Genomic DNA, 109849 nt, shown 5'->3' with positions numbered 1-109849 from the left:
GATGTTCATGCCGACAACTCCTTCTGCCGCAGATCGAACTGCTCCTGTAGACGCGCACCCATCTCCATGCCCGCGCGCAGACGATCGTTCGGGCCCTGCGTCGACGTCATCGTGCGCCCGCTGTTCTGCTGCGCGAACTCGGCCTGCTTCCGCAACCAGTTCGTGAACCCGGCGTTCCAGTTCTTGAGCCGCCGATGCTTCGTCTCGGCGTGGTGACGGAACCGCTGATACTCCCGCTTCACATCGAGGTGCAGCGATGCCGCTTTGTCGATGTGCGACTGATTCGGACGCCAACCCTCAGGGATGAGAATCCCGTCGGCGGATTCATCCGACGACAAAGATGTCTCTTCTTGAGTTACGTCTGTATAGAGAGGAGCATTTGGCGAATCCGCCAGATGCATCTGGTCGTCACGCCAGATGGAACTGGCATCCTGCCCATCTGGCAGATTCGCCAGATGGGAGATCACGACGGTCGTATAACTCCTCGTCCGAGAGAACCCGTGGTGCTGCTCAGCGAGGATGAAACCACCCTCGATCAGACGCTCGACCGCCCGCCGAACCTGCTCCGCGGACAGCCCGGTCTCCTCCGCGAGCTCCGGATACGTCGCCGCCCACCAGTGGCGACCGTCACCAACCTGGTGCGCATCCTTCGACCCCGTGCGCCAGTCGATCCGCGTCCAGACCAGCGCCTCGTTCGCACCGCCCAACCGCTTGACCAGTGCCGCGCGGACCATCATGAAGTCCTTCGCCGTCGCCTCCGCGACCGGCACTCCCTGAACGCTCATCGCGTCTCCTCCTCTACCTCGACGGCGAGCCCGCTGCGCGTGAGCAGCCACCACGTCCCGTCGTCCCTCTTGATCCGAATCCCCGCCGGCGGATTGATGCCCCGGCGGACGATGTACCCGTAGTCCTCGGCGATCGCACGGCGGGACTCGACCCACCCGTGACACCCGGTCGTCCCCGACCCGCAGAGGATCAGGCAGTTCGTGACGTCGGAGATCATGCGAGCCAGCTCGCCGTCCTTCCGACCCACCCCGCCCGCACCGCGCGGCATCCGGTGATGCGCCGACCAGCCGCGCCCGCGGTCCTCGAACCGGAGCGGGCGCCGGCAGCGGAAGCACCGCTCCCGCTCTCGTTTGAAGAACGCGTGGCGCACCGTCGCCGCGGTGAAGTCCCCGGCGCCCATCAGATCCGCCCCGTCCGGTACCAGTCGAAAGACAGATAGCCCTCCGCCGTGCACCTGATGCTCTTCACCGGCCGCCCGATCTGCATGGCGACCTGCGTCTCCCAGCGGGCGTAGCAGCCGAGGCATTTCGTCGTGCTCACCCCGCAGCACGACAGCGCCACCCACCACTCGGCCGCCTCGTCCCCGCACTCCTCGCACGACGGCGAGAAGTCGAGGGCCTCGAGGACCACCCGGTCCTCGTCGATGTTCGTGCTCATGACATCCCCCCGTTCCGGTAGGTGATCTCGATCTGCTTCCCGATGGACTGCAGCCGGCTCGTGTAGTCCGACAGGAGGTTCCCCACCCGGCGGGCCTTCTCGAACGCGACGACCGCCCGGTCGTACGCCTCCCGCTCCTTGACCGTCCGCAGCCGCACCCGCGACGCCTGCTCCCGAGTCGGGAAGCTGGCCGTGTCGATGACCGCCTGAGCCCGCGCGTCGGCGAGCTCGGCGGACTTCTGTCGCTTGATCTCCTCGGCGGTGGCGATGATCGCGACCATCCGGGCCGCCCACCGCGACGCGTCGTTCAGCGCGTCGATCACCCAGTCGGGCGTGCGGATCGACGCCGAGTCGAGGGGGTGCGCGATCAGCCGCGCTTCCTCGGTGTACGCGTCGAGCGAGTCGACGTCGATGATCGTGCCGTCTTCCCAGACGAGGACGTCGCCCCGCCGGAGGATGGCCTGCGGCTCACTCATGCCCGTCCCTCGATCCAGTCCGCGAGCGGCGCGACGCGCAGCCCGAGAGTCGCGGCGACGTTCACCTCGAGGCGTGCACCACCCGACGCCTCCCACCCGGGGAGCAGCGCCACGGCGTCGCACCGGATGAGCTGCGCCAGCCCGGCGCGGAGCCACCCGTGATAGTCGTCGGGCGTCGGGTTCGTGTTCGTCGACGGGTCCTCGACGGTGTGGCCGATCGCGCGGAGGGCCGATGCCGCCTCACGGAACGCCGGGTAGTTGAACTCCTCGATGCCAGTCATCGGGCCGGCGACGTAGATCGTGCTCACCGGGTCACCTCCGGATCGAACGCCCCCACCGCGACGACGTCGACCTGCTCACCGATCACGGCCTCGTGCACGATCTGCGCGCCGCCCGCTGTCCGGGCGATCAGGTGCATCGCCGACGCCGACCGCGGACCCTCGACCTTGTGCACGACGACGTCCTGCCCGTCGAGGTGGACGGTGTCGCCGGGCATCACGTTCCGCACGTCGATCCGACCGGGCACCGACTCGAGACCCATGCCGGGCACCTGCCGCCAGTCGATCCCGAGGATCGCGCCGTGCTCGTTCCGCACCATCGGCCGGCCCATCACGACCACCCCAGCGCCGCGACGATGTCGGCCCGCACCGCGGCCGGGTCCACCCCGAACTCGCGGAGGTCGGCGTCCACCGTCTCCCAGTCCTCGTCGCCGACGAGCCTGAGGATGTTCGCGATGCGCTGCTGCTCGACGAGCGCGAGCGTCGCGTGCACCTGAGCCGCGGCCAGCACGTCCGCCTTGTGCTCGCCGGTCTGGACCGCGAACGTCTCCGACGGCCAGCGCTGCGCGATATCGAGTTCGGCTCGCGCTTCGGACGCGTGGTCGATCCGTTCGGTCATGATCCCTGCTCCTCACCGGCGGACATGTCCGCCTCGATCTGTTCCTCACACAGGCCGCAGATGCCGCCCTCGTCGTCCGCCTGCGGACGCCCACAGTTCGAGCACGGCCACTCACCGACCACGTCGGCATCAACCACGCCCGGTTCCATGCGCCCGTCTCCCGCGCTCTCCACGCCGTCGGCGCCCTCCGGCACCTGCGCCTCGAACTCGGCCGCCACAGCGTCATCCGTGCGCGCCTCGGCCTCCGCCGCAGCACGCGCCCGATCCGCGAGCGTCGTCATCCCCCGACGGGGACGCCGCACCTGCTCGCCCTCGGCCTCGCTCTCACCGACGTCGACGGTCTGCGACTGCATCTCGTCGTCGGTGTAGAGCCCGGAGAGGTCCTGCGGGAACGCCTTCCGCAACGCCAGCGCCTCGGCACACTTCGCGAGCTGCCCGGGGCCGCGCTGCTTCCACATCGCGGTCAAGTCGCCCTTGCGAGTCGTCTGCGCGTACTCGTCCCACGTCGCGATCCCGACCATCGGCCGGTCCCAGTCGTGCCGGTACACCTTCACGCGGGCCGCGAGCGGGTGATCCCCGTGCAGCTCCTTGACGAACGCGGGCACCCACCCGTGATCCTTCGTCAGCCACTCCGGCTCGTCCTGCCCGGCATACTGCTTCGACCGCTCAGCGATCACCCGGAACCCGTCGATGCCCGTCTGCACCGACCACTCGAGACCGTCCTGCCCGAACCGGCCGATGCAGTAAATCTGCCGAGCCATCGGGTCGAGCCCGGTCTTCTCCGAGATGTGCATGAACTTCGCGATCACGGGACGCGGCGCGAGGACCTTCTCGCCCTTCCGCTCGCCGTACTGGTGAACGAAGACCAGGCCCGCCGCCTCGACGGCCGCCGCTTCCTCGTCTGTCCACTCGTTCCGGTCCGTGGACGTCGGCATCAGTGCAGTGCTCACAGCACGTCCTCCTCAAGCGCGTTCATCTGCCGCTCGTACCAAGCCGGCACGGGCAGGTCGCGGATCGCTCCGCCGTCCTCGTCATCACCGGGCCACTCGCCCTGCTGCGTGCACCACGCGAACAGGTCCAGCGCCGCCCGGATCTTCGCCTCCCCACCGACCCGCCACGCAGGATCAGCGAGCCGCACCACACGCACCTCGTGCGGCAGCTCCTTCTCGACGAAGATCAGATTCATCGGCCCCGGGTCGTACCCGAGGACCCGGGCCACCATCTGCCGGTACATCTCCGCCGACAGGTCGTAACCCATGTCGATCACCGCGTTCGTGATCTTCCGGGCACTCACGTCCGGCGTCGTCTTCACATCCGCGAGGACACCCTCGCCGAGCGCGTCGAGCCGACTCCGCACCTGCACCCCGGTCGCCTCGTCCTCACCGAACAGCGACACCTCACGCCACGGCGCCGCCTCGAGCACACGCCGCGCCTTCACGTTCATCAGCACGGCGTCCGCCATCCGACGCACCGCCTGGAAGTCCTTCGGCTTCAGCGGCACCTTGCCCTCGGTGCGGGCCTCCTCGACCCACGCCTTCGCCTTCGCGCTCTGCACCGCAGCGTTCGCGCCGGACAGCAGCCCCGCCGGGATCTCGACGATCGGCATCCCGACACCGAGGATCAGCTTGTGCGCCGCATGCCCGACATCGAACTTGACCTCTGGTGCCCGGTTCGCAGTCCGCGCGAGCCGGAAGTGCTTCGGCGACCGGAGGAGGACCTTCATGCCCGACGCCGACAGCGCCGGGTGCGCGTGGTACTCCTCCTCATCCATGCTCGGCTCGAACCGCCCGGAGACGACCTCCGGGCGCTCGAGTACCGTCTCCGGGCCGCCCATCAGATGTGCCGCCCGTTCTCGTCGATGACGTTCCGGAACGTCGGCGGGCCGAGGATCTCGCGTTCCGTGGGCTTGCCCTCGTCGATCAGGCCGAGCAACGGCCGCGACATGTGCAGGCGATCACGCAACACCGGGAACAGGTCACGGGCGGACGGCCGCAGCCGATCCTCCCGAGCCAGCCGCTCACGGACGACGGGCTGCGGTGCTGCGAAGTGACGAGCGCGCATCAGCTCTGCTCCTCACCGCGCGGACCGCGCACCCGCTCGATCCAGCGACGCAGCAGCCCCAGACGGGCCTCGTCCGTCACCTCCGACAACTTCGGGTTCAGCCGCGGGATGCCACCGCTCGCGATGAACCGCTCGATCCGACGCGGCGACCGCGCCGTCCCCAGGTGCAGGCCCTCGTCACCGTGCCGGCGGAACACCGGCCCCGTCACGAACGACCGCTCCTCGACGGGCGTGCCGACCTTCTGCGCCTTCGCGAACGGGATACCCGCCCGCTTCCGGTCCTTCCGGGCACGCGTGCTCACGCCTCCACCTCCGGGATGTCGAGCGCACCCTCAGCGGTCCGCGCCTTGTACGCCGCGTCGCGCAGCTTGGCCGCCGACGCCTCCGCCTTCTCCTCGAACAGCGGCTCGATGTGATCGATCTGCACCACCGGGTACCGCTCGTCCGCGATCTCGTCGTGCATCACCTTCGGCACCGAGTACGTCACGATCGCCGTGACCGTGCCGCCCGCCTTCGCGAGCTCGATCAGACGGTCCTCCGCACCGAACATGCCGTTGCGTTCCGCCTTCGGGACGCCGTTCTTGAACGACACCGGTTTGATCTGACTGGTCATTTCCATCCCCTATCTCGTTGGTCTTTCACCACCAGAGCGCGGCGATACCGCGTCTGACGTTCTCGGCCTGTGTGACCGGCTCCAGATGGTCCGGGTTCACGCAGGAGCGGTTCCTGCACAGGTGGTCGAGCTGCAGCCCGACCGGGATCGGGCCGACGAGCAGCTCCCACGCCCAGCGGTGCGCACGCACGGGGTGACCGTCGAAGCTGAACACCCCGTATCCCTCAGACGTCGCTCCGGCCCACTGCCAGCACAGGCCGACCTCGACCTGGGTCCAGAAGCGTTCCGCGGGCGTCATGTCTGCCGTCGCGCGACGACGTGCCGCGAACAGAGGGTCACCGTGGCGGCGCCACCGGTCCCAGTGCAGCGAGCACATGCCGCGTGCGCGTGAGTTCCGCCCGCATCCGTCGATGGAGCACGGCTTCTTCGGGTAGCGGTGGTGCGGGTCCCCGTGCACTTTCGCCCGCGTGTAGTGCATCTGGCAGTAGCCCTTCGCGCGGTAAGGCTTCTCGCACCCGTCGATCGCGCAGGTCCGCACGGTGGTCACGACGCTCATCGCTCGATCACCGGCCATGCCACGTTGGCGTGCGCCGAAATCTGCTTCGCCCCGTAGGGCAGGTCGAGGCCGAGCGCGTACCCGCCGGCGGCGGCCATAGCGACCGCGTCTGCGACGTTGTGGTCCGGCACCCGCACGTCCGGGAGCATCGCCCGCACCGCCTCGGTGACCATCCGCTTCCGCTTCGAGTCCTTCGTGCCGCGCGGGATGACCCCAACTCCGGTGAGCGCCTGCCGCGTGTTCGGCGACACGAGCACCACCGGACCCCGCGCGATGAGCTGCGAGATCAGCAGCCACCGCAGGCCCGCACGCTCGTCGGCGAGCCCCGCATGCCGCGACGCCATCGACGGGCCCTCGACGACCGACAGGTCCAGACGAGGCGGGACGAACGCGAGGATCTCCGTGAGCATCAGCCGCATCCGACGGAACGACGTCGCCGTCGTCTCGACGTCGGGCTTCACTCCGAGGCCCCGCCACGTCTCCCACGACGGACCCCACGCGTCCGCCGCGCCACCGAACTTCACCAGCGCGCACCCCGACGTCGTCAGCGACGGGTCGACACCGAGCACGACGGTCATGACGCCAGCCCCATCGCGAAGTAGAACCCGATGCCGCCGAGGCAGACAGTGATGAGCACGGCACCGGCCGTCACGTTCGCGACGAACGACGCCCGCTGCTGCCGCACCTCAGACAGACGGACGGGGGTGTTCGCGTTCGGGATCCGCTCGGCGCGCACGGGCGCCGGGTCCATCTGCGGGGCGCTCATCGCCGACCCCGTCGAAGGTCCTCGATCACTTCGACCGCCTGAGCCGCCAGTACCGAGCCGTTCAGAACCGGGCTGGACGCATCGCCCGCCACGCGCCGCAGCATCGTGACGACCTCGTCGACGGTCGGCTTCGGCTCGACCGGGTGCGCCTCCCAGAACGCGCTCGCCGCAAAGTACGGGTCTCCGACGTGCACGGCGTCCTCGCGCCGGTAGAACCAGTTGTCGCCGGTCGTCTCGTCGACCACACGCGCCCCGCCGTCGTCGCGGCCGTACACCACGAACTTGCGGTCCTCCGGCCAGCGCCACCGGCCGAGCTCGTCGTCCTTCCGCGCCTCGAAGAACTCCTCAGCGTCCGGCACCACCTCGGACGTGATGTACCCGTTGACGTGGTCGAAGACGATCGCGCCGTTCTCCTGGACCGTCACGACCCGCCCATCGCGGGTCTCGTACCGGCTCTGCTCCTGCATGGTCATCGTCCGTTCTCGTCGTTGAGGTGGGAGAGGTCGCCCAGCACGGACGCCTCGAAGTCGAGGGACTCGTCGACCTCGGCGAGTCGGGTGTTCGTCGCGGCGTCCCCGAACCAGAAGCGCCGGGTGAAGACACCGAACGTCCAGAACCACGCGGCGACCGCCAGGGTGCCGAGGATCGTGACCGCGTCGACGGTGAGGGTGACGAACGTGACCGCCCAGCACAGGACCGCGACCATGCCGGCGGCATAGCGGATGGTGACCATCACGCCACCGCCTCGGCGTCAGCGGCCTCACGCATCTCGGCCTCAGTCGGGAAGAACCGCTCGACCGGCACGCGCATCTCGAACGCGAGCGTCAGGATCTCGTCCGCCTTGAACGGGATCCTTCCGCCGAGGCGTTCGACGAGCTGCGTTCGCGAGATGCGAATCGTCTGGGCGAGGCGGTCCTGGGTGTATCCCTTTTCGGCGGCGACACCGCGCACCTTGTCCGGGATGCCGATTCGTGAGTTCGTCATGTCGGTAAGTGTGTGCGAGATTCCGCACACCGTCAATACGGATTTGCGGCGTGTTGCCGAATTTCCGGGGTGAGCGTACGGACTGGCTTGTCAGAGTGACCGGAAACCCGTACACTGGTCGGCATGAACATCCAGGGGAATGTGACGCCGATCATCACCGACGAGCGGAAGCTCCGACGTGCACGCGGCGAGTTCGTGAAGTCCGTGATCGTCGACGAGCACGAGCGGTCGGCCCGCTTCGTCGCGGTCCGCATGGGGGTCTCACCGTCGACGATGGGAGAGCGACTCAACGGGAAGTCGCCGTTCCTCGCCGATGAGCTGGAAGGGATCGCGCGCGTGCTGAAGATCGACCCGGTCGAGTTCTACCGGCAGTACATCTCGGTGGGCCTTGACGGGTTCGAACCGCCGACATCCACGGTGTAAACGTGGCGCTCTACCAGCTGAGCTAAAGGCCCTGGTGCGCTCAGTCTATCCGGGCGCGGATGCGCACCCGTGTCGTGGAAGAGGGCTAGGCTGAGGTCGGCGCGCGTTGTGCACGGCCGACAAGGCTGCCCGTGTCGCTTCCCGTTTCCTTGGCATGACCTGCCAGCTTGACGAAAGGTTCCCCCGTGACCGTCCACGACCAGGATCCGTACTCTCAGGGCCCCCTCGACAGCGATCCGGAAGAGACCGGTGAGTGGCAGCAGTCGCTCGACGAGCTGGTGGACGCCAAGGGCCACGGCCGCGGGCGCGAGATCATGCTCAGCCTGCTCAAGCGCTCCAAGGAACTGCACCTGAACGTGCCGATGGTTCCGACCACCGACTACATCAACACCATCGCCCCGGAGAACGAGCCCGAGTTCCCCGGCGACGAGGAGATCGAGCGCCGCTACCGCGCCTGGATCCGCTGGAACGCCGCCATCACGGTGCACCGCGCCCAGCGCCCCGGCATCGGCGTCGGCGGTCACATCTCGACCTACGCGTCCTCCGCGGCGCTGTACGAAGTGGGCTTCAACCACTTCTTCAAGGGCGCGGACCACCCCGGTGGTGCCGACCAGATCTTCATCCAGGGCCACGCCTCCCCCGGCACCTATGCCCGCTCGTTCCTCGAGGGTCGCCTGACCGAGGACCAGCTCGACGGCTTCCGCCAGGAGAAGTCGCACGCGCCGAACGGCATCCCTTCGTACCCGCACCCGCGCCTCATGCCGGAGTACTGGCAGTTCCCGACGGTGTCGATGGGTCTCGGCCCAATCAACGCCATCTACCAGGCGATGTCGAACAAGTACCTCGAGAACCGCGGCATCAAGGACACCTCGCAGTCGCACGTCTGGGCCTTCCTCGGCGACGGCGAGATGGACGAGGTCGAGAGCCGGGGTCAGCTCCAGGTCGCCGCGAACGAGGGTCTCGACAACCTCACCTTCGTCGTCAACTGCAACCTGCAGCGCCTTGACGGCCCGGTGCGCGGCAACGGCAAGATCGTCCAGGAGCTCGAGTCGTTCTTCCGCGGCGCGGGCTGGAACGTCATCAAGGTCGTCTGGGGCCGGGAGTGGGACGACCTGCTCGCCCGCGACACCGAGGGCGCGCTGCTCAACCTCATGAACGTCACCCCCGACGGGGACTACCAGACGTACAAGGCCGAGTCCGGCGCCTACATCCGTGAGCACTTCTTCGGCCGCGACGAGCGCACCGCCGCCCTGGTCAAGGACTACTCCGACGACGACATCTGGAACCTGAAGCGCGGTGGCCACGACTACCGCAAGGTCTACGCCGCCTTCAAGGCCGCGACCGAGCACAAGGGCAAGCCGACCGTCATCCTGGCGAAGACCGTCAAGGGCTACGGGCTCGGCCCGCAGTTCGAGGGCCGCAACGCGACCCACCAGATGAAGAAGATGACGCTGGACAACCTCAAGACGTTCCGCGACGCGATGCACATCCCGATCACGGACGCGCAGCTCGAGGAGAACCCCTACCTGCCCCCGTACTACAACCCGGGACCGCAGGACGAGACGATCCAGTACATGCTCGAGCGCCGTAAGGCCCTCGGCGGCTTCCTCCCGGAGCGCCGTTCGACCCACGTGGGCCTCTCCCTGCCCGAGGACAACGCCTACGCGCTGCCGAAGAAGGGCTCCGGCACGCAGGAGATCGCCACGACCATGGCGTTCGTCCGCCTGCTGAAGGACCTGCTGCGCTCGAAGGAGTTCGGCCACCGGATCGTGCCGATCATCCCCGACGAGGCGCGCACGTTCGGCATGGACGCGTACTTCCCGACCGCGAAGATCTACAACCCCAACGGCCAGCACTACACCTCGGTCGACCGGGAGCTGCTGCTCGCCTACAAGGAGAGCCCGCAGGGCCAGATCGTCCACGTCGGCATCAACGAGGCCGGCGCCGTCGCGGCGTTCACCGCAGCGGGCACCTCGTACGCCACGCACGGCGAGCCGCTGATCCCGATCTACATCTTCTACTCGATGTTCGGTTTCCAGCGCACCGGCGACGCCCAGTGGGCGGCCGGCGACCAGATGGCCCGCGGTTTCATCATCGGCGCCACCGCCGGACGCACGACCCTGACGGGTGAGGGCCTCCAGCACGCCGACGGCCACTCGCACCTGCTCTCCTCCACCAACCCGGCGACGGTGTCCTACGACCCCGCGTACGGCTACGAGATCGCGCACATCATGCGCTCCGGTCTCGAGCGGATGTACGGCGGGCAGCACGAGGACCCGAACGTCATGTACTACCTCACGGTGTACAACGAGCCGATGGTGCAGCCCGCCGAGCCGGCCGACGTGGACGTGGACGGCATCGTCCGTGGGATCCACCGCGTCTCCGTCGGCGAGGGCGACGGCCCCCGTGCGCAGCTCTTCGCCTCCGGCGTCGGTCTGCCGTGGGCGCTCGAGGCGCAGGAGCTGCTGAAGAAGGACTGGGGCGTCGTCGCCGACGTGTGGTCGGTCACCTCGTGGACCGAGCTGCGCCGTGACGGCCTCGCCGCCGACGAGCACAACTTCCTCCACCCGGAGCAGGAGCCGCGCACCGCGTACCTCACGCAGAAGCTCCAGGGCGCCGAGGGTCCCGTCGTCGCGGTCAGCGACTTCATGCACGCCGTGCAGGACCAGATCCGCCCGTGGGTTCCGAACCGCTTCGCCACGCTCGGCGCCGACGGCTTCGGGTTCTCGGACACCCGTGCCGCGGCACGCCGCTTCTTCAAGATCGACGGACCGTCGATCGTCGTGCGCACGCTGCAGGCACTGGCCGAGGAGGGCAAGGTCGACCGCGGTCTCTCCGCTCAGGCCATCGACAAGTACCGCCTGCACGACGTGAACGCCGGCACGAGCGGCAACGCAGGCGGCGAAAGCTGAGCCCTCGGTGACAGCTGCCTCCGCCGCCGGCATGGACAAGGCCGCCACGCTCACCTGGCTCCGCCGGATCTCCGGTGACATCGCCACGGTGACGATCAAGCGGCTGGAGGACACCCTCCCCTGGTACGCCGACATGCCACCGGCCCGCCGCTCCGCGGTCGGGCTGGTGGCGCAGGCGGGCATCACGTCATTCATCCAGTGGTACGACGACCCCACGTCCACCCCATGGATCGCCGCGGACATCTTCGCCGCCGCTCCCCGTGAACTGCTGCGGAGTGTGAGTCTGCAGCAGACGCTCCAGCTCATCCGCGTCACCGTCGAGGTGACCGAGGAGCGGGTCGCAGGCAAGGGCGCGGATCTCCGAGAGGCCATCCTGCTCTACTCGCGGGACGTGGCGTTCGCGGCGGCCGACGTCTACGCCCGCGCCGCCGAGGCCCGCGGCCTCTGGGACGCACGGCTCGAAGCGCTCGTCGTCGACTCGATCCTCACCGGCGAGGCCGACGAGGAGCTGCCCAGCCGGATCGCCGCGCTCGGGTGGCACGGTCACGGGGAGGTCGCTGTCCTCGTCGGGACCACGCCCCCGCAGTTCGACGTCGATCTGGTTCGCCGCACCGCGCGCAAGCTCGCGGTCGACGTGCTCATCGGGGTCCAGGGCTCGCGACTCGTCCTCGTGCTCGGACGCGCGCGCGTCGAGGGTCAGGAGGGCGAGGACGAGGAGCTCGGGTTCCAGGAGATCGCCACGCGTCTGGAGCCCTCGTTCGGCCCGGGCTTCGTCGTGCTGGGCCCGGCGGTCGCCGCCCTCGTCGACGCCAGCCAGAGTGCTCGTGCGGCCCTGGCCGGATTCGCCGTCGCCCGGGCCTGGCGCGGCGCACCGCGGCCGGTCGAGGCCGACGACCTGCTGCCCGAGCGCGCCCTCGCCGGCGATCCGCTCGCGAAGCAGACCCTCATCGAGCGCATCTACCGCCCGTTGCAGGCGCACTCGACCGACCTCGTCACGACGCTCTGGAGCTACCTGGACAACGGCCGGTCCCTCGAGGCGACGGCCCGCGAGCTCTTCGTGCATCCCAATACCGTGCGCTACCGCCTCAAGCGGGTGAGCGAGGTGATCGGGTGGGACGCGACCGGGCCCCGCGAGGCGCTCATCCTGCAGACCGCGCTCATCCTCGGCTCCATCGGAGCCGCGGAGCAGGTCCGGCGCCGTTCGCCTCTGCGTCGCCCTCCGCGCTGACCGACGACGCCGAACCTGTGCGCCACACACAAGGGTTCCGCGCAATCTTGTGATGGATCATCCACCGTTCTGCCGCGATCGTTGGCAGACTGGGTGGGTGATTGTCGTCGTCTGCCCTGGACAGGGCTCGCAGACCCCCGGATTCCTCGCCCCCTGGCTCGAGCTCGACGGAGTGGAGGAGCGGCTCGCCGCCTACTCCGAGGCCGCGCAGGTCGATCTCCGCGCGCACGGCACCGAGTCGGACGCGGACACCATCCGCGACACCCGCGTCGCCCAGCCGCTGATCGTGGCCGCCTCCCTCGTCGCCGGTGACGCTCTCGTGGCCGCCGCCGATCGCCGCGCGGACGGCATCGCCGGGCACTCCGTCGGGGAGATCGCCGCTCTCGTCGGCAGCGGTGTCCTGGACGCCACGACCGGCATGCGCCTCGTCGGCATCCGTGGGCGGGCGATGGCGGATGCCGCGGCCCAGACCCCGACCGGGATGAGCGCGGTCCTCGGCGGTGACGAGGAGACGCTCCTCGCCCGACTCGCCGAGCTCGGCCTCGCGCCGGCGAACTTCAACGGCGGCGGGCAGATCGTCGTCGCCGGCCCTCTTCCGGCCCTGGCGGCCCTCGCCGAGGATCCGGTCAAGGGCACGCGCGTGGTGCCGCTCCAGGTCGCCGGCGCGTTCCACACCGACTACATGTCCTCCGCCGTCTCGGTTCTCCGCGACGCTGTGGCCGATGTCCAGCCGGCCGACCCCGAGATCACGCTCTGGACCAACCGCGACGGCTCCGTCGTGACCGACGGAGCGACGGCGCTGGACTACCTCGTCGATCAGGTCTCCTCCCCCGTGCGGTGGGACCTCTGCATGACCTCCTTCGCCGACGCCGGCGTGACCGGCGTCATCGAGCTCGCCCCCGCGGGCGCCCTGGTCGGTCTCGCCAAGCGCGGCCTGCGCGGCGTGCCGACGGTCGCCGTGAAGACCCCCGAAGACCTCGAAGCCGCCGTCGCGCTGCTGAACGGAGAAGCCGCATGACCGCCTCCCTCGCCCAGATCGCCGGGCCCGCCTACACCCGCATCTACGCCTTCGGCGCGGCTCGCGGCGAGAACGCGGTGCCCAACGAAGACCTCATCGGGCCCATCGACTCGAGTGACGAGTGGATCCGGCAGCGCACCGGCATCATCACGCGCGTCCGGGCCGACAAGGGGACGGACGCCATCGACCTCGCGACCGAGGCGGCGGCCGAGGCCATCGAGAAGTCGGGTGTGCCGGCCGACCAGGTAGACCTCGTCATCGTCGCGACCATCAGCAACCCGAAGCAGACGCCGTCGGTCTCCGCGATCGTGGCGGACCGCGTCGGCGCCAACCCCGCTGCGGCGTACGACATCAACGCGGCCTGCGCCGGCTACGCGTACGCGGTGGCGCAGGCCGACGCGCTCATCAAGGCCGGTGCCGCCCGCCACGCCCTCGTGATCGGCACGGAGAAGCTGTCCGACGTCGTCGACCCCACGGACCGCAGCATCTCGTTCCTCCTCGGCGACGGCGCTGGCGCGGCTCTCATCGGCCCCAGCGACACGCCGGGCATCGCCCCTGCCGTCTGGGGCAGCGACGGCTCCAAGGCCGACGCCGTCGGCATGAACGGCACCCTCACCGACTTCCGCGACGGCGTGGTGCCGTGGCCGACGCTCCGCCAGGAAGGTCCGACGGTCTTCCGCTGGGCGGTCTGGGAGATGGCGAAGGTCGCCCGCGAGGCGCTGGAGAAGGCCGGGATCGAGGCCTCCGACCTCGCCGCCTTCATCCCGCACCAGGCGAACATGCGCATCATCGACGAGTTCGCCAAGCAGCTCGGCCTTCCGGAGACCACCGTCATCGCCCGTGACATCGAGACCACCGGCAACACGTCGGCCGCCTCGATCCCCCTCGCCAGCCACCGCCTCATGGCCGAGCACCCGGAGCTCTCCGGCGGCCTCGCCCTGCAGATCGGCTTCGGCGCCGGCCTCGTCTTCGCGGCCCAGGTCGTCGTCCTCCCCTGAAGACGCGCCGACCTTCCCTAGACTGTTCCACGGTTCCGAATACAACCCGTAAGAAAGAGGAAGACCACCATGGCTTTCACCAACGATGAGGTCCTCGCCGGCCTCGCAGAGCTGATCACCGACGAGACCGGCATCAACGCCAGCGAGGTCGCCCTGGAGAAGTCGTTCACGGACGACCTCGACATCGACTCGATCTCGATGATGACGATCGTCGTCAACGCCGAGGAGAAGTTCGGCGTCACCATCCCCGACGACGAGGTCAAGAACCTGAAGACCGTCGGCGACGCCGTCAACTTCATCGTCGCGGGCCAGGAGTAATCCCGCCAGGATGCCACCCTCGCCCCGCGCGAGGCGTGGCATCCTCCGGCCCTGCCCATCCCCCGCACGAACTCGTTTCGACAAGGAACCACACCTCATGACCAAGCGCATCGTCGTCACCGGCATCGGCGCCACCTCCGCCATCGGCGGGACGGCCCCGGAGAACTGGGACAACCTCCTCGCCGGTGCCTCCGGCGCCCGCACGATCGAGCACGACTGGGTGCAGGAGTACGACCTCCCCGTCACGTTCGCCGCCTCTGCGAGCGTCCGTCCGGAAGAGGTGCTGCCCCGCCACGAGGCGAAGCGTCTCGACCCGTCTTCGCAGTTCGCCCTCATCGCGGCGCGCGAGGCCTGGGCGGACGCGGGCTCGCCAGAGGTCGCTCCCGAGCGCCTCGGCGTCGACTTCGCGACGGGCATCGGCGGCCTGTGGACGTTGCTGGACGCCTGGGACACGTTGCGTGAGAAGGGCCCGCGCCGGGTCATGCCGCTGACCGTGCCGATGCTGATGCCGAACGCGGCCGCCGGCAACCTGTCGCTGCAGTTCGAAGCCCGGGCCTACGCGCAGACCGTGGTCAGTGCCTGCGCCTCCAGCACCGAGTCGATCATCCACGCGTTCCACCACCTTCAGGAGGGCCTGGCCGACGTCGTCATCGCCGGTGGCACCGAGTCGGCGATCCACCCGATCACGATGGCCGCCTTCGCCTCCGCGCAGGCGCTGTCGCGTCGTAACGACGACCCGGCCCACGCCTCGCGACCCGGCGCGATCGACCGCGACGGCTTCGTGATGGGCGAGGGTGCCGCCGCCCTCATCCTCGAGACCGAGGAGCATGCCAAGGCCCGCGGCGCGAAGATCTACGGCTACATCCTCGGAGGCGGTGTGACCGCCGACGCCTACCACATCACCGGCAACGACCCCGAGGGCAAGGGTGCGGCGCGTGCCGTCGTCCAGGCACTCGAGGAGGCCGGCATCGCCCCCGACCAGGTGACGCACATCAACGCCCACGCGACCTCGACCCCGGTCGGGGACCCCAACGAGTACGTCGCGCTGAAGAATGTCTTCGGCGACCGGATCGACGAGATCCCGGTGTCGGCCACCAAGGCGTCGACCGGACACCTGCTGGGCGGCACAGGAGCGCTGGAGGCGATCTTCTCCCTCCTCGCGCTGCGGGACCGCGTGGCCCCGCCGACGATCAACATGACCGAGCCGGACCCGGAGGTCCCCTTCCGTCTGTCCGGAGAGGCGGCTCCGCTCGGTGACGGCCCGCAGATCGCCATCAGCAACTCGTTCGGCTTCGGCGGACACAACGCCGTGCTCGTGCTGGGCGGCGTCGACTGACCGCTTCCGCATGCACGACGAAGGCCCCCGGGATGCGATCCCGGGGGCCTTCGTCGTGCGCGGTCCGCTCTGGCCCTTCGACAGGCTCAGGGGCCCAGGGGCGCGCTCGCCCGGACGGCAAGGCGCTGCGAACGCTCCCGACGTCGGCGCTCGATGCGTGGGAGGAACCAGCCGATCAGCGGACCGACGCCGAAGGCGAACAGCACGGTGCCGACGCCGACGGGGCCGCCGAGCAGGAAGCCGACCAGCAGGACGGAACCCTCGATGACCGTCCGCGCCAGCCAGACCGGCCACCTGGTCACTCGGACGAGCCCCGTCATGAGTCCGTCGCGCGGTCCGGGACCGAAGTCCGCCGCGATGTAGAGACCGGTGGCGAACGCCAGCAGCACGAGTCCGAAGACGAACATGGGCGCCCCCACCCATACGGACGGCGGCGCGGGCAGCACGAGGAGCGTGAGGTCGGCGAACGGTCCGATGAGCAGGGCGTTCAGCAGAGTGCCGAGGCCCACCCGTTGACGGAGCGGGATCCACAGCAGCAGGACGACGATCGAGATGAGCACCGTGACGACCCCGTACCCGAGTCCCGTCCAGCCTGCGACGCCCAGCGACAGGACGTCCCAGGGCGCGACGCCGATGCCGCCCCGCACCATGAAGCCGAGGGCGACGCCGTAGAGGAAGAGCCCGCCCACGAGCTGCGCGAGCCGCTCGACCAGGTCCCGACGGCTGGTCGCGGTGAAAGGCAGGAAGACGGCACGGAAGAGCATCTCTCCATCGTGGCCCGTGCGAAGACCTCCGAGGACGACCACTGAGCGAAAAGTGGCCTGCACATGGAAGGCCACTTTGCGGCAGTCTGGAGGCATGGCATCCCGTCTCGTCACGCAGCTCGGCATCCAGGACCTCGACGACACCTCGGCGTCCGGTCTCGCCGACCGCATCAGAGCGCTCATCCTCGACGGTCGCCTCACCGTCGGCGAGCGACTGCCGAGCGAGCGCGCCCTCGCCCTCGAGCTGCGACGGTCCCGGTCGACCATCACCCGCGCGTACGGCGTGCTGGAGGCCGCCGGCTACGTGTCCCGGCATCACGGCGGCAGCACCCGCGTCGCGCTCCCGCACGGCCCGTCGATAGCCACCCCCGGCCGGGACGACGAGGCGATCGACCTCTCGATCGCCTCCATGGACTCGACCCCCGGTCTGTACGACGCCACCGTGCGCTCCCTCCCCCGACTCGCGGCTCTGCGCGGTACGAGCGGCTACTCGCTGCAGGGTCTTCCCGAGCTGCGTGAGGCCGTGGCCCGCCGGTTCACCGAACGCGGCGCGGTCACCACGCCGGACGAGATCATGATCACCTCCGGCGCCCTGAACGCCGTCAACCTCATCCTCACGGCGATCGGCCGCCGGGGTGAACGCGCCCTCGTGGAGCAGCCGACCTTTCCGCACGCGCTCGAGGCGCTGCACCGCCACGGCTACCGTCTGGTCCCCACACCGGTCGACACCGACGGCTGGGACACCCGGCACCTCACCGACACGCTGCTGACGGCTCGGCCGCACGTCGCCTACCTCATCCCGGACTTCCACAACCCCACCGGCGCGACGCTGCCGCAGGAGGAGCGGTCCCGGATCGCCACGACGGCCCGGAATACGGGCACCCATCTGATCGTGGACGAGACGACGGCGGAACTCGACATCGACCGCGGATGGGCTCCGGTGCCCATGGCGGCCGAGGGCCCGAACGTCATCACGGTCGGGTCGATGTCGAAGATCGCCTGGGGAGGCATGCGCATCGGCTGGGTGCGCGCCGAGCGCTCGGTCATCGCTCGACTGCTGGCCGTCCGTCCCTCGTTCGAACTCGGCACAGCGCTCCTGGAGCAGTGCATCGCCGTGGAGCTTCTCGACGACGTCCCGGCGCTCACCCATCATGTCCGACGCCGCCTCACGGCGGGGCGGGACGCGGTGGCTGCGGGGATCGCGGATATCCCGGGGATGCGCATGCCGGAGACGCCCGGCGGCCTCTCCGCCTGGATCGACCTCGGTGCCCCCTTGTCGACCACGCTCTCCCTCGCCGCACGGGAACGGGATCTCATCCTCCCACCCGGGCCCCGCTTCACGACCGGCGGCGTGCTGGAGCGCCGCCTCCGGGTCCCGATCACGCTTCCCCCCGAGCGGACGGCGGAGGCGATGACGCGCCTGGCGCAGGCCTGGGCGGACGTGCGCGGCGGTGGAGTGGACGCCACCGCCGACCTTGCTCACGCCGCAGTGATCTGACCGGCACAGACGAAGACCCCGCCCGGTCACCCGGGGCGGGGTCCTCGTCGAGCGGAGCGGGGATTCGTCTTCTCAGCGTCCGGGATCACTCACCGGCATCCGATACTCACGCCTCCGCGCTCCTGGTCTCAGCGGCCGGTCAGCCGACCTTGTGGAGCCAGACGACGCGCGCGTCGTCGCTGGCGTGACGGAAGGGTTCCAGCTCCTCGTCCCAGGCGGAGCCCAGGGCGACGTCGAGCTCGCGCTGCAGCTCGACGGCGTTTCCCGCGGCGATCTCCATCGCGTAGCGGATGCGGTCCTCGCCGATGACGATGTTGCCGGCGACGTCGGTCTGGGCGTAGTGGATCCCGAGGTCGGGGGTGTGCAGCCACCGACCGCCGTCACTGCGCGGAGTGGGATCCTCGGTCACTTCGAACCGGAGGTGCTCCCAGCCGCGGATCGCGGTCGCGAGGGCAGCGCCGGTTCCGACAGGGCCGTCCCAGTAGAACTCGGCGCGGCGGGCGCCGGTCAGCACGGGCTGCTCGGTCCAATCGAAGTTCACCGCACGCCCGATAGCGCGACCCACCGCCCATTCCAGGTGCGGGCAGAGCGCGCGAGGCGCCGAGTGGATGAACACCACTCCGCGTGCGTAAGCCGTCGCCATGATCTCTCCGTTTCATCAGGTGCGTCTTCCCCTACGACCTGAACCACGAAGTGGCGAGAGTATGCGGTTGTGCGCCCATTCTCGCCGAGTTCCCGCGAAATCACAAGCGTGTGATTCGACGACGAAGGCCCCGGTCCGCGGACCGGGGCCTTCGGGCGCTTCGACGAGCTCAGCGACCCACCGTGGGGACGCTCAGCGACCCACCGTGGGGACGCTCAGCGACCCAGCGTGGGGACGCTCACGCCTCGCTCATGGCCTGCTTGACCTGCTGGCCCTTGGCGGCGTAATAGGCCGCGCGGGCGGCGTCCTTGCGGGCCTGCTCGGCATAGCCGAACTCGAGCACGTCCTGCGGGACCTCGACGTTCGGGACGTCGTCGGTGCCGTGGTACTTCTCGATGTACGCGTCGAGCTCGGGACCGGACGTCCACGAGGTGATGAGGCAGTAGCGCGGGTCGGTGCCGTTGTGCGTGGCGGCGTGCCACAGGCGCTGGGTGTCGACGATGAGCTGCGCACCGGCCGGCAGGGCGATGCGGTACTCGATGCTGGGGTCCGTGCGGTTCTCGCGCAGGACGAAGTAGCTGTCCTTGTCGTCGGTGAGGTTGAAGAACCCGCGCACGACCCAGCCGGTGCCGTCCGGGTTCAGACGGTTGTTGTCGTCCTGGTGCAGGTTGTAGAGGCAGTCGCCGTACGGGGTCGGCTGCAGCTCGATGACGCGGCAGCGACCGACGTTCGCGCCCGGCTCCTGCGCGCGACGCGTGAGGTTCGGGGCCTTGGCGGTCTGCTCGTCGATCCAGACGCCGTCCTTGTCGGTGCGCGGCGGCTTGTGGTTCCAGAAGCCGTTGCACTCGATGTCACCGAAGGCGCTGGCGAGGGGCGCGAACCGGGTGTCGCCCGAGGACTTCCAGTCGACGTACTCGATGTCGAGCCACTCCTTGGGGTCGGCCTCCTGGTCGTAGCTGTCGAGGACGACGAAGCCCTTCTCCTCCAGCGCTGCGGACTTGATGTATCCCATGATCGAGTCATGTTCCTTTCATCGGGGGCCAGCACGTTTTAACAGGCCCTGATAAGGCAAGGCTAACAGCGGGACCTGGCCCTCCCCCGGAGGGTCACCGTGGATAAGCGAATAGACTGGGCGGGGCACCCGGCGCGTCCGTGGCGCCTGTCGCTACGGGAGGACGAGACACCAGCATGAGCACCGCGACCAACGTCGAGGCGACGGCAGTCAACACGATCGAATGGCTCGCGGCGGGACGCACGACCATCGTCGTCCCCGTCTACCAGCGGCAGTACCGCTGGGACATCGGCGGCTGCGAGCGGCTCCTCTCCGACGTCAGGGCGGTGGCCGCGGAAGACGACGCGCATCGCCACTTCATCGGCTCGATCCTCTCCGCCGAGGACGGCTCCGGCCCGGACGCCGACCTCATCCTCATCGACGGGCAGCAGCGCCTCACCACGCTCATGCTCCTCGTCGCCGCGCTGCATCACTCGGTGCGCGACCGGGACCCGGAGCTCGCCGCCGACCTCGCCCGCGTGCTGGTGCGCACCGACGACCCGGAGCGCACGAAGCTTCGGCCGCACGATGCCTGGGCCGATCTCTACGAGTCGGTCGTGCTCGACCGCCGTGACGACCTCGATCGCGAGTCGCGCTTCGACGACAACTACGCCTTCTTCCGCAGCCAGATCCATGCCGACGAGGTGCCGCTCATCTGGCAGGGGCTGCAGCGACTGGAGCACGTCTCGATCACGCTCGGTGCGCAGGCCAACGCGCAGCAGATCTTCGAGAGCCTGAACTCCACCGGCGAACCGCTGCGGGACCATGAGCTGATCCACAACTACATCCTCATGGGCCTGAACCACGCCGAGCAGATGGACGTGGAGGCGCGGTTCTGGCTACCGATCGAGCAGCACACGGGCGAGGCGATCGGAGCGTTCTGGCGCCACTACCTCGTGCTCGTGACGGGGCGAGAGGTGGCGGCGAACGGGGAGCACGGGGTGTACAGCGCGTTCCGCCAGTCGTTCCCGCGCGTCGACGTCGCGCACCTCCAGGCCGACGCCGAGACCTGGCGGCACTACGCGGAGATCTACGGCCTCCTCCTCGATCCGACGAAGGAACCGGACCCCGAGATCGCGCGTCAGCTGCGGCACGTGAACACGTTCGGACGTTCCTCGTACCCGCTCGTCATGAGCGCGTACAGCGATCACGCACGCGGGCTCATCGACCGGGCCCAGCTCCTCGAGACGCTCGAGTGGCTGCAGGCGATGTTCCTTCGTCGCGCGCTCGTGAACCTTCCCGCCGAGCGGCTCATCGCCCGTCTCTGCCGTGCGCGTCGCGACGGACACGACGCCCTCGCCCGCGCCATCGCGCGCATCACCCCGTCGGACGAACGGGTCAGTGCGGTGCTCAAGTACAGCGAGCTGCCGTATCCGGCCTACGTGCTCGGCCGGCTCGAAGGCGTCGATGACGTGGACGGCTACGACGTCGAGCACATCGTGCCCGCCGTGCCCGGCGACGCCTGGTCCGGCGACGGCGTGCGCCCGTGGAGCGAGTATTCGGAAGACGAGCAGAACAGCCACCGCGCCCTCGCGCCGACGCTCGGCAACCTCACGCTCCTGGAGCAGGGCCTCACGGAGCGGGTGTTCGGCGCCTCGTTCCCGGTCAAGCGCGACGAGGCCTACGCACGCAGCACGGTTCCGGCCACCCGTGCCCTCGCCGCACAGGAGTCCTGGGGCACGGCGGCCATCACCGCACGCACGGTGGGCCTGACGGCCGATCTCGTCCGCGTCTGGGCGCGGCCGGCACTGCCGGAGATCGATGACGACGGACTCACCCCGATCCTCGACGCGGTCCGCCGCCGCGGCTGGCCGGCGGGGTGGGAGCGCGAGTTCGACTACGTCGAGTACCGCGGCGAGCGATGGGAGGTCTACGACGTCAAGCATCTGTTCAACCGCGTGTTCCGCCGCGCCTGGACGGACACCACCGAGGCCGCTCTCGCCTACTGCGCGACCCACGGCGGCCCGATCTACCGCGACAAGGCGTGGAAGGGGCACTGGGATGACCTCGACGACACGCACTACCTCTACATGGGCTGGGACTCGAACTACATGATGACGGCCGTCCAGGGGGTCCTCGATGAGTCCGGCATCGCCGCCGAGGTCTTCGTGAAGTACTCCTACATCGGGAATGTGATGTGACCATGACCACTGTCATCCGCCGCCGCCTGCTCGACCTCGCCGTCGAGGAGCACACGCTCACGGTTCCCCTCGTCTGGGGCGACCCGGCAGACACCCGTACGATCGACGTGTTCGCCCGCGTGGTGACACGCGACGGGGGCGAGACGCTCCCCTATCTGGTGTTCCTGCAGGGCGGGCCCGGCTACGAAGCCCCGCGTCCCTTCCACTCCTCCACAGCGCCCGCGTGGCTGGACCAGGCCCTCGCGCACTACCGACTCGTCCTCCTGGACCAGCGCGGCACCGGCCTCTCCTCCCCGGTCGGCGACGGCGACCTCGTGCGGGGCGCCGAAGCCGTCGCCGAGCATCTGACCCACCTGCGCGCCGATGCCATCGTGCGCGACTGCGAGGCGCTGCGGGAGCACCTGGGGGTGCCGACGTGGAGCGTCCTCGGGCAGTCCTTCGGCGGGTTCACGACGCTGGCCTACCTGTCGACCCACGCGGATTCGCTCGACGACGTCTTCATCACCGGAGGCCTCAGCACGGTCGAGCGCGACCCGGACGAGGTCTACGCCCTCTGCTACGACAAGATGCGCACGGCGTCCGAGCGGTACTACCGGCGCTTCCCGGAGCACCGCGACGTCATGCGACGCCTGATCGATCTCGCGGACGCCGGTGAACTCGTCCTCCCCGACGGCGAGGTCGTATCGCGTTCCCGCCTCCGCTCGGTGGGCTCCGCTCTCGGCACCGACGACGGTTGGCAGACGCTCTGGTCCCTCCTCGAGCGCGATCCCTCTTCCAACGCCTTCCGCTACGACCTCCAGCACGCCATGCCCTTCGGCGCACGCAATCCGCTGTACTACGCGTTCCACGAGTCGAGCTACGCGAGCGGACACACGACGCGGTGGTCGGCGGAGCGCGTCGAGCCTGACGACTTCCGCGACGACCCCACGCTGTTCACGGGCGAGCACATCCGTCGCGAATGGGCGGACACCGTCCCCGGGCTGCAGCCGTGGCGCGAGGTCACGTCGATCCTGGCGGAGCACCCCTGGCCGCGGATCTACGACACCGTCGCTCTCGCCGACTCCGGAGCCACGGGAGCGGCCGCGGTGTACGTGAACGACCTGTACGTGCCGCTGGAGTTCTCGCTGGAGACCGCCCGCCTGCTCCCAGGTGTGACGCCGTGGGTGACGAGTGAGCACGAGCACAACGGCCTGCGGAGCGGTCCTGTGCTGGCGCGCCTGATCGACCTGGCCCACGGACGCCGCGTCCGCTGACATCCGCCGCGCGACGGATACCGTCGACATGGTCGGCGATCTATTCTGGGCGCATGGAGCATCTGCTCGGATGGACCACGATCGCCCTCGTACTCGGTGCGGGGCCGGTGCTCTTCTTCGTCGGCATCCGGCACTCCCTCTCCCGTCGCCCGGTGGAGGAGAAGTACGAGCAGGCCGGATCCGGAGGGCTCGTCGGCGTCTTCGATGCCGTGTGGTCCCCCACGGCGCACGAGGCGGGACAGGAGCGCGACCGGCAGACCCGGCGCACCGCCCCGGCGCCGAGCCCCGGCGACCCGCCGGGCCGCATCCAGCACGGACGCATCGTCATCGACGTGTGAGCACCCCACCGGGCATGACGAAGGCCCCGTGCTCCGAGGAGCGCGGGGCCTTCGTGAAGCGGTCCTTACTTGGAGCCGCCGAAGCCCTTGAAGCGCTGGTTGAACTTCTCGACGCGACCGGCCGAGTCCATGATGCGCTGCTTGCCCGTGTAGAAGGGGTGCGAGGCCGAGGAGATCTCGACGTCGATCACCGGGTACTCCACGCCGTCCAGCTCGATCGTCTTGTCGCTCGTGACGGTGGAGCGGGTGAGGAAGGTCTCGCCCGAACCCAGGTCGCGGAACACGACAGCCTTGTACTCGGGGTGAATGTCAGTCTTCATGGGATTCCTTTGTTGCTGCCCTGGATTGTGCCAGGGACGAGGGAAGTCTGTGGTACGAACGCACCAAGGATCGATTCTACCAGTACTTCGACGAGCTCAGTAACCCATCGGAACCGAGCTCAGTAACCCATAGGAACCGAGCTCAGTAACCCATCGGGGCCGAGCTCAGTAACCCATCGGAACCGAGCTCAGGAGGCGGCGCGGGCGGAGTAGCGTCCGTCCTCGCTGCTGAGCGCGATCGGCATGCCGAAGGTCTCGCCGAGGGCATCAGCGGTGAGCGTCTCGGCGATCGGGCCCGCCGCCACCACGGCCCCGTCGCGGATCAGCAGCACGTGCGTGAACCCGACCGGGATCTCCTCGACGTGATGGGTCACCATGAGCATCGCGGGCGTCGTCGGAGCGGAGGCGTAGCCGCCCAGCAGCGCCAGCAACTCCTCACGCGACCCGAGATCGAGCGAGGCCGTCGGCTCGTCGAGCAGCAGCAGCTCGGGGTCGGTCATGACCGCGCGGGCGATCTGCACGCGCTTCTGCTCGCCGTCGCTCAGCGTGCCGAACGTGCGGTCGGCGAGGTGCGCGAGACGCCAGTCCCCCAGCACCCGCAGTGCGCGCCGCTCATCGATGTCCTCGTAGCTCTCGTTCCAGCGGCCGAGCACGGAGTACGCCGCCGTGAGGACCGTGTTGAGAACCGTCTCGTCGCGCGGGATGCGCTTGGCCATGGCCGTCGAGGCGAACCCGATCCGGGGTCGGATCTCGAAGACGTCCGCGCGTCCGAGCGTCTCGCCGAGGACGGTGACGGTGCCAGAGGTGGGATGCATCAAGGTGTCGGCGAGCTGCAGCAGGGTCGTCTTGCCCGCCCCGTTCGGCCCGAGGATCACCCATCGCTGATCGTCCGAGACCTGCCAGGTCACGTGATCGATGATGTTGCGCCCCTCTCGGCGCACGACGACGTCGGTGAACTCCAGAGCGATCGGCATACCGAAAGCCTATCGGCTCAGGCGGACAGCTCTGCGTAGAGCGCGCGGGTCTCGTCGGCGATCGCACCCCAGCTGAACTGCGCGCGGGCACGCTCCCGACCGGCCTCCCCGTACTCCTGAGCCCGCGCCGGATCCGAGGTGACCTCGGTCAGGACCGCCGCGAGATCGGCGACGAAGCGGTCGGGATCGGTGGGTGTGCCCGTGCCGTCCTGTACCTGCTCGATCGGGACCAGCCGGCCCGTCACGCCGTCGTCGACGACCTCCGGGATTCCGCCGGTCGCGGTCCCCACGACGGCCGCTCCGCAGGCCATCGCCTCGAGGTTCACGATCCCGAGGGGCTCGTAGACGGACGGGCAGACGAACGTGGTCGCCGCGGCCAGGATCGCCGACAGCTCATCGCGCGGCAGCATCCGCTCGATCCACACCACACCCTCGCGGGTCTGCTGCAGCAGCCGCACCCCCTCCTGCACCTCCGCCATGATCTCCGGGGTGTCCGGCGCTCCGGCGCACAGGATCAGCTGGACCTCCGGAGGCAGCAACCGCGCTGCCTGCAGGAGGTACGGCAGCCCCTTCTGCCGCGTGATGCGGCCGACGAAGACCACCGAGGGACGGTCAGGGTCCATGCCGATCGAGGAGAGGAAGGCGGGGTCGTGCACAGGACGCCACCGCTCCACGTCGATGCCGTTGTGGATCACGCGGACCCGTGCGGGGTCGACCTGCGGGTAGCTGCGCAGGATGTCGGCGCGCATGCCGGCGCTCACCGCGATCACCGCGGCGGCGTTCTCGTAGGCGAGCTTCTCGATCCCGCTCGAGACGGCGTAGCCGCCCCCGAGCTGTTCGGCCTTCCACGGCCGGAGCGGTTCGAGGCTGTGCGCCGTGAGCACGTGCGGGATGCCGTGGAGCTGGGAGGCGAGATGGCCGGCGAAGTTCGCGTACCAGGTGTGGCTGTGCACGACGTCGGCGCCCGCGATGGCCGACACGATCTCCAGGTCCGTGCCGAGGGTCTGCAGAGCCGGGTTGGCGGCGGCGAGGCTCTCCGGGGCACGGTAGGCGAAGGTGCCGTCCTCATCGCGCGGCGCACCGAACGCGCGCACCGTCACGTCGATGTCACGACGCAGCGCGGAGACGAGCTCGGCGACGTGTACACCCGCGCCTCCGTAGATCTCCGGCGGATACTCCTTGGTGATCATCTCGACTCGCATGCCTAGACGCTATCGAGCGGGTTGTCCAGATGCTAGTTCCCCGCGCCGAACCGCATCTATGGTGGAGCCATGTCCGCTCCAAAGAAGGTCTTCGGGATCATCCTCGCCGGCGGCGAGGGCAAGCGACTCATGCCGCTGACGGCCGACCGCGCGAAACCTGCCGTCCCGTTCGGCGGGCAGTACCGCCTGATCGACTTCGCCATCTCGAACCTCATCAACTCCGGGCTGAGACAGATCGTCGTGCTGACCCAGTACAAGTCGCACAGTCTCGACCGGCACATCTCGCAGACGTGGCGGATGTCGGCCCTCCTCGACTCCTACGTCGCGTCCGTCCCCGCCCAGCAGCGCCTCGGCAAGCGGTGGTTCTCCGGCTCCGCCGACGCGATCCTGCAGAGCATGAACCTCATCAACGACGAGAAGCCGGACATCGTCGTCGTCATCGGCGCCGACCACGTCTATCGGATGGACTTCCGTCAGATGCTCGAGGCGCACATCGAGTCCGGCGCGAAGGCGACGGTGGCGGGCATCCGCCAGCCCCTCGCCCTGGCGTCGCAGTTCGGGGTCATCGACGCCGACCCGGAGTCCGGGCGCATCCGGCAGTTCCTGGAGAAGCCGACCGACGCCACGGGTCTTGCGGACTCCCCGCACGAAGTCCTGGCCTCCATGGGCAACTACATCTTCGACACGGACGCCCTCATCGCGGCGGTCGAGGCGGATGGAGAGCTGCCGACGTCGAGCCACGACATGGGTGGCGACATCGTCCCGTACTTCGTCGACCGCGGCGAGGCCGGCTACTACGACATGAAGCAGAACGAGGTCCCTGGCTCGTCGCCACGCGACCGCTCCTACTGGCGCGACGTGGGAACGATCGACTCGTTCTTCGACGCGCACCGGGACCTGATCTCGACCCTCCCGATCTTCAACCTCTACAACATGGAGTGGCCGATCCACTCGCAGGCGGTCAACTCCCCGCCGGCGAAGTTCGTCCGCGACTCCGTGGGACGGATCGGGAACGCGATCGACTCGATCGTGTCGCTGGGGTCGGTGCTCTCCGGCACGCACCTCGAGCGCAGCGTCGTGGGCCCGTGGACGCTCGCCGGCGGCGGGTCGACCATCACGGACTCCGTGGTGTTCGATCACGTCCACGTCGGCCAGGGCGCACGCGTGCATCGGGCGATCCTCGACAAGAACGTCGTCCTCGCCGACGGGGCGACGGTCGGGGTCGACCGCGAACGGGACCTCGCCCGCGGGTTCACGGTCACGGAATCGGGGATCACGGTCGTCGGCAAGGGCGTGTTCATCGAGCGCTGAGGCGTCGAGCGGTGCCGAGCCCCGGACTCCGGTCGCTAGGCTCGATGGCGTGACCACCGCGCGATTCCTCGTCGTCCTCGATGCCGATTCCACGCTCATCCGGAACGAGGTGATCGAGCTCCTCGCGGAGGAAGCGGGTCGCCGCGCCGAGGTGCAGGCGGCCACCGAAGCCGCGATGCGCGGTGAGATCGACTTCGCGACCAGTCTCCGCTCCCGAGTGGCGGCTCTCGCGGGCGTACCCGTCGAGGCGTTCGCCCGGGTCCGCGCCCGCGTCGAGCCCACCCCCGGTGTCCGCGAGCTCACCGCCGCCGTCCACGCCCGAGGCGGGGTGGTCGGCGTGGTCTCGGGCGGGTTCCACGAGATCCTCGACGACGTCGCGCCGGGGCTCGGTGTCGACCGCTGGCGTGCCAACCGTCTGTCCGTGGCCGACGGTGCACTGACGGGCGAGGTGGACGGCGACATCGTCGACGGGGCGGCCAAGGCCTTCTGGCTGCGCACCTGGGCGGAGGAGCTCGGCGTGGCACGGCACGCGACCATCGCGATCGGCGATGGCGCCAACGACCTCCCGATGATGGCGGTCGCCGGCCTGGGGCTCGCGTTCAACGCCAAGCCCGCCGTCCGGGAATCGGCGAGCCTGGTCATCGGCCCTGTCGACCTCGGAACGGTCATCCCTCTGCTCCCCTGACCCTCGACGATGTCCGTGGCCGGGTCTACCGTCGGGTCATGGACATCATCCTCATCCCCGGTCTCTGGCTCGACGCATCGAGCTGGGACGACGTCGTGCCCGCTCTCGAGAAGGCGGGACACCGCGCGCACCCACTGACCTTGCCCGGACTCGACGCCACCGCGGAGGCGGCAGCAGGCATCGGGATCGATGACTGGGTGGCGTTCGCGGTCGCCGCCGTGGACGCCACGGAGGGCGACGTCGTGGTCGTCGGACACAGTGGCGGAGGCAATGTCGCCTGGGGCGTCGCCGACGCACGCCCGGACCGCGTGGCACGGGTCGTCTTCGTCGACACCGTCCCGCCGCCCCCGGGCTCCGGCATCAGCGAGTTCCCGGTGCAGGACGGCGTCGTCGCCTTCCCCGGCTGGGGCTTCTTCCCCGACGAGGACGTGCATGACCTGGACGACGAGACCAGGGCGCGGACGAGCCTCCTCACACACAGCATCCCCGCTCGGGTCCCGACCGGCGAACTCGCGCTGCGCAACCCCGCTCGGCATGGGATCCCGGTCTCCCTGCTGATGGGAGGACTGGACCAGACGTCGTTCGACGAGGTGATCAGCCAGTGGGGCCCGTACGCGACGGAGTACCGGGCGATCGACGATGCCGAGGTCGTCCGGATCGGGTCCGGACACTGGCCGCAGTTCTCCGCGCCGGAACGTCTCGGCGAGCTCCTCGTGCGTGCGATCGACCGCTGACCGCGAGGGCCCGGGGTCAGTGCCCCATGCCGAGACCGCCGTCGACCGGGATGACAGCGCCGGAGATGTAGCCGGCGTCGTCGCTCGCCAGCCAGGTCACGACGCCCGCGACCTCGTCCGGCGTCGCGAACCGGCCGGCAGGGATGTTCGCCTTGTACTGCTTCTGCGTCTCCTCGGGGAGCTCTGCGGTCATGTCGGTCTCGATGAACCCGGGCGCCACGACGTTGGCCGTGATTCCGCGTCCGCCGAGCTCGCGCGTGAGGGAGCGGGCGAAGCCGACGAGCGCGCTCTTCGAAGCGGCATAGTTCGTCTGCCCCGCGGAGCCGTAGAGGCCCACGACGCTGGAAATGAGGATCACCCGTCCGAACCGCGCGCGCAGCATGCCCTTCGAGGCACGCTTGACGACCCGGAACGTGCCGCCGAGGTTGGTCGCGATGACGCTGTCGAAGTCGTCCTCGCTCATGCGCATGAGCAGGGTGTCCTTGGTGATGCCGGCGTTGGCGACGACGATCTCCACCGGGCCGAGCTGCTGCTCCACCTCGGTGAAAGCCGCGTCGAGTGCGGCGGCGTCCGTGACATCCGCGCGCACCGTGAGGGTGCCCTCCGGACCTTCGCCGCTCCGGGCGGTGACCGCCACCCGGTATCCCTCACGCACGAAGCGCTCGGCGATGGCACGGCCGATGCCGCGATTGCCTCCGGTGACGAGGACGACGCGCTCCGCGCTCATGGGACACTCCTGGGTCTGGGATCGAGGGCCGGGGTTCCGGGCCGTGATCGATCCTAGCGACGTTGCCGGTCCGGGTTCACGACGGCCGTTTGACAGACGAAGACCCTCCTGGGACGCTGAGGGCGACGAAAGGCAGCAGCGTGAGCGATCCCCGTATCCCCGGTCCGTCTGTCGAGCCCCCGGCGATCCCGCCGGCGCCCGGCTCGTCCCCTGCGTATCCGGGAATGCCGCCCGCACCGCCGACCAACGTCGCACCGCAGCAGTACTCGCCACCTCAGCAGTACTCGGCCCCGCAGCAGTACTCGGCCCCGCAGCAGTACCCCGCCCCGCAGCAGTACTCGGCCCCGCAGCCGTACGGGGCGCCGCCCGCACGGCCGTCCAGCGGGCTCGCGATCACCTCGCTCGTCTGCGGCATCGCCGGTGTCGTGCTGTTCTGGGCGATCGTGCCGATGCTCGCCTCGATCGCGGCCGCGATCACCGGGCACATGGCACTCGGGCAGATCCGGCGCACTCCCGGTCTCGGCGGACGCGGCATGGCGATCGCCGGACTCATCCTCGGCTACCTGATGATCGGCGTGCTCGTCTTCACGATCGTCTCGACGCTCATCAGCCTCGTGGTGTTCGGCGCCTTCACCCTGCCCTTCGTCTTCGCGAACTGACGCTTCTCGCGGGCATGCCGATGTCGCTGCGGCGGCGTAGGCTGGAACCATCGTGAAGAACGCACGTCGAGTACCGGCCGTCACCTCACTGCCGCAGTCCCCGCGGGATGAGGGTGACCACCGTGTGCGTCGATACGCCCTGACGATGACGATCCGCATCGTGTGCTTCGGGCTGATGTTCTTCGTGCAGCCGTTCGGCTGGTGGACATGGGTGTTCGCGCTGGCCGCTGCGGTCCTCCCTTACATCGCCGTGGTCTTCGCCAACGCCGGCAGCGACAGCACGGAGACGGCAGCCGAGTCGCCGATGCGCGAGATCGACGCTCCGGCGCCCGCTCCGGAGATCGCCCCTGACGTCATCACCATCCGCGAAGGCCGCACGGAACGATGAGCGAACTCATCTGCTCGCGCGCCGGATGCCGGAGCGCGGCCACGAGGCAGGTCGTCTGGCGCAATCCGCGCATCCACACCGCCGACCGCGAGAAGATCTGGCTGGCGTGCGATGAGCACGTCGACTTCCTCCATGACTACCTGGCCGCGCGGGACTTCCCGGTGACGGTGCGAGACGGGGTGCCCTCATGAGCAACCGCCTGACCCGCTGGGGTGTGTACGTCCTCATCGCCATCGGCTTCGCGATCGCGTGCGTCTTCCTGTCGAACTGGCAGTTCGAGCGGAACGAGTCCCGGGCCGAGCAGATCGCGCTCGTGGAGCAGAACTACGATGCGCCCGCCGTCCCGCTCGCGGACGTCGTCGCCGAGGACGACCTCGACCCCGCAGACGAATGGCGGCCGGTCACGCTGCAGGGCGAGTACCTCGCCGACGAGCAGCTCCTGGTTCGCAACCGTCCGCACGGAGGCACGAGTGCGTTCGAGGTTCTTGTCCCCTTCCGGGACGCGGACGGCCGTGTGCTCATCGTCGACCGCGGCTGGGTGCCCCCGGGCGAGGGCGAGCTCCCGGACACGGTTCCCTCTCCGCCTTCTGGTGAGGTCACGGTGACCGTCCGGCTCCGCCCGGGCGAGCCGCTTCCCGCATCCGGGCGAGGGGCTCCGGAGGGCCAGGTGCCCACCATCCACCTCCCCTCCATCGGGGACCTCGTCGGAGACGACGTCATCACCGGCGCCTACGGGCGCCTGGTCGAGGAGCAGCCCGCCGCGGATGCGGCGCTGGGCGGTTTCGAGTCCCCGACCGACGACCCGGGGCCGCACCTGTCCTATGCGATCCAGTGGATCCTGTTCGCCATCATGGGCTTCATCTTCATCGGGTACATCATCCGGACCGAGATCGTGAAGCACCGCGAAGACGTCGAGGGGAAACCGGCACCGGTGAAGGTCACGAAGCGGCGCGACCGCGACGCGGACGTCGAGGACGAACTTCTCGACGCCCGCTGACCTCGCCTGCGTTGTCAGCCCCGATGCCTCCGGCGCCGGGCCGTCATCGCCACGATCCCCGTGGCGAACAGGAGGGCTCCGAGGAGCAACGTGCCCCATGGGTCCCCTCCGGTGCGGGGAAGATGACCGCCACCGGGCTCCGTTCCGGAGCCGCTCGAGGGCGGCGTCGGCGACGGCGGCGCGGGGGCATCCTCCCAGACGGCGTAAAGGACGAGGTCGCCGGTGAGCGCAGAGATGCTGAGCCGGTCGAACGCCGGATCGGCGACCGTCGCGTCCGCGGACGTCGACCATCCGAGGAACGTGGTCCCGGGTCCTCTGAAGAGCAGGTCGAATGCTCCGGGATAGGTGATCGATGCCTCCGGAGGCCCTTCCCAGGTGACGGTGCCGTCGGCCCCGCCGTTCTCACGGAAGGTCACGGCGAACGAGGGAGACGGATCGGCGTACACGGCGGTGAGCGTGATGTCCCGTCCGGCGAAGCGCACCGTGCGTCCAGCCTGGAAGAGCCCGTCGGCCGCTACGGGGCTCGTGATGATGCGCGCCACCGCGATCGTCGCGATACGCCAGCCGACGAAGACCTCGTCGTCCCGGGTCAGTCCCGCTCCGTCCACGACGATCGCGCTCGATCCGGCGTCGTAGCCGAGAGGATCCGTCGGTACGGTGCCGCCGGTGTTGCCGTCCCCGTCATAGCGGAGGGTGAAGGGAGCGGCCTCCGGCTGCTGCCACCGGGCGTAGAGATCGAGGTCGGCGCCGACCGGCGTGTCGAAGTCATACGGTACGAAGAAGCCTGCTGTCGTCCGCTGGTACCAGCCGAGGAACGTCTGGCCGTCCGGTAGCGGGGGCAACGGATCCGGAGTGGTCGCCATCCCCTGGTCCTCCACCGTCTGCGTCAGATCGTCGATGGGCTCCGGGCTGGACGGGTGGTCGTAGAACCGGACGGTATGCGGATCCGTCAGCCACCGCGCGTAGAGCACGAGGTTGCTGGCGGGCATCGTCGCTCCGTCGAACGTGAACGGCACGTTGAACTGGGAGTCGGTGTACCAGCCGAGGAAGACATCGCGACCACGGGTCGGGGCGGCGGGTGCCGAGGGCTCGAGCGCGGTCTCGAAGGGGATGCCTGTGACGGCGGGGATGGCTGTGCCCCCTCCGGTCACGAAGCTGAGCGTGTAGGTGTTGCGGCTGTAGAACTGGTAGCGGTACCGGTCGTTGACGTTCCCGCTGTTGTTGAGCTGATACAGATGACCCGACGCCTGGTCGAGCTGGAAGTAGTTGCCCTGCGTGTTCGTCCCCGCGCCATAGCCCACGTACGACGTGAAGCCGTCGATGACGCTGGCGACCTGCCGATCGCCGTTCGAGGCCCAGTACCACGCGCTGCGGTACTGACCGAAGACCTGATGGCCGGAGGGCACGGAGGCACGGACAGCGGTCTTGTTGTTGGCGTACAGCGTCTCCACCCGCAACGGATCGTTCGGTACGCCGTCCGGCCCGAGCACGGCGTCCGGAGCGGGCTGCCCCTGGTCCAGCTCTTCCGCGTACTCGAATCGTTGCGTGAGGTTCTGGGTGCGCGCGGCAGCCATCTTCCCGGTCATCGTCGTCGTGCGGTTCGCGAGATCGACGGAACCGGTGTCCGCCCCGGCACCGGTGTAGACCGCGGTGAAGATCAGAGGGGTGAACTGCTGCGGCCCCCAGCCGCGGAGGACGCAGCTCTGGTTCTCGGTCCCGGCGTCGTAGGCGGTGATCAGGCCGGAGCCGTCCGTCTGCGACAACGGCACCGGCGCCACGCCCGCGGCCTGCATGTCGAAACCGATCTTCTCGCGGACCGAGAGCGTGCCGAGGAGCTGCGCGCCACCGGACACCGTCGAGGCGAAGTACGTGGCGCCGCCGACGTCCATGGTGATGTCGTAGGTGCCTGCTGCGGCGCACGCCGCGGGCACGTTCGCCGAGCTTCCCGGGGCGATGAGTCGGAAGTCCGTCCGCCACAGCGACCGCGTCAGGTAGACGTTCACCACCGTCGATCCGTCTCCCTGCACCGTGACATCCTGTTGGCTCACCGCCAGGTCGGCGAATGTCAGCGGATCCGACTGCACGACGGCGGGGTCGAGCTGCGCGCGCACGAGCTCCTTGATGGGCGTCGGGAGGTCACCCTTCACGGTCGGGCCCCCGACGGTGGAACCCGCGGTCGCGGTCGACGCGATGTCGTCGAGGAAGAGGAAGTTCGCCGGGTCCGCCAACTGCGCGTCGCTGAGCCTCCCGTCCGCGTCGGTCCACGCGGGCGGCGTCGCTCCCGCGGCCGTGAACACCGGCGCCGGGTACGACTCCGGGACCACGTTCGGCTTCTCGAGCCAGTAGCTGACGTGGTACTCGACGTCCTGCCCCTGCCAGCCGGCATAGAGCGTCGCGGTATCCGTCAGCGGGAGATCGACGGGTTGCGCGCGCGCCGCATCCGCCCACCACTGGGTGAACGTGTACCCGGTCCTCGTCGGCGGCGGGATGGCCGCGAGGTCCGCCGCGGTGAAGGTCGTATCGGGCTCGACGACGAACTCGGGGGACACGGCAGTGCCGTCGGTCACGAACGACACCGCGAAGCCGGAGACGAGGATCGGCACCAGCCGGAAGTTCTCCGTGACAGGAGCAGCGAAATCGTAGGGCGTCCGGGTCGGGTCGTCCTCCCGGTACCACTCCCCCGTGAACACCTGCCCGTCCGGGACCTCGGCGACATCCGGTGCGATCTCCCCCAACGGCTCGCCGTCTCGCACCTCGTCGGCATCGATGATGCGGTCGGCGTCCTCTCCCGCGGGACCGGCGAGGAACTGCACGATCCGCGTGTCGGCGAACGTCGCCCGGACGACGAGGTCCGTCGTGATGACGGTGCTCTCGAACCGGAACGGCTCCTCGGCGCCGGGAGGTCCCGTGACCCAGCCGTCGAACGGTCCCTCCGCGGAGGTGGGCGCCGGCTGCCGAGGAGCCAGCCCTCCGGAGACGACGGCGACCTCAGCCACGGTGCTGCCGAGGGACTCGAACGTGACGGTGTGATACCCCCAGATGCCCGGGGTCGTCGGCCCGCCGACCGGGGCGGCCGCGAGAGCCGGAGCCGCGGTGACGACGGCGCCCCCGACTCCGAGGAGGACTGCCAGCGTGGCCGCGAGAGCCCGTCGTCGTGCCATGCGCATGTGTCGTCCCCCTCCGACGAGCAGATCGCTACAGTGTGCCACTCCGTTCCCCCCGGTTCCAGCCCCTCTCACCCCCGCCCTCACCCTGCCCCCTCCCCCCGGCGAAGCTCGAAAACGCTCCTCCCCGCACGCTTCCAGGCACCTTTCCGATCCCGCACGGGTGTCCCCGCTGCTACGGGATCGAAAACGGGCGTTCGTAAGCAACCGGGGGCGCGTTTTCGATCCCGCGCGAGACGACGGTGCGGGATCGAAAACGTGCCGTCCGAGTGATGGGGCGGAGCGTTATCGATCGCTGGAGCTGGGATCGGCGCCGGTGGCGGTGTGCTGCCATCGGCCCTCGACGCGGCGGTAGACGATCCGGGTGTGGTTTCGATCCGGGGAGCCCTGCCAGAACTCGACTCGCGTCGGCACGACACGCCACAGCACCCAGTCCCCCGGCTGGAGACCGGCGCGTGCGTCCTCGGAGCGGGCAGCGAGGTCGGCGTCGCTCTCCGCCGGGGACGCCTCCTCCACGGTTCCCCGCACCCGCACCGCGCGTCGCTGCGGCTGCCACCAGAGATTCAGGGCCGCGGCCGGACGCGCCTCGAGCTGCGTGGCCTTCCGTGAGGACCGTGCTCCGGCGAACGCCCAGCCACGCGCGTCCACATCCTTGAGGATCAGCGTGCGCGCGTCCGGCAGACCGTCCGCGTCGACGGTCGCGAGGGTCGCGGCGTGCGGTTCCGGAACGCCGTCTGCGGCCGCCGTGCGGAGCCAGTCGCGGAAGAGCGGCACCGGATCGTCGGGGAGGTCAGCGAGGCGCAGCGGTGGAGCCGTGCCGGTGAGGGCCGGCTGCGCGCGCAACCATACCGCGAGCTCCGAGGGAGGAAGGATCGACTGCTCGGCCATCCTCCGACTATGCCACGACCGGCTACGCGAGCTCGATGAGGTCCTGGTACTCCTGGCTCCAGATGTCCTCGACGCCGTCGGGCAGGATGAGGACCCGCTCCGGGTTCAGCGACTGCACCGCGCCGGGATCGTGCGACACGAGCACCACGGCACCCTCGTAGTGGGCCAGAGCCCCGAGGATCTCCTCGCGCGAGGCCGGGTCGAGGTTGTTCGTGGGCTCGTCGAGCAGCAACAGGTTCGCGGACGACACGACGAGGGTCGCCAACGACAGTCGCGTCTTCTCACCGCCGGAGAGCACGCCGGCCGGCTTGAGGACGTCGTCGCCGGTGAACAGGAACGAGCCGAGGACCTTGCGCGCCTCGGTCTCGGTGATGTGCGGGGCCGCCGACACCATGTTCTCCAGCACCGAGCGGCTGACGTCGAGGTTCTCGTGCTCCTGCGCGTAGTACCCGACCTTGAGGCCGTGGCCGGGCTCGAGCTGGCCGGTGTCCGGCTGGTCGACGCCCGCGAGCATGCGCAGCAACGTCGTCTTTCCCGCACCGTTGAGTCCGAGCACGACGACCTTGGAGCCACGGTCGATCGCGAGGTCGACGTCGGTGAAGATCTCCAGCGAGCCGTACGACTTCGACAGTCCGGACGCCATGAGCGGGGTCTTGCCACAGGGCGCCGGCTTCGGGAACCGCAGCTTCGCGACGCGGTCCTCCTGACGCACGTCTTCCAGGCCCGACAGGAGCTTCTCCGCGCGGGCGAGCATCTGGTGCGCGGCCGCCGCCTTGGACGCCTTGGCTCCGAAGCGCGCCGCCTGCTGCTGGAGAGTGGTCGCCTTCTTCTCCGCGTTGGCCCGCTCCTTCTTGCGGCGCTCCTCATCCGCGGCGCGCTGACGCAGGTAGTTCTTCCAGTTCATGTTGTAGATGTCGATGACCTGGCGGTTGGCGTCGAGGTAGAAGACGCGGTTGACGGTCTCGCCGACGAGCTCGACGTCGTGGCTGATGACGATCAACCCGCCCTTGTAGTTCTTGAGGAACTCCCGCAGCCACACGACGCTGTCCGCGTCGAGGTGGTTGGTCGGCTCGTCGAGGATCATCGTCTGGGCGTCGGAGAAGAGGATGCGCGCGAGCTCGATACGACGGCGCTGTCCACCGGAGAGGGTCGACAGCGGCTGGTCGAGGATGCGGTCCGGCAGCGAGAGGTTGTGCGCGATCGACGCCGCCTCGGCCTCGGCCGCGTAGCCGCCCTGCGCCTCGAACTTCTCGGTGAGCGCCCCGTAGCGCTTCATCGCCTTCGCCGCGACCGCGGGGTCGTCCGAGCCCATCGCGAGCGAGGCCTCGGTCATGCCGAGGTTGAGCTGGCCGAGGCCGCGGGCGTCGAGGATGCGGGTACGGGCGAGGTCCTCCGGGTTGCCCGAACGCGGGTCTTGCGGCAGGTAGCCGAGTTCACCGGAGCGGGTGACGGTACCACCGGAGGGCAGCACGTCGCCGGCGAGCACCTTGGTGAGTGTCGTCTTGCCCGCACCGTTGCGTCCGACGAGGCCGATCTTGTCGCCGTCGGACACACGGAACGAGACGTTCTCCATCAGCAGGCGCGCGCCAACGCGGATCTCGAGGTCGTGCACGGCAAGCACAGCGGACGTCCGTTCGTTCGGGAGGAGGGTGATGGCCGAGCGGCCAGCCTCCCAGTATATGCCGCTGCGACGGCGCTGATCGCCGACAAGATCCCTCTGCAGGGTGACCGAGGCGATACCGGGGAGTGATGACCCGCCCCGCACCCGCTGCCTACGGTGCTGGAGTGGACATCCTCAACGACCTCATCCTGCAGGCGATCGCCTCCCCGTGGCTGTACGCGGTGCTCTTCGCGGTGACCGTGATCGACGGGTTCTTCCCTCCGGTCCCGAGCGAGACGGTCCTCGTCGCCGCGGCGGCCGTCGCCGCGTCCACCGGCGACGGCAACATCCTGCTGCTCGGGGCGGTCGCCGCCCTGGGCGCCGCGATCGGCGACAACATCGCGTTCCTCATCGGTCGCCGGCTCGGCACCACGAGGTTCGCGTGGATGCGCCGCCCTCGCGTCGCTGCCGCGTTCGCCTACGCGCAGCATGCTCTCGACCGCCGCAGCGCGACGCTGATCCTCGGCGCGCGATACATCCCGATCGGTCGCGTGGCCGTGAACATGTCCGCCGGAGCGCTCGGGTTCCCCTGGCGGCGGTTCCTCCCGCTGAGCCTCATCGCCGGCGTCAGCTGGAGCGTGTTCAGCCTCGCGATCGGGTTGCTCGCCGGTGCCTGGCTGCACGACCAGCCCGTGCTCAGCGCCGCCATCGGCGTCGTCATCGCCCTGATCGTCGGCATCGTCATCGACCGGATCGCCGCGCTCCGCCGCCGCCGTACGGCGGTCCCGCACCTGGCAGGATGAGACGCATGGCACGCCGCCGAGAGCGCACCCCGCGCCCGTCACGGATCAGCCGTCGCACCGGCGCCCTCGTGGCGCTGACCACGGCGGTCGTCGTGCTGTACGCGCTCCTCGTCCCGCTCCAGACGGTGCTCTCGGGCACGCCGCTGCCGCTGTCTTTCCTGCTCGGTGCCGCCGTGTGCGGGCCTCCCCTGCTCGTCCCCTCCCGTCCGCGGACCGCGATCGTCGTGTTCGCCGCCGGCGCCTTCCTGCTCCCTCTCCTCGTCGAGCCGGCGGGGGCGATCCAGTCCCCGTGGCCGTGGTCGGTACCGGCACTGCTCGCGTTCGTCCTCTTCGTGGGCGTGATGTCCTTCGTGCAGGGAGCCCGACTCGGCGCCCTCACCCTCGTGATCGGCGCACTCACCTCCCTGACGGCGCCCCTGCTGCGGCCGGACATGGTCGCGACACCGGCGAGCTCCGGGAGCGTCACCGCCAACCTGATCGTGACGACCTCGGTCGCCGCCGCGATGTTCCTCATCGCCGTCCTCGTCGCCGGCCGCGTGCGGGTGGCGGCCGAGCTGACCAGGGAGAAGGAGCACAGCGCCCTGGAGGAGTCGCGGCGCGCCCTCGTGGAGGAGCGCACCCGTATCGCCAGGGAGCTGCACGACGTCGTGGCGCACAGCATGTCGGTGATCCAGGTGCAGGCGTCGACCGCACGCTACCGGATCGCGGACCTCGATGCCGACGCGGCGGCCGAGTTCGACGACATCGCCGCCACCGCTCGCTCCTCGCTCACCGAGATGCGGCGCATGCTGGGGGTGCTCCGCACGGAGGACCAGCATGCCGAGCTCGCACCGCAGCAGGGACTGGACGACGTGCCGGCCCTCGTCGACACCATCCGACGCGCCGGCGTGGAGGTCGGTCTCGTGCTGGAGGGGATCGAGGCGGCCTCGGCCGCCGGACCCGGTGTGCAGATCGCCGCCTTCCGCATCGTGCAGGAGGCACTGAGCAACGCCGTCCGCCATGCCCCCGGAGCACGGGTCACCGTCCGCCTTCACGCCGATGCCGGCAGACTGCACATCCGGGTGCGCAACGCGGCACCCCCGCAGCCGGTCGAGAACCCCACCGGGGGCTACGGCCTCCGGGGAATGCGCGAGCGCGCAGAGCTGCTGGGCGGGAGCCTCGCGGCCGGCCCGTCCGACGACGGGGGCTGGACGGTCGACGCCACCCTGCCCCTGTCCCCCGCGGCATCAGCGGCCGCCCCGACCGCCCCGGCGGAAGACAAGGAGAACTCGTGACGATCAGCGTGCTCATCGCCGACGATCAGGCGATGGTCCGCGCCGGCTTCGCCGCCCTGCTGGACGCCCATGAGGGCATCCGCGTGGTGGGTCAGGCCGCGGACGGCGCAGAAGCCGTCACGCTCGCCGCGCGGCTCGACCCCGACGTCATCCTCATGGACGTCCGCATGCCGGAGCTCGACGGCATCGAGGCCACCCGGCGCATCCTGGGCCCGTCGTACCCGGCCGCGCACGTGCCGCGGATCCTCATGCTCACCACGTTCGACATCGACGACTACGTCTACGACGCCCTCGCCGCCGGCGCCAGCGGCTTCCTCCTCAAGGACGCCCTCCCGGAGGAGCTCGTGCATGCCGTCCGCGTGGTGGCGGGGGGCGATGCGCTCCTCGCCCCGAGCGTGACGCGGCGGATGATCGAACAGTTCGCCGGACGGCGGCCGGCATCACGCAGGTCAGCGACCGCCCTCGCCGATCTCACCGACCGGGAGCGCGAGGTGCTCGTCCTCATCGGCAAGGGCCGCTCCAACACGGAGATCGCGGGCGACCTGTTCATCGCCGAGCAGACCGTGAAGACCCACGTCGGCAAAGTGCTCGCGAAACTCGGTCTCCGCGACCGCGTGCACGCCGTCATCCTCGCCTACGACACCGGTCTGGTCGAACCCTCCGCCTGAGTCACCCCTGCGTAGGGGTCAGGACGGCACCACGGGGTGATGTCGTGCCGACCACCGCGTCCATAGCCTCCGAGGACACCGTTCCCAGGAGGACTCATGGTCATCGCCGCGGCTCCACGCCTCAGCACCCCCGCCCCCGCCGTATCCGCCCCCACCGGCCACCGCGACACCGGCATCGACGTCGTCCGGGCACTGTGCGTGCTCGGCGTCGTCCTGCTGCACGCCGTCATGGTGGGGGTCACGGTGTCCGAGTCCGGGCCGGTGTTCGAGAAGGCGAGCGACGGCACGGGCTGGATCGCGCCGCTGAGCTGGCTGCTGCAGGTGATGCCGCTCTTCTTCGTGATCGGAGGGTTCTCCGGACTCCTCGCCTACCGCCGCCTCCGCGACCGCGGCGGGAGCGCCACCGCCTTCGTGGCCGGTCGGGTGCACCGGCTCCTGCGTCCGGCCCTGTTCACCATCGCCGCGGTCGGCATCGCTCTCGCCGTGCTCACCGTCGTCGGGGTCTCCCCGGATCTCATCGCGGTCGCGGGTTTCCGGTACGGGCAGCCCCTGTGGTTCCTCGGGGTCTTCCTGCTGTGCCAGGCCCTCCTCCCCGTCTTCGTCGCGCTGCACGACCGCGCGCCGCTGCGGACCATCGCTCTCCTCGCCGCTGCGGCCGTCGCGGTCGACGTGCTGCGCGCCACGACCGGGAACGACGCCCTGGGTTTCCTCAACCTCGCCTTCGTCTGGCTGACGATGCAGCAGCTCGGGTTCTTCCTCGCCGACGGACGCGTGGATGCACTGCGGCCCGGAGTCCGCGTGGCGATCGGCACCGGCTCCCTCGGGCTCCTCGTCGCACTCTTCCTCGGGGGCGTGTACTCCCCCGACCTCATCGCCAACATCAACCCGCCGACAGCCGCCCTCCTGCTGGTCGGGCTCATCCACACGACCCTGTTCTCCCTGTACCGCGACCGGATCGGACGCTTCAGTCGGCACACCCCGGTGGCCGCGTTCACCGCGTTCGTGACCCGGCGCACGATGACCATCTACCTCTGGCACATGCCGGTGCTGTTGGTGATGGCCGGAGCGACAGCGCTGGCAGCGATCGTCGGGGGGCTCAGCCTGCCCGCACTCGACAGCGTGGAGTGGTGGGCAGCCCGCCCGCTGTGGCTGGTGACGGCACTCGTCCTCACCGCCCTGGTCGCCGTGCGCGTCGATCGCTTCGAGAACCACCCCTCGCCGACGGCGACGGACTCGCGCCGCCGCCTGGTGCTGGGGACCGCCGTGGGGCTCACGGCGGTGGTGCTGCTCCTCGTCCTCGGTACGACCGTCTCCACTGCGGCGCTCGCCGTGCTGCTGCTCGTGGCTGCGCTGCGGCTCGCCGGCCGCTCCGGGAGCGCCGTCCCCGCCCCCGCCGTCGTGGCGTGACCGTCAGCCGACCCCGCGGGCGGCGAGGGCATCACCGACCTGGTCCGCGTGGCGGAGCGTCATGACGAGCAGGGGCACCACGCCACGCACACCCAGTCGCACACCGCGGGCGCGCTCCGCATCGCGCACCCGCTGTGCGAAGCCCGCGACGACGGGCACCATCGTCAGGGTGAGCGACACCGCCATCGACACCGCCTCGGGGTCCACCCCGACACGGCGCAGCGGCCGCAGGAGGCGCTGCAGCACCTCCAGGAGGTCGGACATGCGCGTGGTCAGGGTGAGGAGCGCGGCGAGCAGCAGCAATGCGGCGACCCGCCCGGTGCTCATCCAGGCGGCCACGGGAGACACGAAGACGGCGAGGGCGATCGCGAGCACGAGCAGGACCGCACGCAGCCGCCACAGCTCGATCAGGGCGGCGGAGAGCGGCACACCTCCGATCGGGTAGAGCGCGAACACGGCCGCGAGGCAGACGGCGATGCTGACCGGCCCGTGCGGGAACAGGGTCATCGCGAGCGCCGCGAGGGCGAGGCCCGCCAGCTTCGGTCCGGCCGGCACCCTCGACAGGCGCCCCGGCACGAGCGGCCGGGACGGGATCACGCGCACAACCGGCGATAGCGCGCGATGACCGACTCGGGATCTCCCTGCTCGACGACGCGCCCGCCGTCGAAGAGGACGGCCGTGTCGCAGCGCGCGGCGAGCTCGAGATCGTGGGTGACGATGAGCACCTGCGCGTCCTGTTCCAGGAGGAGGTCTCCGATCCGCCGCGCGTTGCGCAGGTCGAGGAGCGTAGTCGGTTCGTCCGCCACGATCAGTGCCGGCTCGGAGAGGAGCACCGCGGCGAGGGCCAGCATCTGCTTCTGGCCTCCCGAGAGCGACGACGCCGGGATGTCGGCGTGGGCGCCGAGACCGTGCCGATCCAGCGTCTCCTGCACGCGGGCGGCGATGTCCCCACGGGGCCGCCCTCGGAGGGACAGCGCGAGATCCTCGGCCGGGGTCGGCATCAGGATCTGGGCATCCGGATCGGTGAAGACGAAGCCCACCCGGCGGCGGACGGCGGTCCGCTCTCGGAGCGCGTCGAGGCCGTGGACGGTGACCGTTCCCGTGGTCGGCGTCATGAGGCCGTTCAGCAATCGGGCGAACGTCGACTTCCCGGAGCCGTTCGCACCGATCACGGCGATGCGCGGCGCGGTGAGTTCCAGCGTCACGTCGTCGAGCAGAACGCGGCCGTCGACCGTCACGCCCACGCCGTCGAGACGCACCGTTCCCGGCTCCGCGAGCGTCGCGGTCGTCCCCGGCTGCCGCCTGCGCATTCATCCTCCTGAACACCGTTCACCTGAACGCCGTTCACTATAGTGGGGGCATGAGTCCCGACACGAATCCCGCCCGTCACGACCGGGACAGCGTCTCGCGGACGGCCCTCTCCCTCCTCGACGAGGTGGGGCTGGCCGACCTCTCCATGCGCCGCATCGCGGCTCGGCTCGACGTGCAGCCCAGCGCTCTCTACTGGCACGTGGCGAACAAGCAGGAGCTCCTCGCCGACCTCGCCGACCGGATCACCGCCGGGGTTCCCGCCGGAGACGGCGGGGTCCTCACGACTGCCCGCGCGCTCCGCGACGCCCTCTTCGCCTACCGCGACGGCGCGGAGCTCGTGCTCAGCACGTACGCGCTCCAGCTGGGCTCGGCCCACGCCCGCGAGGCTCTGGTCGCGGCCCTCCGCGCGGAGGGAGCTCAGGACGCCGAGGACCGCGGCGCCGCGATCCTGCATTTCGTGCTCGGTCATGCGACCCTCGTCCAGCAGCGGATGCACGCCGACAGTCACGGCGCCCTCCCGTCCTCCAGCGAGGTCGACGTCACGGCGGGTCTGGACCGGGTGTTCGACCTCGGTGTGATCGCCCTCGCCGGTGAGCTCAGCGCACCGAAGACTCCGCGGCGTGCCCGAGCCTGAGCCCGGGGATCACCGCGAGCAGCACCAGCCCGACGCCGAGGACGAACACGACCGCGAACGCATCCGCCCGGCCACCCAGAGTGGCGACGGCGAGCCCCGCCAGCGCGATCGCGACCGCCGAACCCGTCGCGTCCGAGATCGAGAGCGCCGAGGAGTTGAATCCCTGGTTCGTCTCATCCGAGTAGGCGAGGGTCAGCACGGTGAGCCGCGGGTACAGCAGCCCCATGCCGCCCCCGGCGAACGCCCACCCGACGATCACGAAGATCGGGGAGGCGTCGAACGCCGCGGCGGCCAGCACGCAGAGCATCGCCACGAGCAACGCTCCCAGGCTGAGAGCCGTGATGCGGTGGTTGCCCAGCCGCTCACCGTAGCGACCCTGCGCGGCGGACGCACCGGCCCACGCGAAGGCGGCCAGCATGAGGGCGACCCCGGCCCAGGTGGCGGAGAAGTCGAACTTCCGCATGAGCAGGTACGGGATGTAGGCCTCCGCGGCGAAGAACGCGCCGGCCGCCACGCCGCGCATGAGCACGACGCTGGGAAGGCCGGCGCCGGCGCGCAGCGTGCGTCGCGGCAGAAGGGGCAGCACGGCGACACCGATCGCGAGCACGGCTCCCAGCGCGACCGGCCAGCCGATCGCCGGATCGAGCTCGGCGGACAGTCCGATCACCACCGCGAGCACCGCGACGACGACGGCGAGCGAGAGGCGCGTGAGCAGCGCCCGCCGGTCCTGCGGCTCCCCGCGGCCGAGGTCGACACCGCGCAAGCGGATCGCGATCATGGAGAACGCGATCGCGGTCAGCACCGCCACGCCCAGGAACGCCCATCGCCAATCGAGGTACTCCGCCACCGCTCCCGCGAGGAAGGGCCCGATCATCGACGGCACCACCCAGGCGGCCGCGAATGCCGCGAACACCCGCCCGTGCAGGTACGGCGGATACAGCCGCGCGACGACGACGTACAGAGCGACGGTCTGGCCACCGGCACCGAGCCCCTGCACCAGTCGTCCGATCAGGAACTGGGGCATCGTCGCCGCGAGCCCGGAGATCAGCAGGCCGAGGATGAAGAGGGTGACGGCGGCGTACAGCGCGCCGCGCGGACCGCGCGCGTCCGACCAGGAACCGGCCGCGACCATCCCGATCACGCTGGTCGCGAGCGTGCCCGCGAAGGCGACGGCGTACAGCGACTGGCCGTCCAGGGCATCGCTGACGATCGGCATGACCGTCGTCACCGCGAGGGCCTCGATCGCGGCGAGGAAGATCAGGGCGACAGCGCCCAGAGTCACCCAGACCCGGCTGCGGTCCCAGATCGTGGCGGTCGGCTCCGCAGCCGTCATCGCTCGACGAGCGCGGCGATGCGCTCGATCGCCTCGGTGAGGATCTCGGGGCTGGTGCCGAAGTTGAGCCGCACGTGTCCGGCCCCTTCCTCCCCGAAGGCCGGGCCGAAGTGCAACGCGACCTTCGCCTCGCGGAGGATCTGCCGGGCGGGATTGTCGCCCCAGCCGAGTGCCGAGAGGTCGATCCACGCGAGGTACCCCGCGTCCGGAATGCGGTAGCGGGCGGCGGGCAGGTGACGGGCGAGGAGATCTTCCAGCAGCACGCGGTTCTCGTCGAGGGTGCGCAGGAGGCCGTCGAGCCAGGCGTCGCTCTCCTCCGAGAATGCGGCGACGGCCGCGAGCAGACCGAACTGTCCCGTCCGCCACTCCACCTCGACCGGCAGGTCGCGAACGACCGCGGACGTCTCTTCCGCGGCGGTCACCATGAGCGCGCACTTCAGTCCCGCGAGATTGAACGCCTTGCTCGCGCTGACGACGGCATAGCCGACCCGGGCTGCCGCGTCGCTCGTGGCGAGGAAGGGCGTGAAGCCCGCGCCGGGCTGCGCGAGCGGTGCATGGATCTCGTCGGAGACGATCGTCGCGCCGTACTCCTCGGCCAGTTCGGCCAGCGCGGACAGCGTCTCCCGATCGTGCACGGTGCCGGTCGGGTTGTGCGGGTTGCAGAGGAGCATGGCCGTCGCGCCGTCCTCGAAGGCGGCGCGGATCCCGTCGAGGTCGAGCTCCCAGCCGGTCCCCGTGTCGCGCAGCGGGACACGCTGCACCTCGGCTCCCGCCTCGGCGACGAGGTCGTAGAAGGGCGGGTAGACCGGAGGCGTCACGACGACGCGCTCCCCCGGCTGCGCGACGCGGCGGAGGATCTCGACGATGCCCATGCTCACGTCCGCCGTGCTGCGCATCCGTGCGGGGTCGGGACGCCAGCCGAAGCGGCGCTCCGCGAAACCCGCGTAGGCCTCCGCGAGCGGTGTCCGCGAGGCGATGTACCCGGTGTCCCCGAGGTCCAGCGCCCGCTGCAGAGCGGCGGTGATGGGCGGAGCGAGCGGGAAGTCCATCTCCGCGACGAAGAGGGGCAGCACGTCCTCGGGATACTCCCGCCACTTCTCGCTGGTGCGCTCGCGCAGCTCCGACAGCGGCAGGGCCTTGACCGACAGCATTCGTCCTCCGATTTCTCTCCGCGCCGATGCGGAGACGTCGAAGCGGGCGTGCCCGGCACGCCCGCTTCGTCTGGTGGTCAGGTGACCGGAACGCTCAGATCGCGAAGCCGAGAGCACGCATCATGTCGCGTCCGTCGTCCGTGATCCGCTCGGGTCCCCACGGCGGCATCCACACCCAGTTGATGCGGAAGCGGTCCACGACGTTGTCCAGGGCCTGCGCCGTCTGGTCTTCGAGGACATCCGTGAGCGGGCAGCCCGCACTGGTCAGCGTCATGTGGATGACGAGAGCGTCGTTCTCGTCATCCCAGGCGAGGTCGTAGATGAGCCCGAGGTCGACGACGTTGATCCCGAGCTCAGGATCCATCACGTCCTTGAGGGCCTCGGTGACCGCGTCGTACTTCTCGTCCGTCAGGGTCGCTGTCATGCGATCAGCCTACGCCTCGATGGGAGCGGAGGGGTCGAGGAACCGGTCGTAGCCCTCGTTCTCCAGACGGTCGGCGAGCTCGGGTCCGCCCTCCTCGACGATCTTGCCCGCGACGACCACGTGGACGTAGTCCGGGCGGATGTAGCGGAGGATCCGGGTGTAGTGCGTGATGAGCAGCACACCGAGACCGGTGGACTCCTTCGCGCGGTTGACACCCTCGGAGACGATCTTCAGCGCGTCCACGTCGAGGCCGGAGTCGGTCTCGTCGAGCACGGCGAACTTCGGCTTGAGCACCTCGAGCTGGAGGATCTCGTGGCGCTTCTTCTCGCCACCCGAGAAGCCCTCGTTGACGTTGCGCTGCGCGAACTTCGGGTCCATGCGGAGGTTGGCCATGGACTCCTTGACGTCCTTGGTCCACTGCCGGATCGAGGGCGCCTCGCCGTCGAGCGCGGTCTTCGCGGTGCGCAGGAAGTTCGTCACGGTCACGCCGGGGATCTCGACCGGGTACTGCATGGCGAGGAACAGGCCGGCGCGGGCGCGCTCGTCGACGCTCATCGCCAGGACGTCCTCACCGTCGAAGGTGATGGAGCCAGAGGTGACCGTGTACTTCGGGTGGCCGGCGATCGTGTAGGCCAGGGTGGACTTGCCGGAGCCGTTGGGGCCCATGATGGCGTGGGTCTCACCGGTGTTCATGGTGAGGGTGATTCCGTTGAGGATCGGGGTGGTCCCCGCCTCGGTCTCGACCGTCACATGCAGGTCGCGGATCTCGAGAACAGACATTCTTCAGACTTCCTTCGTCACAGCGGGATCGATGAGCACGTCGTCGCCGTCGATCTCGACGACGTAGACCGGAACGGGCTCATATGCGGGGAGATTCTGGGGCTTGCCGGTGATCAGGGAGAACGCCGAGCCATGAGCCCAGCACTCCACCGTGTCGCCTTCCACGAAGCCCTCGGACAGCGAGATGTCGCCGTGGGTGCAGGTGTCGCCGATGGCGTGGATGACGCCCTCGCCGTCCTTGATGACCGTGATCGGCACACCGTCCGGCTCGACGCGTAGCGGCGTGTCCTGCTCCAGCTCGGAGACGCCGCAGACGCGCTGCGCGGTCACGCGTTCACCTCGGCGAGCTCGGCCTCGATGGCGGCCAGCAGCTCCGACTCCAGGTCGGGGATGCCAAGGCGCAGCACGATGTCGGTGAGGAAGCCGAGAACCACCAGGCGGCGGGCCTCGTCCTCCGGGATGCCGCGAGCCTGGAGATAGAAGAGCTGCTCGTCGTCGAAGCGGCCGGTGGCACTCGCGTGCCCGGCGCCGACGATGTCGCCCGTCTCGATCTCGAGGTTCGGGATGGAGTCGGCGCGCGCGCCCTCCGTGAGCACCAGGTTGCGGTTGGCCTCGTACGAGTCGGTGCCGGTGGCATCCGCACCGATGAGCACGTCGCCGATCCACACGCTGTGGGCGCTCTCGCCCTGCAGCGCGCCCTTGTAGAGCACGTCGCCGGTCGTGTGCGGGCCCTTGTGGTGCAGGTACACCTGGCTCTCCAGGTGCTGGCCGGAGTCGGCGTAGGACAGCCCGTACAGGTAGCCCTCGGAGCCGGCACCGGCGAGCTCGACGCTCGGGTTCACGCGCACCACGCCGCCGCCGAAGCTCACGACGAAGTGCTTGAGCGTGGCGTCGGCCGCGACTCGCGCCTGGTGGGCGGCCGCGTGCACGGCGTCATCGTCCCACTGCTGCACGGAGACGACCGTGAGCTTCGCCCCGTCACGGACGATGATCTCGACGTTCTGGGCGTACTGCGCCGAGCCCTTGTGCTGCAGCACCACCGTGGCGGAGCTGTGCTCGAGGGCCTCGATCACGATGTGGGCATCCGCCCGGCGGTCGGCTCCGGTGCCCGTGAGCGACACGAAGATCGGCACCGCGACCTCCTCCTCGCGCGGGATGCGGATGTGCAGCGCCTCGGAGGCGCCCTGCCACGCGACGGCGGCCGTGATGTCCTCGGCGAGGAAGACCTCGCCACGCGGAGCGGTTCCCGCCGTGAGCGGTGCGGCGACGTACTGCTCGCCGGACGTGAAGGAGTACTGCACGCCCTCCTCGCCCTCCGCGGTGCGGAACAGCGGCGTGAGCGCGGCCACCGGCGTGTGCTTCCAGTTCACCTCGCGACCGGTCGGCGTGCCGAAGTCGCCCGGGTCGAACGAGTGCGGGCGCTCGGAGCGGGTCTGCACCGGGACGAATCCCGCGTCCGCCACCTGGGCGGCCGGGTCGATGTGCGCGTTCGTGTGCTGCGCCTCGCTGGGCGCTGTCGTCGAGGCCGCCATTTAGCCGACCGATCCTTCCATGCCCATCTCGATGAGCTTGTTCAGTTCCATCGCGTACTCCATGGGCAGCTCGCGCGCGATCGGCTCGATGAAGCCGCGCACGATCATCGCCATCGCCTCGTCCTCGGGCATGCCGCGGGACTGCAGGTAGAAGAGTTGCTCCTCGCTGACCTTGGAGACCGTGGCCTCGTGCCCGAGCTGCACGTCGTCGACACGGATGTCGATCGCCGGGTAGGTGTCGGAGCGCGACTTCGTGTCCACGAGGAGCGCGTCGCACCGGACGGTGTTCGCGGAGTGGTGGGCGGCGGCGTCGACACGGACCTCGCCGCGGTAGCCGGCACGGCCACCGCCACGCGCGATCGACTTCGAGACGATCGACGACTGCGTGTACGGCGCCATGTGGATCATCTTCGCGCCGGCGTCCTGGTGCTGGCCGGGACCGGCGAACGCGACGGAGAGGGTCTCGCCCTTGGCGTGCTCGCCCATCAGGTAGATCGACGGGTACTTCATCGTCACCTTGGAGCCGATGTTTCCGTCGACCCACTCCATGGTCGCGCCCTCGTGCGCCACGGCGCGCTTGGTGACCAGGTTGTAGACGTTGTTCGACCAGTTCTGGATCGTCGTGTAGCGCACGCGGGCGTTCTTCTTCACGATGATCTCGACGACGGCCGAGTGCAGGGAGTCCGACTTGTAGATCGGGGCCGTGCAGCCCTCGATGTAGTGGACGTAGCTGTCCTCGTCGGCGATGATCAGGGTCCGCTCGAACTGGCCCATGTTCTCGGTGTTGATCCGGAAGTACGCCTGCAGCGGGATCTCGACGTGCACGCCCTTGGGGACGTAGACGAACGATCCGCCCGACCAGACGGCGGTGTTCAGCGCGGCGAACTTGTTGTCGCCCGCCGGGATGACGGTGCCGAAGTACTCCTCGAAGAACTCGGGGTGCTCGCGGAGCGCCGTGTCGGTGTCCATGAAGATGACGCCCTGCTGCTCCAGGTCCTCGCGGATCTGGTGGTACACGACCTCGGACTCGTACTGCGCGGCGACGCCGGCGACGAGACGCTGACGCTCGGCCTCGGGGATGCCCAGGCGCTCGTACGTCTCGCGGATCTCCTCGGGGAGGTCTTCCCAGCTCTGCGCCTGCTTCTCGGTGGAGCGGACGAAGTACTTGATGTTGTCGAAGTCGATGTCGCTGAGGTCGGCGCCCCACGTCGGCATCGGCTTGCGGCCGAAGAGCTGATAGCCCTTGAGGCGGGTCTTCAGCATCCACTCCGGCTCGTTCTTGAGGGCCGAGATCCCGCGGACGACCTCTTCGGAGATCCCGCGTTTGGCGACGGCACCCGCGGCATCCTCATCGTGCCAGCCGAATTCGTACACCCCCAGACCATCGAGCTCCGGGCGGTCGATCAGCACATCCGACATGCAACACTCTCCTCACAGGTCCCAAACGGTGTCATCCGCCCCGACACACCTGATCCCCGTCGAGTCTGCGGGAGCGGGTGCCGTTGGTGGGCCCTCATCACGGGCGCTTCCATCGCGCCTAAACTGTTGACGATGCTTCAGCGCTGTCAGCGCTCATCGCAACAATCCGATTCTACAGGTTCCGCCTGACGGACGGGCCGTGCGCCACGTCTTCGACGGGCCGGAGGACTTATGCCCGAGACGACCATCCCCACCGCTTCGACGACGCGGGCGACCCCCTCCCCCCGCTCCGCCGTATGGGGTCGCGCGCTCACCGTCTTCGCCTGGCTGTCGTTCCTCAGCGAGACGATCATCATCGGCACCGGCGGCGCGGTGCGTCTGACGGGCTCCGGCCTCGGCTGCACCGAGTGGCCGCTGTGCACACCCGAGTCGCTCGTCCCGATCGTCGAGGTGCAGGGCATCCACGGGATGATCGAGTTCGGCAACCGGCTGATGACCGGCGTCGTCGGGATCATCGCGATCACCGTCGTCCTGCTCGTCCTGCACACCATCAGCGGCCGCCGGGCGCTCATCAACGCCCTGTGGTTCGCTGTCGGCGGTCTCGCCGGGGCGGCGGTCGCCTTCGCCCTGGTCTCGCTCACCGACTTCCCGGCGTTCCCCGTCGCCTCCGCCGTGCTCCTGATCGCGGTGATCGCGGCCGCGGTCCACTCGGTCCGCACGACGCCCGCCCGGCGGGACCTCGTCCTCCTCGCCTGGCTCGTGCTGATCGGCGTCGTCGCGCAGGCCTTGGTCGGCGGCATCACCGTGCTCACGGGCCTGAACCCCTTCATCGTCGGGTTCCACTACACGTCGTCGCTCCTGCTCGTCTGCATCACCGCCGCGTTCCTCGTGCGGCTGGCGACTCCGGAAGGACCGCGCGAACGGGCCGTCCCCACCTGGTTCGCGATCGTGACGCACATCACCGGCCTCGCCCTGGCCGTGACCATCCTGTTCGGCGTGCTGACGACCGGCTCCGGCCCGCACTCCGGCGACGCCGACGTGTTGCGTCGCGGCTTCGACGCCACGGTCCTCGCCCATGTCCACTCCTGGCCGGGCTACATCCTCGCCGCGCTCGTGCTCTTCCTGACGGTGTCCGCCTGGGTCCTGCGTCTCGAGCCCCGCCGGTGGCTGCTCGTGCTCGTCATCGCGATCCTCGTGCAGGTCGCCGTCGGCGTCTGGCAGGCGCGAGAAGGGCTTCCGCCCGTGCTCGTGGGCATCCACATGGTCCTGGCATCGCTCTCCGCCGCGACTTACACCGTCGTCGTGCTGCACCTCAAGCGCACCGCGTCCGTCGTACCCGCCCCTGCCGACTGACCTGCCGCACAGACGATCCATAGCGCGCGCACCGGGCGCTCATCACCGCATCGACCATCGTGGTCGACATGAACAAGACACTCACCCGCAGCGCCGGGTTCTGGCTCCTCATCGTCGTTTCCCTCGCCGCGGTCGGAGTCGGCGGCTGGATGATCGCCGGACAGGTCGGCACGATGACCACGACCCTGATGGACGGCACCGCCACCGGTGTCGAGGTGTACGTCGGTCAGTCGCTCGTCGTCGTCGGCGCCGTCGTCCTCGGCGCGGGCCTGGTGGGCCTGCTCCTGTCGCTCGGCCTCGTCGCCGCGCGCACGCTGGTCGCCACCCCCGTCACCGCCGCGCCGATCGTCGAGCAGGAGGCGCCGATCATCCAGGACGAGACGGCCGAGACGGTCTCAGACCCGCGCGAGGAGCCCGCTCTCCCGACCGCCGCCGCAGAGTTCGCAGAGCCGCAGGTCGATGCGGAGCCGGCGTCCGCGGAGCCCCAGGCCGACGAGGATCAGAAGGGCAGCAGCGGGTCGATCGCCACGGCGACGAACAGCAGCGTCAGGTAAGTGATCGAGGCGTGGAAGACCCGCATCGGCCGCGCCTCGGTCCCCCGCACCGCCTGGTTGTACAGGCGGTGCGATTCGTAGATGAACCAGCCGCCGAAGACCAGGGCGGAGACGGTGTAGACGAGGCCCATGCCGGCGATCGGCACGAGCAGCAGCGAGCAGGCGACCGTGGCCCACGCGTACAGGATGACCTGCAGGCCGACCTGCGACGCGTTACGGGTGACGCCGAGCATGGGCACGTCGACGTCGTCGTAGTCGTCCTTGTACTTCATCGACAGCGGCCAGTAGTGCGGCGGCGTCCAGAGGAAGACGAGCAGGAACAGGATGAAGGCGGGCCAGTCGAGCGATCCGGTGACGGCAGACCAGCCGATAAGGACCGGGAAGCAGCCCGCGATGCCGCCCCAGATGATGTTCTGCTCGGTACGGCGCTTGAGGATCATCGTGTAGATCACGACGTAGAAGAAGATCGCGGAGGCCGACAGGACCGCCGTGAGCCAGTTCGTGGTGAACCAGAGCCACACGGTCGACACGATCGCGAGCGTCCACGAGAAGATCAGGGCACCGCGCGGGCTGACCTCGCCGGTCACGAGCGGGCGGTTCTCCGTACGGTGCATGTGCGCGTCGATGTCGCGATCGAGGTACATGTTGAACGCGCCGGCGGAACCGGCGCTCATGGACCCGCCGATGACGGTCGCGAGGACCAGCCAGAGATCGGGCAGCCCACCCTGCGCGAGGAACATGACCGGAACGGTCGAGACGAGGAGGAGTTCGAGGACTCGGGGCTTCGTCAGAGTGACGTAGGCGCTCACCGTGCGACCGATGGACGACTTCCGTACGGTCTGATCAGACATCGTCGAGATCTCGATCGCCTCCTCCGCGCGCGTTACCGGACAACCTCTCCAGTGTATGACACGCCGTGACGCCTTCCGCGCCTTCCGGCCCCCGGCCGCCGGGACCGTCACCGCTATGCTGAGAGCACTCGCGCGCCCGGTGCTGCGCACAAACCCGCCCGTCTTCGGACGATGCGGGATGCGCCAGGGAAGTTGCGGATGCGCCAGGGAATACCGGCGCCCTCGAAACTGTCGGAAAGGGCATGAACGTGTCGGAATTGCAGTGGGACGAGATCGATCGACGCGCGGTGGACACCGCCCGGATCCTGGCGGCCGATGCGGTCGAAAAGGTCGGCAACGGTCATCCCGGCACGGCGATGAGTCTGGCCCCCGCCGCCTATCTGCTGTACCAGCGTGTGCTGCGGCATGACCCGACCGACACCGACTGGCTCGGCCGTGACCGCTTCATCCTGTCGGTCGGCCACTCGTCGCTGACGCAGTACGTGCAGCTCTACCTCGGCGGGTTCGGGCTCGAGCTCGACGACCTCAAGGCGCTCCGCACCTGGGGCTCGAAGACCCCCGGACACCCCGAGTACGGCCACACCAAGGGTGTCGAGATCACGACGGGCCCGCTGGGCCAGGGCCTCGCGTCGGCGGTCGGCTTCGCGTACGCCGCCCGCTACGAGCGCGGCCTCTTCGACCCCGAGGCCGCAGCGGGCACGAGCCCGTTCGACCACTTCGTCTACGTGATCGCAGGCGACGGCGACCTGCAGGAGGGCGTCACCAGCGAGGCCTCCTCGCTCGCCGGCCACCAGCAGCTCGGCAACCTCATCGCGATCTACGACTCCAATCAGATCTCCATCGAGGACGACACGAACGTCGCCTTCACCGAGGACGTCGCCGCTCGCTACGAGGCCTACGGCTGGCACGTGCAGACCGTGGACTGGAAGAGGACCGGCGAGTACGTGGAGGACGTCGCCGAGCTCCACGCCGCGATCGAGGCGGCCAAGGGCGAGACCGACAAGCCGTCGCTCATCATCCTCAAGACCATCATCGGCTGGCCGGCCCCCGGTAAGCAGAACACCGGGAAGATCCACGGATCGGCACTCGGAGCCGACGAGCTCGCCGCCACCAAGAAGGTCCTCGGGTTCGACCCGGAGCAGACCTTCGTGGTCGCCGATGACGTGCTGGAGCGCACCCGCGGCCTCGCGGAGCGCGCCGCCGAGGCCCGCGCCGCCTGGCAGGAGTCGTTCGACGCCTGGGCGGCCGCCAACCCCGAGCGCAAGGCCCTGCTCGACCGCGTCGAGGCGCACGAGCTTCCCACCGACATCGCGGACGCGCTCCCGGTGTTCGAAGCCGGCAAGGACGTCTCCACCCGCGCCGCGTCCGGCCAGGTCATCAACGCGCTGGCGGCGCAGCTCCCCGAGCTCTGGGGCGGCTCCGCCGACCTCGCCGAGTCGAACCTCACGACGATCAAGGACGCACCGTCGTTCATCCCCGCCGAGTGGTCGACGCACGAGTGGTCGGGCGCCCCGTACGGCCGGGTGCTCCACTTCGGCATCCGCGAGCACGCGATGGGCGCGATCGTCAACGGCATCGTGCTGCACGGGCCCACGCGCGCCTTCGGGGGCACGTTCCTCATCTTCAGCGACTACATGCGTCCGGCCGTGCGCCTTGCCGCGCTGATGAACGTGCCGAGCGTCTTCGTCTGGACGCACGACTCGGTCGCCCTCGGCGAGGACGGCCCGACGCACCAGCCGATCGAGCAGCTCGCGACGCTGCGCGCGATCCCGAACCTGGCCGTCGTCCGTCCGGCGGACGCCAACGAGACGGCCGCCGTGTGGCTCGAGATCCTCCGGCGCCACGAGGGCCCGGCCGGCATCGCGCTGACCCGCCAGAACATCCCGGTGTTCCCGCGCGGCGAGGGCGAGGCTTCGGGCGATACCTTCGCCTCCGCCGCCCAGGCTGCCAAGGGCGCCTACGTCCTGGCCGAAGCGCCGAACGGCACGCCGGACGTCATCATCGTGGCCACCGGCTCCGAGGTGCAGCTCGCGGTGAACGCCCGCGAGGTGCTCGGCGGCGAGGGCGTGAACGTCCGCGTCGTCTCCGCCCCCTCGCTGGAGTGGTTCGCGGAGCAGGACGAGGCCTACCGCGAAAGCGTGCTGCCGGCGTCCGTCACCGCCCGCGTGTCGGTCGAGGCCGGTTCCGTGCTCACGTGGCGCGGCATCGTCGGCGACCGCGGTCGCTCGGTCGGCATCGACCACTTCGGCGCCTCCGCCGACTACAAGACCCTCTTCGAGAAGTTCGGCATCACCACCGAGGCCGTCGTCGCGGCCGCCCGCGAGACCATCAAGGAGAACGCATGAGCACCCCCACCGCCCAGCTCGCCGCCGCCGGCGTCAGCATCTGGCTCGACGACCTCTCGCGCACCCGCATCTCCTCCGGCAACCTCGCCGAGCTGATCGCGTCGCGCAACGTCGTGGGCGTCACCACGAACCCGACCATCTTCGCGAACGCGATCACGGACAAGAACGACACGTCCTACGACGCGCAGGTCACCGAGCTCGCCGCGTCCGGAGCTTCCGCCGAGGACGCCGTGTTCGCCGCGACGACCCAGGACGTCCGTGCCGCGCTCGACGTCTTCCGCCCGGTGTGGGAGGAGTCCGGCCACGTCGACGGTCGCGTCTCGATCGAGGTCTCCCCCGACCTCGCCCACGACACCGACGGCACCGTGGCGCAGGCCAAGGAGCTCTGGGACCGGATCGACCGGCCCAACCTCCTCGTGAAGATCCCGGCGACCAAGGCTGGCCTCCCGGCCATCACCGAGGCGATCGCGAACGGCATCAGCGTCAACGTGACCCTCATCTTCAGCCTGGAGCGCTACGCCGAGGTCATCGAGGCGTACCTCACCGGCCTCGAGCGTGCCAAGGAGGCGGGCATCGATCTGTCCACCATCCACTCGGTGGCCTCGTTCTTCGTCTCCCGGGTGGACACGGAGACGGACAAGCGCCTGACCGCGATCGGCACGGACGCCGCCGCCGCGCTGAAGAGCAAGGCGGGACTCGCGAACGCCCGACTCGCCTACGAGCTCTTCGAGAAGACGTTCGCCGAGAAGCGCGCGCAGGATCTCCTCGCCGCCGGCGCCAACGTCCAGCGCCCGCTGTGGGCGTCCACCGGCGTGAAGGACCCGGCGCTGCCGGACACCCTCTACGTCACGGAGCTCGTCGCGGACGGCGTCGTGAACACGATGCCGGAGAAGACCCTCGAGGCGACGTTCGACCACGCCGTCGTCACGGGAGACACCATCACCGGCGGCTACGAGGAGGCCCGCGAGGTCTTCGCCGGGCTCGCCGAGGTGGGCGTCGACTTCGACGCCGTCACCGAGGTGCTCGAGGAGGAGGGGGTCGCGAAGTTCATCGACTCCTGGCACGATCTGCTCGCGCAGGTCACCGAGGCTCTGGAGGCGCAGCGATGACCTTCGCCATCCACGCATCGGGCGCGGCGCGCGTCGCGATCGAGGAGACCGTGCCCGCCTTGGTCCACGACCTCGTCGCCTCCCGCATCACCGGTGGCGACGCCACGCTCTGGGGTCCGGCCGCCGAGGCCGAGGCTTCGGTCCGCCTCGGCTGGGTCGAGGCCGTCTCGGTCTCCCGCCCGCTGGTCGCGGAGATCGTCGCGCTGCGCGAGGAACTCGCGGCGAAGGGCGTCACCCGCGTGGTGCTGGCCGGAATGGGCGGCTCGTCGCTCGCTCCCGAGGTCATCGCGCAGACGTCCGGCGTCCCGCTCACGATCCTCGACTCCACCGCCCCGGGTCAGGTGCTCGCCGCCCTCGACGAGGGTCTCGCCGAGACGGTCCTCGTCGTGTCGTCGAAGTCGGGCTCCACGGTCGAGACCGACTCGCAGCGCCGGACCTTCGAGGCCGCCTTCCGCGACCTCGGTATCGATCCCACCGAGCGGATCGTCGTGGTCACGGACCCCGGCTCCCCGCTCGACACCTCGGCACGCGAGGCCGGCTACCGGGTCTTCAACGCCGACCCGAACGTGGGCGGCCGCTACTCGGCGCTGACCGCCTTCGGTCTCGTCCCCTCGGGACTCGCCGGCGTCGACATCGACGAGCTCCTGGACGAGGCCGAGGCCTCGCTGCTCGAGGTGGCCGTGGACTCCGCCGACAACCCCGCACTCCGTCTCGGAGCCGCGATCGCCGCCACGAGCCCCCGCCGCGACAAGCTGGGTCTGATCACCGACGGCACGCACATCAAGGGGCTGCCGGACTGGATCGAGCAGCTGATCGCCGAGTCCACGGGCAAGGAGGGCACGGGCATCCTCCCGGTCGTCCTGCTCCCGGTCTCGCCGGAGCTGGACCCGGTCCCCGCCGACCTCCAGATCGTGCGTCTCGTCGACGACGCCAACGAGTTCCACCTGCACGAACGGCACGAGGGCGAGATCCTCGTCAGCGGCACGCTCGGCGCGCAGTTCATCGTCTGGGAGTACGCCACGGCGATCGCCGGGCACCTCCTCGGGATCAACCCGTTCGACCAGCCCGACGTCGAGTCGGCCAAGGTCGCCGCCCGAGGTCTGCTCGACGCGCGCCCGGAGCCGACGGCTCCCGCGTTCGTCGAGAACGGTGTCGAGGTCCGGGTCTCCGACCCCGCCCTCGCCGCGTCGGGAACGGTCGAAGGCGTGCTGGACGCTCTCTGGGCGCAGCTCCCCGCCGACGGCTACGTGTCCATCCAGGCGTACGTCAACCGCCTCGAGGTGCCGCAGCTCCAGGGTCTGCGCGAACTCGTCGCCGCCGACTCGGGGCGCCCGACCACGTTCGGCTGGGGACCGCGCTTCCTGCACTCCACGGGCCAGTACCACAAGGGCGGCCCCGCCCAGGGCGTGTTCCTGCAGATCCTGGAGCGCACGGACGTGGACCTCGAGATCCCCAACCGCCCGTTCACGTTCGGGCAGCTCATCCAGGCGCAGGCGGCCGGCGACGCGGGCGTGCTCGCGGAGCACGGACGGCCCGTCGTCTCGCTGACGATCACCGAGTCCTCGGACGACGTGCTCGCCCTCTTCGAAGCCGCACAGAAGTAATCGCAGGAGAGCCCCCACCGATGTCTGTACCCATCTCGCGCGGGCACAACCCGCTGCGCGACCCCGACGATCGTCGTCTCAACAGGATCGCGGGGCCCAGCGCCCTCGTGATCTTCGGCGTGACCGGTGATCTGTCCCGCAAGAAGCTCATGCCGGCGGTCTACGATCTCGCGAACCGAGGGCTGCTGCCGCCCGGCTTCGCGCTCGTGGGCTTCGCCCGCCGCGACTGGGAGGACCAGGACTTCGCCCAGGTCGTCTACGACGCGGTGAAGCAGCATGCCCGCACGCCGTTCCGCGAGGAGACCTGGACGCAACTGCTCCAGGGCATCCGGTTCGTCTCCGGCGAGTTCGACAACCCCGACTCCTTCCGCAAGCTGCGGGAGACCGTCGAGAAGCTCGACGTGGAGCGCGGGACCATGGGCAACCACGCCTACTACCTCTCCATCCCGCCGAAGGACTTCCCGCTCGTCGCGAAGCAGCTCAAGGATTCGGGCCTCGTGGGCGAGGACGCGGACGACGACGAGCGCTGGCGGCGCGTCGTCATTGAGAAGCCGTTCGGGCACGACCTCGAGTCGGCCCGCGCTCTCAACGCCGCCCTCGAGGTCGCGTTCCCTGCGGACTCGATCTTCCGCATCGACCACTACCTCGGCAAGGAGACGGTGCAGAACATCCTCGCGCTGCGCTTCGCCAACGAGCTGTACGAGCCGATCTGGAACCGCAACTACGTCGACCACGTGCAGATCACGATGGCCGAGGACATCGGCGTCGGCGGTCGCGCGGGGTACTACGACGGGATCGGCGCCGCACGCGACGTCATCCAGAACCACCTGCTCCAGCTCCTCGCGCTCACTGCGATGGAGGAGCCCATCAGCCTCTCCGCCGAGCACCTGCGAGCAGAGAAGGAGAAGGTCCTCGCGGCGGTGCACGTGCCGGAGGATCTGTCCCTCGCCACCGCGCGCGGGCAGTACGCCGGCGGCTGGCAGGGCGGTGAGAAGGTCACCGGCTTCCTCGACGAGGACGGGATGGACCCCGAGTCGACGACCGAGACCTACGCGGCGATCAAGCTGGAGATCGACACCCGGCGCTGGGCCGGCGTGCCGTTCTATCTGCGGACGGGCAAGCGCCTGGGCCGACGCGTGACCGAGATCGCGGTGGTGTTCAACCGCGCACCGCAGCACCTGTTCGGCCGCGGCAACGCCTCGGAGCTCGGTCAGAATGCGCTCGTGATCCGCGTGCAGCCCGACGAAGGCGTCACGATCCGCTTCGGCTCGAAGGTGCCGGGCAACGGGACGAACGTCCGCGACGTGACGATGGACTTCGGCTACGGCCACGCGTTCACGGAGGCGAGCCCGGAGGCGTACGAGCGTCTGATCCTCGACGTCCTCCTGGGCGACCCGCCGCTCTTCCCGCGGCACGAGGAGGTCGAGCTCTCCTGGAAGATCCTCGACCCGGTGGAGAAGTACTGGGCCGCCCAGGGCGGCCCAGTGGAGCAGTACGCGCCCGGCTCGTGGGGACCGGCCTCGGCCGACGACCTGCTGGCCCGCGACGGACGAGTCTGGAGACGCCCGTGATCATCGACCTTCCCGACACGACCGTCAGCCAGGTCGCGAAGCAGCTCGTCAAGGTGCGCGAGGAGGGCGGCGCCGTCGCCCTCGGCCGCGTCCTCACCCTCGTCATCTCGGCCCGCAAGGGGGTCGCCGAGGCCGCCATCGATGCCGCGAACGATGCGTCGCGCGAGCACCCGATGCGCGTGATCGTGCTGACCACCGGCGACGGCGAGTCCCGACTGGACGCGCAGATCCGCGTGGGCGGCGACGCCGGTGCGAGCGAGGTCGTCGTGCTGCACGCGCACGGCGACGCCGCGAGCAACGAGGAGAGCCTCCTCACCGGTCTGCTCCTCCCCGACGCGCCGGTGGTGGCGTGGTGGCCGGATGAGGCTCCCACCGCTCCGGCGACGTCGCCTCTCGGCCGCATCGCCCAGCGCCGGATCACCGACGCCGCGACGTCCCCCGACGTCCGCGACCGGCTCGCGCTCCTCGGGCGCACGCACGCCCCGGGCGACACCGACCTGGCCTGGACGCGCCTGACGCACTGGCGCGAGCAGCTGGCCGCGGTGCTGGACCAGCCGCCGTACGAGACCATCACCGCCGTCGAGGTCCGCGGGGCGAGCGCCTCGCCGTCCACGGCGCTGCTCGCCGCCTGGCTGCAGATGGCACTCGACGTCCCGGTCCGGTGGTCGTACGAGGACCCGGAGCACTGGCAGGAGGGCATCAAGTCGGTGCGCCTCACGCGCGAGTCCGGCGACATCCTGCTCGAGCGGCCGTCGCCGGGCGTGGCCGTGCTCACCCAGCCCGACCAGCCCGATCACGACCTCCACCTGCCGCGGCGCACGCTGCGCGAGTGCCTTGCCGAGGAGCTGCGCCGGCTCGACCCCGACGTCCTGTACGGTCGAGTGATCACGGAGGGCTGGGAGAAACTCGGTCCGCCCGAGACAGGAGAGTGACCTCGATGCCGGGATCGTCCGCAGAGAAGCGGGTCGTGGTCGAATCCACCCCGACCACCCTCGCCCTCCGGGTCGCCGATCGCTTCCTCACCCGCGTCCGCGCGCGCACGCGCAACGGCCGGCTGGCTCACATCGCCCTGACGGGCGGGTCGATGGGCGGCGCCGTGCTGCGCGCTGTCCGGGAGAATCCGCGAGCCGCCGAGATCGACTGGTCCCTCGTCCACTTCTGGTGGGGCGACGAGCGGTATGTACCGCGGGACGACGCGGACCGGAACGCTCTCCAGTCCCGGGAGGCGCTGCTCGATCACATCGACGTCCCGGCGGAGAACGTGCACGAGGTCGCCGGCTCCGACAGCGGACTCGACCTCGATCAAGCCGCCGCCGCGTATGCCGCCGAGCTCGCCCGTTTCGGCACCGAGGAGCACCCGTGGCCGTCGTTCGCGGTGTGTTTCCTCGGCGTCGGTCCCGACGGTCACATCGCCTCGCTCTTCCCGGACCGCGAGGAGGTCACCGTGACCGACGCCGCGGCCCTCCCGGTGCGGGACTCCCCCAAGCCTCCGCCCGAGCGGGTGACCCTCACCCGCCCTGTGCTGAATGCCTCCAAGCGCGTGTGGCTGGTCCTGACCGGTGCCGACAAGGCCTCCGCGCTGGGCCTCGCTCTCGCCGGCGCCAGTTACACGAGCGTTCCGGCAGCCGGGGCGAAGGGGCGCAAGCGGACGGTGTTCTTCGTCGACGAGGCGGCGGCATCCGAGGTCTCACCCGACCTCATCGACCAGGCCTACTGAGCGTCGGGGTCGCGCGTCTCGCGCGGGTCCGACTGCTCCGGCGCGCCCGATGACGGCGCCGCAGGCGGGGCCACGGGATCACTCCCCCTGGTGATGCCGAGGTCCTGGCTCTCGCTGAGGACCTGCGGATGGAACCGGGCGAGCCCGACGACACCCCAGACGGCGATGCCGCCGGCGACTCCGAAGATGATGAAGACCCACCACGGCGCCGCCGCGGCCTCGCCGAGCACGAGCATGCCGATGAGCACGGCCACCATGGGGTCGACCACTGTCAGACCGGCGATGACGAGGTCAGGGGGACCGGAGCTGTAGGCGGTCTGCACGAAGTACGCGCCGGCGGCACCCGCAGAGAGCAACGCGAGCAGGCAGACCGCGGTGATCCACTCGAACTGGCCGGCCTCGATGCGCTTGATGATGACCTTCGCGAGGGTGGCGACGAAACCGTAGAGGATGCCGGCGCCGATGATGTAGAACAGCGCCCGCATCCGGTGCCGGAGGATGAGCCAGCACGCCCCGAGCACGATGATCACGACGAGCAGGATCGCGAGGATGACGAACAGCTCGCGGTCCGTGACCTCCTTCTCCGTGGCGTAGATCGCGGCGAAGAACACGAACAGGAAGATGCCGCCGACACAGGCGATGATCGCGGTGAGGGACTGCCGCGTGGGGGCGTGGCCTGAGATGCGGGCATTGAGCAGCGTCGTGATGACCAGCGCGATGGCGCCGAGCGGCTGCACCACGATGAGGGGCGCCTTGACGAGGGCGGCGAGCTGGCAGACGATCGCGAGACCCAGCATGAGCGTCCCGACCACCCACGATGGTCGCGTGAACAGGCGCTTGAGCTGATCGAAGCTGAGGCCGGCGGCACCGTCGGAGCCACTGAGCCGCTCGACCTTCTCCACGCCCCGGTGCTGATACTGCGCGCCGAGCGACATGAACACGGCACCGGCGAGAGCCAGCGGGATCCCCAGGAGCAGATCTGGGTTCTGGAACGCGCCGACCAGCTGGTCGCCGACGTCCTCGACCGTCCCCATCCACACCCCTGCACTCACAGTACGACCCTACCCGGAGAGTGCCGCCGACTAGGGTTGTGACGTGGCTGTCCTTCCGATTCGCATCATGGGCGATCCCGTCCTGCACTCCCCCGCCTCCCCCGTCGAGGCCATCACCGACGAGATCCGCACCCTCGTCGCGGACATGTTCGAGACCATGGACGCCGCGCCCGGCGTCGGCCTCGCCGCTCCGCAGGTCGGGGTGCCGCTGCGGATCTACACGTACTCGTACGTCGACGACGACGACCAGCCGTGGCGCGGTGTGCTCATCAATCCGGAACTGTGGATGACGCCGACGGAACCGGGCGCTCCCGACCCCGAGCTCGAGTCCGAGGGCTGCCTGTCCTTCCCCGGCGAGCGGTTCCCGTTGCGCCGGTCCGACCGCGTGCGCGTGACGGCGACGGACCTGGACGGTGGCCCCGTCACGCTCGAGGTGGACGGCTGGCGCGCGCGCATCATGCAGCACGAGTTCGACCACCTCGACGGCGTGCTCTACATCGATCGCCTCTCGGACTCCGACTGGAAGACCACGCAGAAGATCGCCCGCAAGCGCGGCTGGGGGCGACCGGGGGCCAGCTGGCTCCCCGGCGTCGACGACCTCGAGGGCTGATCGCATTCAGCCCACGCACAGCATCCTTCAAGTTGCGTCATAGACTCCGGGCACTATAGCGTGTTCGCGGCGGGGATATTCAGCATGCCCCGCGTCACGCTCTGAAGGGGAAATCCATGATGAAGTCGCGCACCCGTCGCGCACTCGTGCTCACCGGTTCGGCCGTCGCCGTCTCGCTCGCCCTCACCGGTTGCAGCGCGATCAACAGCATCCTCGGCGGCGGTCGCGCCGACGCCGACCGCGACGAGGAGACCGGCCAGGTCACCGAGAGCGCGAACATCGACGTCTTCTCGGTGAAGCTCGGCGACTGCATGCTCGAGACCGGCTCCGGAATGCTCACCGACGCGAACGTCGTGCCGTGCTCCGAGCCCCACGACGAAGAGGTCTTCTACGAGATCAAGATGGACGACGGCGACTACTCGGAGGACGCCATCAGCGCCGCCTCCGAGGGCTGCATCGGCGACGCGTACACCTCCTTCGTCGGCGTCTCCTACCAGGAGTCCGCCCTGGACGTGACCACGCTCACCCCCAGCAAGGACTCGTGGGAGCAGGCCAACGACCGCGTGATCCAGTGCATCATCATCGACCCGGCCGGCCAGGTCGAGGGATCGCTCAAGGGCGCCGCACGCTGATCCGACGGCATCTCCACGAAGGGCTCCGCCATCAGGCGGGGCCCTTCGTCGTCCGGGTCGTGGGTCAGTCGTCGGAGGCGCGCAGCGCGAGCCACGCCGCGACGCGGTCATCCGGATCGCTCAGGGAGAGTCCGATCAGATCCTCGATCCGTCTGACGCGGGTCGTCAGCGTCTGCCGGTGGATGCGGAGTCGCGCCGCACTCTCGCTCCAGGCTCCGTTCGTCGCGAGGAACACCCGGAGGGTGTCCAGCAGCTCGGCCGGCCTCTCGGCGGCGCGCAGCGGATCGAGCAGTCGGGCGAGGCGGCCGGTCTGATCGCTGTCCAGCGCCCCGAGCACGAACGACACCGTCGGGATGGCCTCGTAGCGGACCACGCGTTCGCCCCCGGTGCGCGCGGCTTCGCAGGCGTGCCGCGCCTCGTCGATGCTGCGCGCGAGAGCATCGGTGCCCGCCGGTCGGCCGAGACCGAGATAGAGGGTCGAGGCGAACGCCCTGGCGCGATGCGCGATCTGGTCGGCATGGTCCTCGCGCACGACGCCCTGGACGATTCCCCGCTGCGACGTGAAGACGTGCTCCGCGCCCAGCTCGTCGAGCCAGAGGCCGAGCAGATGCTCGACGTCGACACCGCTGGTACGGGAGGCGAGGGCGAACCCCACCAGCACGCGCTCGTGCACGCCCCAGCGGCGGAGCAGACGAGTGGCCTCCTCCCCTCCCTCGCGCACGGTCTCGAACATCATCGAGCGGCCGAGGCGCTCCAGCTGACTGCTGTCCCTCGTGCGCATGAGCAGATCGAGCAGCGCCGCGGCCTGCGAGCTCAGTTCCCGACCGCGGCCGGAGCTGTCGTTACGCGGAGCGGTCACGAGCTGCGCGCTGATGTCCTGACCGGGACCGACCGGGTGCACCTGGAGGGCGCGATGCCGCACCCGCACCGGCCTGCCGACGGCGACCGCGATCGCGTCGTCGATGTGCAGGCTTCCGGCGCCCGCCGTCGTGATGACCTCACCGTGCCGGTCCAGCAGCACCGCCCACCCGTCGATGCGGTGCGCGAGCTCGGCGATGACGCCGGTGATGCCGCTGCGTCGCGCCGCCAGTGTGAGCACCCGCATCGCCGATGTGATCGCTCGGGCCTCCGCCGCCTGATCGACCGCGAGGAGCGAGGTCAGCGTCGGGACCAGCAGCGACGGCGGCATCGGCACCCCGACGATCGCGGTGATCCCCGCGTCCCGCACGGCTTCGCGAAGACGGGGGCTGTCGTCGCTCGTGACCGCCACGGCCTCCCCCAGCGCGGCGCGCCGGTCGCCGGCGACGCCGAAGAGCGCGGTCTCTTCCGCCACGACGAGCGTCGCATGGAGCGGATCCACCGGTGGACCGAAGTCGACGAGGGGCACGACCGCGTTGACGGGCCGCGCACCGGGAACGGCGCCGGGCAGCAGCTCCGCGCGGAGATATCGGGCCACCGAGGCGACGTCACGAGCCACCCTCCGATCATACAGATTGTCGAAGAGCAGCCGTTCTCTTCACATATCTGTCGGATGCCGAGGAGTTCCGCTCTCTCCTAGCATCGTGCGCATCCCCACTTCCCGAAGGATGTCATGAAAGCTGTTGTCTTCCGCGACCCCCAGTCGCCCATCGAGTTCGTCGACGTCGACCTCGCCCCGCCCCGCGCCGGTGAGGTGCGCGTGCGCATCGCCGCTGCCGGCGTCTGCCACTCCGACCTGCACGTCAAGCGCGGCGAGTGGGATGCGGCCGCTCCCCTGGTCATGGGCCATGAGGGCTCCGGCGTCGTCACCGAGCTCGGCGAAGGCGTCACCACCCTCGCTGTCGGCGACCACGTCGTGCTGAGCTGGGTGCCGCCGTGCGGCGAGTGCCGGTACTGCCGCGCCGGCCACGAGGCGCGGTGCCAGAAGGTCGCGACCGTGGTCGCGCCGCTGGGCGTCCTCTTCGACGGCACCTCCCGGCTGAGCCTCGACGGCGAGCAGCTGCACCACTACCTCGGTGTCTCGTCGTTCGCGGAAGAGGTCGTCGTCCCCGCGTCCGGAGCCGTGAAGGTCCGCGACGACGCGCCCCTCGACGTCATCGCCGTCGTCGGCTGCGCCGTCGCGACCGGTGTCGGCGCCGTTCTCAACACCGCCGCCGTCGAGCCGGGGTCGACCGTCGCCGTCATCGGCTGCGGCGGCGTCGGCCTCAACGTCGTCCAGGGAGCCCGTCTCGCCGGCGCCGAGCGTATCGTCGCGATCGACGTGCGCCCGGAGAAGACGCAGATGGCGCTGCAGTTCGGCGCCACGGATCGCATCGACGCCTCCCAGGGCGACGCGGTGGCCCAGTTGCGCGAGCTCATCCCGGACGGCGTCGACTACGCCTTCGACGCGATCGGGCGCACCTCCACGACCGAGCAGTCCATCCAGATGCTCGGACTCGGCGGCGCCGCCGTGATCGTCGGCCTGCCGCCCACAGGGGCGCGTGCCTCGTTCGAGCCGCTCGTCCTCGCCGAGGCCGACCAGCGCATCCTCGGCTCGAACTACGGCTCGGTTCGACCGTCGATCGACGTCCCCGCACTCGTGGACCGCTACATGGACGGGCAGCTGAAGATCGACCCCCTGATCTCGGGCCGCCGACCGCTGTCCGAGGCCGCCGCCGCGCTGGACGACCTCGACGGCGGCTCGGCCCTCCGCACCCTCCTCATCCCCTGACCGCCACGCGCGGCTCCCATCCCTGAAACCCGAATCCAGGAGAACCATGTCAGACACCGTCGTCGCCCCGCCCGGCGCCCCGCAGGATGCCGGTCTCCGCACCGGCGTCATGAGCGGGCCCGAGCTCGCCGCCCAGGCCATCGCCAACATCGCCCCCAGCGCCGTCATCGCCTTCACGGCCGCCGCCATCTTCCTCGGCGCCGGGAACGGCACCATCTACGCCTTCGCCCTGGCCACGATCGTGATCCTGTGCGTCGGGTACTGCGTGGTGGTGTTCGCCCGCAAGCACGCCTCCGCCGGCTCGCTCTACACCTACGTCTCCAAGGGTCTCGGGCCGTTCGGCGCCTTCCTCGCCGGCGTGACGCTGCTGATCGGCTGCTTCGGCATCGCGGCCGCCTCCCTCAGCGGCTCGGTCAGCTACATGGGCCAGTTCCTGAGCATGCTGGGCCTGCCCGCGCAGGGCCTGGGGTGGGATGTCGGCCTGGCGATCCTGCTCGGTGGCCTGGCGACCCTCTTCACGATCCGCGGCATCCGGCTCTCCGCCCGGGTCTCGCTCGTCCTCGAGCTGCTCTCCGTCGGCATCATCCTCGTGCTGCTCATCGCAGCGCTCGCGTGGGCGGGGCCCTCCGCCTGGGACCCCGCGCAGGTGCTCGCGACCGGCTCCTCGTTCCAGGGCATCGCGTCCGGCATGGTGCTCGGCATCCTGGGCTTCGTGGGCTTCTCCTCCGCGGACGCCCTGGGGCGCGAGGCCAAGGAGCCGTACAAGGCGATCCCCCGCGCGATCATGTGGAGCGCCCTCGGCGTCGGCGTGCTCTACGTCTTCGCCGCCTACACGCAGATCGCGGTGCTCGGCGACGACCTCGCCACCGCCGCGAGCCCGTTGGAGAGCATGTCCGCCCTCATCGGCATGCCGGGCTGGTTCGCGGCCGTGCTCACCTTCGGCGTGTCCGCGTCGTTCTTCGCCGTGGTCGTCGCCCCGCTTAACGTGATCGGCCGCATCGTCTACGTGATGGGCAAGGAAGGCGTCGTCGCCGAGCGCTTCGGCCGCACGCACGAGCAGCACCTCACGCCGCACCGCGTACTCATCCTCGCCGGTGCTGCGGCGATCACGGTCGACATCGTGCTGCTGGTCGCGGGAGCCGCGACGGGCGACATCCTCGTCTGGGTCAACACCTGGGGCACCTACGGCTACATGGTCGCCTACGCCCTCGTCGCCATCGCCTGCGTGGTCTACACGCAGCGGGCGAAGATGCGGAACGGTCTCGTGAAGGTCTGCGCGACGGTCGCCGTCGTGACGATGGCGTACGTCTTCTTCGCGAACGTGTGGCCGGTGCCGGCCTTCCCGTACAACGTGATCCCGTACGTGTTCCTCGTCACCGTCGCCCTCGCGCTGACCCGGTACGCCTACCTCGCCCGTCGCCGCCCTGACGTGATCGCCCGGATCGGCAACACCGAGACGAGTGCCATGGAGGGCGTCGGCTGAACGACGCTCCCCGCAGAGAAGAGCCCCTCCGCGTGGAGGGGCTCTTTCTCTGCGTCCGGCGCGATCGTGCGGTCCGGATACGAGAGAAGCCCCCTCCGTGGAGGGGGCTTCTCTCGTTGGCTCCCCGGCTTGGACTCGAACCAAGAACCTGCCGGTTAACAGCCGGCTGCTCTGCCAATTGAGCTACCGAGGAATGTGCGCCGCTGTGCGGGCAACTCGTCAAGCTTAGCAAACTCCGGACGCGGTTCGTGACACCCGGGCACCTTCCGCGGCCGTCGGGCGTGTCGCGCTCAGCGGCGTGAATCCGACTCCGCATTGGGCACCCACAGCAGGTCCTTCCCGACGCCGCGCGCGACGACATGGCCCCCACGCAGCATGAGCGTCTCGGCGTTGAGTTCCCGTATGAAGTCCGCGTCGTTGGTGACCAGGAGCGCGGCCATCCCCTCCTCCTTGCGACGCCGGGTGATGGCGTCGAAGACCACCGGCCGCACCTCCAGATCGAGGTTCGCGAGGATCTCGTCGGCGATGAGCACGCGCGGCTCCAGCACGAACGAGCGGGCGATCGCGACGCGCTGCCGCATCCCCGCGCTCAGCTCGTACGGGAACTTCGCCGCGGTCCCGAGCGGCAGGTGGAGCTCATCGAGGAGCGTCGCCACGCGGATCGAGAGCGCGCGGGTGTTGACGCGCTTCTCCCGGATGAGGATCGGCTCGGCGATGACCTCGTTGACCGTCAGCTGCGGCGGCAGGTCCGCCCCGGCGCCCTGGGGCACGAAGCCCGTGCGGTAGGTGAGGATGCGGTGCTTGCGGCCTTGTCGGCGGATGTCGATGCCGCAGACCTGTGCCCGGCCGCCGACGACGCGCACCGAGGGATCGGTCGAGCCCGCGAGCGCGGCGACGAGGGTCGACTTGCCCGAGCCGGTCGGTCCCGCGACGCAGATCAGCCCCCCGGGAGCGAGCGAGAACGTCACGCCGTCGACCGCGCGATTGGGCGCGCCGTGACCGATCCGGTCGATGACCAGATCGGAGCACTCGATCGCGTTCGAGGATTCGGGCGTGCGGGGCATATGTCCATCCTGCCGTCTCGTCCGGGACCGTTCCGGTTACGACTCGGCGAAGAAGCGTTGGCGCTCCACGTCGATGTCCCGCAGCCGCACCCGCAGCGCGCGCCCGCCGTCGGAGTCCGCAGGGACGCGCTGGACCGCGCCCAGCAGCTCCTGCTTCTCGTGCTCGAGCTGCCGCAGCACCAGGCGTCGCGCGAGATCGGTCGCGGAGGCCACCGCTCCGGCCTCATCCCGTGCCGGGAATGGCGTCATCAACAGCTCCCCGGCGAGGGAGCGGTAGGGCTCGCGCACACTGTTCACCGCGTCCGTCACCCATCCGGGGCGGCTGCGGTCGGGCGCGGCCGCGACCGCCTCGCGCACCGCGTCGAGGCCGGGTGTGCGGAACGGCTCGGCGAGAGCCCGGGTCAGCAGCGCCGCATCGACCTGGTGTCCGTACTGCAGAGCCCCCATGAGCGCGTCGCGCTCCACGGCGACGTCGGGTGAGCGGGGCAGGCTGGCCAGTGTGACCGCAGCGACCACGGGAGCGCCCGTGGACGGGTCGACCCGCGGCGTGCTCTCTCGGCGCGTCTGGGGCGCGGCGGACTGCGCCCCACGGGCGGCACGCTCCACCTCCCCGTGCACCTCGGTCGGATCCATGCCGAGCCGGCGCGCCAGCACCCGCTCGTACCCGGGGCGCAGCAGCCGGTCGCGGATCTCCGCGACGATGGGGGCCGCGGCACGGAGAGCACCGACCCTGCCCTCGACGGTGGCGAGATCGAAGCCGGCGAGCTTGCGGTCGATCGCGAACTCGAACATGGGCTGCTTCGCGTCCATGAGGCCGCGCACCGCCGCGTCGCCGCGCTGCAGCCGGAGGTCGCACGGATCGAGGCCGTCGGGCGCGACCGCGACGAAGGTCTGGGCGTTGAACTTGTCGTCTTCCGTGAACGCCCGCAGTGCGGCCTTCTGTCCCGCCTCGTCGCCGTCGAACGTGAACACGACCTCACCGGACGCGTTGTCATCGCCCATCACCCGCCGGAGCACCTTGATGTGCTCGGCGCCGAACGCCGTCCCACAGGTCGCGACCGCGGTCGTCAGGCCCGCGAGGTGACAGGCCATCACGTCGGTGTACCCCTCGACGACGACGACCCGACGGGGGTCGCCGCGCGCGATGTCGCGCTTGGCGAGGTCGAGCCCGTAGAGGACCTGGGCCTTCTTGTAGATCGGTGTCTCGGGGGTGTTGAGGTACTTGGGGCCCTGATCGTCGTCGAAGAGCTTGCGGGCGCCGAAGCCGATCGTCTGCCCCGACACATCCCGGATCGGCCACACCAGGCGCCCCCGGAACCGGTCGTACACGCCGCGCTGTCCCGTCGAGACGAGGCCCGCGGTGCTCAGCTCCTCCCGCGTGAATCCCTGGGAGGTCAGCGCCTTGAGCATGCCGTCCCAGCCCCGCGGGGCGAAGCCGACGCCGAAGTGCGACGCCGCGCCCGCGTCGAAACCGCGCTCCCCGAGGAATCGGCGGGCGGCCTCGGCATCGGGCGACAGCAGCTGGGAGCGGAAGAACTCCGCGGCGGCCGTGTTCGCCGCGTAGAGCCGGCTGCGGCCGCTCGTCTCCGGCGCCGCACCCCCGTCCTCATAGTGCAGTGTGTAGCCGATGCGGCCCGCGAGCCGCTCGACCGCCTCCGTGAAGCTGACGTGATCCATCGCTCGGAGGAAGGAGTAGACGTCGCCCGACTCCCCGCACCCGAAGCAGTGGTAGTAACCGACCTGCTGCCGGACGTGGAAGCTGGGGCTCTTCTCGTCGTGGAACGGGCACAGGCCCTTGAGGGAGCCGACGCCCGCGGATTTGAGCGCGACTCGCTCCCCCACGATGTCGGCGATGTTGGTGCGGGCCTTGACCTCGTCGACGTCGGCCTGACGGATGCGGGGCATCAGCGCGCGCCTTCTGCGACGGGCCGCCTCTCGACGGGCGTGCGCGCGCCGGGGCGTGCATGACGCGGCGTCCAGATGCCGACCTCCGCCGGGTCGATCTCCCCGACCAGCCGGTTGTGCCAGTCGATCGCGCTCTGATCGGTCAGGCTCGCGATCTGATCGACGACCACCCGCGCCCGCTCCGCATCGCTCTCCGCCGCGACGAAGTCGGCAGCGAACGCCGGCTCCAGCACGTCGGCGCCGGCAGACCACAGGGTGTCGGTGGACCACAGGGCGTCGGCCAGCCGCTTGAGGACCCGCCGCTGCTCCTTGTAGACACCCTTCCTGGCGTCGATCGTGACGATCGCCTGACCCATGATCCCCTTGAGCACCGCGATCTCGACCTCGACCACGCGCGGCACGATGACATGCGCGTTGTAGCGGACCAGCCGCGTGCCTCCGAACGCCTCGCGCGTGGCGGAGACCGCCGCCCGTGCGAACCGGCCGATGAGGTCGCTGGTGAGGTTCTTGAGCCGCGCGAGATCCTGTCGGGAGCGGTCGAAGGACGCCAGCCACATCGGCTGCGAGGCGAGCCGGTAGAGCGCATCGGCGAGCTCATCACGCGTGAAGTCGTAACCGACCCACTGCTGGATCCGGCTGAGCAGGGCCTCGTGGGCAGCGGGATCGGCGAGCTGCGCGACGTCGACGTAGCCGTTGACGATCGCGTCCTCGAAGTCGTGCACCGAATAGGCGATGTCGTCGGAGAGGTCCATGATCTCGGCCTCGATGCAGCGCAGCCGCCCCGGCGCTCCGTCGCGCATCCAGCGGAACACGGCCTCGTCCTCCGGGTACACGCCGAACTTGAGCCGGCCCCCCGGGTCGGGGACGGGACTGTCGACCGTCCACGGGTACTTGCAGGTCGCGTCGAGCGTCGCCCGCGTGAGGTTCAGACCGACGGAGGAGCCGCCCCCGTCGAGCACCTTCGCCTCCAGACGCGTGAGGATGCGCAGCGATTGGGCGTTGCCCTCGAAGCCGCCGATGGCCTCAGCCCATTCGTTCAGCGCCCGCTCGCCGTTGTGACCGAACGGCGGGTGACCGAGGTCGTGGCTCAGGCACGCGGTGTCGACCACATCCGCCGAGACCCCGAGGGCGGCGGCGAGCTCCCGGCCGACCTGGGCGACCTCGAGCGAGTGCGTCAGGCGGTTGCGGGCGAAGTCGGCCGTGCTGGCGGGGCTGAGCACCTGGGTCTTCGCGGCGAGCCGTCGCAGCGCGGCCGAGTGCAGCACCCTGGCACGGTCGCGGGCGAAATCGTCCCGCTCCGAGCGATGGGTCTCCGCGAAGAAGCGCTCCGCGTCGCGCGCGTCATAGCCGTCGGCGCGTGCGCCGACCCGGGGGTCATCCGCCACTGTTCTCGATCTCCGCTCCACGCATCATCTCCGAGGCCGACGAGGCGAGCTCGCGCGACTCCAGCCACTTCTCCGGAAGAGCGGTCCTCTTCGGGTGCCCCGCGCGTCCGCGCTGCCCTTCGGCGTCCGCACCAGGGTACGGTGCCGCACGGTCGAGCCGTCCGAGGAGGTCGTCGATCTCCTGCAGGCTCGACGCAGTCGCCAGCCCCGTCCGGATGTCGCCGCCGACCGGGTAGCCCTTGAAGTACCAGGAGACGTGCTTGCGGATGTCGCGGCAGCCGCGGTCCTCGTCCTCGAAGAACTCGACGAGCAGCTCCGCGTGCCGGCGGAAGGCGTCGGCGACGAAGCCGAGGGTTGCATCGACCGTCTTGCCCTCTCCGCCGAAGGCGAGGGCGAGCTGCCCGAACAGCCACGGCCGTCCGAGGCATCCGCGGCCGACGACCACGCCGTCGCAGTCGGTCTCCGCCATCATCCGCACGGCGTCCTCGGCCGACCAGATGTCGCCGTTGCCGAGCACGGGGATGCTGGTCACCGCCTGCTTGAGCTCGCCGATCGCACTCCAGTCGGCGTGTCCGGAGTAGAACTCGCTCGCGGTGCGCGCGTGCAGGGCGACAGCTGCGGCTCCCGCATCCTCTGCGGCGCGGCCGGCGTCGAGGAAGGTGAGGTGGTCGCCGTCGATGCCCTTGCGCATCTTCACCGTGAGCGGGATGTCGCTGGCGGCCTTCACCGCCTGATCGACGATGTCCGCGAAGAGCTTCGACTTCCACGGCAGGGCCGCCCCGCCGCCCTTCCTGGTCACCTTGGGGACCGGGCAGCCGAAGTTGAGGTCGATGTGGTCGGCGTGGTCTTCCGCGACGATGATGCGGACGGCCTCGGCGATGGTCTTCGGGTCGACGCCGTAGAGCTGGATCGAGCGCGGCGTCTCCGACTCGTGGTGTCGGATCAGCCGCATGGTGGTCTCGTTCCGCTCGACGAGGGCGCGCGACGTGATCATCTCGCTGACGTACAGGCCGGCCCCGTACTCCCGGCACAGGCGCCGGAACGCCGTGTTCGTGATCCCGGCCATCGGCGCGAGGACGACCGGCACGTCGAGGTCGATCGGGCCGATGCGGAGCGGGCGGGCGGGGGCGGTGGCGACAGTCATGGCGTGTCCATTCTCCCAGACCCGGAGCCGGTGGGGATGCGGCGACCTAAGCTGTGCATATGACCGATTCCGCGCTCCGTTCCATCCCCTTCACCGACGCCCAGGGGCAGGAGAAGACTCTGGACGATCTGGGTGCCGATGTGGTGCTCGTGGTGAACGTGGCCTCCAAGTGCGGCCTCACCCCGCAGTACGAGCAGCTGGAGGAGCTGCAGCGCCAATTCGGCGACCGCGGCTTCACGGTGGTGGGGTTCCCCTGCAACCAGTTCTTCGGTCAGGAGCCCGGTTCGGTCGACGAGATCCTCGAGTTCTGCTCCACGACCTACGGCGTCTCCTTCCCGGTGAACGACAAGGTCAAGGTCAACGGCAAGAACGCCGCGGAGCTCTACAAGGCACTCAAGGAGACGCCGGACGCGGGTGGCAAGGCCGGCCGCGTCGAGTGGAACTTCGAGAAGTTCCTCGTGCTGCCGGACGGCGACGTGCTGCGCTTCCGTCCCAAGCAGAAGCCCGATGCGCCGGAGATCGTCGAGGCGATCGAGGCCGCTCTCCCCCGCTGAGTCCGGTCGTTCACCTCCACGTCACGTGGGCACCGCTCCCGCGGCGCCACGGAGACGGGCCGCGTTCACCTTCCGGCCTCCCCGTCGACATCTGATGTCCCTAGTCTCGCCGCGGCGATATCCGCCCGAAGACGAAGGAGACCACGCATGCCCGACCGACTGCCGATCAGCCGGCGAACCGTCCTCACCGCGGGAGCACTCGGTGCACTCGGCACCACCCTCCCCCTCGGCACCGCGCCCGCCGCAGCGGCGACGGTTCCCGCCTCGCCCGGCACCGGACAGCGGCGGAACCTGCGGTTTCGCGCCGACGGCACCTTCAAGGTCGTGCAGTTCAACGACACGCAGGACGACGAACTCACCGACCGCCGCACCGTCGAGCTGATGGAGAAGGTGCTCGACCAGGAGAAGCCGGACTTCGTGGTCATCAACGGCGACGTGATCACCGGCGGGTGCGAGACGCGGCTGGCCGTGAAGCAGGCGATCAACAACGTCGTCATGCCGATGGAGTCCCGCCGCATCCCATGGGCGGTGACCTATGGCAACCACGACGAGGACTCGCTGCCGCAGTCCGGTGTCGATGAAGCGGGGATGCTGAAGGTCTACCGCTCGTACGAGTACAACGTGAACGCCGAGAACACCCGCGGCGTGACGGGCACGAGCAACACGATCGTCACGATCGGCTCCGCTGCGAAGAAGAACCGGGAGGCGTTCGCGCTCTGGCTGATGGACTCGGGCCGGTACGCGCCGGATGCCATCGACGGCCAGGACTTCGCCGGCTACCCCGCGTGGGATTGGCTGCGCATGGACCAGGTGGCGTGGTACCGCGAGCAGTCACAGCGTCTGGAGCAGCGCCGCGGCCGCAAGGTCCCCGGGCTCATGTTCCTGCACATCGCGCTGTGGGAGCACCGCTTCATGTGGTGGGGTGGCGTCGACACCCGCACGGCGGCCGACGCCGCGCGCGGCAAGGCCCGTCACGGCATCGTCGGGGAGCGCAACGAGGACGAATGCCCCGGTCCGTTCAACTCGGGGATGTTCAACGCGATCCTCGAGCGCGGCGACGTGAAGGGCGTGTTCGTCGGACACGATCACATCAACGACTACGTCGGCGACTACTACGGCGTGATGCTCGGATACGCCCCGGGAACCGGCTTCGGCGCGTACGGCCTCTCCGGCGCCGAGCGCAACCGCATGCGTGGGGGCCGGGTCTTCGAGCTGAAGGAGACCGGCGAGGACGTCGCGATCACCACAAGGGTCGTCTACGCCAGGGACCTGGGCATCGACCTGACCGCGAACGATCAGCCGATGAAGCCGCTGCCCCTCGGCCCCCGCCAGCAGCGCATCTGAGGCCAGGCAGCGAAACGGCGGGGACCCCCGACCCGGGGTCCCCGCCGTCGCCTGCCGGAGCGGGTCAGGCCTCGACGGCAGCGCTCCGCTGCGCCCAGAGGTCGCGGATGACGTTCTCGAACGCCGCAGGCGGCTGCGCGCCGCTGATGCCGTACTGACCGTCGACCACGAAGAACGGCACGCCCTGGATCCCGTACGCGCGAGCCTGCGCCTGGTCCTGGCGGACATCGGCGAGGTACTGCTCGCTCTCGAGCGCGGCGCGGGCGCGATCGGCATCGAGGCCGACCTCGGCCGCGAGGGCCACGAGGTCGTCGATGCGCCCCACATGCTTGCCCTCGGTGAAGTACGCGGACATGAGCCGCTCCTCCATCTCGTGCTGGCGCCCCTCGGCCTTCGCGAAGTGCAGCAGCTCGTGCGCCTTCACGGTGTTCGTGTGCTGCAGCAGGTCGAACCGGTACTGCAGGCCCGCGTTCGCGGCGACGTTCGTGACGTTGGCCAGCATCTGCTCGACCTGCGTGCGCGGCATGCCCTTGTGACCGGAGAGGAAGTCGATCTCGTCGCCGTCGAAGTCGACGGGGGTGTCGGGCGAGAGCTCGAACGAGTGGAAGGTGACGGTGACCTGCGGAGCATCGTCATCGGCCGCGACGGCTTCGAGACCCTTCTCGAGGTTGCGCTTGCCGATGTAGCACCAGGGGCAGGCGATGTCGGACCAGATGTCGATGGAGATGGGTTCAGTCACACGATCATCAACCGCCCGCGCGTCCGACGTATTCCGTCAGTAGAATCCCCGGATGCTCTCCGCCGATGATCCGCTTCCCTTCCGGCCCGAGCGCGTGCTCGTCGCCGGTGTCACCGGCTCGGGGAAGACGACACTCTCCCGGCGACTCGCCGCGCTCTGGGAGCTGCGGCACGTGGAGATCGACGGCCTGTTCCACGGTCCGGAGTGGACCCCGCGGGCGGAGTTCCTCGACGACGTGCGCGCCTTCGCGGCGGACGAGCGCTGGGTGACCGAGTGGCAGTACACGAGCAAGGGCACCGACGAGATCCTGACTCCGAGGGCGCAGCTCGCGGTCTGGCTCGACTACCCGTACCGCGTGGCGCGGTCGCGTCTGCTCCGACGCACCCTCAGCCGCAGCATCCTCCGCACCCGGATGTGGAACGGGAACGTCGAAAAGCCGATCTGGCGGATGGTGGGGAGCACGCCGGAGGAGAGCATCCTGGCGTGGCAGACCGCGACGCTCCACAAATGGACCGAGCGCTTCCCCCAGGTGCAGGAGCGCTTCCCGCATCTCACGATCGTGCGGCTGACGCATCCGCGCGAGACGGAGCGCTGGCTGCGGGCTCAGGCCGACGTCGGGGTGTCCACCGCGCCGCCGAAGCGACGGTCGCGGGAGAGGTAGACCCCGATCGCACGCCAGAGCTCCTCGCGGGAGAAGTCCGGCCACAGCGTGTCGAGGAACACCATCTCGGCGTAGGCCGACTGCCACAGCAGGAAGTTCGAGGTGCGCTGCTCCCCCGAGCTGCGCAGGAACAGGTCCACGTCCGGCATGTCCGGCACGTACAGGTGCCGGCGGATCATCTTCTCGCTGATCGCGTTCGGCTTCACCCGCCCGGCCGCGACATCGGCCGCGATCGCCCGCATCGCGTCGACAAGCTCGATCCGTCCGCCGTAGTTGACGCACATGGTGAGGGTGAGCACGTCGTTGTCGCGGGTGAGCTGCTCGGCATACTGCAGCTCCTTGATGACGCTGCCCCACAGGCGCGGCTTGCGCCCGGCCCACCGGACCCGCACGCCCCACTCGTTGAGCTGATCGCGACGGCGGTGCAGCACATCGCGGTTGTAGCCCATGAGGAAGCGGACCTCCTCCGGCGAACGAGCCCAGTTCTCGGTGGAGAACGCATAGACGGAGAGGTGCTTCACGCCGGCCTGGATCGCGCCGGCGACGACGTCCAGCAGCACCTCCTCCCCTGCCTTGTGCCCCTCGATGCGGTTGAGCCCCCGGCGGTTCGCCCAGCGGCCGTTGCCGTCCATGACGATGGCGACGTGCTCCGGGACGGCGGGGAACGCGGGCGGATACACGCCCGTCCAGTCGATCGGCCGGTAGGGCACCGCGTCCTTGTGCGTGTAGGGCTTCGGGCTCACCGTGCTCCTTCTCCGGGGGTGGACGAGACGTGCGCGAGCGAGCGGATGCCGCGCTCCAGGTGCCACTGGGCATACGCCGCGACGAGGCCGGATGCAGCCGCCGTGTCGGCGTGCGGGGCGGCGTCGATGAGGTCCCAGTCCCCGCGGATCAGCGCGCGCAGCAGCGTCAGGGTCTTCTCGGCGATCCGGGGGCTCCCGGCGGGCGCGTCGGCACGGCAGACCAGGCCGCCGAGCTGCGCGACGAAGACGGAGTGCGGCCCCGGGGCTCCACAGCGCGCGCAGTCCTCGAGGGACGGCGCCCACCCGGAGAGGGACATGACCCGCAGCAGGTACGAGTCGAGGATGCTGCGCGGGGCGTGCTCGCCGCGGGACAGCGCCCGCAGCCCGCCGACGAGCAGGAGGTACTGCTCCGGGGTGGCCTCGGCGTCGCTGAGCCGATCCGCCGTCTCGACCATGGCGTTCGCGGCGGTGAACCGGTCGTAATGGGCGGCGATGTCCGTGCCATAAGCCCCGAGCGACTCGGCCTGCTGCACGATGTCGAGCGAGCGGCCTTCGTAGAGCTGCACATCCGCGACCATGAACGGCTCGAGGCGGGAGCCGAACTTCGACGAGGTGCGACGCACACCCTTCGCGACCGCGCGCACCTTCCCGTGCCGCCGGGACAGCATCGTGACGATGCGATCCGCCTCCCCCAGTTTGTGGGTGCGCAGGATCACCGCTTCGTCTCGGTAGGTGGGCACCCTTCGATTATCCTCCGTGCGCGACAATGGACGCGTGACCGAACCGCTCTTCACCATTCCGCTGTGGGCGGACCTCCTCGGCGTCGGCCTCGGCGGAGTGCAGGGCGCGATGTTCGCCGCCGGGTTCCAAGGACAGCGTCGGCTCGACTGGCTGGGCGTCGCGATCATCGGGATCATGATCGGCATGGGTGGCGGTCTCATCCGCGACATCCTGCTCGGGCAGACTCCCGCGACGCTGCAGAACCAGTGGTACCTGGTCACGGCCGCGGGTGCCGCGCTGCTCGGCATGCTCCTGGCCGGACTCTTCACGCGACTCAACACCGCGATCGTCGTGCTCGACGCCGTGGTGATCGGCATGTTCGGCGCCTTCGGAACGAGCAAGGCCCTCGCCTTCGGCATCCCCGAAGTACCCGCGGTCTTCATCGGCGTGTGCGCCGCGGTCGGCGGGAGCGTCCTCCGCGACATGCTCATGGGGCTGCCGACCGCCATCATGCACGTCGGCTCCCTGTACGCGGTGGCCGCCGCGGCCGGCTGCACGTTCATCGTCGCCGCGAACGCGGTCGGCATGCCGATCCCGCTCGCGGCGGTCATCGGCATCGTCGTGACGGCTGTGATCCGCATCCTCGCCGTGACGTTCGACGTCTCGCTTCCGGAGCAGCGCCGTCTGTACCGCCGCAAGGTCGCCGCGGAGACCGGCGCCATCGCGATCGTGAAGCCCCAGGACTGACTTCGAGTCGCGCGATTGACTCCATCCCGCAGCCGGATACGACCAATCGCGCGATTCGAAGGAGGGTCAGGTGCCTGCGAGCCCGTCGATCACGCGCGCGAGACCGAAGTCCCAGGCGGCTCGAGCGTCGTAGGGGGCGCCCATCGACTCCCCGGCAGCCTGACCCACTGACCGGGCGAGCGGCATCCCGTCACCGAGATAGGCCGCCAGACGCGGTGCGGCCTCTGCCCACGAGGCCGCGAACGAATCCGCGCTCTCCTCCTCCCGCATGCGTGCTGCCGCGGAGAGAGTGAAGTCGAGCACGAAGCTCAGCGCCGCATCACGATCCACGGCGGTGAGGCCGAGGCCGTCGAAGGCGTGAAGTTCCCGGTCGTACTTGGCGATGGTTCCAGGGCCGAGCGCGACCCGCGGGTCGTGGATGTCGATGAGCCAGGGGTGAGCCCGGAGGAGGCGCAGGTTGTCCTCGGCGACCGCCCGGACCTCCGCGCGCCACCCGGACGCCTGCGCAGGCTCGGTGGGCATCCTGGCGTGCATCGCATCCGTCATCAGGACGAGCAGGTCGGCGCGGCTGTTGACATGCGTGTAGATCGACATCGGAGTCAGCTCGAGCCACTGCGCGAGAGACCGGATCGTCACCGCGCCGAGGCCCTCGGCGTCAGCCAGCGCCACGGCACGATCCACGACGTCATCCGTCGAGTGGCGCGCCTTCGGACCGCGCTGCCGAGCCACGGGAGCCGCGGGGCTGTGCCGCCAGAGCAGATCGACGAGATTCCTGGTCATCGGGAATAGCCTAGACCGCTCCAGACTTAACCCTGTACGCTGTACAGACTTTCGGAATGGAGCATCGTGAACATCACTCAGACCGCCCTCTCGCTCAACGTCCCCGACGTGGCGGCCTCCGCCGCCTTCGCCATGACGCATTTCGGCTTCGAGGAGGCGATGTCCGCGGAGGGCTTCGTCTCGTTGCAGCACCCGGGACCCGTCCCGAACGTCATCTTCCTCGAGACCGGGCTCCCGACGTTCCGTCCGGAGGAGATCGCCGGATCCGCCGGTCAAGGCACCCTGATCGTCTTCGTCGTCGACGAGATCGACCGGGAGTTCGCCCGCATCGCCGCCGCGGGTGCGCGGGTGGTCACCGCTCCCAAGACCGAGCCATGGGGCGAACGCTACTGCCAGTTCGCCGATCCCAACGGCCTCATCTGGCAGCTGGTGCAGTGGATGGACTGACCCCCTACTTCGAATCGCGCGAATGGTCCCATCCGGCGGCCGGATACGACCAATCGCGCGATTCGAAGGAAGATCAGACGGCGGCCAGCTCCTGCTGACGGCTGCGGATCGAGCGGTTCACGCCGGACACGATCGCCTTGAGCGACGCGGTCGAGATGTCGCCGTCGATGCCGACTCCCCACAGGCGCTGGTCGCCGACCTGCAGCTCGACGTAGGCCGCGGCCTGCGCGTCGCCGCCGGCGCTGAGAGCGTGCTCGACGTAGTCGTAGACCGTGATGTCGAAGCCCTGGCCCCGGAGCACCTCGACGAACGCCGCGACCGGACCGTTGCCGTTGCCAGACACCGAGACCTCCTGGTCGTCGTCCCGCAGCACGACATCGAGCACCACGTCACCGGACATGTCGCTCCTGGTCTGCGTGGCGAGCAGCTCGAACCGCCCCCACTTGGCCTCGGTGTCGGCGGCGGGCAGGTATTCGTCCGTGAAGATCGACCAGATCTGCTCGCTGGTGACCTCTCCGCCCTCGGCATCCGTCTTGGCCTGCACGACCCCGGAGAACTCGATCTGGAGCTTGCGCGGCAGGTCGATCGCGTGATCGGACTTGAGCAGGTACGCGACCCCGCCCTTGCCCGACTGGGAGTTCACGCGGATGACGGCCTCGTACGAGCGGCCGAGGTCCTTCGGGTCGACGGGCAGGTACGGCACGGCCCACTCGATCTCGTCGACCGTCATGCCCTGCGCCTCGGCCTTGGCGGCCATGGCCTCGAAGCCCTTCTTGATGGCGTCCTGGTGCGAACCGCTGAACGCGGTGAAGACGAGGTCGCCGGCCCACGGGCTGCGCTCCGGCACCGGCAGCTGGTTGCAGTACTCGACCGTCCGCTTGACCTGATCGATATCGCTGAAGTCGATCTGCGGGTCGATGCCCTGAGTGAACATGTTGATGCCCAGCGCGACGAGGTCGACGTTGCCGGTGCGCTCGCCGTTGCCGAACAGGCAGCCCTCGATACGGTCGGCGCCGGCCATGTAGCCCAGCTCCGCCGCAGCGATCGCGGTGCCGCGGTCGTTGTGCGGGTGCAGCGACAGGATGACGTTCTCGCGGTGGGCGAGGTGACGGCTCATCCACTCGATCGAGTCGGCGTAGATGTTCGGCGTCGCCATCTCCACCGTCGCGGGGAGGTTGATGATCACCTTGCGGTCCGGCGTGGGCTCGAAGATCTCGATGACCTGGTTGCAGACGTCGACCGCGAACTCCAGCTCGGTGCCGGTGTAGCTCTCCGGGGAGTACTCGTAGTACACCTGCGTGTCGGGGATGGTCTTCTCGAACTGGCGGCACAGCCGAGCGCCCTCGAGCGCGATGTCGATGATGCCCTGCTTGTCTGTGCGGAAGACCACCTCGCGCTGCAACACGCTCGTGGAGTTGTAGAGGTGCACGATGGCCTGCTTGGCTCCCGCGATCGCCTCGTAGGTGCGAGCGATCAGGTGCTCGCGCGCCTGCGTCAGGACCTGGATCGTGACGTCGTCCGGGATGACGTTCTCCTCGATGAGCTGGCGCACGAAGTCGAAGTCGGTCTGGCTCGCCGACGGGAAGCCGACCTCGATCTCCTTGTAGCCCATGCTCACGAGCAGCTCGAACATGACGCGCTTGCGCTCGGGCGACATCGGATCGATGAGGGCCTGGTTGCCGTCGCGGAGGTCGACCGCGCACCAGCGGGGGGCCTCGGTGATGCGGGCGTCGGGCCACGTGCGATCAGGCAGGTGGACGGTGATCTGCTCGTGGAACGGCCGGTACTTGTGGATCGGCATCGCGGACGGGCGCTGAGTGTTCTGCATGATGGGCTTCTTCTCTTCGTCAAGATGAACGGGCCAACACAAGCGCCGCGACGAGGAAGGCCCTAGCTTTAGGACTCGTCGCGGCAGCTAAGAAGAAGCAGACCGCCGAAAGGCATGTGGTCATGCTAGCAGGGAAGCCGCAGGTGTTTCGACGCCCCGAGACGATGCGAGTGCGCGCGACACTGGTCGGTATGAGCACCTTCCGCGACCGTCCCCTCCTCGCCGTCGGCGTCGTGTCGGCGCTGTTGCTGCTGGCCGGCTGCACCGCGAGCCCAGGAGCATCGTCGCCGCCGACCAGCACGACGGTCCCGTCGGACTCCCGCCTGGAAGAGGCGGAGCCCGCGCCGCCGGAGGGGGCCGTGGTCGCCACGGGAACGGTCCTCGACGAATCCGGGGAGGTCCGGCTGTGTCTCGGTGCGATCCGCGAGTCGTATCCGCCGCAGTGCGACGGAGTCGCGCTCGACGAGTGGAGCTGGGACGGTGTGGACGGCAGCGAGGCGTCCGGGGAGACGCGCTGGGGGGCGTACGCGGTCACCGGCACCTGGGACGGCGAGCGATTCACGGTGACCGCACCGCCCGCCCTCCTCGCGCTCTACGATCCGATGGCTCCGGAGGATCCGACCGACGGCGCGGACGGCGCGAGCACGGCGGATGAGCTCGACCGCGTGCAGAACGACATCGCCGGACGCCTCGGCGCGGATGCGCTCGCCGTGTCGACGGACCGCGGCTACGTGTGGCTCCAGGTCGTCTGGGATGACGGGACGCTGCAGGACGCGGTCGACGCCGAGTACGGCGAGGACGTGGTCATCGTCACGTCCGCGCTCCGCGAGATCGACTAGGCGTCGGTGACCAGCGCGAGCTTGCCGCCCGGGTGCCCTGTGGCGAGGAGCCGGTGCGCGGCCGGCGCCTCGGCGAGCGGGAACGTGCGCGCGAGCGGAACCACCAGGTCGCCGTTCTGCGCCAGGGCGACGAGTTCGCTGCGCACCTCGTCGCGGAATCGTGCACTGTCCGGCATCGACCCCGCGATCGCGAGGAACCCGTCGGCCGATGCCCGCGCGAAGTTCGCGATCGTGACGATGCGGCGGCGATCGGACACCAGGGCGAGGGACACGTCGATCGCCTCGTCGGTGCCCACCGCATCCAGAGCCGCGGCGATCGGTCCGTCGGCCAGCGCTCGTACCCGATCAGCGAGGCCCCGCCCGTAGGCCACCGGGACCCCGCCGAAACGCCGCACCTCGTCGAAGCGTTCGGGGCTGGCGGTGCCGATGACCCGGACGTCCCGGAGCCGCGCTTGCTGCAGCACGCTGACACCGACCGCGCCCGACGCCCCGTGCAGCAAAACCGTCTCCCCCGGCGACGCCCCGGTGACGGCGAGCATCTCCGCGGCCGTCGTGCCGACGAGCAGGAGGTTGGCCGCTTCCGGGTGGGTGAGCGTGGACGGCTTCGCGAACACCTTCGCCGCGGGCACCGTAACCTCGGTCGCGTAACCGCCCCGCACGCGGAACGCCACGACCTCATCGCCGACCTCGGCCTCACCGGAACCGATGCGGGTCGCGGGGCCGATCGCCGCGAGCTCACCCGAGACCTCGTAGCCGATCGGCACCGGGAACTCGAGCCCTGGTCGAGCGGCAGCGACATGTTTCGCGTCGGCCGGATTCACCCCCGCGGCCCGGACGCGGATCGTGACCTCACCCTTGCCCGGCGCCGCGGCCTCGTACTCCTCGAACTCCCACGACTCGGGAGATCCCGCCGCCGTCGCCACCCAGTGCGTCGCCATGGTCAGCCGTCCTGCCGTCAGAGGAAGCAGCGGATGTTGGTCGCGGAACCGGAGACGTTGCTCCACGCGTTGGCGGAGACCGTCGCCAGGACCGAGCTGCCGTTCCGGACCTGCATGTAACCGGAGGTGCGGGCGTTCGCCGCCGACTTCGTCGCGAAGGACGACGGGATCGCGATGGTCGTGCAGCTTCCCCAGCTCAGCATGGCGCCGACGCGATTGAGCTCCCGGTACGCGCAGATGCGACCGGTCGCACAGTTCCCGACTGCACGCGCCATCGTGCGGACGGTCCCGGTGTTCGAGGTGTACTCCATGTCGAGCTTCGGCCAGACGGCGCTGCCGGCGTCGATCACCACGCCACCGGGCACCTCGTCGAGGATACGCACCATCAACGGGTCGAGCGTCGGCTCCTCAGCGGTGGCCGCGGCGACGGGACCGCCTGCTCCGGTCAGCACCAGCGCCAGTCCGACCACGACGGCGATGCGCAGCCGTGTCATCGCAGCATCTCCTCGTCGATGTCCCACATCCGGTAGTCGACGATCGCCCCCGCGGGGAACACCCCGTCGTCCTTGAGCACCGTCCGTTCGAGACCCACGATGCGGCCGGTGTCGAGCGATACGAGCACGTCGTCACGGACGACGCCGTCGGCGGAGACGACACGGATACCGGAGACCGGCCGGCCGAGACGATCGTTCGTCGTCCCCAGAGCCTCCGCGCCCCCGGACTCCTCAATCAAGGTCAGCAGCTCGGCGTGCTGCGCGTTCGTGAGCGTCCACTGCCCGAAGACGGAGGTGATCGCCGTCACCACCTCGAACGCGGTCGGCTGCTCGGGCATGTCGAAGGCGACCAGCAGTGTCCGGACGTCCTCGGCCGAATCGCCCGGGACGTCGACGACAGGAGTGACGAACTCGCCCGGAGCGAGGACGACGCGGGATGCCACCTCGCCCGTGCTCTTCACCTCGGCCTGTCCGTTCGCCACCGCATCCGTCGGCGCATACGGCTCACCGTTGATGGCGACGGCCTCTCCCGAGAGGTCTTCCTCCCAGGTGAAGGTCGCGAACTGCGGAACGACCTCGGCCCGTTCGGTGTCGACCTCGACGTTGTACGACCAGAACGCCGTGCGCGTCGAGCGCTCGGGTTCCGCCGGTGGACTGAAGATCTCGAGGTCCGCCTCCGCCGCGGCCACCGTATCGCTCAGCGAGCCGGCCGCCTCGAACACGAGCGGAGACGGCGCTCCCGCGACGGCGGCTCCTTGCGGGAGGAGGACGCCGAAAGCCACCGCGGCGGACGCCGCGACGGCCGTGAGGCCCGCTGCCCAGCCGATCGTCCTCGCACGCCGTCGTCGCGGCGCACGAGCAGATCGGATGATGCGATCACGCGCGGCGATGGCGCGCGCGTCCGGAGGGGCGTCCCGCGGGGTGCGCGCGGGATCGGCCTCGACGAGCACGCGCTCGAGCAGAGCATTGTCACTCATCACGCATTCCCCGTCCCCTCCAGTCCCAGCGTCTCTCGCAGCCGATCCTCGGCACGAGCCAACGTCTTCCGTACCCGGGACTCAGAAGTGCGCAGCAGCTCCGCGATCTCCCCCACCGCGAGTCCATCCCAGTACGTGAGCATGATGATACGCCGTTGCAGCGGAGTGAGGACACCCAAAGCCCTGAGCACTTCGCGGCGTCCGAATCCGCCGAGGGTCTCGGGGCCGCCGGAGAGCCCTGAGTGCACGGCGTCGATCGCCCCGTGGGCGGTGGATGAGCGCCGGGACCGCGCGCGCAACCGACGGTCGGTCTCCCGGAGCAGCCAGACCCTCCCCGGGGGCCGCGTCGGTCGGAGTCGCGACCACGCCGCGAGGAAGACCTCCGACACGATCTCGCTCACCTCGTCGTCGTCGGGGACGACGCCCTCGATATGGTGGCGCACCGTCGCCCAGTGCTCGTCGAACACTCGTGTGAAGATCTGGTCCCGCAGCGAGCTCGGGTCTTCGCCGCGGCCGATCATGTCGGTGGGGTCGGCGGTCTGCCCGCCGCCTCCGACGTCCTGCGGGCCTGCATGTCAGAACCCGAGCCGGCCGAGCTGCTTGGGATCGCGCTGCCACTCCTTCGCGACCTTGACGTGGAGCCCGAGGAACACGCGGGTCCCGAGCAGCTCCTCGATCCCCGCGCGGGAGCGGGCACCCACGTCGCGGAGGCGCTTGCCCTTGTGGCCGATGATGATGGCCTTCTGGCTGTCCCGCTCGACCACGATGGAGGCGTGCACGTCGGTGAGGTCGCTGTCCTCGCGCGGGGCGATGTCGTCGACCACGACGGCGATCGAATGCGGGAGCTCATCGCGCACGCCGTCGAGGGCGGCCTCGCGGATGATCTCGGCGATGCGATCCTCCGTCGACTCGTCCGTGGTGACCCCCTCGGGGTAGAGCGCGGGCCCCTCGGGCATGAGCTGCAGGATCTCGTCCGCCAGCACCTCGAGCTGATCGCGCGTCAGCGCCGACAGCGGGATCACGGCGGCCCAGTCCTCGCGGAGGGAGTCCACCTCCATCAGCCGCTCGGTGATCTCATCGCGCCCGGCCGCGTCGGTCTTCGTGACGATGGCGATCTTCTGCGCGCGCGGGTAGCCGTCCAGCGAAGCGGCGATGCGGCGATCGCCGGGGCCGACCTTCTCGGTCGCGGGCACGCAGAAGCCGATCACATCGACGTCGCCCAGCACCTGCTCGACGAGGTCGTTCAGCCGCTCGCCCAGGAGCGTGCGCGGCTTGTGGATGCCGGGGGTGTCGACGATGACGAGCTGTCCGTCCGGGCGGTTGAGGATGCCGCGGATCGCTCGACGCGTGGTCTGCGGCTTCTCGCTCGTGATGGCGATCTTCTCGCCGACGAGGGCGTTGGTGAGCGTCGACTTGCCCACGTTCGGCCGTCCGACGAAGGTCACGAACCCGCTCCGGGTGTCTTCAGTCATCGCGCCGTTCTCCTTCATCCTGCACATCTTCGGGCTCTGCTGCCCGCTCCACGAACACCGTCGCGATCCCTCGGCCCCGCCCGCGGGAAGCCCCGCCGGTGAGCACGAGGCCGTGGACGGTGGCCGTCGCACCGGGCTGCGGCACCTGGCCGAGCGTCTTGCCGAGCAGACCGCCGATGGAGTCGACGTCCTCGTCCTCGAGCTCCAGGCCGAACAGATCGCCCACGTCCTCCAGCGAGAGCCGGGAGCTCACGCGATAGCGGCCGTCGCCCAGGTCGACGAACTCGGCGGATACCTGATCGTACTCGTCCGAGATCTCCCCCACGAGCTCCTCGATGAGGTCCTCCAGCGTCACCAGGCCGGAGATGCCGCCGTGCTCGTCGATTACGAGACACACGTGCACCGCGTCGCGCTTCATCTGCTGCAGCAGCGTCTCCGCACGCATCGACTCGGGAACGAACGTGGCAGGCCGAGCGATCGGACGGATCGAGGCGGCGCGCCAGGCGCTGTCGTCGCGGTAGGCGAACTGCACGAGGTCCTTGAGGTAGAGCACCCCGACGACATCGTCGGCCTCATCGTCGACGACCGGCATCCGGGACACGCCGCGGTGCAGGAAGAGCGACATGGCCTCGTCGGTCGTCGCCTCCGCGCCCACGGTGACCATCTCGGTCCGCGGCACCATCACCGCGCGGACGAACTGGTCGGTGAAGTCGAACACCGAGTGGATGAGGTCGCGGTCGTCCTCCTCGATGAGGTCGTTCGAGGCGGCCTCGTCGACCATGCTCAGCAGCTGGTCCTCGCTCGAGAACGAGCTGCGTCCGGTCCCCGGGGTGACGCGGTTGCCCAAGACGACGAGGCCCTGGGCGATCGGCCCGAGAATGATGCGCAATCCCCGGACGACGTTCGCACTCCCCCGGATCATGCTCTCGGCGTGCTGATGCCCGAAGGTCCGCGGACTCGCCCCGACGAGGACGAAGGTGATGCCGGTCATCAGGATGGCGGCGGCGAGCATCGCCCACCAGATGTTCTCGAAGACGATCGTGAACGCCACGGTGACGAGCACGGCAGCCGTCACCTCCGCGAGGACGCGGATGAAGGCGACCGCGTTGACGTGCGCGTCGAGGTCGCCGGCGATCCGCTCCAGCGCCTTCGCACGGCGGCCCTCGGTCGCCATGTCGGCCAGGCCGGCACGGGAGGTCACGCCGTATGCCGCGTCGATCGCGGCCATGAGGCCGCCGAACGCCACCAGCAGCACGGCGGCGACGAGCAGCAGCAGCTCCGTCATCGCCGGCGACGCTCGGACGCGGCGAAGCCCTGGATGAGCTGCTTCTGCAGACCGAACATCTCCCGCTCCTCATCCGGCTCCGCGTGATCGAAGCCGAGAAGGTGCAGCAGTCCGTGCGTGGTGAGCAGGATGAGCTCGTCCATCAGCGTGTGGCCGGCGGCCTGCGCCTGCGTCTCCGCGACCTGCGGGCAGAGGACGATGTCGCCGAGCAGCCCGGGGGGCGTCGGCCGGTCCTCGGTACCGGGACGGAGCTCGTCCATCGGGAAGCTGAGGACGTCGGTCGGGCCCGGTTCGTCCATCCACTGCACGTGCAGCGCTTCCATCGCCCCCTCGTCGACGAGCACGATGGCGACCTCGGCGTCCGCGCTGACGTGGAGCTGCGCGAGGTTGAAGTCGGTCAGCCGCTGCAGCACGGTCTCGTCGACATCGATCGCCGACTCGTTGTTGATCTCGATCATGAGAGCCCTCGTTTCGGCATGCGATCGCGTGGTCCTGGTCGCTGGGCACCGCGTCGCTCGGCACGGTTGGCGAACTCGTGCGCCTGTTCGCGCTCGGTGCGCTGCGCCACGCGGCGCTCGTCGTACTCGCTGTACGCGTCGACGATGCGACCGACCAGCGAGTGCCGCACCACGTCGTCGCTGGTCAGGCGGGAGAAGTGGATGTCGTCGATGCCGTCGAGCACGCGGGTGACCAGGCGGAGACCGGAGGCTCCCTGCGGGAGGTCGACCTGGGTGATGTCGCCGGTGACGACCATCTTCGTCCCGAACCCGAGACGGGTGAGGAACATCTTCATCTGCTCGGGCGTGGTGTTCTGCGCTTCGTCCAGCACGACGAAGGAGTCGTTGAGCGTGCGCCCCCGCATGTACGCCAGCGGCGCGACCTCGATGGTCCCGGTCGCCATCAGGCGCGGCACGATCTCCGGGTCCATCATCTCGTTGAGCGCGTCGTAGAGCGGCCGCAGGTACGGATCGATCTTGTCGGTGAGCGTGCCGGGGAGGAACCCGAGGCGCTCCCCCGCCTCGACCGCCGGACGCGTGAGGATGATGCGCGTGACCTCCTTGCGCTGCAGCGCCTGGACGGCCTTCGCCATCGCCAGGTAGGTCTTGCCCGTTCCCGCCGGACCGATGCCGAACACGATCGTGTTCTCCTCGATCGCGTCGACGTACTCCTTCTGGCCGAGCGTCTTCGGCCGGATGACCTTGCCGCGCGTGGACAGGATCGCCTCGCCCAGCACCTCGCTGGGACGCGGGCCACCCTCCTGGCGGAGCATGCGCGCAGAGCTGGACACGTCGCTCGGGGCGAGGTCGTGGCCGGCCTTGGTCATCGCGAGCAGCTCGTCGACGAGGTTCTTGGCCTTGGCGACGGCCTCGCGCTCACCCGTGAGCGTGATCTCGTTGCCGCGGACGAGCACCTGCACGTCGCGGTGCTCCCGCTCCAGCATCCGCAGCAGCCGGTCCTGGGGACCGAGCAGCTGCACCATCGCGACACCGTCGGCGTAGAGCCTTTCGGTGACGGTTTCCTGATCGTCAGAAGCCAACGAGCTTGTTCTCCTCGAGGTTGCCGAGCACATGGGCGTGCACGTGGAAGACGGACTGCGCGACACTCGCGCCGTTGTTGAAGATGAGGCGGTACTCGCCGTTGGCGTGCTCCTCGGCGATGCGCTTGGCGGCGGCGACCATCTCCGCCAGCAGCTCGGGGTCCCCGGCTGCGAGTGCGGTCACGTCGCGGTACTCCTCGGTCTTCGGGATGACGAGTACATGGAGCGGCGCCTGTGGATCGATGTCGCGGATCGCGAAGACGCGACCGGTGTCGAGCAGGATCTCCCCCGGGATGTCCCCGGTGAGGATGCGCGTGAAGATCGAGGGTTCGCTCATGCTCTCAGCTTACTGGGGGGACGCGGGCCGCGGCCGGTCACCAGCGGCCGAGGGCCACCGAGAGCACGGCGATGGCGGCAGGTCCCGCAGTGGAGGTGCGCAACACGGTGTCGCCGAGCAGGACGCGCTCAGCGCCGGCCGCCGCGAGCCTCTCGAGCTCCTCCGGAGCGATCCCGCCCTCCGGACCCACCACGAGCACGAGGTCACGGTCGTCGGGAACGAGCGTGGAGAGCCGGGCGGGAGCGGTCGGGTCGAGCAGCAGCACCCGCTGCGTCGCCGCGCGCGCCGCAAGCTGTGCGGTCGACTCGGGGGCGGCCACCTCGGGCACCCAGGTCCGGTGCGCCTGCTTGGCCGCCTCGCGGACGATCGTCGCCCAGCGCTCGCGTCCCTTCACCGCCTTCGGCCCCTCCCAGCGCGACACACTCCGGCTCGCCTGCCACGGCACGATCTCGTCGACGCCCAGTTCACATGCCGCCTGCACCGCGAGCTCGTCGCGGTCGCCCTTCGCGAGCGCCTGCACGAGCACGAGACGCGGAGTCGCCGGCTCGTGCTCGACGCGCTCGGCGATCCGGACATCGACGCGCGACGGTGACACCTCCTCGGCGACGCCGGTCAGCCAGACGCCTCGACCGTCGCCGACGGTGACCGTCTCGCCGACGCGCAGCCGCCGGACGACGGCCGCATGCTTGGCCTCGGCGCCCGTCAGTGACACGAGACCGCCCACCGCGGCGTCGCCCGCGGACTCGACGAGGAAGTGCAGCGCCACGATCAGTGGGTACGGAACCGGTCGCGCAGCTTGGAGAACAGGCCCTGCTGGAACTGCGCGAGCTGCGGGCCCGGCGCCTTGTTCTTCTTCGCGAAGTCCTCGATGAGCTTGCGCTGCGCGGAGTCGAGCTTGGTGGGGGTGACCACCTGCACACCGACGCGGAGATCGCCACGCTGGGTGCCGCGCAGCGGCGTGATGCCCCGTCCCTTGATGGTCAGCACGTCGCCGGACTGCACGCCCGCGCGGATCTCCAGGTCGACCTCCCCGTCGAGCCCCTCGATCGAGGTCTCGGTGCCCAGGATGGCGTCGGTCATGGACACCTCGAGCGTGGCGAGCAGGTCGTCGCCGTCCCGGCTGAACGCGGGGTGCGGGTTGACCGTCACCTCGACGTACAGGTCGCCGTTCGGGCCACCGGCGCGTCCGACCTCGCCGGAACCCGGGAGCTGCAGCCGCAGGCCGGTCTCGACGCCCGCCGGGATGTCGAGGGACACCGTGCGGCGCGACCGGACGCGTCCCTGACCGCCGCAGGTGCCGCAGGGGTACGGGATGGTCGTGCCGTAGCCCTCGCAGGTGCCGCAGGGCTGAGAGGTGACGACGTTGCCGAGCAGGCTGCGCACCTGACGCTGCACGTGGCCGGTGCCACCGCAGATGTCGCAGGTGACGGGTGACGTGCCCTCCTGGCAGCACGAGCCCTGACAGGTCTCGCAGAGCACAGCCGTGTCCACCTCGATGTCGCGGTGCGCACCGAAGACCACGTCTCCCAGGTCGAGTGTGACCCGGACGAGGGCATCCTGCCCGCGCTCCCGTCGTGACCGGGGACGAGCGCCGCGCCCGCCGCCCTGGGACGCGCCGAAGAACGTCTCGAAGATGTCGCCGAAGCCGCCGAAGCCGCCGAAGTTGTTCGCGCCGTCACCGCCGCCCATGTCGTAGCGGCGGCGCGACTCCTCGTCGCTGAGCACGTCGTAGGCGTGCGTGACCAGCTTGAACTTCTCTGCGGCCTCCTCGCCCGGGTTCACGTCCGGGTGGAGCTGCCGTGCCAGGCGCCGATACGCCTTCTTGATCTCGTCGGTGGAAGCGTCCCGGGACACCCCGAGAACCTCGTAGTGGTCCGCCACAATCGCCTTTCTGCGCGTGTTTTCCGTGGGGCCGCCTCAGCGGCCGGCCTCGTCGTCGTCGAGCATCCGCGACAGGTAGCGGGCGACCGCCCGTGCCGCTGCGAGGTTGCTCGGATAGTCCATCCGGGTCGGTCCCATGACACCGACCCGCGCGGTCCCCGAGGGTGCCGCGTAGTTGCTGGCCACGATCGACGCCTCGCCGAGCCCGAAGGAGGCGTTCTCGGTGCCGATGCTCGCCGCGAGGCCGTGCTCGTCCGGCACCATCTCGCTCATCAGCCGCAGCAGCGTGACCTGCTCCTCGATGGCCTCGAGGAGGGGATGGATGCTGCCGCGGAAGTCCTGTTCCCGTCGCGCCAGGGTCGCCGCGCCCGCCATCACGAGCCGCTCCTGCCGGAAGCCGCCGAGCTCGTCGATCACGACTCCGGCGACGGCGCGGAGAACGCGGTCCTGGGGGGCCTCCTCCGTGGCGAGGAGTGCCTGCAGGCGGTCGGAAGCCGCCGCGATCGCCTGCCCGGTGATGAGGGCGGACAGTCGAGCGCGCAGCACCGCGAGATCCGCTTCGTCGATCGTGTCCGGCAGCGCGGTGATCCGCTGTGATACCCCGCCGGCGTCCGTGACCAGGACCGTGAGGAGCCGGTTGGGAGCGAGCGTCACGAGTTCGACGTGCGTCACGTGGGCCCGCGCGAACGACGGGTACTGGGCCAGCGCGACCTGTCCGGTGAGTTGCGTGAGCACGCGGACAGTACGGACCATCAGATCGTCGAGGTCGGCCGGATCGGCGAGGAACGACTCGATGGCCGAGCGCTGCGCGGTGGAGAGCGGTCGGAGCTGGGCGAGGTGATTCACGAACACCCGGTAGCCCTTGTCCGTGGGGACGCGCCCGGACGACGTGTGCGGAGCCGTGATCAGCTCTTCGTCCTCCAGCTGCGCCATGTCGTTGCGGATCGTCGCGGCCGAGACGCCGAAGGAATGGCGGTCGACGATGGAACGGCTGCCCACGGGCTCGTGCGTCTCGACGTAGTCCTGCACGATCGCGCGGAGAACCTGCAGCCCTCGCTCTGTGACCATGGGTTCCCCTTCCCGCCGACCGGGTGCTGGCACTCTGCCGCCCTGAGTGCCAATCCTACCTCCTGCGATCGGGAGTTCTCCGAAGGCGGGACGGCCCGGGCGGCGTCGCTCAGTCCGTCAGCTCACGCACCACCGCGTCGGCGAGGAGGCGACCGCGCAGCGTGAGCTGCACGCGACCGCGGATCGCCGCCGGCGCATCGATCAGGCCGTCGGCGATGAGCCCGGCGACGCGGTCCCTGTTCCGCTCCGGGACGTCCGTCACCGCGATCCCTTCGCGGATGCGGCTGAGGAGGAGGATGCGCTCGAGCGTCTGCGCCTCCTGGTCGGGACGTTCGCGACCTGCCGCCGGCGAGGATGAGGCGGCCAGCCGCTGTGCGTAGGCCGCCGGGTGCTTGACGTTCCACCACCGGAGCCCGGCCACGTGGCTGTGCGCCCCGGGGCCGAAGCCCCACCAGTCGCTCCCCCGCCAGTATGCGAGGTTGTGCCGCGACCGCTGCCCTTCGCTGCGGGCCCAGTTGCTGACCTCGTACCACTCGAACCCGGCGGCGGCGAGGCGCTCGTCCGCCATCTCGTACATGTCCGCCTGCAGGTCGTCGTCCGGTGTCGGCACCTCGCCACGACGGATCTGCCGCGCGAGCTTCGTGCCGTCTTCGATGATGAGCGCGTACGCGGAGATGTGGTCGGACTCCAGGGCGAGCGCGGCGTCCAGGGATGCTTCCCAATCCGCGAGCGATTCCCCCGGCGCGCCGTAGATGAGGTCGACGCTGACGGCGAGGCCCGCGTCCTTCGCGGCGGCGACCGCGGTGCGCACGTTCTCGGGCCGATGCGTCCGATCGAGCGCGGCGAGCACGTGCGGGACGGCCGACTGCATGCCGACGGAGAGTCTCGTGACCCCCGCCTCTGCGAGGATGCGCGCGACCTCCGGCGTCACCGTGTCGGGATTGGCCTCGACCGTCACCTCGGCACCCGGAGCGAGCCCGAACGCCGCGGTGGCCGCTCCCAGCATCCGCGCCAGATCGCCTGCCGGCAGCAGCGTGGGTGTGCCGCCACCGAAGAACACCGTGTCCATCGGCCGCAGCGCTCCGGCGTCCTCCAGCACGGTGCGGGCGAGGGCGATCTCGCCGATGAGGGTGGACGCGTAGTCCTCCTGCTTCGCCCCGCGGAGCTCGCTGGACGTGTACGTGTTGAAGTCGCAGTAGCCGCAGCGCACCCGGCAGAACGGGATGTGGAGGTAGGCGGAGAACGGCGTCTCCGCGGAGATCGGGAGGTCGGCAGGGAGTCGCCCGTCCGGCGGCGCGGGATCCCCGAGCGGAAGCGGTCCCGCCATCACACCGGGGTCGCGTAGAGCGGGGAGATCGCGCGGAGGTAGCGCGCGAAGAGCTCGCGACGGCGGCGCTTCATGAGGGCGGGGACGAGGCGATAGAGCAGCGTGTTCGGGGCGTCGAAGGCGCGGACGGTGAACCACACCTCGTCGTTGTCCTCACGCCAGTCCACATCGAACGACTCCTCGCCCCGGACCACGGATCCGCCCACCGTGCCCAGCACGAAGCCGATCCGGCGGGTCTCCTCGGTGACGGAGATCACGCGCAGCTCCGAATCGGCGCGCATGCCACCGACACGGCCGCGCAGGTGGAGCGTCATTCCCGCGCCCACGAAGGGCATCCCCTCCGCGTCGTACCGCGGCTCCACGTCGCGCTTGCTCGGCGCGATCGGGTTCCCTTCGGCGTCGAAGCTCACGCCCGCGTACGCCGGACCGGGAGCAGGACGGACATCTTCCACGGAGAGCCCGGCGGCGCGCTGCGCCGTCCACGACAGCAGGGCCTCGCCGGCCGTCTGGAAACGCTCCTCACCGCTGCCGATGCGCCAGGATTCCTCCGCCGGGATGCTGCGCTCCGGCGGGTACTGCATCAGATCGGGGGCGTGGGTCGCACCCACGGCCGCATAGTCCACCGTGTCGTCTCGGAAAGTCCCGCGCCGCATGAGTTCCAGCCTACTTCGGGTTCCCTGAGCGAACACCCCCCGCGCCGCACGCCGTCACATCCCCCGGATGATGCTGGGTCCCTGAGCCTGTCGAAGGGCTGGATCCCTGAGCGTGTCGAAGGGCTGGGTCCCTGAGCGTGTCGAAGGGCGCACAACACTCAGTCCAAGGCTCCTCCACACCGCTGGGTCCCTGAGCTTGTCGAAGGGATCTCCTCACGCCCCGGCCAAGCCGCACGCACCTCCGCCATGATGGCCCGATGCCATGGGCCTACATCCTCGAATGCGCAGACGGCAGTTTCTACACGGGCAGCACGAACGGCGACCTCGAAGCCCGCGTCTGGGAGCACAACCACGACGACGCCTTCTCCGCCAGTCATACGCGGCGCCGGAGACCGGTCTCACTGGTGTACGCGGAGCACTTCGACACCGTCGACGCCGCCTTTTTCCGGGAGAAGCAGATCCAGGGGTGGAGCCGTCGGAAGAAGATGGCGCTGATCGAGGGTCGGTGGGAGGACCTTCCGTCGTTGTCGACCTCGTACAGTGCGCTTCGACAAGCTCAGCGACCCAGCGCGGGCAGCCCCTGAGGACGGCGCGCTTCGACAAGCTCAGCGACCCAGCGTGGACCGACCCTGAGAACCGCGCGCTTCGACGAGCTCAGCGACCCAGCGCGGGCAGCCCGGAAGAACCGAGGCTACTTCTTGTCCTTGGTCTCGACGTCGCCGGAGAGCGCGGCGATGAACGCCTCCTGGGGGACCTCGACGCGGCCCACCATCTTCATGCGCTTCTTCCCCTCCTTCTGCTTCTCGAGGAGTTTGCGCTTACGGGTGATGTCACCGCCGTAGCACTTCGCGAGCACGTCCTTGCGGATCGCGCGGATCGTCTCGCGAGCGATGATGCGGGCACCGATCGCGGCCTGGATCGGCACCTCGAACTGCTGGCGAGGGATGAGCTTGCGCAGCCGCTCCGCCATCATCGTGCCGTAGGCGTACGCCTTGTCACGGTGCACGATCGAGCTGAACGCGTCGACCTTCTCGCCCTGGAGCAGGATGTCGACCTTGACGAGGTCGGCCTCCTGCTGCCCCGAGGGCTCGTAATCCAGGGAGGCGTAGCCCTGCGTCTTGGACTTGAGCTGGTCGAAGAAGTCGAACACGATCTCGCCGAGCGGCATGTTGTAGCGCAGCTCGACGCGCTCCTCGGAGAAGTACTCCATGCCGAGCAACGTGCCACGACGCGACTGGCACAGCTCCATGACGGTGCCGACGTAGTCCTTGGGCAACAGGATGGCTGCCTTGACCATGGGCTCCGACACCGAGCCGATGCGCCCGTCGGGGTACTCGCTCGGGTTCGTGACGGTGACGGTCTCGCCGGTGTCGCTCGTGAGCACCTCGTAGATCACGCTCGGCGCGGTGGTGATGAGGTCGAGGCCGAACTCCCGCGCGAGGCGCTCGGTCACGATCTCCAGGTGCAGCAGGCCGAGGAAGCCGCAGCGGAATCCGAACCCGAGAGCCACAGAGGTCTCCGGCTCGTACTGCAGCGAGGCATCGGAGAGCTTCAGCTTGTCGAGCGCCTCGCGCAGTTCCGCGTAGTCGCTGCCGTCGATCGGGTAGATACCCGAGAAGACCATCGGCTTGGGGTCCGTGTAGCCGGGAAGAGCTTCCGCCGCGGGCTTGCGGGCGTTCGTGATCGTGTCGCCGACCTTCGACTGACGCACGTCCTTCACGCCGGTGATGAGGTAGCCCACCTCGCCGACGCCGAGACCCTTGGTGGGAGTGGGCTCCGGGCTCGACACGCCGACCTCGAGAGCCTCGTGGTTCGCGCCCGTGGACATCATCTGGATGCGCTCGCGGGGCGAGAGGCTGCCGTCGACCATCCGCACGTAGGTGACGACACCGCGGTAGGCGTCGTACACGGAATCGAAGATCATGGCGCGCGCCGGTGCGTCCGCGTCCCCAACCGGAGCCGGGATCTCCTCAACGATCCGGTCGAGCAGATCCTCGACCCCCATGCCGGTCTTCCCGGAGACCCGCAGCACATCCTCGGGCTTGCCGCCGATGAGCGAGGCGAGCTCCTTCGCGTACTTCTCGGGATCGGCGGCCGGGAGGTCGATCTTGTTGAGGACGGGGATGATGTGGAGGTCGTTCTCCAGCGCGAGGTAGAGGTTGGCGAGCGTCTGGGCCTCGATGCCCTGCGCCGCGTCGACGAGGAGGATGGCTCCCTCGCATGCCGCCAGCGACCGCGACACCTCATACGTGAAGTCCACGTGACCCGGTGTGTCGATCATGTTGAGCGCGAAGACCTCGTCGGCCCCCTGCGCCTGGGCGAGCGCCCAGGGCATCCGCACCGCCTGGCTCTTGATCGTGATGCCGCGCTCACGCTCGATGTCCATGCGGTCGAGGTACTGGGCACGCATGTCCCGCTCCGCGACCACGCCGGTGATCTGGAGCATGCGGTCGGCCAGGGTCGACTTGCCGTGGTCGATGTGGGCGATGATGCAGAAATTGCGGATCTGCGCAGCCGGCGTCGCGGCAGGCTGAAGAGGGGTGAGAGCGCGTGGGGACATGTCCCGTCGATTGTACGGTGAGGGCTCTCATAATCCCCATTCGGGCGTATCGGTGATAGTCTCCCGAAGTTGCCCGGGATCAATCCGTGACACCGGATCCCGTAAGCGATACGACTCCGTCACAGACTCCGTGAGGGCTGTCGCGTCGCGCGGAACGGCGGATGACACCCGATCATCCGCCCGGCTCAGCGTTGCGTCGGCAGACCCCGAGCGCGTCTGGAGAAGAGAAAGACAAATCCCCCTTGATCAAGTACCTCGCGCGCCGTGCCCTCGGCTGGCTGCTCATGATCGTGGTCGCGACGAACCTCACCTACTTCCTCGCGTGGGGCTTCCTCGATCCGCGCAGCAACTATGTGGGTCGTCGCCCTCCGCTCACCGAAGAGCAGATCGTGAACACCCTCGCTCCCCGCAACCTGAGCGACACCGTCCCGCTCATCGAGCGGTGGTGGACCTGGTTCACCGGCATCCTCCTCCGCTGGGACTGGGGCGTGAGCCCGACCGGCGGTTCCGTCAACGAGCAGGTCGCCTACCGCATGTGGGTCAGCGCAGAGCTCGTCCTCGGGGCGACGATCCTCACGACGGTCCTCGGCATCGCGCTCGGCGTCTACACCGCGTCTCGGCAGTACAAGCTCGCCGACCGCATCGGCCAGGCCACGAGCATCATCACGCTCAACATCCCGATCGTCGTCGCGGCCTTCGCGATCGTCCTCCTCGCGATCGGCCTGAACAACGCCACCGGTACCCGCATCTTCTACGTGACCGGCAACGCGAGCCAAGGCGTCGAGGGTTTCTTCCCCACGCTCATAGACGTGTTGCAACACCTGACGCTGCCGACGATCGCGCTGGTGCTCACCGGCTACGCCAGCATCCACTTCCTGCAGCGATCGCTCCTCCTGGACAACATCAACGCCGACTACGTCCGGACGGCCCGCGCGAAGGGCCTGACCAAGCAGCAGGCCATCCGGAAGCACGCACTTCGGACGTCTCTCATCCCCGTCGCCACGCAGGTCGCCTTCACGATCCCCGCGATCTTCACCGGAGCGGTGCTGACCGAGACGATCTTCGCGTGGAACGGCATGGGCCGGTACTTCATCGAGACCATCACCAAGAACGACATCCACGGAACCGTCGCGATCGCCGCCTTCGGTGCGGTCCTCACGGCGATCGGCGCCATCCTCGCCGACATCGCCGTCGTCGTCCTCGACCCGCGCGTGAGAGTGAGCTGACATGAGCACCGACATGCTCGACCCGACCATCCACCCGGAGCCGGAGACCGCCGGCCCCGAGACCACCCGCGTCGCCACCAAGCGGCTGTCGAAGTGGACGCTGTACTGGCGACGCTTCTCCCGGAACCGCGGAGCCCTCATCGGCCTCGTGATCTTCGTCGTCCTCGTGCTGTTCGCCATCCTCGGGCCCTTCATCGCCCGGTACGACCACATCGAACTCGACTTCCTGAACCTCAGCACTCCCCCGTCCGCGGAACACTGGTTCGGCACGAACAACGCCGGAAACGACCTCTTCGCCCAGGTCGCCGTCGGCCTGCAGCGGTCGCTCATGATCGCCATCACCGTCTCCGTCGGCGTCACGATCGTGTCCGCGCTCGTCGGCACGGCCGCGGCCTACTTCGGCGGCTGGACGGAGCGCATCTCGCTCCTGGTCATCCACTTCATGATGGTGATCCCGAGCTTCCTCATCCTCGCGATGATCTCGAACAAGGCCGGCGGCGACTGGCGCGTCATCGCCCTCATCATGATCTTCGTGATCGGGTGGTACTTCCCCGCCCGCGTCATCTGGACGATGGCCCTGTCGCTCCGCGAGCGCGAGTACGTCAGTGCCTCCCGGTACATGGGCGTCGGCGGCATGCGCATCGTGCTCCGCCACCTCCTGCCCAACATCGGCTCTCTCCTCGTCATCAACTTCACCCTCGGCGTCGTCAACGCCGTGGTGACGGAGACGGGCCTGTCCTTCCTGGGCTTCGGCGTCAAGATCCCCGACGTGTCGCTCGGTGCCCTCATCGGCGCCGGCTCGAGCTCGTTGACCACGGCGCCCTGGCTGTTCTACTTCCCGGCGGCGGCGCTGACCCTGCTCACCGTGTCGATGGCGCTCATCGCCGACGGCCTGCGCGACGCCCTCGATCCCACCTCGGCTGCTGGAGGCCGCGCATGACCAACGTCCTCTCCGTCCGCGACCTCAAGGTCAGCTTCGCCTCCGAGGCCGGCCGCGTCGACGCCGTCCGCGGCGTCTCCTTCGACCTCGAAGCCGGCAAGACCCTCGGCATCGTCGGCGAATCCGGCTCCGGCAAGTCCGTGACCTCGCTCGCGATCATGGGTCTCCTCGACGAGAACGCCAAGGTCACCGGCTCGATCATGTATGACGGGAAGGAACTCGTCGGCATGAGCGACAAGCAGCTGTCGGTCATCCGCGGCAACGGCATGTCGATGGTCTTCCAGGACCCGCTGACCTCGCTCACGCCGGTCTACACGGTCGGCGATCAGCTCATCGAGGCCCTCACGGTCCACCGCGGCCTGTCCAAGAAGGACGCCTGGGACCGCTCCGTCGAGCTGCTCAAGCTCGTCGGCATCACCGAGCCCGAGCGGCGGATGAAGTCCTTCCCGCACGAGTTCTCCGGAGGCATGCGGCAGCGTGTCGTCATCGCCATCGCGATGGCCAACGATCCGAAGCTCATCATCTGCGACGAGCCCACCACGGCCCTCGACGTCACCATCCAGGCGCAGATCCTCGACCTCATCGAGAAGGCGCAGGACGAGACCGGCGCGGCGGTGATCATGATCACGCACGACATGGGCGTGGTCGCCCGCACCGCCGACGACGTGCTCGTGATGTACGCCGGCAAGCCCGTGGAGCACGCGCCCGTGCGCGAGCTGTTCCACAAGACCCGCATGCCGTACTCGATCGGTCTGCTCGGCGCCATCCCGCGCGTGGACAAGGCCGAGAAGGAGCCGCTGACCCCCATCAAGGGGAACCCGCCGCTGCTCATCAACCTCCCGGACGCCTGCCCGTTCGCCGACCGCTGCCCGATCGTCATGGACGCCTGCCGCGCCAAGGAGCCCGAGCTGCTCCCCGTGCCGACGGGCTCTGGCGACCTGCATCAGGCGGCCTGCATCCGCGCGCACGAGATCGAGGACGGCGGCCTCCTCGGTGGCCTGCCCGTCTACCCCGTCCGCCCCGTCCCGGAGAGCGACCTCACACGGACGCCGCGTGAGGAGCGGCCGATCACGCTCGAGGTGAAGAACCTCCGCAAGACGTTCCCGTTGGTCAAGGGCGCGTTCTTGAAGCGCAAGGTCGGCGAGGTCCAGGCGATCAAGGGCATCAGCTTCGACGTGCGCGAGGGCGAGACGATGGCCATCGTCGGCGAGTCGGGCTCGGGCAAGACGACGACGCTGCTGCAGATCATGGACATGGTCAAGCAGACCGAGGGCGACATCGTCATCGCCGGCACCAGTGTCAACGACATCCACAGCCGCAAGGTCGAGCGCGCCCTGCGCCGCGACATCCAGATCGTCTTCCAGGACCCGATGGGAGCCCTCGACCCGCGCATGACGGTGGCCGACATCATCTCGGAGCCGCTCTTCGCGATCGGCACTCCCAAGGAGGAGGCGCACCGGCGGGTGGACGAGCTCATGGACCTCGTCGGGCTCAACCCCGCGCACAGCGACCGCTTCCCGCAGGCGTTCTCGGGCGGTCAGCGGCAGCGCATCGGCATCGCCCGGGCCCTGTCGACGAACCCCAAGATCGTCGTGCTCGACGAGCCGGTGTCCGCGCTCGACGTCTCGATCCAAGCCGGCGTCATCAACCTGCTCGACGAACTCAAGACCAAGCTCGGGCTCTCGTACCTCTTCGTCGCGCACGACCTCTCGGTGGTGCGTCACATCGCCGACCGCGTGGCCGTGATGTACCTCGGCGAGTTCGTGGAGCACGGCGACGTCGACCAGGTCTTCGACGACCCGCAGCACCCGTACACGAAGGCGCTGCTGTCGGCGATCCCCGTGCCGGATCCCGACATCGAGCGCACCCGTGAGCGGGTGGTCTTCGACGCCGAGACGATGTCGACGAAGCCCGCGACGGTCTGACCCGAAACCATGCGCCCGTTCCTGGTCACCGTCCGATAACGGTTAGGCGGCATTCACCGCAGTGCGGTGTACCGGGATAAAGCTCGAACTAGTCTTCCCTTTATGAAACGCCGAAAGGCGAAAGGAGCACCATGAAGAACAAGAAGTTGCTGGGGGCGGTCGCGATCGGCGGCGCCCTCGCACTCGCCCTCGCGGGCTGCGCGAGCGGTTCCGGGAACACCGGTGGCGGGGACAACGGCGAGAAGGTCGAGACCAAGACCGCCGACTACAACCCGCAGGACCGCAGCAACCTCCAGGAAGGTGGCGAGGTCAACTTCCCCATCAACGAGATCCCGGAGCAGCTGAACGGCTTCAACAGCGATGCCAGTGCTGACACCGCTCGCCTGTGGTCGTGGTACATGCCGCAGATCCTCCTGGTCTCGCCGGAGGGCGAGGTCACGAAGAACGACGCCTACCTCGATGCGTACGAGATCGGCGAGGAGGATGGCAACACGACCATCACCTTCACGTTCAAGGACGAGGCGCACTTCAACGACGGCACCGACATGGACTGGACGTCCATCGACGCCACGTGGAAGGCCAACCGCTCCTACGACGAGGGCTTCAACCCGAACGCGACCGACGGCTACAAGCAGATCAAGACCGTCGAGCAGGGTGACACCGCGAAGACCGCCGTCGTGACGTTCGACGGCATCTACGCCTGGCCGTCCATGGCGTTCCTCACGGGTGGCGTCCTGCACCCGGACATCGCCGACCCGGCCGTGTTCAACGAGGCCTTCATCGGCAACATGCACCCCGAGTGGGGCGCCGGCCCGTACACCGTCGACACGTTCGACGCGAACGGCGGCTTCGTCTCGTTCAAGCCGAACCCCGAGTGGTGGGGCAACGCGCCGCTGCTCGACACGGTCACCTTCACGGCCATGGAGCCCGACGCCTCGATCAACGCCTTCAAGAACGGCGAGATCGACATGGTGGGCGCCAACACCAACGACCGCCTGAAGCAGGTCCAGGAAGTGGACGACACCGTCGTCCGCCGTGCGCAGCAGACCGCCAAGACGGTCCTGCTCGTCGACGCCGACAAGCCGCAGTTCGAGGACATCGACGTGCGCAAGGCGTTCTTCCTCGGCGTGAACGTCGACCAGCAGAAGCAGATCGCGTGGAACGGCCTCGGCTACGAGGAGCCGGTCGCCGGTTCGCTCAACCTGTACTCGTTCCAGGACGGCTACAAGGACTCGTTCGCCGAAGCCGGTCTGAAGCACGACGTCGAGGGCGCCAAGAAGCTCCTCGACGACGCCGGCTGGACCGAGGGCGAGGACGGCATCCGCGAGAAGGATGGCGAGAAGCTCTCCGTCACGTTCCCGATCTTCGGTGAGGACCCGACCATCGAGGCCCTCGCGAAGTCGCTGCAGGCGCAGCAGAAGGAGATCGGCATCGACCTCAAGATCGATGTCCGCGCCTCCGCCGACTTCTCCAGCGACTTCACCACGAAGAACTGGGACGTCGTCTCGCTCCGCTTCACCGACTCCGACCCGTTCGGCCCGGCCTGGTTCTGCCAGCTCTACTGCTCGGACAGCGGTCTGAACCTGTCGGCGACCGGCACGGAGGAGATCGACAAGCAGATCGCCGACGAGGTCGAGAGCCAGAAGGACGCGGAGTCCTGGACCACCGCGGCGATGGACCTCGAGCCGAAGATCATCGAGCAGACGTGGGGCCTCATCCCGCTGTACAGCGGCCCCTCGATCTACGTGGTCAAGAACGGCCTGGCGAACCTCACGCCGGAGCCCTACGTCGGTCTCGACCTGTTCGGTGTCACGCCGGTCGAGAACGTCGGCTGGGAGAAGTAACACTCTCTGACACATCTCGTGTCGAAGCGGGGTCGGTGGTCCATCCACCGGCCCCGCTTCCTTATGCTGAAGGCGTGACCGTCCAGACCGTCCTCGTGCACGGCATCCGCACGTCCGCCACGATGTGGCGGTCGCAGGTCGAGTACCTGGAGGCGCACGGGCTCCCCGTCACCGCCGTCGACCTCCCCGGCCACGGCAGCCGGATGGACGAGGACTTCACCCTTCACGAGGCGCTGCACACGATCGACGCGGCCGTCCGCGCCGCCGCGGAGAAGGGCCCCGTCCTGCTGGTCGGCCACTCGATGGGCGGGCTGCTCTCCCTCGCGTACACGGGCGGGGCCGAGCCTCCCCCTGTCGACGGACTCGTCGCCGCCGCGTGCACGTCGCTCCCCCGCGGCCCCGGGCTGCGTGCCTATCGGCTGTTCGCCCGGGCCGTCGACTCCCTGCCGGACCGCGGCATGTGGCTGACGCAGCGGATGCTCGCCGCGACGATCCCCGAGGACAACCGCGGCGACTTCTCCGCCGGAGGATATGCGCTGGACATCCAGGACCAGACGCTCCGCAGCCTCGCCGCCCTGGACGTCGCCGCCGCGGTCCCCCGGATCCGGGTACCCCTGTGGTTCGTGAACGGCCAGTACGATCAGCTCCGGCTGAACGAGCCCCTGTTCCGGCGCCTGGCCCCGCAGGCGGAGCTCATCGTCGTGCCGCGGACCACGCACCTGCTCACCGCCATGCGTCCGCGGGTGTTCAACGCCGTCCTCGCCCTCGCGATCGCGACGATCGAGGAGCGCGCGGCGTCACGCTGAGGACACCCGCGGCCGCGCGGCAGCGGTGAGCGCTCCCCCGACGAGCGACAGGATGGCCGCCGCCAGGAAGACGAGCCAGAACCCGCCGGCCAGGGCGACGAGTCCTGCGCCGAGCACGGGCCCGATGAGCTGTCCGAGGGCGGCGGTCACGTTCACGATTCCGAGATCGCGCGCGTGATCCTGCTCATCCGGGAGCAGATCGGCGGCGAACGCGAGGCCCACCGTCGAGAAGGCGCCGTAGCCGACGCCCATGAACGCGGCGGCCACCATCGTCATCTCGAAGGTCGGTGCGGCCACGATCACCATACCCGACGCCGCCTGCACGACCGTGGCCCCCACGGCGAGCCGGCGCCGCTCCCCGGTGCGGTCGGAGACGATTCCGGTGATCACGGAGGCGAGCACCACGAAGACCGTGTATACGACGATCAGCAGGAGGAGGTTGTCCTGTGCGGTCGTGCTCTCCTGTCCGAGGCCGTGGAGGAGGAAGAAGAGGAACAGCGCCGTGCCGAGGGCGTTGCCGATGTTGGTGACGAGTCGTCCGGAGAGCATCCAGGCGAAGTCGCGGTCGCGGAGCGACGCCAGGCGGGGCCGCCCGATGCGCTGAGGACGCAGCGCCTCCGTGCTCGGCGGGTCCGGCAGCAGCAGCGCCGCCGCGACCCCGACCACCGCGATGATGCCGGCGAGGAGCAGATACCCGGCGACGATGTCGAGGCCCAGCAGCACGACGAGCCCGACCCCCAGCACGATCCCGACCGCCTGGCTCGACCCGACCGCGGCGGACGCGGCACCGCGCTGCGTCGTCGGGAGCTGGTCGGCGATGAGCGCGGTGAACGCGGCGGAGGAGACGGCGACGCCGATCGAGACGCCGACCCAGCCGGCGCCGACTGCCCATGGGCCCTCGGCGAACCCGGTGAGGACGAGACAGACGGCCGTGAGCGCGACCCCTCCCAGAGCCCATGGCCGCCGCCGGTGCGCGCCGGCGCGGGCTCGATCCGAGAGCGCCCCGGCGAGCGGCCCGGCGACGACGCCGGCGAGACCACCCACTCCGAGCACGATCCCGGAGGAGACGACGCCGCGGATCCAGTCGTCCTCCGGAGTGTCGAGCTGCAGCGGGAGAAGGAGCTGGACCGGGGTGAGCTGGACGGTCCAGATGGCGAGCCAGGCGAGCGTGAACAGCGACATCCAGCGAAGACCGGCGCGGCGGGCGACGAGGCCCGGGGTACCGGTCATGCCCGTGCCGCCGCGGCGTCCCTGGCCTCACGAGCGCCGGCGACGAGGTCGCGGTACCACCCGTAGGAAGCCTTCGGAGTGCGCTCCCCCGACGAGAAGTCCACGTGCACGAGACCGAACCGCTGAGTGTAGCCGTCCGTCCATTCCCAGTTGTCGAGCAGGGACCAGACCGTGTACTCCTCGACCGGGACGCCGGCATCGAGGGCCTCGCCCACCGCGTCGATGTGCGTGGAGAGGTAGGCGATCCGGTCGGCATCCTCGACGGCACCGGCGACGTCGGGTTCGGGGAAGGACGCTCCGTTCTCCCCGATGATGATCGGTGGCATGTCCGGGTGTCGTCGGTGCAGATCGATGAGGAGGTCGCGCAGGGCGGACGGCATGATCGGCCACTCCGGTCCGAACCCGGTGACGGGGACTCCGGGCGTGGGCACGATCTCGAACGGGATGTCGGCATCCGGAGCACCGGCGGTGACGGTCGTCGGGTTGTAGAAGTTCACCCCGTAGAAGTCGATCGATCCCGCGATGCGGGCGAGGTCGTCGCCGAGGATGGGCAGCGGCGGGAGTCCGAGTGCCTCCAGGTGCGGTGACGTCCCGGACAGCAGAGGCTCGCTGAACAACCGGTTGTGCAGGAGGTCGTACACCGCGGCAGCGGTGCGATCCTCCTCGGTGTCCCGCAGCGGCAGGACCCAGGTGTGGTTGTTGACGAGACCGACGCTCGCCGCACCTCGGGCATGCAGCGCCTCTGCGGCTCGGGAATGGGCGAGCAGCTGGTGGTGCACGGTCGGAAGCGCACCGAAGAGGAGCTGTCTCCCCGGCGCGAGTGCCCCGACCGCGTAGCCCTGCAGTGTCGTCATGGCGGGCTCGTTCAGCGTGTACCAGGAGGACACCCGGTCACCGAGACGGGCGGCGACGAGGGCGGCGTACTCGCCAAAGCGCTCGGCGGTGTCGCGGGCGAGCCAACCACCGTCGGCCTCGACCGCGCTCGGCAGCTCCCAGTGATAGAGGGTCGGGAACGGGGTGACACCGGCCGCGAGCAGACCATCGACGACGCGGGCGTAGTGGTCCAGCGCTGCGATGTTCCCGGGTCCGTGACCGTCCGGCTGCACGCGCGCCCACGGGATCGAGAACCGGTAGCGATCGAGCCCGAGTCCGGCTGCCAGGGCGACGTCATCCTCCACACGGCGATAGCTGTCGCACGCTGGTTCCGCGGTCGAGCCGTCCCGGATTCGTCCCGGCTTCGCGATCTCGTCGTCCCAGATCGACCGTCCCGCACCGTCAGCACGACGGGAACCCTCGATCTGGACGGATGAGGTGGCGGCGGACCAGCGTAGCCGCGCACGCGCGGTCGGGTCGGTGCTGAGGGGGGTCATCGGGCTCCTGACGTCGTCGTCGTTGTGGATGATTCTGCACCCGGTCCCGCCTTCCGCGCGACGGCGTCTCGCCTGGGCGATGTCGTTTCGCACGATCCCACCCGGTACTGGTAGACTCGACTCTTGGCTTGCGTGTGGGTTCTTCCCTCACGACCGCCGTGCAGCAGCCCTCTTCTGCTGCCGGCACTCCGAATAACTCCTGTACAGAAAGCGTCCACACGTGGCAAACATCAAGTCGCAGATCAAGCGCAACAAGACCAACGAGAAGGCTCACGAGCGCAACAAGGCCGTGAAGAGCGAGCTGAAGACTCTCGTCCGCCAGACCCGCGCGGCCGTCGCCGCCGGCGACAAGGCCGCCGCCGAGAAGAACCTGAAGAAGGCCTCGGTCAAGCTCGACAAGGCCGTCAGCAAGGGTGTCCTGCACAAGAACCAGGCGTCGAACCGCAAGTCGGCGATCGCCAAGCAGGTCTCCGCTCTCTGAGCTTCTGACTTCCGGAAAGCCCGTCTCCTCGTGAGGCGGGCTTTCTGCTTTCGCGCAGGGGCTTATCCCCCGAACGGCTCGCGGGTGGCGATGACCGTCACCATCCGCTCGAGCGCGAAGATGGGGTCACGCGCCGCACCCTTGACCTCGGCGTCGGCACGCGCGGTGGCCTGGATCGCCATCCCGAGGGAGCGCTCGTTCCAGCCCGCCAGGTCGCGACGCGCGCGGTCGACCTGCCAGTCCTTCATCCCGAGGCGCTGGGCGAGCTGCCTGCTGGGTTCACGGTTGCCGGCGACGCGTGCCATCGTGCGCAGCTTCATCGCGAACGCGGCGACCATCGGCACGGGGTCGGCACCGGAGGACAGCGCATGGCGGAGCGCCACGAGAGCCTCGCCGTAGCGACCGGCGATGGCGGTGTCGGCGACGACGAACGCCGACACCTCGACCCGGCCGCCGTAGTACTTGGTGACGACCTCTTCCGTGATGTCGCCCTCGACGTCGCCGATCAGCTGCTGGCAGGCGGCCGCGAGCTCGGTGAGGTCGTCGGCGAAGGCCGAGACGAGCGCCCGGAGCGCAGGTGGAGCGATGCGCTTCTTCGCCGCCTTGAACTCCCCCGCCGCGAAGTCGACCCGGTCGCCGTCGCGCTTGATGGCGGGGCAGGCGATCTCAATCCCGCCACCGGTCCCCGCACGCAGGGCGTCGAGGAGCTTCTTCCCACGGACACTGGCGCCCGTGTGCCGGAGCACGACCGTCGCACCCTCCTGCGGGTTCTCCAGGTACCCGATGGCCTCCTGAAGGAAGGCGTCGGAGCACTTCTCCACGCCGGATACGCGGACCAGTCGCGGCTCACCGAACAGGGACGGTGAGGTGAGGGAGAGCAGTGTGCCGGGAGCATAGTCGTCGGCACGGACGTCACTGACCTCGAGTGCCGGGTCCTCGGCACGGAGGTAGTCGCGCACCCCGGCGATCGCGCGCTCGGCGCAGACCTCCTCCGGGCCCGAGACGAGCACCAGCGGCGCGGGATGCGGCTCCCGCCAGGACACCTGCGGGATCTTCGTGGCCTTCGCGCCGCCACGGGAGGGAGGACGGGAAGCTGCCATGGGACCAGCCTACCGGCGGTGTCGGACACCCGACTCAGGGCGGCGCGACGTCGGTCCAGACGCGAGAACTTGCGCCTTCCTATTATCAAGCCGTCCGCAACGCAGTTGCGGAGCCGATGGGCGAGCGATCGTCGAGCGTCGATACCCCGAATCGTGTTTCACCGAGGTTGGGCCGGAGACGATTCACCTCAAATGATGACGTGCTGATAACAATCGCGCCAGCCCGCTCATCTGGCGATCTCCAGCCCGTCCGTCCACCACTAGCGTGAGATTGCTGACGTCACGTCAGCAATCTCACTTACGCTTGGGGGACGCGCTGATGCGCCTGTCAAAAAACAATTCCGTCGTGCTCGCTCTGGTGACCACGGCACTCCTGCTCAGCAGCTGCTCAGCACCTGCGGCTGAGCCGAAGCCGCAGACGACCACTGCAGTGTCGAGCGATGGCACCTCGGACGAGTCGGAGACGACCACCGACGCATCGTTTGCCAACAACGTCCTCACTCTACCCGCGTACACGATCACGATCACCGACACGAAGAAGATCGCCGTCGGCCAACCAGGCAACGAGTATGGCGAGAAGCCTGTCATCGCGTTCTGGTACGAAGTCACGAACAACTCCGATGACACGATCGATCCGTCCATCGCGTGGATCGGCACCTTCACCGCGATCCAAGACAACGACCCGAACGCCGTCAACGAGCTCGGCATCGGCATGCTCCCGGACGAGCAGTTCCTCGACTCCCAGCTACAGGACATCAAGAAGGGCGGCACGGTCGCCAACGCTGTTGCCTACGAGCTGGACGACGAGACCACCCCGGTGGAGCTTGTCGCCTCTAACGACCTCGGCGTGACCGAGATTGGACGCGCAACGTTTACGCTGCAGTGACCCACTGAGCGCGGCACCGAACGGCTCCCGGCGCATGCTGGGGCCGTTCGAAGTCAAGAGCCAGGTGCGTTGCCTCGTGAATGGCACTCAGGGCGGCGCGACGTCGGTCCAGACGCGGAGGACATCGTCCTCGATGCCGAGCAGGGTGCGGCCGTCGCGGTCGGTGCGGTAGACCTGCGTCCCGAGAGCCGACAGGAGATCCAGGGTCTCCCGACGCGGGTGCCCGTAGTCGTTGTCGGCGCCGACCGTGATGAGCGCGACCCTCGGCTGCACAGCGTCGTAGAGGGCGGGTTCCTGGTCGGCGCTGCCGTGGTGGGCGACCTTCACCACGTCGTATCCCGTCAGCGGCGTGCTCCGGAGCAACGCGCGCTGCGGGGCAGCGGAGAGGTCACCCAGGAAGAGCGCTCGGGGCACTCCTCCCCCGACGAATTCGGTGACGACGCTCGCGTCGTTCCCTGGCGGGAAGGCGGCACTGTGCGGCAACGGCCAGAGCACCCGCCATGCCGCTCCGCCCAGCGCGCCCCGGTCCCCGGCGTCGACCGGCCGGAGGGCTCCGCCCGCTCGGGCCAGGCCGTCGAGCGCACGCGCATCGGCGGCATCGGCAGGTGGTCCATGCAGCACCGTGCCCACTTTGCCTTCGAGTGCCGTCGCGCCTCCGATGTGGTCCGCGTCGAAATGTGTGAGCACGAGGAGGTCGATGTGGTCGATGCTCAGCGAGCGCAGACAGGCGTCGAGCGCCGTCGGGTCCGGTCCCGTGTCGATGAGGGCCACGGCGTCCTGCGAACGCACCAGGACCGCATCGCCCTGGCCCACGTCGCACGCAGCGATCGCCCACCCGTGCGGCGTCACGAGCGAGGCGAGCGGACCGTCGATCAACGCACGGGAGGCGCCGACGGACGCGACGACGATGAGAACGCCGGCCGCCACGCGTCGAGCGGCG

Annotated in this window: 117 protein-coding genes and 2 tRNA genes (1 of these 119 cut by a window edge); 48 read left to right on the top strand and 71 right to left on the bottom strand. The window is 69.5% G+C overall.

Annotation, left to right across the window (positions count from 1 at the left end):
- The 20 genes from M4D53_RS04925 to M4D53_RS04830 form a co-directional block, all read right to left on the bottom strand.
- Positions 1-9: the beginning of a hypothetical protein gene (locus tag M4D53_RS04925; protein ID WP_259952331.1), read on the bottom strand. 312 nt of this gene lie to the left of the window's left edge; the window shows 9 of its 321 coding nt (coding positions 1-9); its start codon is at positions 7-9; its stop codon lies off the left edge, out of view.
- Positions 6-785, bottom strand: a complete 780-nt coding sequence (locus M4D53_RS04920; protein ID WP_259952328.1) for a winged helix-turn-helix domain-containing protein — start codon at positions 783-785, stop codon at positions 6-8. The genes M4D53_RS04925 and M4D53_RS04920 overlap by 4 nt, the downstream gene beginning before the upstream one ends.
- A complete protein-coding gene (locus tag M4D53_RS04915) occupies positions 782-1186 on the bottom strand; it encodes a hypothetical protein (RefSeq protein ID WP_259952326.1) in 405 nt (134 codons plus the stop codon). Before M4D53_RS04915 ends, M4D53_RS04920 begins: the two co-directional genes overlap by 4 nt.
- Complete coding sequence (locus M4D53_RS04910) at positions 1186-1443, bottom strand: hypothetical protein (RefSeq protein WP_259952324.1); 258 nt, start codon at positions 1441-1443, stop codon at positions 1186-1188. Before M4D53_RS04910 ends, M4D53_RS04915 begins: the two co-directional genes overlap by 1 nt.
- Positions 1440-1919: a hypothetical protein gene (locus M4D53_RS04905; protein WP_259952323.1), complete on the bottom strand. Its 480-nt coding sequence runs from the start codon at positions 1917-1919 to the stop codon at positions 1440-1442. Before M4D53_RS04905 ends, M4D53_RS04910 begins: the two co-directional genes overlap by 4 nt.
- Complete coding sequence (locus tag M4D53_RS04900; RefSeq protein ID WP_259952322.1) at positions 1916-2227, bottom strand: DUF4406 domain-containing protein; 312 nt, start codon at positions 2225-2227, stop codon at positions 1916-1918. Before M4D53_RS04900 ends, M4D53_RS04905 begins: the two co-directional genes overlap by 4 nt.
- A complete protein-coding gene (locus M4D53_RS04895; protein ID WP_259952321.1) occupies positions 2224-2517 on the bottom strand; it encodes a hypothetical protein in 294 nt (97 codons plus the stop codon). The genes M4D53_RS04900 and M4D53_RS04895 overlap by 4 nt, the downstream gene beginning before the upstream one ends.
- 11 nt (positions 2518-2528) lie before the next feature.
- Positions 2529-2816, bottom strand: coding sequence for a hypothetical protein (locus tag M4D53_RS04890; protein ID WP_259952320.1), 288 nt, complete (start codon positions 2814-2816; stop codon positions 2529-2531).
- The gene (gene bet, locus M4D53_RS04885) at positions 2813-3766 is read right to left on the bottom strand and encodes a phage recombination protein Bet (protein ID WP_259952319.1); all 954 of its coding nucleotides are present in this window, start codon (positions 3764-3766) and stop codon (positions 2813-2815) included. Before bet ends, M4D53_RS04890 begins: the two co-directional genes overlap by 4 nt.
- Complete coding sequence (locus tag M4D53_RS04880; RefSeq protein ID WP_259952318.1) at positions 3763-4650, bottom strand: PD-(D/E)XK nuclease-like domain-containing protein; 888 nt, start codon at positions 4648-4650, stop codon at positions 3763-3765. The genes bet and M4D53_RS04880 overlap by 4 nt, the downstream gene beginning before the upstream one ends.
- Positions 4650-4877 carry a hypothetical protein gene (locus tag M4D53_RS04875; RefSeq protein ID WP_259952317.1) on the bottom strand — a complete coding sequence of 76 codons (228 nt, stop codon included), beginning with the start codon at positions 4875-4877 and terminating at the stop codon, positions 4650-4652. Before M4D53_RS04875 ends, M4D53_RS04880 begins: the two co-directional genes overlap by 1 nt.
- Positions 4877-5179, bottom strand: a complete 303-nt coding sequence (locus tag M4D53_RS04870; protein WP_259952316.1) for a hypothetical protein — start codon at positions 5177-5179, stop codon at positions 4877-4879. The genes M4D53_RS04875 and M4D53_RS04870 overlap by 1 nt, the downstream gene beginning before the upstream one ends.
- Positions 5176-5490, bottom strand: a complete 315-nt coding sequence (locus M4D53_RS04865; protein WP_259952315.1) for a hypothetical protein — start codon at positions 5488-5490, stop codon at positions 5176-5178. The genes M4D53_RS04870 and M4D53_RS04865 overlap by 4 nt, the downstream gene beginning before the upstream one ends.
- A gap of 25 nt (positions 5491-5515) precedes the next feature.
- Positions 5516-6046 carry an HNH endonuclease signature motif containing protein gene (locus M4D53_RS04860; protein WP_259952313.1) on the bottom strand — a complete coding sequence of 177 codons (531 nt, stop codon included), beginning with the start codon at positions 6044-6046 and terminating at the stop codon, positions 5516-5518.
- On the bottom strand, positions 6043-6624 hold the full coding sequence (locus tag M4D53_RS04855; protein WP_259952311.1) for a hypothetical protein: 582 nt from the start codon (positions 6622-6624) through the stop codon (positions 6043-6045). Before M4D53_RS04855 ends, M4D53_RS04860 begins: the two co-directional genes overlap by 4 nt.
- Positions 6621-6812: a hypothetical protein gene (locus M4D53_RS04850; protein ID WP_259952309.1), complete on the bottom strand. Its 192-nt coding sequence runs from the start codon at positions 6810-6812 to the stop codon at positions 6621-6623. The genes M4D53_RS04855 and M4D53_RS04850 overlap by 4 nt, the downstream gene beginning before the upstream one ends.
- Positions 6809-7285, bottom strand: a complete 477-nt coding sequence (locus M4D53_RS04845) for a hypothetical protein (protein ID WP_259952307.1) — start codon at positions 7283-7285, stop codon at positions 6809-6811. Before M4D53_RS04845 ends, M4D53_RS04850 begins: the two co-directional genes overlap by 4 nt.
- Entirely contained in the window at positions 7282-7548 is a 267-nt protein-coding gene (locus M4D53_RS04840) for a hypothetical protein (RefSeq protein WP_259952305.1), read from the bottom strand. Before M4D53_RS04840 ends, M4D53_RS04845 begins: the two co-directional genes overlap by 4 nt.
- Positions 7545-7796: a helix-turn-helix domain-containing protein gene (locus M4D53_RS04835; RefSeq protein WP_259952303.1), complete on the bottom strand. Its 252-nt coding sequence runs from the start codon at positions 7794-7796 to the stop codon at positions 7545-7547. Before M4D53_RS04835 ends, M4D53_RS04840 begins: the two co-directional genes overlap by 4 nt.
- 382 nt (positions 7797-8178) lie before the next feature.
- Positions 8179-8251 (bottom strand) — tRNA-Val (locus M4D53_RS04830).
- A 153-nt stretch (positions 8252-8404) separates the two neighbouring features.
- Here M4D53_RS04830 and aceE point away from each other — a divergent pair.
- From aceE to M4D53_RS04800, 6 genes are all read left to right on the top strand, one after another.
- Positions 8405-11131: a pyruvate dehydrogenase (acetyl-transferring), homodimeric type gene (aceE, locus tag M4D53_RS04825; protein ID WP_259952301.1), complete on the top strand. Its 2727-nt coding sequence runs from the start codon at positions 8405-8407 to the stop codon at positions 11129-11131.
- A gap of 31 nt (positions 11132-11162) precedes the next feature.
- Positions 11163-12359, top strand: a complete 1197-nt coding sequence (locus M4D53_RS04820; protein ID WP_187664166.1) for a PucR family transcriptional regulator — start codon at positions 11163-11165, stop codon at positions 12357-12359.
- A 97-nt stretch (positions 12360-12456) separates the two neighbouring features.
- Positions 12457-13377: an ACP S-malonyltransferase gene (locus M4D53_RS04815; RefSeq protein WP_259952299.1), complete on the top strand. Its 921-nt coding sequence runs from the start codon at positions 12457-12459 to the stop codon at positions 13375-13377.
- Positions 13374-14375 carry a beta-ketoacyl-ACP synthase III gene (locus M4D53_RS04810; RefSeq protein WP_259952297.1) on the top strand — a complete coding sequence of 334 codons (1002 nt, stop codon included), beginning with the start codon at positions 13374-13376 and terminating at the stop codon, positions 14373-14375. The genes M4D53_RS04815 and M4D53_RS04810 overlap by 4 nt, the downstream gene beginning before the upstream one ends.
- A gap of 69 nt (positions 14376-14444) precedes the next feature.
- Positions 14445-14693 carry an acyl carrier protein gene (locus M4D53_RS04805; RefSeq protein ID WP_017202249.1) on the top strand — a complete coding sequence of 83 codons (249 nt, stop codon included), beginning with the start codon at positions 14445-14447 and terminating at the stop codon, positions 14691-14693.
- 97 nt (positions 14694-14790) lie between these two features.
- A complete protein-coding gene (locus tag M4D53_RS04800) occupies positions 14791-16029 on the top strand; it encodes a beta-ketoacyl-[acyl-carrier-protein] synthase family protein (protein ID WP_259952295.1) in 1239 nt (412 codons plus the stop codon).
- A gap of 86 nt (positions 16030-16115) precedes the next feature.
- On the opposite strand, the gene yczE is transcribed toward M4D53_RS04800, so the two are convergent.
- The gene (gene yczE, locus M4D53_RS04795) at positions 16116-16793 is read right to left on the bottom strand and encodes a membrane protein YczE (RefSeq protein ID WP_259952293.1); all 678 of its coding nucleotides are present in this window, start codon (positions 16791-16793) and stop codon (positions 16116-16118) included.
- A gap of 94 nt (positions 16794-16887) precedes the next feature.
- On the opposite strand from yczE, the gene yczR reads away from it, so the two are divergent.
- Complete coding sequence (gene yczR / locus M4D53_RS04790; protein WP_259952292.1) at positions 16888-18291, top strand: MocR-like transcription factor YczR; 1404 nt, start codon at positions 16888-16890, stop codon at positions 18289-18291.
- 139 nt (positions 18292-18430) lie between these two features.
- On the opposite strand, the gene M4D53_RS04785 is transcribed toward yczR, so the two are convergent.
- On the bottom strand, positions 18431-18934 hold the full coding sequence (locus M4D53_RS04785; protein ID WP_259952290.1) for a DUF3145 domain-containing protein: 504 nt from the start codon (positions 18932-18934) through the stop codon (positions 18431-18433).
- A 238-nt stretch (positions 18935-19172) separates the two neighbouring features.
- Positions 19173-19946 (bottom strand): hypothetical protein, encoded by a 774-nt coding sequence (locus M4D53_RS04780; protein WP_025103622.1) that lies wholly within the window; start codon positions 19944-19946, stop codon positions 19173-19175.
- Positions 19947-20122: 176 nt separating this feature from the next.
- Between M4D53_RS04780 and M4D53_RS04775 the strand changes: the two genes are divergently transcribed.
- Genes M4D53_RS04775 through M4D53_RS04765 form a run of 3 tightly spaced genes read left to right on the top strand, consistent with a single transcriptional unit; the run spans position 20123 to position 23717 of the window.
- Positions 20123-22126, top strand: coding sequence for a DUF262 domain-containing protein (locus tag M4D53_RS04775; RefSeq protein ID WP_259952288.1), 2004 nt, complete (start codon positions 20123-20125; stop codon positions 22124-22126).
- Positions 22123-23379, top strand: coding sequence for an alpha/beta fold hydrolase (locus M4D53_RS04770; RefSeq protein ID WP_259952285.1), 1257 nt, complete (start codon positions 22123-22125; stop codon positions 23377-23379). The genes M4D53_RS04775 and M4D53_RS04770 overlap by 4 nt, the downstream gene beginning before the upstream one ends.
- A gap of 53 nt (positions 23380-23432) precedes the next feature.
- Positions 23433-23717 (top strand): hypothetical protein, encoded by a 285-nt coding sequence (locus tag M4D53_RS04765; protein WP_187661610.1) that lies wholly within the window; start codon positions 23433-23435, stop codon positions 23715-23717.
- A gap of 65 nt (positions 23718-23782) precedes the next feature.
- On the opposite strand, the gene M4D53_RS04760 is transcribed toward M4D53_RS04765, so the two are convergent.
- The 3 genes from M4D53_RS04760 to glgA form a co-directional block, all read right to left on the bottom strand.
- Positions 23783-24037, bottom strand: a complete 255-nt coding sequence (locus tag M4D53_RS04760) for a type B 50S ribosomal protein L31 (RefSeq protein WP_187661611.1) — start codon at positions 24035-24037, stop codon at positions 23783-23785.
- A gap of 188 nt (positions 24038-24225) precedes the next feature.
- Entirely contained in the window at positions 24226-25011 is a 786-nt protein-coding gene (locus tag M4D53_RS04755; protein ID WP_187661612.1) for an ABC transporter ATP-binding protein, read from the bottom strand.
- Positions 25012-25028: 17 nt separating this feature from the next.
- Positions 25029-26213 (bottom strand): glycogen synthase, encoded by a 1185-nt coding sequence (gene glgA / locus M4D53_RS04750; protein ID WP_187661613.1) that lies wholly within the window; start codon positions 26211-26213, stop codon positions 25029-25031.
- Between the two features lie 69 nt (positions 26214-26282).
- Between glgA and M4D53_RS04745 the strand changes: the two genes are divergently transcribed.
- From M4D53_RS04745 to M4D53_RS04735, 3 genes are read left to right on the top strand one after another with little or no spacing between them, the layout of a single operon-like run.
- Positions 26283-27524: a glucose-1-phosphate adenylyltransferase gene (locus M4D53_RS04745; protein ID WP_062634342.1), complete on the top strand. Its 1242-nt coding sequence runs from the start codon at positions 26283-26285 to the stop codon at positions 27522-27524.
- Positions 27525-27573: 49 nt separating this feature from the next.
- Entirely contained in the window at positions 27574-28209 is a 636-nt protein-coding gene (gene serB / locus M4D53_RS04740) for a phosphoserine phosphatase SerB (protein WP_187661615.1), read from the top strand.
- A 38-nt stretch (positions 28210-28247) separates the two neighbouring features.
- Entirely contained in the window at positions 28248-28943 is a 696-nt protein-coding gene (locus M4D53_RS04735) for an alpha/beta fold hydrolase (RefSeq protein ID WP_259952284.1), read from the top strand.
- 16 nt (positions 28944-28959) lie between these two features.
- Here the strand turns inward: M4D53_RS04735 and M4D53_RS04730 are convergent, their stop codons facing one another.
- Positions 28960-29670, bottom strand: coding sequence for a beta-ketoacyl-ACP reductase (locus tag M4D53_RS04730; RefSeq protein WP_187661617.1), 711 nt, complete (start codon positions 29668-29670; stop codon positions 28960-28962).
- 140 nt (positions 29671-29810) lie between these two features.
- Here M4D53_RS04730 and M4D53_RS04725 point away from each other — a divergent pair, with 140 nt between their 5' ends.
- The 4 genes from M4D53_RS04725 to M4D53_RS04710 are packed head-to-tail and all read left to right on the top strand — an operon-like array spanning position 29811 to position 31714.
- Positions 29811-30329, top strand: a complete 519-nt coding sequence (locus M4D53_RS04725) for a DUF4190 domain-containing protein (protein WP_259952275.1) — start codon at positions 29811-29813, stop codon at positions 30327-30329.
- Between the two features lie 52 nt (positions 30330-30381).
- Positions 30382-30717 (top strand): DUF3099 domain-containing protein, encoded by a 336-nt coding sequence (locus M4D53_RS04720; protein WP_259952273.1) that lies wholly within the window; start codon positions 30382-30384, stop codon positions 30715-30717.
- Complete coding sequence (locus M4D53_RS04715) at positions 30714-30908, top strand: hypothetical protein (protein WP_187661619.1); 195 nt, start codon at positions 30714-30716, stop codon at positions 30906-30908. Before M4D53_RS04720 ends, M4D53_RS04715 begins: the two co-directional genes overlap by 4 nt.
- Positions 30905-31714 (top strand): SURF1 family cytochrome oxidase biogenesis protein, encoded by an 810-nt coding sequence (locus M4D53_RS04710; protein WP_187661620.1) that lies wholly within the window; start codon positions 30905-30907, stop codon positions 31712-31714. The genes M4D53_RS04715 and M4D53_RS04710 overlap by 4 nt, the downstream gene beginning before the upstream one ends.
- 14 nt (positions 31715-31728) lie before the next feature.
- On the opposite strand, the gene M4D53_RS04705 is transcribed toward M4D53_RS04710, so the two are convergent.
- The 3 genes from M4D53_RS04705 to M4D53_RS04695 form a co-directional block, all read right to left on the bottom strand.
- Positions 31729-34881, bottom strand: coding sequence for an InlB B-repeat-containing protein (locus M4D53_RS04705; RefSeq protein ID WP_259952269.1), 3153 nt, complete (start codon positions 34879-34881; stop codon positions 31729-31731).
- A gap of 282 nt (positions 34882-35163) precedes the next feature.
- The gene (locus tag M4D53_RS04700) at positions 35164-35766 is read right to left on the bottom strand and encodes a pyridoxine/pyridoxamine 5'-phosphate oxidase (protein WP_259952267.1); all 603 of its coding nucleotides are present in this window, start codon (positions 35764-35766) and stop codon (positions 35164-35166) included.
- Positions 35767-35788: 22 nt separating this feature from the next.
- The gene (locus tag M4D53_RS04695; protein WP_210677646.1) at positions 35789-37387 is read right to left on the bottom strand and encodes an ABC-F family ATP-binding cassette domain-containing protein; all 1599 of its coding nucleotides are present in this window, start codon (positions 37385-37387) and stop codon (positions 35789-35791) included.
- A 164-nt stretch (positions 37388-37551) separates the two neighbouring features.
- On the opposite strand from M4D53_RS04695, the gene M4D53_RS04690 reads away from it, so the two are divergent.
- The 4 genes from M4D53_RS04690 (at position 37552) to M4D53_RS04675 (ending at position 41518) form a co-directional block, all read left to right on the top strand.
- Positions 37552-38169 (top strand): DedA family protein, encoded by a 618-nt coding sequence (locus tag M4D53_RS04690; protein ID WP_187664168.1) that lies wholly within the window; start codon positions 37552-37554, stop codon positions 38167-38169.
- 5 nt (positions 38170-38174) lie between these two features.
- Positions 38175-39443: a sensor histidine kinase gene (locus M4D53_RS04685; RefSeq protein WP_259952265.1), complete on the top strand. Its 1269-nt coding sequence runs from the start codon at positions 38175-38177 to the stop codon at positions 39441-39443.
- On the top strand, positions 39440-40111 hold the full coding sequence (locus M4D53_RS04680; RefSeq protein WP_062634324.1) for a response regulator: 672 nt from the start codon (positions 39440-39442) through the stop codon (positions 40109-40111). Before M4D53_RS04685 ends, M4D53_RS04680 begins: the two co-directional genes overlap by 4 nt.
- A gap of 96 nt (positions 40112-40207) precedes the next feature.
- Positions 40208-41518, top strand: a complete 1311-nt coding sequence (locus tag M4D53_RS04675) for an acyltransferase family protein (RefSeq protein ID WP_259952262.1) — start codon at positions 40208-40210, stop codon at positions 41516-41518.
- A 3-nt stretch (positions 41519-41521) separates the two neighbouring features.
- Here the strand turns inward: M4D53_RS04675 and M4D53_RS04670 are convergent, their stop codons facing one another.
- Both M4D53_RS04670 and M4D53_RS04665 read right to left on the bottom strand, forming a co-directional pair.
- Positions 41522-42115 (bottom strand): CbiQ family ECF transporter T component, encoded by a 594-nt coding sequence (locus M4D53_RS04670; protein WP_259952261.1) that lies wholly within the window; start codon positions 42113-42115, stop codon positions 41522-41524.
- A complete protein-coding gene (locus M4D53_RS04665) occupies positions 42112-42828 on the bottom strand; it encodes an energy-coupling factor ABC transporter ATP-binding protein (protein ID WP_259952259.1) in 717 nt (238 codons plus the stop codon). The genes M4D53_RS04670 and M4D53_RS04665 overlap by 4 nt, the downstream gene beginning before the upstream one ends.
- A gap of 50 nt (positions 42829-42878) precedes the next feature.
- Between M4D53_RS04665 and M4D53_RS04660 the strand changes: the two genes are divergently transcribed.
- The gene (locus M4D53_RS04660) at positions 42879-43463 is read left to right on the top strand and encodes a TetR family transcriptional regulator (protein WP_187661628.1); all 585 of its coding nucleotides are present in this window, start codon (positions 42879-42881) and stop codon (positions 43461-43463) included.
- Here the strand turns inward: M4D53_RS04660 and M4D53_RS04655 are convergent.
- The 7 genes from M4D53_RS04655 to sufB all read right to left on the bottom strand — a co-directional run bounded on the left by M4D53_RS04655 (position 43426) and on the right by sufB (position 50102).
- Positions 43426-44796 (bottom strand): MFS transporter, encoded by a 1371-nt coding sequence (locus tag M4D53_RS04655; RefSeq protein ID WP_259952256.1) that lies wholly within the window; start codon positions 44794-44796, stop codon positions 43426-43428. The two genes, M4D53_RS04660 and M4D53_RS04655, sit on opposite strands and share 38 nt — an antisense overlap.
- Positions 44793-45947 carry a MalY/PatB family protein gene (locus M4D53_RS04650; protein ID WP_259952254.1) on the bottom strand — a complete coding sequence of 385 codons (1155 nt, stop codon included), beginning with the start codon at positions 45945-45947 and terminating at the stop codon, positions 44793-44795. The genes M4D53_RS04655 and M4D53_RS04650 overlap by 4 nt, the downstream gene beginning before the upstream one ends.
- Before the next feature lie 94 nt (positions 45948-46041).
- Positions 46042-46371, bottom strand: a complete 330-nt coding sequence (locus M4D53_RS04645; RefSeq protein WP_017202280.1) for a metal-sulfur cluster assembly factor — start codon at positions 46369-46371, stop codon at positions 46042-46044.
- Positions 46372-46380: 9 nt separating this feature from the next.
- Positions 46381-47151 (bottom strand): Fe-S cluster assembly ATPase SufC, encoded by a 771-nt coding sequence (gene sufC / locus M4D53_RS04640; protein WP_025103648.1) that lies wholly within the window; start codon positions 47149-47151, stop codon positions 46381-46383.
- A gap of 3 nt (positions 47152-47154) precedes the next feature.
- Complete coding sequence (locus tag M4D53_RS04635) at positions 47155-47481, bottom strand: non-heme iron oxygenase ferredoxin subunit (protein ID WP_025103649.1); 327 nt, start codon at positions 47479-47481, stop codon at positions 47155-47157.
- The gene (sufD, locus tag M4D53_RS04630; RefSeq protein WP_259952252.1) at positions 47478-48683 is read right to left on the bottom strand and encodes a Fe-S cluster assembly protein SufD; all 1206 of its coding nucleotides are present in this window, start codon (positions 48681-48683) and stop codon (positions 47478-47480) included. The genes M4D53_RS04635 and sufD overlap by 4 nt, the downstream gene beginning before the upstream one ends.
- The gene (gene sufB, locus M4D53_RS04625) at positions 48684-50102 is read right to left on the bottom strand and encodes a Fe-S cluster assembly protein SufB (RefSeq protein WP_136052486.1); all 1419 of its coding nucleotides are present in this window, start codon (positions 50100-50102) and stop codon (positions 48684-48686) included.
- Between the two features lie 231 nt (positions 50103-50333).
- Here sufB and M4D53_RS04620 point away from each other — a divergent pair, with 231 nt between their 5' ends.
- The gene (locus M4D53_RS04620; protein WP_259952249.1) at positions 50334-51455 is read left to right on the top strand and encodes a COX15/CtaA family protein; all 1122 of its coding nucleotides are present in this window, start codon (positions 50334-50336) and stop codon (positions 51453-51455) included.
- 68 nt (positions 51456-51523) lie between these two features.
- Positions 51524-52009, top strand: coding sequence for a hypothetical protein (locus M4D53_RS04615; protein ID WP_259952247.1), 486 nt, complete (start codon positions 51524-51526; stop codon positions 52007-52009).
- Here M4D53_RS04615 and M4D53_RS04610 read toward each other — a convergent pair.
- A complete protein-coding gene (locus M4D53_RS04610) occupies positions 51955-52860 on the bottom strand; it encodes a heme o synthase (RefSeq protein WP_187661634.1) in 906 nt (301 codons plus the stop codon). The two genes, M4D53_RS04615 and M4D53_RS04610, sit on opposite strands and share 55 nt — an antisense overlap.
- Positions 52861-53108: 248 nt before the next feature.
- On the opposite strand from M4D53_RS04610, the gene tkt reads away from it, so the two are divergent.
- The 6 genes from tkt to pgl are packed head-to-tail and all read left to right on the top strand — an operon-like array spanning position 53109 to position 61206.
- Positions 53109-55205 carry a transketolase gene (tkt, locus tag M4D53_RS04605; RefSeq protein ID WP_259952472.1) on the top strand — a complete coding sequence of 699 codons (2097 nt, stop codon included), beginning with the start codon at positions 53109-53111 and terminating at the stop codon, positions 55203-55205.
- Complete coding sequence (gene tal, locus M4D53_RS04600; protein WP_247641010.1) at positions 55202-56314, top strand: transaldolase; 1113 nt, start codon at positions 55202-55204, stop codon at positions 56312-56314. Before tkt ends, tal begins: the two co-directional genes overlap by 4 nt.
- Positions 56311-57918, top strand: coding sequence for a glucose-6-phosphate isomerase (locus M4D53_RS04595; RefSeq protein WP_259952244.1), 1608 nt, complete (start codon positions 56311-56313; stop codon positions 57916-57918). The genes tal and M4D53_RS04595 overlap by 4 nt, the downstream gene beginning before the upstream one ends.
- A 20-nt stretch (positions 57919-57938) precedes the next feature.
- A complete protein-coding gene (gene zwf / locus M4D53_RS04590) occupies positions 57939-59489 on the top strand; it encodes a glucose-6-phosphate dehydrogenase (RefSeq protein WP_187661638.1) in 1551 nt (516 codons plus the stop codon).
- Positions 59486-60421 (top strand): glucose-6-phosphate dehydrogenase assembly protein OpcA, encoded by a 936-nt coding sequence (locus tag M4D53_RS04585; protein ID WP_187661639.1) that lies wholly within the window; start codon positions 59486-59488, stop codon positions 60419-60421. The genes zwf and M4D53_RS04585 overlap by 4 nt, the downstream gene beginning before the upstream one ends.
- 5 nt (positions 60422-60426) lie before the next feature.
- A complete protein-coding gene (pgl, locus tag M4D53_RS04580) occupies positions 60427-61206 on the top strand; it encodes a 6-phosphogluconolactonase (protein WP_187661640.1) in 780 nt (259 codons plus the stop codon).
- On the opposite strand, the gene M4D53_RS04575 is transcribed toward pgl, so the two are convergent.
- Positions 61200-62240 carry a DMT family transporter gene (locus M4D53_RS04575; RefSeq protein WP_259952471.1) on the bottom strand — a complete coding sequence of 347 codons (1041 nt, stop codon included), beginning with the start codon at positions 62238-62240 and terminating at the stop codon, positions 61200-61202. The two genes, pgl and M4D53_RS04575, sit on opposite strands and share 7 nt — an antisense overlap.
- A 61-nt stretch (positions 62241-62301) precedes the next feature.
- Here M4D53_RS04575 and def point away from each other — a divergent pair, with 61 nt between their 5' ends.
- Positions 62302-62868, top strand: coding sequence for a peptide deformylase (def, locus tag M4D53_RS04570; protein WP_187661641.1), 567 nt, complete (start codon positions 62302-62304; stop codon positions 62866-62868).
- 116 nt (positions 62869-62984) lie between these two features.
- Positions 62985-63500: a hypothetical protein gene (locus M4D53_RS04565; RefSeq protein ID WP_071329492.1), complete on the top strand. Its 516-nt coding sequence runs from the start codon at positions 62985-62987 to the stop codon at positions 63498-63500.
- Between the two features lie 64 nt (positions 63501-63564).
- Here the strand turns inward: M4D53_RS04565 and M4D53_RS04560 are convergent, their stop codons facing one another.
- Complete coding sequence (locus M4D53_RS04560; RefSeq protein ID WP_259952239.1) at positions 63565-64977, bottom strand: PucR family transcriptional regulator; 1413 nt, start codon at positions 64975-64977, stop codon at positions 63565-63567.
- Positions 64978-65091: 114 nt separating this feature from the next.
- On the opposite strand from M4D53_RS04560, the gene M4D53_RS04555 reads away from it, so the two are divergent.
- Together M4D53_RS04555 and M4D53_RS04550 are read left to right on the top strand one after the other, a co-directional pair.
- Positions 65092-66189, top strand: coding sequence for an alcohol dehydrogenase catalytic domain-containing protein (locus M4D53_RS04555; RefSeq protein ID WP_187661643.1), 1098 nt, complete (start codon positions 65092-65094; stop codon positions 66187-66189).
- 46 nt (positions 66190-66235) lie between these two features.
- A complete protein-coding gene (locus tag M4D53_RS04550; RefSeq protein WP_259952238.1) occupies positions 66236-67672 on the top strand; it encodes an APC family permease in 1437 nt (478 codons plus the stop codon).
- Between the two features lie 117 nt (positions 67673-67789).
- Here the strand turns inward: M4D53_RS04550 and M4D53_RS04545 are convergent.
- The 5 genes from M4D53_RS04545 to dusB all read right to left on the bottom strand — a co-directional run bounded on the left by M4D53_RS04545 (position 67790) and on the right by dusB (position 73170).
- Positions 67790-67865: transfer RNA gene (locus tag M4D53_RS04545), tRNA-Asn, on the bottom strand.
- Positions 67866-67962: 97 nt separating this feature from the next.
- Positions 67963-68736: an ATP-binding cassette domain-containing protein gene (locus M4D53_RS04540; RefSeq protein WP_259952237.1), complete on the bottom strand. Its 774-nt coding sequence runs from the start codon at positions 68734-68736 to the stop codon at positions 67963-67965.
- A 36-nt stretch (positions 68737-68772) separates the two neighbouring features.
- Positions 68773-70641, bottom strand: a complete 1869-nt coding sequence (gene dnaG / locus M4D53_RS04535) for a DNA primase (RefSeq protein WP_259952236.1) — start codon at positions 70639-70641, stop codon at positions 68773-68775.
- Positions 70641-72026: a deoxyguanosinetriphosphate triphosphohydrolase gene (locus M4D53_RS04530; protein WP_187661647.1), complete on the bottom strand. Its 1386-nt coding sequence runs from the start codon at positions 72024-72026 to the stop codon at positions 70641-70643. The genes dnaG and M4D53_RS04530 overlap by 1 nt, the downstream gene beginning before the upstream one ends.
- Positions 72016-73170: a tRNA dihydrouridine synthase DusB gene (gene dusB, locus M4D53_RS04525; protein ID WP_259952233.1), complete on the bottom strand. Its 1155-nt coding sequence runs from the start codon at positions 73168-73170 to the stop codon at positions 72016-72018. Before dusB ends, M4D53_RS04530 begins: the two co-directional genes overlap by 11 nt.
- A gap of 59 nt (positions 73171-73229) precedes the next feature.
- Here dusB and M4D53_RS04520 point away from each other — a divergent pair, with 59 nt between their 5' ends.
- Positions 73230-73724, top strand: a complete 495-nt coding sequence (locus M4D53_RS04520; RefSeq protein WP_259952231.1) for a glutathione peroxidase — start codon at positions 73230-73232, stop codon at positions 73722-73724.
- Positions 73725-73871: 147 nt separating this feature from the next.
- On the top strand, positions 73872-75068 hold the full coding sequence (locus M4D53_RS04515; RefSeq protein ID WP_259952230.1) for a metallophosphoesterase family protein: 1197 nt from the start codon (positions 73872-73874) through the stop codon (positions 75066-75068).
- A gap of 64 nt (positions 75069-75132) precedes the next feature.
- Here the strand turns inward: M4D53_RS04515 and M4D53_RS04510 are convergent, their stop codons facing one another.
- Positions 75133-75807, bottom strand: coding sequence for a DsbA family oxidoreductase (locus M4D53_RS04510; RefSeq protein ID WP_259952229.1), 675 nt, complete (start codon positions 75805-75807; stop codon positions 75133-75135).
- A gap of 52 nt (positions 75808-75859) precedes the next feature.
- Between M4D53_RS04510 and M4D53_RS04505 the strand changes: the two genes are divergently transcribed.
- On the top strand, positions 75860-76468 hold the full coding sequence (locus M4D53_RS04505; protein ID WP_259952228.1) for a P-loop NTPase family protein: 609 nt from the start codon (positions 75860-75862) through the stop codon (positions 76466-76468).
- On the opposite strand, the gene M4D53_RS04500 is transcribed toward M4D53_RS04505, so the two are convergent.
- Positions 76411-77211, bottom strand: coding sequence for an isoprenyl transferase (locus tag M4D53_RS04500; RefSeq protein ID WP_259952224.1), 801 nt, complete (start codon positions 77209-77211; stop codon positions 76411-76413). The two genes, M4D53_RS04505 and M4D53_RS04500, sit on opposite strands and share 58 nt — an antisense overlap.
- Positions 77208-77951 carry a DNA repair protein RecO gene (gene recO, locus M4D53_RS04495; protein ID WP_187661653.1) on the bottom strand — a complete coding sequence of 248 codons (744 nt, stop codon included), beginning with the start codon at positions 77949-77951 and terminating at the stop codon, positions 77208-77210. Before recO ends, M4D53_RS04500 begins: the two co-directional genes overlap by 4 nt.
- A 34-nt stretch (positions 77952-77985) precedes the next feature.
- Between recO and M4D53_RS04490 the strand changes: the two genes are divergently transcribed.
- On the top strand, positions 77986-78678 hold the full coding sequence (locus M4D53_RS04490; protein WP_187661654.1) for a trimeric intracellular cation channel family protein: 693 nt from the start codon (positions 77986-77988) through the stop codon (positions 78676-78678).
- Positions 78679-78744: 66 nt separating this feature from the next.
- On the opposite strand, the gene M4D53_RS04485 is transcribed toward M4D53_RS04490, so the two are convergent.
- A complete protein-coding gene (locus M4D53_RS04485) occupies positions 78745-79458 on the bottom strand; it encodes a TetR/AcrR family transcriptional regulator (protein WP_187661655.1) in 714 nt (237 codons plus the stop codon).
- Between the two features lie 66 nt (positions 79459-79524).
- Here M4D53_RS04485 and M4D53_RS04480 point away from each other — a divergent pair, with 66 nt between their 5' ends.
- On the top strand, positions 79525-79905 hold the full coding sequence (locus M4D53_RS04480) for a VOC family protein (RefSeq protein WP_259952222.1): 381 nt from the start codon (positions 79525-79527) through the stop codon (positions 79903-79905).
- A gap of 73 nt (positions 79906-79978) precedes the next feature.
- Here the strand turns inward: M4D53_RS04480 and leuA are convergent, their stop codons facing one another.
- Positions 79979-81733 (bottom strand): 2-isopropylmalate synthase, encoded by a 1755-nt coding sequence (gene leuA / locus M4D53_RS04475; protein ID WP_259952221.1) that lies wholly within the window; start codon positions 81731-81733, stop codon positions 79979-79981.
- A 191-nt stretch (positions 81734-81924) separates the two neighbouring features.
- On the opposite strand from leuA, the gene M4D53_RS04470 reads away from it, so the two are divergent.
- The gene (locus M4D53_RS04470) at positions 81925-82572 is read left to right on the top strand and encodes a hypothetical protein (protein ID WP_259952219.1); all 648 of its coding nucleotides are present in this window, start codon (positions 81925-81927) and stop codon (positions 82570-82572) included.
- Here the strand turns inward: M4D53_RS04470 and M4D53_RS04465 are convergent.
- The 14 genes from M4D53_RS04465 to M4D53_RS04400 form a co-directional block, all read right to left on the bottom strand.
- Positions 82569-83510, bottom strand: coding sequence for a quinone oxidoreductase family protein (locus M4D53_RS04465; RefSeq protein WP_259952217.1), 942 nt, complete (start codon positions 83508-83510; stop codon positions 82569-82571). The genes M4D53_RS04470 and M4D53_RS04465 overlap by 4 nt on opposite strands.
- Before the next feature lie 17 nt (positions 83511-83527).
- On the bottom strand, positions 83528-84004 hold the full coding sequence (locus tag M4D53_RS04460; protein WP_187661660.1) for a hypothetical protein: 477 nt from the start codon (positions 84002-84004) through the stop codon (positions 83528-83530).
- Positions 84001-84981 carry a hypothetical protein gene (locus M4D53_RS04455; protein WP_259952216.1) on the bottom strand — a complete coding sequence of 327 codons (981 nt, stop codon included), beginning with the start codon at positions 84979-84981 and terminating at the stop codon, positions 84001-84003. Before M4D53_RS04455 ends, M4D53_RS04460 begins: the two co-directional genes overlap by 4 nt.
- Positions 84981-85502 (bottom strand): RNA polymerase sigma factor, encoded by a 522-nt coding sequence (locus M4D53_RS04450; protein WP_259952214.1) that lies wholly within the window; start codon positions 85500-85502, stop codon positions 84981-84983. The genes M4D53_RS04455 and M4D53_RS04450 overlap by 1 nt, the downstream gene beginning before the upstream one ends.
- Positions 85503-85556: 54 nt before the next feature.
- Positions 85557-86453 carry a GTPase Era gene (gene era, locus M4D53_RS04445; protein WP_187661663.1) on the bottom strand — a complete coding sequence of 299 codons (897 nt, stop codon included), beginning with the start codon at positions 86451-86453 and terminating at the stop codon, positions 85557-85559.
- Complete coding sequence (locus M4D53_RS04440; RefSeq protein WP_259952213.1) at positions 86446-87738, bottom strand: hemolysin family protein; 1293 nt, start codon at positions 87736-87738, stop codon at positions 86446-86448. Before M4D53_RS04440 ends, era begins: the two co-directional genes overlap by 8 nt.
- Entirely contained in the window at positions 87735-88196 is a 462-nt protein-coding gene (ybeY, locus tag M4D53_RS04435; RefSeq protein ID WP_025103688.1) for an rRNA maturation RNase YbeY, read from the bottom strand. Before ybeY ends, M4D53_RS04440 begins: the two co-directional genes overlap by 4 nt.
- Positions 88193-89218: a PhoH family protein gene (locus M4D53_RS04430; protein ID WP_232089241.1), complete on the bottom strand. Its 1026-nt coding sequence runs from the start codon at positions 89216-89218 to the stop codon at positions 88193-88195. Before M4D53_RS04430 ends, ybeY begins: the two co-directional genes overlap by 4 nt.
- A gap of 46 nt (positions 89219-89264) precedes the next feature.
- Positions 89265-89612: an HIT domain-containing protein gene (locus M4D53_RS04425; protein ID WP_101845350.1), complete on the bottom strand. Its 348-nt coding sequence runs from the start codon at positions 89610-89612 to the stop codon at positions 89265-89267.
- Between the two features lie 37 nt (positions 89613-89649).
- Positions 89650-90378 (bottom strand): 16S rRNA (uracil(1498)-N(3))-methyltransferase, encoded by a 729-nt coding sequence (locus tag M4D53_RS04420; protein ID WP_259952212.1) that lies wholly within the window; start codon positions 90376-90378, stop codon positions 89650-89652.
- 2 nt (positions 90379-90380) lie between these two features.
- Positions 90381-91493 carry a molecular chaperone DnaJ gene (gene dnaJ / locus M4D53_RS04415; RefSeq protein ID WP_060922189.1) on the bottom strand — a complete coding sequence of 371 codons (1113 nt, stop codon included), beginning with the start codon at positions 91491-91493 and terminating at the stop codon, positions 90381-90383.
- Positions 91494-91529: 36 nt separating this feature from the next.
- On the bottom strand, positions 91530-92561 hold the full coding sequence (gene hrcA / locus M4D53_RS04410; RefSeq protein WP_259952211.1) for a heat-inducible transcriptional repressor HrcA: 1032 nt from the start codon (positions 92559-92561) through the stop codon (positions 91530-91532).
- 109 nt (positions 92562-92670) lie between these two features.
- Positions 92671-93888, bottom strand: coding sequence for a radical SAM family heme chaperone HemW (gene hemW / locus M4D53_RS04405; protein ID WP_187661668.1), 1218 nt, complete (start codon positions 93886-93888; stop codon positions 92671-92673).
- Positions 93888-94541, bottom strand: coding sequence for a DUF1990 domain-containing protein (locus M4D53_RS04400; protein ID WP_187661669.1), 654 nt, complete (start codon positions 94539-94541; stop codon positions 93888-93890). Before M4D53_RS04400 ends, hemW begins: the two co-directional genes overlap by 1 nt.
- A 257-nt stretch (positions 94542-94798) precedes the next feature.
- Here M4D53_RS04400 and M4D53_RS04395 point away from each other — a divergent pair, with 257 nt between their 5' ends.
- On the top strand, positions 94799-95125 hold the full coding sequence (locus tag M4D53_RS04395; RefSeq protein ID WP_259952210.1) for a GIY-YIG nuclease family protein: 327 nt from the start codon (positions 94799-94801) through the stop codon (positions 95123-95125).
- Positions 95126-95232: 107 nt separating this feature from the next.
- Here M4D53_RS04395 and lepA read toward each other — a convergent pair whose 3' ends face one another.
- On the bottom strand, positions 95233-97101 hold the full coding sequence (lepA, locus tag M4D53_RS04390; RefSeq protein ID WP_259952209.1) for a translation elongation factor 4: 1869 nt from the start codon (positions 97099-97101) through the stop codon (positions 95233-95235).
- Positions 97102-97343: 242 nt separating this feature from the next.
- On the opposite strand from lepA, the gene M4D53_RS04385 reads away from it, so the two are divergent.
- From M4D53_RS04385 to M4D53_RS04365, 5 genes are all read left to right on the top strand, one after another.
- Positions 97344-98327, top strand: a complete 984-nt coding sequence (locus M4D53_RS04385) for an ABC transporter permease (protein ID WP_101845332.1) — start codon at positions 97344-97346, stop codon at positions 98325-98327.
- A 1-nt stretch (position 98328) separates the two neighbouring features.
- Complete coding sequence (locus M4D53_RS04380) at positions 98329-99267, top strand: ABC transporter permease (protein ID WP_062766635.1); 939 nt, start codon at positions 98329-98331, stop codon at positions 99265-99267.
- The gene (locus M4D53_RS04375) at positions 99264-101192 is read left to right on the top strand and encodes an ABC transporter ATP-binding protein (RefSeq protein ID WP_187661672.1); all 1929 of its coding nucleotides are present in this window, start codon (positions 99264-99266) and stop codon (positions 101190-101192) included. Before M4D53_RS04380 ends, M4D53_RS04375 begins: the two co-directional genes overlap by 4 nt.
- 131 nt (positions 101193-101323) lie before the next feature.
- Entirely contained in the window at positions 101324-103036 is a 1713-nt protein-coding gene (locus tag M4D53_RS04370) for an ABC transporter family substrate-binding protein (protein WP_187661673.1), read from the top strand.
- A 74-nt stretch (positions 103037-103110) separates the two neighbouring features.
- On the top strand, positions 103111-103842 hold the full coding sequence (locus tag M4D53_RS04365) for an alpha/beta fold hydrolase (protein WP_259952206.1): 732 nt from the start codon (positions 103111-103113) through the stop codon (positions 103840-103842).
- On the opposite strand, the gene M4D53_RS04360 is transcribed toward M4D53_RS04365, so the two are convergent.
- Together M4D53_RS04360 and M4D53_RS04355 are read right to left on the bottom strand one after the other, a co-directional pair.
- The gene (locus tag M4D53_RS04360) at positions 103834-105072 is read right to left on the bottom strand and encodes an MFS transporter (RefSeq protein WP_259952204.1); all 1239 of its coding nucleotides are present in this window, start codon (positions 105070-105072) and stop codon (positions 103834-103836) included. The genes M4D53_RS04365 and M4D53_RS04360 overlap by 9 nt on opposite strands.
- Positions 105069-106442 (bottom strand): glycoside hydrolase family 1 protein, encoded by a 1374-nt coding sequence (locus tag M4D53_RS04355; protein ID WP_259952201.1) that lies wholly within the window; start codon positions 106440-106442, stop codon positions 105069-105071. The genes M4D53_RS04360 and M4D53_RS04355 overlap by 4 nt, the downstream gene beginning before the upstream one ends.
- 220 nt (positions 106443-106662) lie before the next feature.
- Between M4D53_RS04355 and rpsT the strand changes: the two genes are divergently transcribed.
- Complete coding sequence (gene rpsT / locus M4D53_RS04350; RefSeq protein ID WP_187661676.1) at positions 106663-106923, top strand: 30S ribosomal protein S20; 261 nt, start codon at positions 106663-106665, stop codon at positions 106921-106923.
- Positions 106924-106985: 62 nt separating this feature from the next.
- On the opposite strand, the gene holA is transcribed toward rpsT, so the two are convergent.
- Positions 106986-108023, bottom strand: coding sequence for a DNA polymerase III subunit delta (gene holA / locus M4D53_RS04345; RefSeq protein ID WP_025103705.1), 1038 nt, complete (start codon positions 108021-108023; stop codon positions 106986-106988).
- 346 nt (positions 108024-108369) lie between these two features.
- Between holA and M4D53_RS04340 the strand changes: the two genes are divergently transcribed.
- On the top strand, positions 108370-108909 hold the full coding sequence (locus M4D53_RS04340; RefSeq protein WP_259952196.1) for a DUF5067 domain-containing protein: 540 nt from the start codon (positions 108370-108372) through the stop codon (positions 108907-108909).
- 87 nt (positions 108910-108996) lie between these two features.
- On the opposite strand, the gene M4D53_RS04335 is transcribed toward M4D53_RS04340, so the two are convergent.
- The coding region (locus M4D53_RS04335; RefSeq protein ID WP_259952195.1) for a ComEC/Rec2 family competence protein at positions 108997-109849 on the bottom strand (853 nt) is incomplete at its 5' end.

Origin of the sequence: Microbacterium meiriae (assembly GCF_025143875.1) — a bacterium.
GTDB lineage: Bacteria > Actinomycetota > Actinomycetes > Actinomycetales > Microbacteriaceae > Microbacterium > Microbacterium meiriae.
This window is presented reverse-complemented; position numbering and strand designations above follow the sequence as displayed.

Excerpts from the sequence above, each read along its gene's own strand:
- M4D53_RS04700 (WP_259952267.1), bottom strand. The coding sequence starts at position 35,766 with ATGGCCGAGCAGTCGATCCTTCCTCCCTCGGAGCTCGCGGTATGGTTG.
- M4D53_RS04615 (WP_259952247.1), top strand. The coding sequence starts at position 51,524 with ATGAACAAGACACTCACCCGCAGCGCCGGGTTCTGGCTCCTCATCGTC.
- M4D53_RS04660 (WP_187661628.1), top strand. The coding sequence starts at position 42,879 with ATGAGTCCCGACACGAATCCCGCCCGTCACGACCGGGACAGCGTCTCG.
- M4D53_RS04715 (WP_187661619.1), top strand. The coding sequence starts at position 30,714 with ATGAGCGAACTCATCTGCTCGCGCGCCGGATGCCGGAGCGCGGCCACG.
- sufB (WP_136052486.1), bottom strand. The coding sequence starts at position 50,102 with ATGTCGGATGTGCTGATCGACCGCCCGGAGCTCGATGGTCTGGGGGTG.
- glgA (WP_187661613.1), bottom strand. The coding sequence starts at position 26,213 with ATGCGAGTCGAGATGATCACCAAGGAGTATCCGCCGGAGATCTACGGA.
- leuA (WP_259952221.1), bottom strand. The coding sequence starts at position 81,733 with ATGCAGAACACTCAGCGCCCGTCCGCGATGCCGATCCACAAGTACCGG.
- holA (WP_025103705.1), bottom strand. The coding sequence starts at position 108,023 with ATGGCAGCTTCCCGTCCTCCCTCCCGTGGCGGCGCGAAGGCCACGAAG.
- ybeY (WP_025103688.1), bottom strand. The coding sequence starts at position 88,196 with ATGATCGAGATCAACAACGAGTCGGCGATCGATGTCGACGAGACCGTG.
- M4D53_RS04880 (WP_259952318.1), bottom strand. The coding sequence starts at position 4,650 with ATGGGCGGCCCGGAGACGGTACTCGAGCGCCCGGAGGTCGTCTCCGGG.
- M4D53_RS04400 (WP_187661669.1), bottom strand. The coding sequence starts at position 94,541 with ATGCGGCGCGGGACTTTCCGAGACGACACGGTGGACTATGCGGCCGTG.
- M4D53_RS04655 (WP_259952256.1), bottom strand. The coding sequence starts at position 44,796 with ATGACGGCTGCGGAGCCGACCGCCACGATCTGGGACCGCAGCCGGGTC.
- era (WP_187661663.1), bottom strand. The coding sequence starts at position 86,453 with ATGACTGAAGACACCCGGAGCGGGTTCGTGACCTTCGTCGGACGGCCG.
- M4D53_RS04710 (WP_187661620.1), top strand. The coding sequence starts at position 30,905 with ATGAGCAACCGCCTGACCCGCTGGGGTGTGTACGTCCTCATCGCCATC.
- M4D53_RS04765 (WP_187661610.1), top strand. The coding sequence starts at position 23,433 with ATGGAGCATCTGCTCGGATGGACCACGATCGCCCTCGTACTCGGTGCG.
- M4D53_RS04860 (WP_259952313.1), bottom strand. The coding sequence starts at position 6,046 with ATGAGCGTCGTGACCACCGTGCGGACCTGCGCGATCGACGGGTGCGAG.
- sufC (WP_025103648.1), bottom strand. The coding sequence starts at position 47,151 with ATGTCTGTTCTCGAGATCCGCGACCTGCATGTGACGGTCGAGACCGAG.
- M4D53_RS04455 (WP_259952216.1), bottom strand. The coding sequence starts at position 84,981 with ATGAGTGACAATGCTCTGCTCGAGCGCGTGCTCGTCGAGGCCGATCCC.
- M4D53_RS04705 (WP_259952269.1), bottom strand. The coding sequence starts at position 34,881 with ATGCGCATGGCACGACGACGGGCTCTCGCGGCCACGCTGGCAGTCCTC.
- M4D53_RS04645 (WP_017202280.1), bottom strand. The coding sequence starts at position 46,371 with ATGACAGCGACCCTGACGGACGAGAAGTACGACGCGGTCACCGAGGCC.
- M4D53_RS04800 (WP_259952295.1), top strand. The coding sequence starts at position 14,791 with ATGACCAAGCGCATCGTCGTCACCGGCATCGGCGCCACCTCCGCCATC.
- M4D53_RS04375 (WP_187661672.1), top strand. The coding sequence starts at position 99,264 with ATGACCAACGTCCTCTCCGTCCGCGACCTCAAGGTCAGCTTCGCCTCC.
- M4D53_RS04895 (WP_259952321.1), bottom strand. The coding sequence starts at position 2,517 with ATGGTGCGGAACGAGCACGGCGCGATCCTCGGGATCGACTGGCGGCAG.
- M4D53_RS04755 (WP_187661612.1), bottom strand. The coding sequence starts at position 25,011 with ATGCCGATCGCTCTGGAGTTCACCGACGTCGTCGTGCGCCGAGAGGGG.
- sufD (WP_259952252.1), bottom strand. The coding sequence starts at position 48,683 with ATGGCGGCCTCGACGACAGCGCCCAGCGAGGCGCAGCACACGAACGCG.
- M4D53_RS04440 (WP_259952213.1), bottom strand. The coding sequence starts at position 87,738 with ATGACGGAGCTGCTGCTGCTCGTCGCCGCCGTGCTGCTGGTGGCGTTC.
- M4D53_RS04515 (WP_259952230.1), top strand. The coding sequence starts at position 73,872 with ATGCCCGACCGACTGCCGATCAGCCGGCGAACCGTCCTCACCGCGGGA.
- M4D53_RS04760 (WP_187661611.1), bottom strand. The coding sequence starts at position 24,037 with ATGAAGACTGACATTCACCCCGAGTACAAGGCTGTCGTGTTCCGCGAC.
- M4D53_RS04915 (WP_259952326.1), bottom strand. The coding sequence starts at position 1,186 with ATGGGCGCCGGGGACTTCACCGCGGCGACGGTGCGCCACGCGTTCTTC.
- M4D53_RS04450 (WP_259952214.1), bottom strand. The coding sequence starts at position 85,502 with ATGATCGGCCGCGGCGAAGACCCGAGCTCGCTGCGGGACCAGATCTTC.
- M4D53_RS04845 (WP_259952307.1), bottom strand. The coding sequence starts at position 7,285 with ATGACCATGCAGGAGCAGAGCCGGTACGAGACCCGCGATGGGCGGGTC.
- M4D53_RS04775 (WP_259952288.1), top strand. The coding sequence starts at position 20,123 with ATGAGCACCGCGACCAACGTCGAGGCGACGGCAGTCAACACGATCGAA.
- M4D53_RS04575 (WP_259952471.1), bottom strand. The coding sequence starts at position 62,240 with ATGGGGACGGTCGAGGACGTCGGCGACCAGCTGGTCGGCGCGTTCCAG.
- dusB (WP_259952233.1), bottom strand. The coding sequence starts at position 73,170 with ATGACTGTCGCCACCGCCCCCGCCCGCCCGCTCCGCATCGGCCCGATC.
- M4D53_RS04910 (WP_259952324.1), bottom strand. The coding sequence starts at position 1,443 with ATGAGCACGAACATCGACGAGGACCGGGTGGTCCTCGAGGCCCTCGAC.
- yczR (WP_259952292.1), top strand. The coding sequence starts at position 16,888 with ATGGCATCCCGTCTCGTCACGCAGCTCGGCATCCAGGACCTCGACGAC.
- lepA (WP_259952209.1), bottom strand. The coding sequence starts at position 97,101 with ATGTCCCCACGCGCTCTCACCCCTCTTCAGCCTGCCGCGACGCCGGCT.
- yczE (WP_259952293.1), bottom strand. The coding sequence starts at position 16,793 with ATGCTCTTCCGTGCCGTCTTCCTGCCTTTCACCGCGACCAGCCGTCGG.
- M4D53_RS04610 (WP_187661634.1), bottom strand. The coding sequence starts at position 52,860 with ATGTCTGATCAGACCGTACGGAAGTCGTCCATCGGTCGCACGGTGAGC.
- M4D53_RS04905 (WP_259952323.1), bottom strand. The coding sequence starts at position 1,919 with ATGAGTGAGCCGCAGGCCATCCTCCGGCGGGGCGACGTCCTCGTCTGG.
- M4D53_RS04890 (WP_259952320.1), bottom strand. The coding sequence starts at position 2,816 with ATGACCGAACGGATCGACCACGCGTCCGAAGCGCGAGCCGAACTCGAT.
- M4D53_RS04735 (WP_259952284.1), top strand. The coding sequence starts at position 28,248 with ATGGACATCATCCTCATCCCCGGTCTCTGGCTCGACGCATCGAGCTGG.
- M4D53_RS04470 (WP_259952219.1), top strand. The coding sequence starts at position 81,925 with ATGAGCACCTTCCGCGACCGTCCCCTCCTCGCCGTCGGCGTCGTGTCG.
- zwf (WP_187661638.1), top strand. The coding sequence starts at position 57,939 with ATGTCTGTACCCATCTCGCGCGGGCACAACCCGCTGCGCGACCCCGAC.
- M4D53_RS04460 (WP_187661660.1), bottom strand. The coding sequence starts at position 84,004 with ATGACACGGCTGCGCATCGCCGTCGTGGTCGGACTGGCGCTGGTGCTG.
- M4D53_RS04730 (WP_187661617.1), bottom strand. The coding sequence starts at position 29,670 with ATGAGCGCGGAGCGCGTCGTCCTCGTCACCGGAGGCAATCGCGGCATC.
- M4D53_RS04665 (WP_259952259.1), bottom strand. The coding sequence starts at position 42,828 with ATGCGCAGGCGGCAGCCGGGGACGACCGCGACGCTCGCGGAGCCGGGA.
- M4D53_RS04540 (WP_259952237.1), bottom strand. The coding sequence starts at position 68,736 with ATGCCCCGCACGCCCGAATCCTCGAACGCGATCGAGTGCTCCGATCTG.
- M4D53_RS04555 (WP_187661643.1), top strand. The coding sequence starts at position 65,092 with ATGAAAGCTGTTGTCTTCCGCGACCCCCAGTCGCCCATCGAGTTCGTC.
- M4D53_RS04565 (WP_071329492.1), top strand. The coding sequence starts at position 62,985 with ATGATGAAGTCGCGCACCCGTCGCGCACTCGTGCTCACCGGTTCGGCC.
- M4D53_RS04380 (WP_062766635.1), top strand. The coding sequence starts at position 98,329 with ATGAGCACCGACATGCTCGACCCGACCATCCACCCGGAGCCGGAGACC.
- hemW (WP_187661668.1), bottom strand. The coding sequence starts at position 93,888 with ATGGCGGGACCGCTTCCGCTCGGGGATCCCGCGCCGCCGGACGGGCGA.
- M4D53_RS04785 (WP_259952290.1), bottom strand. The coding sequence starts at position 18,934 with ATGGCGACGGCTTACGCACGCGGAGTGGTGTTCATCCACTCGGCGCCT.
- M4D53_RS04780 (WP_025103622.1), bottom strand. The coding sequence starts at position 19,946 with ATGGGATACATCAAGTCCGCAGCGCTGGAGGAGAAGGGCTTCGTCGTC.
- M4D53_RS04805 (WP_017202249.1), top strand. The coding sequence starts at position 14,445 with ATGGCTTTCACCAACGATGAGGTCCTCGCCGGCCTCGCAGAGCTGATC.
- M4D53_RS04810 (WP_259952297.1), top strand. The coding sequence starts at position 13,374 with ATGACCGCCTCCCTCGCCCAGATCGCCGGGCCCGCCTACACCCGCATC.
- M4D53_RS04430 (WP_232089241.1), bottom strand. The coding sequence starts at position 89,218 with ATGGTGCAGCTGCTCGGTCCCCAGGACCGGCTGCTGCGGATGCTGGAG.
- M4D53_RS04675 (WP_259952262.1), top strand. The coding sequence starts at position 40,208 with ATGGTCATCGCCGCGGCTCCACGCCTCAGCACCCCCGCCCCCGCCGTA.
- M4D53_RS04865 (WP_259952315.1), bottom strand. The coding sequence starts at position 5,490 with ATGACCAGTCAGATCAAACCGGTGTCGTTCAAGAACGGCGTCCCGAAG.
- M4D53_RS04685 (WP_259952265.1), top strand. The coding sequence starts at position 38,175 with ATGGCACGCCGCCGAGAGCGCACCCCGCGCCCGTCACGGATCAGCCGT.
- M4D53_RS04360 (WP_259952204.1), bottom strand. The coding sequence starts at position 105,072 with ATGACCGGTACCCCGGGCCTCGTCGCCCGCCGCGCCGGTCTTCGCTGG.
- M4D53_RS04595 (WP_259952244.1), top strand. The coding sequence starts at position 56,311 with ATGACCTTCGCCATCCACGCATCGGGCGCGGCGCGCGTCGCGATCGAG.
- M4D53_RS04485 (WP_187661655.1), bottom strand. The coding sequence starts at position 79,458 with ATGACCAGGAATCTCGTCGATCTGCTCTGGCGGCACAGCCCCGCGGCT.
- M4D53_RS04505 (WP_259952228.1), top strand. The coding sequence starts at position 75,860 with ATGCTCTCCGCCGATGATCCGCTTCCCTTCCGGCCCGAGCGCGTGCTC.
- M4D53_RS04875 (WP_259952317.1), bottom strand. The coding sequence starts at position 4,877 with ATGCGCGCTCGTCACTTCGCAGCACCGCAGCCCGTCGTCCGTGAGCGG.
- M4D53_RS04850 (WP_259952309.1), bottom strand. The coding sequence starts at position 6,812 with ATGAGCGCCCCGCAGATGGACCCGGCGCCCGTGCGCGCCGAGCGGATC.
- M4D53_RS04520 (WP_259952231.1), top strand. The coding sequence starts at position 73,230 with ATGACCGATTCCGCGCTCCGTTCCATCCCCTTCACCGACGCCCAGGGG.
- tal (WP_247641010.1), top strand. The coding sequence starts at position 55,202 with ATGAGCACCCCCACCGCCCAGCTCGCCGCCGCCGGCGTCAGCATCTGG.
- M4D53_RS04370 (WP_187661673.1), top strand. The coding sequence starts at position 101,324 with ATGAAGAACAAGAAGTTGCTGGGGGCGGTCGCGATCGGCGGCGCCCTC.
- M4D53_RS04820 (WP_187664166.1), top strand. The coding sequence starts at position 11,163 with ATGGACAAGGCCGCCACGCTCACCTGGCTCCGCCGGATCTCCGGTGAC.
- M4D53_RS04920 (WP_259952328.1), bottom strand. The coding sequence starts at position 785 with ATGAGCGTTCAGGGAGTGCCGGTCGCGGAGGCGACGGCGAAGGACTTC.
- dnaG (WP_259952236.1), bottom strand. The coding sequence starts at position 70,641 with ATGCCCCGCATCCGTCAGGCCGACGTCGACGAGGTCAAGGCCCGCACC.
- M4D53_RS04395 (WP_259952210.1), top strand. The coding sequence starts at position 94,799 with ATGCCATGGGCCTACATCCTCGAATGCGCAGACGGCAGTTTCTACACG.
- hrcA (WP_259952211.1), bottom strand. The coding sequence starts at position 92,561 with ATGGTCACAGAGCGAGGGCTGCAGGTTCTCCGCGCGATCGTGCAGGAC.
- M4D53_RS04650 (WP_259952254.1), bottom strand. The coding sequence starts at position 45,947 with ATGCTGTCGGTCAAGGCCCTGCCGCTGTCGGAGCTGCGCGAGCGCACC.
- pgl (WP_187661640.1), top strand. The coding sequence starts at position 60,427 with ATGCCGGGATCGTCCGCAGAGAAGCGGGTCGTGGTCGAATCCACCCCG.
- M4D53_RS04425 (WP_101845350.1), bottom strand. The coding sequence starts at position 89,612 with ATGAGCGAACCCTCGATCTTCACGCGCATCCTCACCGGGGACATCCCG.
- M4D53_RS04355 (WP_259952201.1), bottom strand. The coding sequence starts at position 106,442 with ATGACCCCCCTCAGCACCGACCCGACCGCGCGTGCGCGGCTACGCTGG.
- M4D53_RS04620 (WP_259952249.1), top strand. The coding sequence starts at position 50,334 with ATGCCCGAGACGACCATCCCCACCGCTTCGACGACGCGGGCGACCCCC.
- M4D53_RS04745 (WP_062634342.1), top strand. The coding sequence starts at position 26,283 with ATGTCCGCTCCAAAGAAGGTCTTCGGGATCATCCTCGCCGGCGGCGAG.
- M4D53_RS04550 (WP_259952238.1), top strand. The coding sequence starts at position 66,236 with ATGTCAGACACCGTCGTCGCCCCGCCCGGCGCCCCGCAGGATGCCGGT.
- M4D53_RS04855 (WP_259952311.1), bottom strand. The coding sequence starts at position 6,624 with ATGACCGTCGTGCTCGGTGTCGACCCGTCGCTGACGACGTCGGGGTGC.
- M4D53_RS04465 (WP_259952217.1), bottom strand. The coding sequence starts at position 83,510 with ATGGCGACGCACTGGGTGGCGACGGCGGCGGGATCTCCCGAGTCGTGG.
- M4D53_RS04835 (WP_259952303.1), bottom strand. The coding sequence starts at position 7,796 with ATGACGAACTCACGAATCGGCATCCCGGACAAGGTGCGCGGTGTCGCC.